Genomic DNA, 86,372 nt, shown 5'->3' with positions numbered 1-86,372 from the left:
GGATATCCCCTAAGTTGAAAGCCGGTGAGGCAAAAACAAGCGGCCATTGTAGCGGCCAGACGCCCACTTATCCACATGCAGGTTGCGCACAGGCCATGAATTATCAACGCGTTAACCGCCAAAAAGGCGACCAATGGTATGTGCATAAGCTCTGTGGATAACCACCCATGAGGGCACTGGACAAGTGGGGGCGAAACTCGGTGGATAACCTGCCTGTGGATAAATGCCCCTTTCACACACAGCTTATCCGACAGTGCAGCACAGGCTGCCCCCTGTTTTCCACTGTAGTTGTCATTCTCTGTACAGCACGAGATAGAAGGGCTAAAGGTAGTTATCCACAGATGATCACGTCCCTAGCTTTTATAAGCTTTACAGAAAAGCTTTAAATAACTTCCTTCTTTATTTCTATATCTAGCGAAGACCTGCGGACGAGAAAACGCCTGCAGATCTATTTATAAGGAAACGCTGGTTGGAAATTGACCTAGAGGCTTGCTTTCTCTAGAATCCCCGGTCTCTTAAAACGGGGGCCATTCCGGCCCGTTGTGGACGAACCAGGTAACACGACAATGAAACGTACTTTCCAACCAAGCACTATCAAACGCGCTCGTACCCACGGTTTCCGTGCTCGCATGGCTACCAAGAACGGTCGCGCCGTCCTGTCGCGTCGTCGCGCCAAAGGTCGTGCGCGTCTGGCAGTTTGATAATCCGGCACTGGAGGTGAGTCAGGACTTCAGTCGGGAAAAGCGTCTGCTTACTCCCCGGCATTTCAAGGCAGTCTTTGACTCCCCTACCGGCAAGGTTCCGGGGAAAAATCTCCTGCTCCTTGCGCGCAACAACGATCTCGATCACCCCCGTCTCGGGCTGGTAATCGGGAAAAAGAGCGTAAAGCTCTCCGTCGAGCGCAATCGCCTCAAACGTCTGATGCGCGAATCGTTTCGCCTGAACCAGGATTCACTGGTCGGATGGGACATCGTTATCGTCGCGCGCAAAGGTTTGGGTGACGTAGAAAACCCCGAATTGATTCAGCATTTCGGCAAGCTCTGGAAGCGTCTGGCACGTAGCAAGCCGGTACCAGAAGTCAAAACCGAAACTGTAGGGGTAGACAGTCCCGATGCGTAAACTGGCACTCGTTCCGATCCAGTTTTATCGCTATGCCATTAGTCCCCTGATGGCCAGTCACTGTCGTTTCTACCCCAGTTGTTCCTGCTACGCGTATGAAGCCATAGAAAATCATGGCCTTCTGCGCGGTGGCTGGCTGACCTTTCGTCGTTTAGGTCGCTGTCATCCGTGGAATCCCGGTGGTTATGACCCGGTTCCACCTATCCCTACCTCCCGTTCTTCTTCGATGGCCGAGTAATCATGGATATCAAACGCACGATCCTGATCGTCGCCCTGGCAATCGTGTCCTACGTTATGGTTCTTAAATGGAACCAGGACTATGGCCAGGCTGCCCTGCCGACTCAGAATGTTGCTTCCAGTACTACCGCACCGGGCCTACCGGACACGGCGACTGGCAATAATGCTTCTGTCAGTGACGACATTCCACGCGCCGTAAGTGATACCAGTGCAACTGCACCTGCTGAAACACCAGTAGCTGTAAGCAAAGACCTCATCCAGATCAAAACGGATGTGCTCAACCTGGCTGTCGATCCACAAGGTGGCGATGTCGCCCAGCTGACGCTGCCGCTGTATCCACGTCGCCAGGACCATCCGGAAATTCCATTCCAGCTGTTCGATAATGGCAACGAGCGGACTTATCTGGCCCAGAGCGGTTTGATCGGTACCGACGGTCCGGACGCAAGTCCAGCCGGTCGCCCGGTTTACTCCTCGGAGAAGAAGATTTACCAGTTGGCTGACGGTCAGGACCAATTGGTCGTGGACCTCAAGTTCAGCAAGGACGGCGTCAACTACATCAAGCGTTTCACCGTGAAACGTGGCCTGTATGACGTAACCGTTTCCTACCTGATCGACAACGAAAGCGCCAAGCCTTGGTCGGGCGCGATGTTCGCCCAGCTGAAGCGTGACGCCAGCTCCGATCCTTCTTCCAGCACTGCCACCGGCACAGCGACTTACCTGGGCGCCGCCCTGTGGACAAGTAACGAGCCGTACAAGAAAGTGTCGATGGGTGACATGGACAAGGCCTCGCTGAAAGAAACCGTTCAAGGTGGCTGGGTCGCCTGGTTGCAGCACTACTTCGTGACCGCGTGGATTCCGGCCAAGGGCGAAAACAACGTCGTCCAGACCCGTAAAGACAGCAAAGGCAACTACATCATCGGCTACACCGCTCCGGCAGTGACCGTTGCACCAGGTGCAAAAGCTGAAGTCAGCGCTGTTCTGTACGCCGGTCCAAAAAGCCAGGCCGTGCTGAAAGAGTTGTCCCCAGGTCTGGAATTGACCGTCGACTACGGCATTTTGTGGTTCATTGCCCAGCCAATCTTCTGGCTGCTGCAACATATCCACGCGCTGATCGGTAACTGGGGCTGGTCGATCATCTTCCTGACCATGCTGATCAAGGGGATTTTCTTCCCGCTGTCGGCTGCCAGCTACAAATCCATGGCGCGCATGCGTGCAGTGGCACCGAAACTGGCTGCGCTGAAAGAGCAACATGGCGATGACCGGCAGAAAATGTCGCAGGCCATGATGGAGCTGTACAAGAAAGAGAAGATCAATCCGCTGGGTGGTTGCTTGCCAATCCTCGTGCAGATGCCGGTTTTCCTTTCGCTGTACTGGGTTCTGCTGGAAAGCGTTGAAATGCGCCAAGCGCCGTTCATGCTGTGGATTACTGACCTGTCGATCAAGGATCCGTTCTTCATTCTGCCGATCATCATGGGTGCAACCATGTTCATCCAGCAGCAGCTGAACCCGACTCCTCCGGACCCGATGCAGGCCAAGGTGATGAAGTTGATGCCAATCATCTTCACCTTCTTCTTCCTGTGGTTCCCGGCAGGTCTGGTGCTGTACTGGGTAGTGAACAACTGCCTGTCGATCGCCCAACAGTGGTACATCACTCGTAAAGTCGAAGCAGCTACTAAAGCAGCTGCCTGATTTACACTGTGGATAACCACTCAAAACGCCCCCTAGTGGGGCGTTTTGCTATCTGTCACTTTTGTCTGGATAACGGTTTATGAGCGTTCCTCGTGAAACCATCGCCGCCGTCGCCACCGCTCAAGGTCGCGGCGGTGTGGGCATCGTCCGTATTTCCGGGCCGCTGGCGAGTGTTGCGGCCAAGGCCTTCAGCGGTCGTGAACTCAAGCCGCGATTCGCCCACTACGGCCCGTTCCTCAGTGAAAACGATGAGGTGCTGGATCAAGGTATCGCCCTGTATTTTCCCGGCCCGAACTCATTCACCGGTGAAGATGTGCTGGAACTACAGGGCCATGGCGGTCCTATAGTTCTGGATATGCTGCTCAAGCGTTGCCTGGAACTGGGCTGTCGGTTGGCCCGGCCGGGTGAGTTCAGCGAGCGCGCGTTCCTCAATGACAAACTCGACCTGGCTCAGGCCGAGGCCATCGCTGATTTGATCGAGGCGAGTTCTGCACAGGCTGCACGAAATGCCCTGCGTTCCTTGCAGGGCGCATTCTCCGAGCGTGTGCATAACCTCACCGAGCAATTGATTGGCCTGCGCATCTATGTCGAAGCGGCAATCGACTTCCCTGAAGAAGAAATCGACTTCCTCGCCGATGGTCACGTACTGAGCATGCTCGACAAAGTGCGTGACGAGTTATCCACCGTACTACGAGAAGCCGGGCAGGGTGCCTTGCTGCGTGACGGTATGACCGTGGTGATCGCCGGCCGGCCGAATGCTGGTAAATCCAGCCTGCTGAACGCCTTGGCCGGACGAGAAGCCGCGATCGTGACCGAGATTGCCGGCACCACCCGGGATATTCTTCGCGAACATATCCACATCGATGGCATGCCGTTGCACGTGGTCGACACTGCGGGTCTGCGGGATACCGATGACCAGGTGGAAAAAATCGGCGTCGAGCGGGCGTTGAAAGCCATCGGCGAGGCAGATCGGGTGCTGTTGGTCGTTGACGCGACGGCTCCTGAGGCACTTGATCCGTTCGCGTTATGGCCGGAGTTCCTCGAAACCCGTCCGGATCCAGCCAAAGTCACGCTGATTCGTAACAAGGCCGACCTGACGGGTGAAGCAATTGCCCTGGAAGTCAGTGAAGATGGCCATGTCACGATCAGCCTCAGTGCAAAATCCGCCGGAATGGGGCTGGAACTGCTACGCGAACATCTGAAGGCTTGCATGGGCTATGAGCAGACCTCGGAAAGCAGCTTCAGTGCACGCAGGCGTCACCTTGATGCGTTGCGACACGCCAGCGCATCCCTTGAACATGGCCGTGCGCAGTTGACCCTGGCGGGTGCTGGCGAGCTGCTAGCTGAAGATTTGCGCCAGGCTCAGCACTCTTTGGGAGAGATCACCGGCGCATTCAGCTCGGATGACCTGCTGGGACGCATTTTTTCCAGCTTCTGCATCGGTAAATAGTCCTTCCGATATTCACAGACAGGCCGTTCGCGCCTGTCTGTTCCCTCCCTTGTCTTAAATTTCCTCCAGTGCCGAGCAGATTCTTTCTGCTTGAGCGGATTTTCCGTGTGCGGGATTTGGCCGATCCGCACTTTTCTGTGGATTAAGCCCTGTGTGTAACTGCCACTAAAGGCAGTTGATAACAGGGCCTGAAAACTGAAGATAACCGCCCCTGTGGATAACCACCCCTTTCATCCACAGGCTTAAACCGGTTATCCAAGGGCCTCCTTGGTACATGACCACAGGGTTTTGAATCTCTGTACATATTGAATATAAAGGCCTGTATAGATCTATCCACAGAAAATGGTCTCAGTAGAAATAAACATAAAAACAAAGATTTAATAAATTTCTCTCTTTTTAATTTCTATAACCCCGACTTCTCCACAGCTGGTTAAATTTTGTGCAAAGGGTTCTTTAGGAAGAGCGAAGTCCCTATACTTGCCGACCAGGTCCAGAAACCTGATCTCAAACTATTCCTGATTACCTAACTGAAGCAGGCACGAGGTGCGTGGTGGATTTCCCTTCCCGTTTTGAAGTGATCGTCATCGGCGGCGGTCATGCCGGTACCGAGGCAGCACTGGCCTCAGCACGTATGGGTGCAAAAACCCTGTTGCTGACGCATAACGTGGAAACCCTCGGTGCCATGAGTTGCAACCCCGCCATTGGCGGAATCGGTAAAAGCCATCTGGTGAAAGAAATCGACGCCCTCGGCGGCGCGATGGCCATGGCTACCGACAAAGGTGGTATTCAATTTCGCGTGTTGAACAGTCGCAAAGGTCCGGCCGTACGTGCCACTCGTGCTCAGGCAGACCGGGTGCTGTACAAGGCGGCTGTCCGCGAAGCATTGGAAAACCAGCCGAACCTGTGGATATTTCAACAAGCCGCTGATGACCTGATCGTCGAACAGGAACAAGTGCGCGGTGTAGTTACCCAGATGGGTCTGCGTTTCTTCGCCGATTCCGTGGTGTTGACCACTGGCACGTTCCTCGGTGGACTTATCCACATCGGTTTGCAGAATTATTCCGGTGGTCGCGCCGGCGATCCGCCGTCAATTGCCCTGGCTCATCGACTACGTGAATTGCCACTGCGGGTCGGTCGCCTGAAAACCGGTACACCACCGCGTATCGACGGTCGTTCTGTGGATTTTTCGGTGATGACCGAGCAAGCAGGCGATACACCGATCCCGGTGATGTCGTTCATGGGTTCCAAAGAGCAACACCCGAAACAGGTGAGCTGCTGGATTACCCATACCAACGCCCGCACCCACGAAATCATTGCCGCGAACCTCGATCGTTCGCCGATGTATTCCGATGCGGGGTTGATCGAAGGCATCGGCCCGCGGTATTGCCCGTCGATCGAAGACAAGATCCACCGCTTTGCCGACAAGGATAGCCACCAGGTCTTCATCGAGCCGGAAGGTTTGACTACACACGAGCTTTATCCGAACGGGATATCCACATCCTTGCCGTTCGACGTGCAATTGCAGATCGTGCAATCGATCCGCGGCATGGAAAACGCGCACATTGTTCGTCCCGGCTACGCCATCGAATACGACTACTTCGACCCGCGTGACCTGAAGTACAGCCTCGAAACCAAAGTCATCGGCGGTCTGTTTTTTGCCGGGCAAATCAACGGCACCACCGGTTACGAAGAAGCCGGCGCCCAGGGTTTGCTGGCCGGGGCCAACGCTGCTCTGCGTGCACAGGGCAAAGATGCCTGGTGCCCGCGCCGCGACGAGGCGTATATCGGGGTGTTGGTCGACGACCTGATTACTCTCGGAACTCAAGAGCCGTACCGGATGTTCACGTCCCGTGCCGAATACCGCCTGATCCTGCGTGAAGACAACGCCGACCTGCGACTGACCGAAAAAGGTCGCGAGCTGGGTCTGGTGGATGACGCGCGTTGGGCGGCTTTCTGCAAGAAACGCGAAAGCATCGACCTCGAAGAGCAGCGCCTGAAAAGTACCTGGGTCCGCCCGGGCACTGAGCAGGGCGATGCGATTTCCGAGAAGTTCGGTACGCCGCTGACCCACGAATACAATTTGCTCAACCTGCTGAGCCGTCCGGAAATCGACTACGCTGGTCTGATCGCCGTGACCGGTGGGGGCGCGGAAGATCCACAAGTCGCCGAGCAGGTCGAAATCAAGACCAAATACGCCGGCTACATCGATCGCCAACAGGATGAAATCGCTCGTCTGCGGGCCAGCGAAGATACAAAACTGCCTGTGGATATCGATTACACAAACATTTCCGGTCTCTCCAAAGAGATCCAGAGCAAGCTCGGCGCGACCCGTCCAGAAACCTTGGGCCAGGCGTCACGTATCCCGGGCGTCACGCCGGCAGCGATTTCGCTGTTGATGATTCATTTGAAAAAACGCGGCGCGGGCCGTCAGTTGGAGCAAAGCGCTTGAGTTCGTTGGTCACCTCGCAACATGCCGAAGAGTTATCCACAGGTGCTCGCCAGCTCGGTGTCACGCTGACAGAAGCCCAGCACGCGCAGCTGCTGGGCTACCTGGCCCTGTTGATCAAATGGAACAAGGCTTACAACCTGACCGCCGTGCGCGATCCGGACGAAATGGTCTCCCGTCATCTGCTCGATAGTTTGAGCGTGATGTCGTTTGTCGAGAACGGTCGATGGTTGGACGTTGGCAGCGGCGGCGGCATGCCGGGTATTCCGTTGGCCATCCTGTTCCCAGAGTCGCAAGTGACCTGTCTGGACAGCAACGGCAAGAAAACCCGCTTCCTGACCCAGGTCAAACTCGAACTCAAACTGGATAACCTGCAAGTTATCCACAGCCGCGTCGAAGCTTTCCAGCCTGCCCAACCATTCAACGGGATCATCTCCCGGGCGTTCAGCAGCATGGAAAACTTCAGCAACTGGACTCGCCACTTGGGCGATGCCGATACACGCTGGCTGGCAATGAAGGGCGTTCATCCGGCTGATGAGCTGGTAGCATTGCCGGCAGACTTCCACCTCGATAGCGAACACGCCCTGGCCGTACCTGGTTGCCAAGGCCAACGCCATCTGCTGATACTGCGCCGCACGGCATGATTGGGAACACAAGCAAGAATGGCTAAGGTATTCGCGATAGCGAACCAGAAAGGTGGTGTGGGTAAAACCACCACCTGCATCAACCTCGCAGCTTCCCTGGTCGCTACCAAGCGCCGGGTGCTGTTGATCGATCTCGATCCACAGGGCAACGCCACCATGGGTAGCGGTGTGGATAAACACGGGCTGGAAAACTCGGTCTACGACCTGCTGATCGGCGAGTGCGACCTGGCTCAGGCCATGCACTACTCCGAGCACGGCGGTTACCAGCTGTTGCCGGCCAACCGTGACTTGACCGCGGCCGAAGTGGTTCTGCTGGAAATGCAGATGAAGGAAAGTCGCCTGCGCAGTGCGTTGGCGCCCATCCGTGAAAACTACGATTACATTTTGATCGACTGCCCGCCGTCGTTGTCGATGCTGACGCTGAACGCGTTGGTCGCGGCTGATGGGGTGATTATCCCCATGCAGTGCGAGTACTTCGCGCTCGAAGGCTTGAGCGACCTTGTGGATAACATCAAGCGCATCGCTGAATTGCTCAACCCGAATCTGAAGGTCGAAGGCCTGTTGCGGACCATGTATGACCCGCGCCTGAGCCTGATGAACGATGTGTCGGCGCAGCTCAAGGAACACTTCGGCGAGCAACTGTACGACACCGTCATCCCGCGCAACATCCGTCTGGCCGAAGCACCCAGCTATGGGATGCCGGCGCTGGCCTACGACAAAGCATCGCGTGGCGCTATCGCCTATCTGGCGTTGGCCGGCGAGCTTGTTCGTCGTCAACGTAAAAACTCACGCACCGCCGCCGCTCAGGCAACTTAAGGAATCCCCATGGCCGTCAAGAAACGAGGTCTCGGACGTGGACTGGATGCACTGCTGAGTGGTCCGACTGTCAGCTCGCTGGAAGAACAAGCGGTGCAGGCCGATCAGCGTGAGCTGCAGCACCTGCCCCTGGACCTGATCCAGCGCGGCAAGTACCAGCCGCGTCGGGACATGGATCCTCAGGCGCTGGAAGAACTGGCGCAGTCGATCAAGGCCCAGGGCGTGATGCAGCCGATCGTGGTGCGTCCGATCGGCAGCGGTCGTTTTGAAATCATCGCCGGTGAACGCCGCTGGCGCGCCAGCCAGCAGGCTGGCCAGGAAACCATCCCGGCGATGGTTCGCGATGTGCCGGATGAAACCGCGATCGCCATGGCGCTGATCGAGAACATCCAGCGCGAAGACCTCAATCCCATCGAAGAAGCCGTGGCCTTGCAGCGTTTGCAGCAGGAATTCCAGCTGACTCAGCAACAAGTGGCCGAAGCCGTAGGCAAATCCCGCGTGACCGTGGCCAACCTGCTACGCTTGATCGCGTTGCCGGAAGTTATCAAAACCATGCTGTCGCACGGCGACCTGGAAATGGGTCATGCCCGTGCTTTGCTCGGTTTGCCGGAGAATCAACAGGTTGAAGGGGCGCGACATGTTGTCGCACGGGGGCTGACTGTGCGCCAGACCGAGGCACTGGTTCGCCAGTGGTTGAGTGGCAAACAGGAGCCTGCTGAACCGGTTAAACAGGACCCTGATATTGCCCGACTCGAGCAGCGTCTGGCTGAACGCCTAGGCTCTGCGGTGCAGATCCGCCACGGAAAGAAGGGGAAAGGGCAGTTGGTTATTGGTTACAACTCCCTCGATGAGCTTCAAGGTGTGCTCGCGCACATTCGTTGAAACATTTCCTCATGTAGCGTGCAGTCGGAAATCACTACCTGACAGTTGAATAGGGGCAGAACCGCCCCTATACTCTGCGCGCATTTTGTCGGCACAAATTATGCCAAGTAACTGAATTCTGGCAGCCGATCATTGGGGAGCAAAAACGATGGAGAGCCGCACGCCAAACCGCTTGCCGTTCCATCGCCTGGCAGTTTTTCCGGTCTTACTGGCTCAATTTGTCGTTTTGGTACTGGCCGCTTTGGCGCTCTGGTACTGGCATGGAGTCGTAGCCGGGTACTCAGGACTTTGCGGAGGCCTGATAGCCTTGCTGCCCAATGTTTATTTCGCTCACAGGGCATTTCGGTTTTCCGGCGCCCGAGCAGCCCAAGCCATCGTCCGGTCTTTTTATGCCGGTGAGGCGGGGAAACTGATTTTGACGGCAGTGCTCTTTGCATTGACGTTCGCAGGTGTGAAGCCATTGGCGCCGCTAGCTGTATTCGGCGTCTTCGTGTTGACCCAACTGGTCAGCTGGTTCGCGCCCCTGCTGATGAGAACAAGACTTTCGAGACCTTAGGGCGTTTGAGGCAACCATGGCAGAAACAACCGCTTCGGGCTATATCCAGCACCACTTGCAGAACCTGACCTTCGGTCAGCACCCAACTGGCGGGTGGGGTTTTGCCCACACCGCAGCAGAAGCCAAAGAAATGGGCTTCTGGGCTTTCCACGTCGATACTCTCGGCTGGTCGGTCGCGTTGGGTCTGATCTTCGTTCTTCTTTTCCGCATGGCGGCGAAGAAGGCGACTTCCGGTCAGCCTGGTGCTTTGCAGAACTTCGTTGAAGTATTGGTCGAATTCGTCGATGGCAGCGTGAAAGACAGCTTCCATGGCCGTAGCCCGGTGATTGCACCGTTGGCACTGACCATCTTCGTCTGGGTCTTCCTGATGAACGCCGTCGACCTGATCCCGGTCGACTGGATTCCTCAGCTGGCCATCCTGATCACCGGTGATGCGCACATTCCGTTCCGTGCCGTATCGACCACTGACCCGAACGCTACCCTGGGCATGGCCCTGTCGGTGTTCGCGTTGATCATTTTCTACAGCATCAAGGTCAAGGGCATCGGCGGCTTCATCGGCGAACTGACCCTGCACCCGTTTGGCAGCAAGAACATTTTCCTGCAAGCGCTGCTGATCCCGGTGAACTTCCTGCTGGAATTCGTCACCCTGATCGCCAAGCCAATCTCTCTGGCACTGCGTCTGTTCGGCAACATGTATGCCGGCGAGCTGGTCTTCATTCTGATTGCTGTGATGTTCGGCAGCGGTCTGCTCTGGCTTAGCGGCCTGGGCGTAGTTCTGCAGTGGGCGTGGGCTGTGTTCCACATCCTGATCATTACCCTGCAGGCGTTTATCTTCATGATGCTGACCATCGTTTACCTGTCGATGGCGCACGAAGAGAACCATTAAGACCAGTCTCGACTAGTCTGATGTCCCACCCGGTCAAACGGGTGGGTGCCCGAACAGGGCTATGAAACGATTTGTTTTACCGCTTTAAAATCTAAAAAACCTAAACCATACGACGTAAAAGTCGGGAGGAAAGATGGAAACTGTAGTTGGTCTAACCGCTATCGCTGTTGCACTGTTGATCGGCCTGGGCGCACTGGGTACCGCAATTGGTTTCGGCCTGTTGGGCGGCAAGTTCCTGGAAGGCGCAGCGCGTCAGCCAGAAATGGTTCCAATGCTGCAAGTTAAAATGTTCATCGTTGCCGGTCTGCTCGACGCCGTAACCATGATCGGTGTTGGTATCGCTCTGTTCTTCACTTTCGCGAACCCATTCGTTGGTCAACTCGCTGGCTAATTACTCGAACCTTCGAGTAATTGGTGTGATGTGCAACGAACGAGCGAGGTGTTGGCGTGAACATTAATGCAACCCTGATTGGCCAGTCCGTTGCGTTCTTCATTTTTGTACTGTTTTGCATGAAGTTCGTGTGGCCTCCGGTCATCGCGGCTTTGCACGAACGTCAGAAGAAGATCGCGGATGGACTGGACGCTGCCGCCCGAGCAGCTCGCGACCTGGAGCTGGCCCAAGATAAAGCGGGTCAGCAACTGCGCGAAGCAAAAGCTCAGGCAGCCGAAATCATTGAGCAAGCCAAGAAACGCGGTAACCAGATTGTTGAAGAGGCTGTTGAAAAAGCCCGTATCGACGCTGACCGTGTGAAGGTTCAGGCTCAGGCCGAGATCGAGCAGGAACTGAACAGTGTCAAAGATGCGCTGCGTGCCCAACTGGGTAGCCTGGCAGTCTCTGGCGCCGAGAAGATCCTGGGTTCCACAATCGATCAAAACGCGCACGCGGAGCTGGTAAACAAACTGGCTGCTGAAATTTAAGCGAGGGCGATCATGGCAGAATTGACCACGTTGGCCCGACCTTACGCTAAGGCAGCCTTCGAGCACGCCCAGGCCCACCAGCAACTGGCCTCTTGGTCAGCCATGCTCGGCCTGGCTGCAGCAGTGTCGCAAGACGACACCATGCAGCGCGTGCTCAAGGCCCCGCGACTGACGAGCGCAGACAAGGCCACCACGTTTATTGACGTGTGTGGCGACAAGTTCGATGCCAAGGCACAGAATTTCATTCACGTCGTTGCCGAAAACGACCGTCTCCCGCTTCTGCCGGAGATCGCCGCTCTGTTCGACCTGTACAAGGCCGAACAAGAGAAATCGGTAGATGTGGACGTCACCAGTGCTTTTGCATTGAACCAAGAACAGCAAGACAAACTCGCCAAGGTTCTCAGTGCACGACTCAACCGGGAAGTGCGCCTGCAAGTCGAGGAAGACAAATCCCTTATTGGGGGCATTGTCATCCGCGCCGGCGACCTGGTTATCGATGGCTCGGTTCGCGGTAAACTCGCGAGCCTTGCCGAAGCATTGAAATCTTGAGTTTGAAGGGGCAGCAGAGCAATGCAGCAACTCAATCCTTCCGAAATAAGTGAAATTATCAAGGGCCGCATCGACAAGCTCGATGTGACCTCCCAAGCCCGTAACGAAGGCACTGTCGTCAGCGTATCTGACGGTATCGTGCGGATTCACGGTCTGGCCGACGTCATGTACGGCGAGATGATCGAGTTTCCGGGCGGCGTCTTCGGTATGGCTCTCAACCTGGAGCAAGACTCCGTAGGTGCCGTTGTTTTGGGCTCCTACCAGTCTCTGGCTGAAGGCATGAGCGCCAAGTGCACCGGCCGCATCCTCGAAGTTCCGGTTGGTAAGGAACTGCTGGGTCGCGTAGTCGACGCACTGGGTAACCCAGTTGACGGCAAAGGTCCGCTGAACAACACCGAGACCGATGCGGTCGAGAAAGTTGCTCCAGGCGTGATCTGGCGTAAGTCGGTAGACCAGCCTGTACAGACTGGCTACAAGGCTGTCGATGCCATGATCCCTGTCGGCCGTGGCCAGCGTGAGCTGATCATCGGTGACCGTCAGATCGGTAAAACCGCTCTGGCGATCGACGCGATCATCAACCAGAAAGACAGCGGCATTTTCTGCGTCTACGTAGCGATCGGTCAGAAACAATCGACCATCGCCAACGTGGTTCGCAAGCTGGAAGAAAACGGCGCACTGGCTAACACCATCGTCGTGGCGGCGAGCGCTTCGGAATCTGCAGCACTGCAATTCCTGGCACCGTACTCCGGTTGCACCATGGGTGAGTTCTTCCGCGACCGCGGTGAAGACGCGCTGATCGTTTATGACGATCTGTCCAAGCAAGCAGTGGCTTACCGCCAGATTTCCCTGCTGCTGCGCCGTCCACCAGGCCGTGAAGCTTATCCAGGCGACGTGTTCTATCTCCACTCCCGTCTGCTGGAGCGCGCATCCCGCGTTTCGGAAGAATACGTAGAGAAGTTCACCAACGGCGCAGTGACCGGCAAAACCGGTTCCCTGACCGCACTGCCGATCATCGAAACCCAGGCTGGCGACGTTTCCGCGTTCGTTCCGACCAACGTGATTTCCATCACCGACGGTCAGATCTTCCTGGAATCGGCCATGTTCAACTCCGGGATCCGTCCTGCTGTGAACGCCGGTGTTTCGGTATCCCGTGTGGGTGGTGCCGCTCAGACCAAGATCATCAAGAAGCTCTCCGGTGGTATCCGTACCGCTCTGGCTCAGTACCGTGAACTGGCGGCATTTGCCCAGTTCGCTTCTGACCTGGACGAAGCGACCCGTAAGCAACTTGAGCATGGTCAGCGCGTTACCGAGCTGATGAAGCAGAAGCAATACGCACCAATGTCGATCGCTGACATGGCGCTGTCGCTGTATGCCGCTGAGCGTGGGTTCCTGACTGACGTCGAAATCGCCAAGATCGGCAGCTTTGAACAAGCGCTGATTGCTTTCTTCAACCGCGATCACGCCGATTTGATGGCGAAGATCAACGTGAAGGGTGACTTCAATGACGAAATCGACGCTGGCTTGAAAGCCGGTATCGAGAAGTTCAAGGCCACCCAAACCTGGTAAGCCGCAGCGGGAGCCGCAAGGCTCCCGCTTGCTAACCTGATAGGTGTTACATGGCAGGCGCAAAAGAGATTCGCAGTAAGATTGCGAGCATCAAAAGCACGCAAAAGATTACCAGCGCCATGGAAAAAGTGGCGGTCAGTAAAATGCGCAAGGCACAAATGCGCATGGCTGCTAGCCGTCCTTATGCGGAGCGCATCCGCCAGGTTATTGGCCATCTGGCCAACGCCAACCCGGAATATCGCCACCCGTTCATGCTCGACCGTGAAGTAAAGCGCGTCGGTTATGTCGTAGTGAGCAGTGACCGTGGTCTGTGTGGTGGCTTGAACACCAACCTGTTCAAGGCTTTGGTCAAGGACATGGCGGTAAACCGCGAAAACGGCGTCGAGATTGATCTGTGTGTTATTGGTAGCAAGGGTGCGGCTTTCTTCCGCAACTTCGGCGGTAACGTCGTAGCAGCTATCAGCCACCTGGGTGAAGAGCCATCGATCAATGATCTGATCGGCAGCGTCAAGGTGATGCTGGATGCCTACCTCGATGGTCGTATCGACCGTCTGAGCGTTGTCTCCAACAAGTTCATCAACACCATGACGCAATCGCCTACCGTGGAGCAATTGATTCCACTGGTGGCAACCCCGGATCAGGAACTCAAGCACCACTGGGATTATCTGTACGAACCGGACGCCAAAGAGCTGCTTGACGGCTTGATGGTCCGTTACGTGGAGTCGCAGGTCTACCAGGCGGTGGTCGAGAACAACGCGGCTGAACAAGCTGCGCGGATGATCGCGATGAAGAACGCTACCGACAACGCCGGTGATTTGATCAGCGATTTGCAGCTGGTCTACAACAAGGCGCGTCAGGCTGCGATCACCCAAGAGATCTCGGAAATCGTCGGCGGCGCTGCCGCGGTTTAACGGTTCAAATATTCAGAGGATCCAGCTATGAGTAGCGGACGTATCGTTCAAATCATCGGCGCCGTTATCGACGTGGAATTTCCACGCGACAGCGTACCGAGCATCTACAACGCGCTGAAAGTAGTGAGCGCGGCTGAAACCACCCTCGAAGTTCAGCAACAGCTGGGCGACGGCGTGGTTCGTACCATTGCGATGGGTTCCACCGAAGGCTTGAAGCGCGGTCTGGAAGTCACCGACTCTGGCGCTGCCATCTCCGTACCGGTCGGTAAAGCGACTCTGGGCCGGATCATGGACGTACTGGGCAACCCGATCGACGAAGCGGGTCCGATCGACACCGAAGAGCGCTGGGGCATTCACCGTCCTGCGCCAACCTTCGCTGAACAAGCGGGCGGCAACGACCTGCTGGAAACCGGCATCAAGGTTATCGACCTGGTTTGCCCGTTCGCCAAGGGCGGTAAAGTCGGTCTGTTCGGTGGTGCCGGTGTAGGCAAAACCGTAAACATGATGGAACTGATCCGTAACATCGCCATCGAGCACAGCGGTTATTCCGTGTTCGCCGGTGTGGGTGAGCGTACTCGTGAGGGTAACGACTTCTACCACGAGATGAAGGATTCCAACGTTCTGGACAAAGTGGCACTGGTTTACGGTCAGATGAACGAGCCGCCGGGTAACCGTCTGCGCGTAGCACTGACTGGCCTGACCATGGCCGAGAAGTTCCGTGACGAAGGTAACGACGTTCTGCTGTTCGTCGACAACATCTATCGTTACACCCTGGCCGGTACTGAAGTATCCGCACTGCTGGGCCGTATGCCTTCCGCAGTAGGTTACCAGCCGACCCTGGCCGAAGAGATGGGTACTCTGCAAGAGCGTATCACTTCGACCAAGAACGGTTCGATCACCTCGATCCAGGCGGTATACGTACCGGCGGATGACTTGACTGACCCGTCGCCAGCGACCACCTTCGCCCACTTGGACGCCACCGTCGTTCTGTCCCGTGACATCGCTTCCCTGGGTATCTACCCAGCGGTCGATCCACTCGACTCGACTTCGCGCCAGCTGGACCCGAACGTAATCGGCCAGGACCACTACGACACCGCTCGCGGCGTACAGTATGTTCTGCAACGTTACAAAGAACTGAAGGACATCATTGCGATCCTGGGTATGGACGAGCTGTCGGAAGCCGACAAGCAGTTGGTAAACCGTGCTCGTAAGATCCAGCGTTTCTTGTCGCAGCCGTTCTTCGTGGCTGAAGTCTTCACCGGTGCCTCGGGTAAATACGTTTCCCTGAAAGACACCATTGCTGGCTTCAAAGGCATCCTCAACGGTGACTACGACCACCTGCCAGAACAAGCGTTCTACATGGTCGGCGGCATCGAAGAAGCGATCGAGAAAGCCAAGAAACTGTAATCCCGGCGCCCGGCAACGGGCGCTAATTTAGGTTGAGGCAATCAGATGGCTATGACAGTCCATTGCGATATCGTCAGCGCGGAAGGGCAAATCTTTTCCGGTCTGGTCGAGATGGTGGTTGCGCACGGTGCACTGGGTGATCTTGGTATCGCCCTGGGTCACGCGCCGCTGATCACTAATCTCAAGCCGGGCCCGATCCGCCTGATCAAGCAGGGCGGGGAAGAGGAGGTGTATTACATCTCCGGTGGTTTCCTCGAGGTTCAGCCGAACATGGTCAAGGTTCTTGCCGACACCGTGCAACGTGCTGCCGACCTGGATGAAGCCTCCGCTCAGGAAGCCGTTAAGGCTGCCGAGAAGGCCTTGCATGAGCGGGGCGCGGAATTCGATTACGGTTCTGCTGCCGCACGTCTGGCCGAGGCCGCAGCTCAGCTGCGCACCGTCCAGCAGATCCGCAAGAAGTTTGGCCACTAATAGGCCATTGCTTGTTGCGAGATTGATTAAAAAGGGTAGCCTCGGCTACCCTTTTTTCTTTTCCGATTTTCATAACCTGGTCGCAGCCGCTGACCACCCAGGATTGGTAGCCAGTCATGTCTCTTGAAATCGTTATCCTCGCTGCCGGTCAAGGCACTCGCATGCGTTCGGCGTTGCCGAAAGTTCTGCACCCGATTGCCGGCAACTCGATGCTTGGCCATGTTATCCACAGCGCCCGGCAACTTGATCCACAGCGCATCCACGTGGTGATTGGCCATGGCGCCGAAGCGGTGCGCGAGCGTCTGGCGGCGGACGATCTGAATTTCGTCTTGCAGGACAAACAGCTGGGTACCGGTCATGCGGTGGCTCAGGCCGTGCCGTTCATCGAGTCCGACACCGTACTGATCCTGTACGGTGACGTGCCGTTGATTGAGGTAGAAACCCTGCAACGTCTGCTCAAGAAAGTGGCACCGCAGCAATTGGGCTTGCTCACCGTCGAGCTGGATGACCCGGCCGGTTACGGCCGAATCGTCCGCGATGCCGCCGGCAAGGTCACGGCCATCGTCGAGCAGAAAGACGCCAATGAGTCCGAGCGCGCAATCACTGAAGGCAACACCGGCATTCTGGCGCTGCCTTTCGCGCAACTCGGCGGCTGGATGAGCCGTCTCTCCAACAACAATGCCCAGGGCGAGTACTACCTGACGGACGTGATCGCGATGGCGGTCAGCGATGGTCTGGTGGTGGCCACCGAGCAACCCCATGAAGCCATGGAAGTGCAGGGCGCCAACGATCGCAAGCAGCTCGCCGAACTCGAGCGTCACTATCAAATGCGCGCCGGTCGCCGCTTGATGGCTCAAGGCGTGACCCTGCGTGACCCGGCGCGTTTCGATGTACGCGGTGAAGTCACCGTCGGCCGCGACGTGCTGATCGATATCAACGTGATCCTCGAAGGCAAGGTCGTCATTGAAGATGACGTGGTGATTGGCCCGAACTGTGTGATCAAGGACAGCACCTTGCGCAAAGGCGTGGTGATCAAGGCCAACAGCCATATCGAAGGCGCGATTCTGGGCGAAGGCAGCGATGCCGGTCCATTCGCACGGCTGCGTCCGGGGACGGTGCTTGAGGCTCGCGCGCATGTGGGTAACTTTGTCGAGCTGAAAAACGCCCACATGGGCGAAGGCGCCAAGGCCGGTCACCTGGCTTACCTGGGTGATGCCGAGATTGGCGCGCGCACCAACATTGGCGCGGGCACTATCACTTGCAACTACGACGGCGCCAACAAGTGGAAAACTGTATTGGGTGAAGATGTGTTCATCGGTTCCAACAACTCGTTGGTGGCGCCTGTGGATATCTCTTCTGGTGCGACCACAGCGGCCGGTTCGACCATTACCCAGAATGTGGATAACGCACAGTTGGCGGTGGGTCGGGCACGTCAGAAGAACATTGATGGCTGGAAACGGCCGGTGAAGCTTAAAAAGAGCTGAGTTATCCACAATGATTTGATCAGGTTTGAGATATTCACAGCCTGATTTATCGTATTCGCGAGCAAGCCCGCTCCCACACTGGGTCTATGTCGAACACAAAGGCAGTGTTCACAAACGATCTAAAGTGGGAGCGGGCTTGCTCGCGAATGGGTTATCCACAGAATTTTTTTCGTGCACCGGCTTGACGAAGTTTCGCCGATAGGTTTTGATTGCTTCCGTTATCTTTCGAATCGAAACTTGTCAGCTCATGTCGAAACGCAATACACCCCAACGCCGCCACAACATTCTCGCCTTGCTCAATGAACAGGGCGAAGTCAGTGTGGATGAGCTGGCCAAGCGCTTCGAAACTTCGGAAGTTACGGTTCGCAAGGATTTGGCCGCGCTTGAAAGTAATGGTCTGCTGCTGCGCCGTTATGGCGGAGCGATCACCATGCCACAGGAGCTGGTCGCCGACATCGGCCAACCGGTTTCCAAATACAAGCAAGCCATCGCTCGCGCAGCTGTTACGCGGATTCGCGAACATGCGCGGATCATCATCGACAGCGGCAGCACCACTGCCGCGATGATCCCGGAACTCGGCCAGCAGCCGGGCCTTGTAGTGATGACCAACTCCCTGCACGTGGCCAATGCGTTAAGCGAACTCGAACACGAACCGGTGCTGTTGATGACCGGTGGCACCTGGGACCCGCATTCCGAGTCCTTCCAAGGCCAGGTCGCCGAGCAGGTACTACGCTCTTACGACTTTGACCAGTTGTTCATCGGTGCCGATGGCATCGACCTGGTTCGCGGTACCACCACCTTCAACGAATTACTGGGGCTGAGCCGGGTCATGGCTGACGTCGCCCGTGAAGTGATCGTGATTGTGGAGGCCGACAAGATCGGCCGCAAGATTCCCAACCTGGAGCTGCCCTGGAGCAGCGTCCATACCCTCATTACCGATGAACGCCTGCCACTAGCGGCACGCGATCAGATTCAGGCCCGCGGCATCAATTTGATTTGCGCGGCTGTCAGTCAGGAGAAATAGCATGTGTGGAATTGTCGGCGCAGTCGCAGAACGTAACATCACCGCCATCCTGCTCGAAGGCCTCAAGCGCCTGGAATACCGTGGCTACGACAGCGCCGGTGTGGCGGTTTTCACCAACGACGAAAAGCTCGAGCGCATGCGTCGTCCGGGCAAGGTCAGCGAGCTGGAAATCGCCCTTGAAGCGGAACCGCTGGTCGGTCGCTTGGGCATCGCCCACACCCGTTGGGCCACTCACGGTGCGCCGTGCGAGCGCAACGCGCACCCGCATTTCTCCGGCGATCTGGCCGTGGTGCACAACGGCATCATCGAGAACCACGAAGCCCTGCGTGAACAGCTGAAAGCTCTGGGTTACGTGTTCACCTCGGACACCGACACCGAAGTCATCGCCCACCTGCTGAACCACAAACTCAAAGATCTGCGCGATCTGACCGTGGCCCTCAAAGCCACCGTTAAAGAGTTGCACGGTGCTTATGGTCTGGCCGTTATCAGTGCCGATCAGCCGGATCGTCTGGTGGCAGCGCGTAGCGGCAGCCCGTTGGTGATCGGTCTGGGCCTGGGTGAAAACTTCCTCGCTTCCGACCAGTTGGCCCTGCGTCAGGTCACCGACCGTTTCATGTACCTGGAAGAAGGCGATATCGCCGAAATTCGCCGTGACAGCGTGCACATCTGGGACGTGAACGGCCAAGCCGTCGAGCGTGAAACCGTGCAGTACCGCGACGGCGCCGAAGCGGCCGACAAGGGTGAATTCCGCCACTTCATGCTCAAGGAAATCCATGAGCAACCGGCCGTGGTTCAACGCACCCTCGAAGGTCGTCTGAGCCCGAACGGTGTCCTGGTGCAGGCTTTCGGTCCACAGGCTGCCGAGCTGTTCGCCAAAGTGCGCAACGTACAGATCGTCGCCTGCGGCACCAGCTACCACGCCGGCATGGTTGCCCGTTACTGGCTCGAAGAACTGGCCGGTATCCCTTGCCAGGTCGAAGTCGCCAGCGAATTCCGCTACCGCAAAGTCGTGGTGCAGCCGAACACCCTGTTCGTCACCATCTCCCAGTCCGGCGAAACCGCCGACACCCTGGCCGCCCTGCGCAACGCCAAGGAACTGGGTTTCCTCGCCAGCCTGGCGATCTGCAACGTTGGCATCAGCTCGCTGGTGCGTGAATCCGACCTGACCCTGTTGACCCAGGCCGGTCGCGAAATCGGCGTGGCCTCGACCAAAGCGTTCACCACGCAATTGGTCGGCCTACTGTTGCTGACCCTGTCCCTGGGTCAAGTTCGCGGTACCTTGGCCAAAGGCGTCGAAGCCACCCTGGTTGAAGAACTGCGTCGTCTGCCAACCCGTCTGGGCGAAGCCTTGGCCATGGACAGCACCGTGGAGAAAATCGCCGAGCTGTTCGCCGAGAAGAACCACACCCTGTTCCTCGGTCGCGGCGCGCAGTTCCCAGTGGCAATGGAAGGTGCCCTGAAACTCAAGGAAATCTCCTACATCCACGCCGAAGCCTACCCGGCCGGCGAACTGAAGCATGGCCCCTTGGCGCTTGTGGATAACGACATGCCCGTGGTCACCGTGGCGCCGAACAACGAACTGCTGGAGAAGCTGAAGTCCAACCTCCAGGAAGTCCGCGCCCGTGGCGGCCAGCTGATTGTCTTCGCAGACGAAAAAGCCGGCATGACCAACGGCGAAGGCACCCACGTTGTCCACATGCCGCACATCCACGACATCCTGTCGCCGATCCTCTACACCATCCCGCTGCAGTTGCTGTCGTATTACGTGGCGGTGTTGAAAGGCACGGACGTTGACCAGCCGCGGAATCTGGCTAAGTCGGTGACGGTGGAATAAGTTATCCACAGGTGATCAAATGAAACTACGAAATAAAGTCTGTCGGAACTAAATAAAGTCTGTCGCTGGCGCCTACGCCCCCCGGCTCGGTAGCGAGCGACGCTTTCCTCCGCTCCTCCCTGCTCTGGGCGTAGCTCAAGGTTTGAACTCCCAAAATGATCCTAGCGATTCAGCCAGAGGAGACTATGCGATCCTTTGTGGAAAGAACTCTTTTTATTAGAGGAAAACATTCTTCTGCGGAAGTGTTTCGGAAGTTTCCAAAAAGCCCCTCACGGGCAGATGTTTCGATAATTGCCGAAACAATGGGATGGTTTGGCTGTTATGGCTTGAACAAAATGCTGCATAGGCATACTAACTATCCTTTCACGGCAGTTTTTAAAAATATTCAAGATATCTCTTACTCTGGAAACGAGTATATAAGTTATTCAAGTTTCTATGATTCAAATAGAAAGCTATCAGGTTTTTGTCCGGTTTGTGTTGCAGAAGATATTGCGCGCTTTGGATTTTCATTCTGGCGGCGTGCTCACTGTTTTAAGCTGAAAGTCTGTGCTGAGCACAATGTAGAGCTAGTCAAACGCTGCCCGGTTTGTGACAAGCAGTTTTCCCATGGGGGTCATGATCTGGGGGTGATGTGGAAGGCCTGTGAGGGACGACATCTAAAAGACAGCCCTGTGACGTTGAACACAGATCCATTTGAGTTGAAGAAAGCTCAGATTTTTACGGATATTCTGTCATTCACCCATCACCTTTCGGAGGAGGCGGTTCTCGCGGTCTTGAATGGAAAAATCCATCAAGACGGAGTCTTCGAGCAAAAAATCTGGAATTCTGAATCCGACAGGCATTTGGGAGATAAATTTGAAAGGCGGCTGGGAATTGTCAAGAAGGCGAGGTCTGTAAACAGGCTCCCACCTGATGAACCCACTGATTTTATTATTCAAGCTATAGCCGAAACCTATGAAATTTTTGCTGACTTCGTCAGTGATGTGAAAGCTTACGGGGACGAAATGCGCCCGATCGACTCTCTGTGGTCGACTTATATCGCAGGCCACCAGGAATCAACACATTTCGTTGAAGAGAACTATAAACATGGTGTGGGGGATTGGAGTTGCCCTTTCCCTGCTAAGGAAGTTTGGGGGATGTGGGATTGGCGGCCGGTGTATTATCCCTGCTGTAATTTTGAGCGACCAAAGAGAAAAGGTCCTCAACCTAAACGCGTTAAGAATGCACCGCCGGGTATCTATAGGCGGCAATAGGTTTACGAGATCAAGTACGCTGATCTTGGCAAGATGCACGACCGCAGTTAGCTAAACGTACGCCTTCACAAAATGACCAGTTAGCGGGATGCTCTACCGAAGCTTAACTGATCAAGGAGTGGAGCAATGCTTGCCGAGGTCATGCGAGAAAATGTTTACCGTGCCTACCGAATTCGACTCGAGCTGATGCTTGGCATTTCTCGGGACGCATCAGAACGAGAGATGCATTATCTGATCGAGGCCGGTTTTATACTTAAACGGGTTATCCCCCTTACGGAGCTGTACTTGCAGACCTCTTCAGATCCTGAACAGGTAAGCGCGCTGAGGAAGATGGTGAATCGTAAATCAGATCAATCATTGAGCGTCTTCGACAGCGACAGGCTTTTCAGGTTTGGGCACATAACCGCCATGGCTGAAGTAATTTTTGGCGATGAGACCAAAGCCATGCGTTGGCTTTCAAAGCCCAAACGTCGGCTTGCTGGTAGGAAACCATATGAACTGCTTTCCACTACCCCCGGCACTCGCGAGGTCGAAAGAATGTTGATCCAAATATCTGAACCATTCGCGTTCTAAATCCGGAAGCCCACGGGTGACCTCCATTGCGTTTACTGCATGGAAATTGACCTCAGCACAGCACATCCGTGTTGTCCAAGTACCGTGTTGGATTTCTACAGACAGGCGATCCCCGGTGCGGCGTTTTTCAAGGTAGTTGTCGCGTCAACCGTCTAACTATGCCGCTATTTTCTCGATCTGTTGCTCTCGATCCGGGTTCAGCAGCACGGTGCCGATCGGCTCCCAGTTACGCGTCTGGCCTGACCATCGTTCCGGTTTTTTCTCCTTGGCTCGTTCGTACAGCTCATGTCGCCGGGCCAAGACCTGATGATCCAGCCCCCGATGCCGCTCAGCCGGTGTGACGAACCGGATACGACTATGCCGGTGCTCGTTGTTGTACCAGCGCATAAAGTCCCTCACCCAAGCGCGTGAAGCGTCCAAACTGACAAAGCCATCCTGCGGCCATTGCGGGCAGTATTTCAGCGTTCTAAACAGCGACTCCGAGTAGGGATTGTCGTTGCTCACACGCGGCCGGCCCCGCGAGGGCGTGATGCCCAGTTCGTACATCTTGCTCAGCAGCGTCACCGACTTCATCGGCGCGCCGTTGTCCGAGTGCAGCACCAGCGGTTCGTGCAAACACTGCTCTGCGATCACGCTGCGTTGCAGCAGTGCGGCGGCTTTCTCCCCGCTTTCTGCGTCGTAGACCTCCCAGCCCACGGCCTTGCGGCTGTAAATATCCTCGATCAGATAGAGGTAGTAATACTTGCCGCGTATCGGCGAGGGCAGATACGTGATGTCCCATGACCACACCTGATTGGGCGCTTTGGCCGCATGCGTCGTCGGTGCTGCGTGCCTTCTGGGTCGCTGGCTGCGGCCTCGATGTTGCTGTTGGCCTGCCGCACGTAGAACGCGATAAAACGTCGACTCCGACGCCAGATAACACGCTTGATCGGCCAGTCGTGGCACGATCTGGCTCGGCGGCAAGTGGACGTACTCCGGGCTGTTACACAGCGTCACGATGGTCTGACGCTCGACTTCGCTCAGTGCATTTCGCGGTGTTGGCCGTGTGACAGTCGTTCGGGCATCTGCCGGGATAACGTCTGTTTCAGTCCACCGCTGCAAGGTTCGCAGCGATAGACCGACTTCCCGGCAGGCCCTGATTTTTCTGGCGCCTGCCGCGACCGCGCTACCCAGCCAGGCAACGAGCAACTGGCGCTCTGGCAAAGACGTTAGTTGTCCTCGTTGTCGTTCGTCCCCCAGTAGTCGTTGAGCTTTTTTCGCAGCACCAACAACGCGGCTGTTTCAGCGAGCGCCTTGTCTTTGCGGCGCAGTTCGCGCTCAAGTTCCTGGATGCGTTTCTTGTCTTTGCGAGCTTGCTCGCGATCTTCTTTTTGCTGGGCTTTATCTGCCTTCTGACCGTTGATGCAGGCCTGCCGCCAGGCCGTAATTTGCTCAGGGTAAAGGCCTTTGCGGCGGCAGTATTCACCCAGGTCGATCTCGGATAAACCGGCGGCTTCGAGCACGACAGCAAACTTGGTTTCGGCTGACCAGTTTTCGGCCAACGACTTGTTTTCGGACACTGCACTTCCTTCAGAACTGAGCTGCTTGCGCCAGTTGGACAAAGACATTTCGCTGACCCCTTCGCGCCGGGAAACCTCGGCCATCGACAGGTTCTGCGGGGGAAGCAGCATCTTGAGTAATGCGGCTCTGCGTTCAGGTGAATAGTACGGCACGACCAGTCTCTTTCCGCCCCCGATATGCTTTTTAAGGAAAAATCGGAGAGGCGACAACTATCCTGACACCGGGGGGGTGCATCGCTAGCGCGAGCTATCGCGTTTGCGGTCGAACCGACTGACGACGTTGACGCGAATGAAATAGTGCTTCGCCTAACTCACCAGTTTTTTGAACTGGCGTGAATTTCACCGAGCTGATTACTCTCGTTTATTCGAATTTACAGAACGGGGCTCAGCTCGGTCGGGGCCTGCAACAACAAATCGAGTTTTGTCGTTTAGGACAGTCTGCCGTTGGCTAATTGCAGCTGTAAGGACGGATGGGCAATGGCGTTCTGGTTTGCGTCGCCAAAGACCTTCCTCGGCGGGAAGCGGCCGAAGGAAGTGCTCTCGGCCAATCCCTTAGGCGTGCTCTCAGCGGCGAGGGAAGAGGTGTCCCGAGTCGTCCAAGGATGACAATTCACCGAGGTTGCTGCCATCACCCGTCGAGGTGGTGTGGCAACTTAATACACACCACCTTGCCATGCGATATTTGGCGCTGATTTAACTCAAACCAACAATTTCTGCTTATTGATGTGTGTAAAGCCCTCTCAGGAGCGCCCCAAGTCGTCGACATGCAACGTCCAGAATTAATGACGCAAAAGCCATTATATCTACTTAACGTCTAGGAATACTGACGCTATGAGACTTAAAGTATCATCCGATCAAGCTATTGCTGGCGCCATAGTGGCGCATGTTCAAGCCATTCGGCTGAAGAAGAACGTAAGCTTGGAGGATGTGGCCAAGAATGCTGGAATGAGCCGTCAAACGCTGCATGCGTTGCTAAATCAGGGAAAGGGCACCTTGATAAACCTAGTAGCTGTACTTAGGGCAATTGGTGAGCTAGAGCGCTTAAGTTCTTTATTGGAAGAGGTTCGACCCAGCCCGCTGCAGGTCATTCGTATGGAAGGCAAAAAGCGCCAGCGTGCTTCAGGCCGGCGGGATGTTTCCAAGAAGCCAACACCCACTGGTCCTAATCCGAAAAAAAACAGTGACTGGTAACCAAGCGTGGGTAGATCAAGTCGATCAGAACCTGATGACCTTTCGCTCTGTTGAACACCCAAGTTGGGGGAATGCGCAGATTTGCTCACTCAGATGCATTCTGACCTGACCAGCCATTTGCATCGAGTTGAACCACTACGCTTCGTGACCGTGACCGTGACCGTGACCGGCAGAGCACGACCCATTGCAGCCGGTCGCGACGGGGGATAATCATCTGGGGGGAACGGGTCCATCAAAGATGGCCACAGAGGTTTGGTTGCTTAGGGAACTGAAGCCTGTCAGTCGCTGCTCCTGTGTAACAGCGATTTGATTGGCGATAAGGTTGGTATGTTTCGAGTAACAAAAAACCGCCTAGCGGCGGTCCTTGTTTTAGCTTCTTTTAGCATCTTCATCGCGCTTCCTGACAATCCATGCGCCAACGAATCCTGCTACCGCTCCTGCTACTGCTATAAAGGGAGCGGAGGGCATTACCACTGCTGCAGCCAGTCCAGCCGCCGCCGAGCTTCCAACACTTAAAGCAAGCGAGCCAGCCACTTCGGCGACCCTCTCCTGCCTGACCTTTTTCGCAGCACGCAATTTTCTAGCACTGCGGGTTCGAACGTAATGCGCATTCCGATCGGCCTTACTGATGACCTTCTGGATCAACACCTCCCTTTCTTTTTGGGTCAGGGTTGGCTTTTTTTCCTCGAGAACGTCGTCAACGATTGCCTCAATCTCCTCCGCAGAAACCAATCTGAGCTCGTCTTCGGAGATCCTAGACTCGCCGTCTCTCGTCTTTACTTCACTCACTGGACACCTCCAACGGCGCAGCACATTAGCCTGTGTGTCTGAAAGCCCGCACCAAGTACCACCACTGTAATCAATGTAGCACCTATTTTCATTCGCTTACCTGGCTTCCAGGTAGCGTCTGCGGCTTTTGAGAACATGGCCGTAATCAGCATCAGAAAACATGCGATCGCAATCGCCGAACAGCCTGTGGGAATGAGGCCAGTCGCTTTGCTATCCCACCCCTTCACTGCCGCCTGGATAGCGAGTACAGCTGCGCCATACAACCATCCAAGAGAATCTACTGCTTCGCCCCATTTGAATGTGAAGGACGTGGATTCCGCAATTGTGAAACACAGGAGAAGTGCCCAGTAAAGTATTGCAGTTCCAATGAGCGGCACCATTCCTTCCAACAGCAACCATTTAACTGACGGGTCCATCGAAAATTCCTTCGTTGCGATTGGATCGCATGGTGGTGGTGGCGTTAATTGAAGTCAACAAGCCCTTGCACGCACGCTCATCCGCGCTGACGGGCTAAATATATCGAAATCTGCGTATCTGTTCGGTGAGGGCTGCGCGGCCTTGGTGCGGGCCCGTGGGTACGGTATGCGAAGGATTGACCATGGCGGGGTGAAAGCGATCACTACTGCTGCCTGTTTCTTCTGGCTCAGCCTTGGACGGGTGTCCGCTCTTGGCCGTTAGCTGTCTTCCGCGAAGGGCAGCTATGGGTCGATATCAGCCCTCTGTGAACGTCTGCTTATCATCGGCAAGCCGTATGGGCTGCACAAACGAACCAAATTGATCGGTCCTACCGTCATTGGTTCAGGGCTGATTCAGGGTTTTGTCCCAGAGATTCACAGCTGTTGAGACCGGTCATGCTGATAGAATCAGGACGTTTGGAGATAACACCCTTCTGAGAAATTGCATGAACGAAGAACTGACTGAAGAAGAGATGCGCCGCGCGCTGTTCGGCGGTGCAGAGCCCCTTGCGCAGACTACTGCCTTACCTGTGCAAGACACCCTCTCGGGTGTCGCGATCATACCGCCGACAAAGGCCGCGGAGAAAAGGAAGGTCCTCAAAGCTTTCACGCCCAGGTTGAGGGTAACGCTTCGGGTGTGCAATGAATTTGAGGGCAAGACTCACGAAATGGTCCATGAGGCGGATACGCTGAGCACCCTTCTAGCAGAGCAGGAAGCTACCAAGGCGGCCAAGAAGAAATTCAGGTTTGTGGAAGTGGTTTCGGTAAAAGCGATGTAGGGGGACTTTACAAAACTCGCGGGCCAAGCATTGAATCGCCTCTGACTTCATCACTAACCCGCCCCCCCTAGCTGACACTTGTGGATGGCAACTCCGGGATTAGCTGCAGAGTAATGCCTTTACACTTCAACTTGGTCAACCCCGCGGCTAGTGACTACTCGCCAGCGACACATGAGCCCGACACCCAGACTCATTGCCCTGTATAAAATTGTTCCGGCTGGTTTTATTTTTAAGATAAGTACCAAGTAAGAAACTCAAAAAATCCGCTCCATTTTAGCTGCTGTTTTCCAGCTAAAAAATCATCTCGGTTAGCAAGGCTAAAATCTAAAACCTCCCCGCTATTTTTTTCATATAGATAGCACCCTTCACCTTGAACACTTGTGAGGCAAATGAAATTTTCTGGCAGCTCCCATACCTCATGAATAAAGTTGGTGCCTGCTTCTATCTCATTGGTTGGGTCGGCGATGTCACATAGCTCTTCATCCGAAGAATCACTTCTGAAAAAAGTTATCGTGTAATTTAAAAAAAACTCTGACAGCTCACTATCTAAACTTATATTCAGTGTTGTTAGTGCTTCGGTAACGGAGCGTTTATCTGTCCGGTGGATATCACCAAGTTGCTTTTCAATAAGTTGAATCAGCTCATTCGGGATCATTTCGCGGTCTCTGCTGCTCGGTCTTTCCAATATTGTGGGACTTCTTTCCTAAAGAGTTCCCTATCTACAGGCGCATCTGGGTGTTGGCTATGTCCGTAAGGGTGTACTGCTTCTCGACCTTTGCCTTTTAAGGTTGAAAGGTGAGTCTTATGACTTAGCGGCCATTTCTATTTTGCCTTGAGTGTTGCAGCTGAAGCTGTTGAGGAACCCCATACAGGTTTTCATAGAACACGAAGGTCATTCATTTGAAGCTTCACTTTGGTTTCGTCATATATCAACACAAGGGAAAGAGTCAGGTCGCTCATTCCTTCCTCCTTTGTCCACAGTGGTATATCGAGGGCTAAGCCAGAGCCATCCTTGTACTCATAAGTATCTTTCTTTTCTACGAAAGACGCTGGAGGTAATGCCAATGTATTGCCGTACTCGGAGATTCTTGCATTAATATCCGGTTCGTTGAGTCTTCCATACCAGTTTTTGCCGGAAATTTTATCAAAATCACCAATAACCAGTGCGACAATAAGATCTTTTACTTCTAGTTAGAGGCTCTTATCAATTTTCACTTTCATCGGTTTCCTGGTATACGAGTCGAAGTCTCCGGATTAACATCAATGGGATTTCCCAGGGACAGATTTATTTTAGAATGCAAAAATATATCTATCCCTTACTCTCTATTCTCTGAGAGTTTAGTCTTGGTATTCAAAGCTTCCTCGGTATGTAAATAGATTATTTCTGATTTTAGTGTTTTGGGGAGTGCCCGAGAAGGAGTAGTCGTAGATTGCAACTATGGTGTCTATAGGCACATCGGTCAGAGGAGTGTTTTTATTTTTCATGTCAGACGCGATGTCAAGGTCGTATGAGCATCCGTCAATTGCATTAATTAGAGAATTGGTTGGCTCGATTTTATCTGCTTCGACAGCGTCATCGTCAACAAAACCAAGTGAGAAAGCCTTGCTGAACTCAGAGCCAAGAAAGTCTCCGTCGTCAGAATACTCTGGGCTCATCACATCTCGAAGAGTAGACGGTTCCCAATCGGTGTTTGCCGTCCAAATAGAAACGATTTTTTTCGAGCCCATTTTTTGTTTCCTCAATTTTTTAGTCCTGAAGGTAGAGCATCGGCACCGCCTTCCAATCGCCGTCCAGCCCACTCATTTAGGCCTTTTCGGAATTCACTGTGATCTTTGGAGTTGTCGATAATGTCTAGGATTTCATTATGCGCTTTCGTCGAGCCTTTACCGCCATGGTGCCCAGCAGGATTGACAAATTTCACATCTGAAATTGCGGACCGTAGCTCATAAATTTGTTCTGCATTCACTCCCCAGCGCTTGAATGTATCCGCTCTCGAAACCATGTGCCATTCGTGCATTCCACCTGGGTACCTCAATCTGGCTTTAATGGAGTCCTGATAGGTTTTGTTGGACCAAACCGTATCAAATTCGTCTGGAGTCAACTCATTGAACCACTTATTAAATGCGCCATCTTTGACACTTGGAATGCTACCGCCGGGAACCAATTCCTCTAAGGACTTTGTTTTAGGAGTACAGTTTGGGCCGCCGGGACAGACTACTGGTATTGTTTCCAAACCTAAAGGATCGACCCAACCTGTTGGATTGGGTACATATCTGTAGTTGTTCAATCCACCCGCTAGCTTGATTGGATCTGGAGTCAGATACCTCCCAGTGCCAGGATTGTAGTAGCGATGCCGGTTGTAATGTAAGCCCGTCTCAGCATCGAAGTACTGGCCCTGGAAGCGCAGCGGGTTATCAATTTCCGCCACATCAAGGGTGGCGAGGTTGCCATAGGCGCGGTATTTCGCCGACCACATGATCTCTCCGCTGTAATCGGTGAGTTCCTGCGGCGTGCCGAGGTGGTCGAGTTGGTAGTAGAACGGCTCAGCTTTGAGCGGGCCTTCACCGTCGAGCATCGCCAAAGGCCGGAAGGAGCCCGGCTCGTAGATGTAGCTGCGATAGCGGTTATTGGCGCTTTCGGCGATGAGGCGTTCGCCTTGCCACAGGAACTCTGTGGTTTGGCTGTCGACGGTTTTGGCGATACGGCGGCCGAAGGCGTCGTACTTGTAGCTTGCGATGCTGCCGCTGGGGAGGCTGACACCGATGAGGCGGTGTTGGCAGTCGTAGCGGTATTCGGTGACGAGCTTTTGCCCGGTGCCGCGGCGCTCACGGCTCAAATTGCCATAGGCGTCGTAGTCGTAATGTCGATCACCCTGCATCAGCAGGCGGTTACCTTTGACGTTGGCCAGGCTTGCAGCCTGCTGATCACCTTGGCCGAGCAGGTTGCCTGCCGGGTCATGGGCGAAACTTTCCGGCGTGGTGCCACGAACGTTGATCAGCCGGTCGAGCGGGTCGTAATGATAGCTACGATTGCCTTTTCGGCTGTCATCGATGCCGGCGAGGTTACCATTGGCATCGTAAGCGTAGCGACGCTGGAACAGGTTGCGATCCTGCTGGTTGACGCTGTGAGCTTGCAGGCGGCCTTGTTCATCGTATTGGTATTGGCTGAGCAACAGACCCTGTTGACGCTGCTGTTCGCGACCTGCGCTGAACTGGTGAGTGGTCAGGCGTGAACCGTTGAGGTCGATGCTGCTCAGTTGACCGCCTCGTTGGTGGCGATAATCAAGCTTGCTGCCGTCTGGGAGGCGGCAGTGTTTTAGTTGGCCTACGGTGTCGTACTCGTAACGCAGGGTTCCCCAACCTTGGTGCTCGGTGATCAGGCGGTCTTGCAGGTCGTATTCGTAAGCGAGCGGCCAGTTGCCGTCGTCTACGTTGACGAGGCGACCAAGGGCATCGTAGCTGTAGTGAATTTCCTCGCCATCAGCCTGGGCTTTCACCAGCAAGCGGCCAGCGGCGTCGCGCTGGTATTCGGTAATCAGCTCACTGCCGTCATCACCGAACTCGGTTTTCTTTAGTAACTGACCGTTAAGGTCGTACTCGTAGGCGGTCCGTCGACCGTCGAAGCCGGTTTCCTGCTGGATCAGGCCGTTCGGGTAGTAATCAAGATGGTAATGCTCGCCACGTTCGTTTTCGATTTCGCTGAGCAGCAGACGTGCGTTGTCGTAGCGATAGCGCAGTTGGCTACCGTCCGGGTTGATGCGGCGGCTGACCAGGTGCAGGTTATCGGCATATTCGTAACGGGTGACTCGGCCCAGCTCATCACGTTCGGCGGTGACGCGGCCGTATGGGTTGTAAGTGAACGCGCGCGTAGCGCCACCGGGCAGGGTGATTTGCGCGAGCCGGTTGGCCGCATCCCATTGGTATTGGGTGATTGCGCCGCTTTCGTCCTGACGGGTGATCTGCCGGCCCAACGCGTCGTAGCGGTACTTGCGCTGGCCACCATCGGGCAACTGTTCTTCGAGCAGTTGGCCGAGGTTGTTCCAGCCCAGTTGATGACGGCTGCCATCCGGATGACGGATTTCTAGAAGACGGCCCTGGCGGTCATAGTTGTAGTGGGTTGAATTACCATCCGGGTCGATTTGTTCGGTGATATCGCCTTGGTCGTTGCGCCAATATATCCACTTCGCCGGGCCACGATTCACCACACGGACGTAGCCGTGGTAATACTCATAAGAGGTCGGGGTGTCTTCGGGCGGAATAACCGCGATCAGTCGGCCTGCTTCGTTGTATTGGTATTCGGTGACGGCGCCGAGTGGATCTTTCTCGGCGATCAGGCGGCCGTTTTCGTCGTAGGCCTTGAGGTGCTCCGCACCGTCCGGATCAACCTTGGCGACCAGTCGCGCCTTATCGTCGTGGGTGTAGACCTCTTCGCTGCCGTCAGCATTGGTAACCGTGACGCTGCCTTTGTCATCCCAGGCGTAATGCGCGTCCATCTGCGAGAAACTTGCCCAGTGATGGATGCAGCGCGCCGATCTACCTTCTCTTTCCCATTCCCAGTAGAAACTGGCGCCACCGGCGAGTTGCCGCTCAAGAATGACGTTCTGGTCGTTGTAGGCATAACGCTCGGCTTCACCGGCGGCGTTTTTGGCTTCGATCAGGCGGTGCCGGGTGTCGTAACTGTAGGTGACCAGGGTCTGGATGGTGCTCCAGGCGTCTTCCAGGTTGTCGGCCGGGATGAACTGCTGGTAGTCGATGGCGACGATGTGCTTGCGGTCGTATCGCACGAGAAGGGCACGACCGGCGCCGTTATCGACGCGCTTGATTCGCCCGTGAATGTCACGGGTGATGTGCAGGCGATTGCCGTAGTTGTCGCTGATGGCGATCAGCGTGGCGCCCTTGCTGTTGTAGCGAAAGTGGTAGAACTGGGCACGTTCTCCGGCCTGGGTGAGGATCAGTTCAGAGGGATCATCACCCAGGAAAATCGCTGCTTCCGACAGGCTGTTGGTGATCGCCGGACGCTGCACACTCGGTAACGGGAACGTGGTGATACGGTTTTCGTGGTCGGTCCAGACCACCTCTTCATCTTTGATGTCTACCCGCTGGGCAAGTGCATGGCTCCAGCCGTAACCGAGGCCGCAATCAATTTCTGCGGCGCTGGTGCGGTAAAGGCGAGTCCACTCGAAAGGTAGTAGCCCATCGAGCTGACCATCGGTCAGCGTCAGTAGCTCTTCACCGGTAACCATGGAAACCGGGCAATTGTTGGTGCAGGTTTTCTTGGCGCAGGTTGAGCTCTTTTCGTCGGGCGTTTTTGACTGGGCCGGCGCATCGCTGACCTTTTCCTTTGGCTCCAGGACGAATTGTTTTTCTGCTTTTTTTCGAGCAAATGCCGAGGCGTTTTTTTCCAGCAAGGAAGGCGTGTCGCTGGTGATTGGCACCGGACCTTTGGCAGTGGCTGTGGTGGCTTGCTCGATTTTCAATGCGGCCTTTTTCGCGGCATTCATCGGTACGCCTTGCGCACTGGCCAACAGTGGTTTCACGGTTTCGCCGTGAGCCTTCAAGGCGTGTCCCTTACTCGCGGCCAAGAGTTTTTCCGCGAGCTCCTCCAGCATTTTTACCGCTGTGCCAGATTGGACCTTGGCCAAGGTTTTTGTGCCAACACGAATCGCCAGCCCGAGACCGCCCGATAGGCAAATCCCCAGCACCACGTTGATCAGAAAGGAAGCACCTATGGCCGTAATTACTTCCACACAGACTTGCGGCGGCAGCATGCCAACCCACGCGATAATGGCTGAGAGGTAGATGAACATCAGCGGTTCGTCGCTGAGAATCAGCAGTCCGGTGGCAATCGCTTCTTTAGACGCTGAGTAGAGTTTTTTGACTTCTTCCTCACTCAGGTACTGAAGAAGTTTCTCCACATTTTTAAAGGGGTCGGCTAACAGTTCGAACAGGCTTTTGATGTCATCCCACAGACCCAGAAGCGCTTTCTCAAGACTATCGAGTGCAGACTGCATCAATATGAGCGAGCGCCCCGCCCGGTCTGTCGCCGAGTAGCTCGCCCACTGCGGCTGGAACTTACTCGACCACTCGCTTTTCAACCAGCCGTCAAGATTGCCGATGACACCCTGGTATGAGTCGTACAGCGCTTTGACGTTGCTTTCAGAAACATTAGGGAAAAAAGTGATGCGGTACATCTGACCCGGCTTGCAGCCCTTGATAACTTCAATGCCGCTCGGGCCGATAGTCGCAGGAATCACCGGGCCGACAACGTCGTATCCGCCGAACATCGCTTTTTTGACGGGTTCGAGCTTGACCGGTGTATTGCCGATGGGCACGTACCGAGCGCTCTCAAACATATGGATGAGGGTGAAATCACCCATCAACGGGCAGGTGGCAAAGGTTTCAACCGGCCCTGTCTTGGTCTTGCGCTCAGTAACGCTGACTTCGTTGCCTACCTTGAACTTCTGATCGACATCCATTGCCCAGCCTGTCCAGAAACCGTCGGCCCAGGTTTTGTATTCGGTTAGGCAATTATTGAAGTCCTTGAGAATGACATTCACGTCTGGGGTCTTGGCGTCGAGAACTCGAATAACCAAATTACCGATGGGATCAATCATGACGTGACTTCCTTTGTCAGCTCAGCAGCAAGACGCTCTGCCATATCTTCTGTATTGGATTGTTGGCGCACGAAGCGCTCGACCTTGTGGCGCAGGTTACTTTCGGGGAAGGCGAAGAACAGTTCTGGGCAATCCTCTCCCAACCACTGCATCAAGTTTTCGACGACGGTGGTGTGGTCTTTCTCTGCCAGTGTGTCGACTAACGCCTGCGGCACTTCCCACCACGGCCACTTCTTCGCCGGTGGTACGCCCCTCGGTCCCACGTCCAGTGTCTGGCCATTGATCAGGTAGCGGTCGAACACTGGCAAAACCTCACCAGCCCCGGCACCGAGTCCTTCAAGAATCGGAAAAATATGCCGCCCATCCCAGAACCGGAAAAACACTTCGGTACCATCGGGCGTACGGACCTGGGTCAAACTGCGCAGATGTTCAAACACCACGTCCGCCGTGCTGGTGGACACTGCCAGCCAACCCCAATCCTCAGCCTCGGTTTCGGTAATCCATTGCAAAAAACCGGCGTTTGGCTTCAGCTCGGCGAGATAGGGCATGACTGGCTGCCAATCGGCGTAAGGCGTGCCACCCCAGATAGGTATCAGTTCTGGTGCCATCTCTTGCTGGTAGAAGGCCTTCAGCGGCTCGGCATCGCTGGCAGCACTAACGATCAGGTACAGGCGTTCACCTGCCTGCAATGGCTTGTCCGCCAACCACGCTTGCGGAGTCAACAGATCAGATCGCACAAGCACCTGCCTTGCACTTCTCGCACTCTTCACAAAACGGCGCATTGCGTTTCAACGTATTGATCTGCGCCGGGGTCAACACCGCACCCGCCTTATCCGCATCCGCCTGCTTCAACACCCCCGGCAACAACGGCGCAGCCCCCGTCCCGCTTCCCGGCCCACCCCCGGAGTTCATGTTGATCACCGGCCCGCTCAGGGTCACGCCGCCGGCATCGATCTTGATGAAGCTGCCGCCACCGATCAGGGTCAGTTCGCTGCCCGCTTCGAGCACGACTTTCATGCCGCTGCTCAGGTGAATCTCCTGACCCGCGTCGATGAATTGCCCGGTGCCGATCTTGATGTGCTGATTGACGCCGACGGTCAGGTGGTCGTTGGCGCGGGCCTCGACTTTGCGGTCGGCGTAGACGGTGTGGTGTTCTTCGGCCTTGAATTCGCTGTAACTGTTTTTCTCGACGGTGTCGTGGCGTTCGTTGCCGACGCGGATTTTCTGGTCGTGTTCGACGTTTTCGTCCCAGTCGCGCTGGGCGTGCAGGAAGATTTGTTCCTGGCCTTTCTTGTCTTCGATGCGCAGTTCGTTGAAGCCGCCGCCGCCCTTGGAGCTGAGGGTTTTGAAGGTGCTGCGGGTTTTGTTCGCCGGCAGCGGGTACGGGACGACGTTTTCCTTGTGGTACAGGCAGCCGCTGATCAGCGGTTGGTCGGGGTCGCCTTCGAGGAAGGTGACGAGCACTTCCATGCCGATCCGCGGGATGGCGATGCCGCCGTAGTGGGCGCCGGCCCAGGCGGAGGAGACGCGCAGCCAGCAGCTGGTCTTGTCGTCGGCCTGGCCTTTGCGGTCCCAGTGGAATTGCACTTTGACGCGGCCGTACTGGTCGCAGTGGATCTCTTCACCTTTTGGCCCGGTGACCACGGCGCTTTGGCTGCCGAGGATGCGCGGCTTCTTCTGCGTCAGCGGCGGTCGGTTCGGCACGTCCCACGGCGTGGCCTGGAAGCGGTTGCGGTAACCCTGGTGGAAATCGCCCTTGAGGCTGGTGGTGTCGCTGGTCACTGACTCTTCCAGCACTTGCGGCTGTTTGCCTTCGTGCAGGACTTCGGTCAGCAGCCACAGGTCGTTCCATTTGGCTTTCGGGTGTTGGGTCAGGGCCAGGAAATGGCCGCTGACCAGCAACGGCTGATCGCTTTTGCCTTCGGCCAGTTGGAAGTCGCTGCGGTGACGTTCCAGGTTGCGCTTGGCGAGGTGTTTGCCGCGCTCGCGGTCGATGAAACGACCGGGGTAGTCGTAGTCTTCGAGGTCGGGCAGGGCGTCGCCGCGGTTTTCGCTTTCGAGGGTGATGCGTGGTTTTTCGAAGTCGTAGTCGCGGCGGGTGGTGCGGCTGGTGCGGGTTTCCAGGCGCAGGTCGAAGCGCTTGATCACCGGGTTGTTGGCGACCATGCCGGAGTCTTGCTGGTAGGCCACGGGTGCGAGTTTCGGGAACACCGTCTGGTCATCGCCGAACACCAGTTTGTGGGCCGTGGCGCTGTGCTGGAAGTGGTAGTGAATACCTTCTTCCTCGCACAGGCGCTGGATGAATTGCAGGTCCGATTCATCGTACTGAACGCAGTAGATGCGCTCGGGATAAATCGCCCCGACTTTGAATTCGTAGGCATTGCTTTGGATGCCGTGCTCTTCAAGGACCATGCCGATGATTTTCGGCACGCTGAGGTTCTGGAAGATGCGTTGGTTGATGCGGTGCGCGAGGTAGGACAGTTGCGGGCGCAGGGTCACCGCGTAGCGGGTCAGGCGTTTGCCGGAATCACCCTGGGCGGCGCGATAGATCTGGCCATGGATGCCGCTGCCGTCAGGCGAGAGCTGCAAGAAGGCCGGTTTGTGCAGCAGGGTCTCGAGGTCAAGGGACGGCTGTTCACTGACCAGCTCCACCTCAAACACAAAAGGCTGGCTGATGGCTTCCCGACCTTGCAGGGCAAGCACCTGGAGATCGTTATCCAGACCTTCGATAGTCAGGGCAAAGTGAGTCTGATTGGCCGGCGCGAACATCCCTTGTTCCTCTTGCAGTGCTGCGGCGTAAACCAATACCCGATCAAAGGATCAGCAGACGCAAATTCTGGAAAGGCGGAAACAACATCGACCAGCAGAGCTGGCCGATGCGTGAAGCGGTCAGCCGCGATTAAGCGACTGGCTGACGCCAGTCATCGGAACCCGAAGTACCGGATACTTCGTGGGTCCAGGTGATTTTGCGGTAGGTGAACTGTACTTCTTCCAGGTGCGTGAAGTGGGAGTTCGACGGATCCTGGCAGTTGTGCATTTTGTTGTTGATGGCGACGATGATCGCGTCTTCCAGTTTGGTGGTGTAGTAGTGCTCTTGGGTCCCTTGGGCCGAAGTACGGAACCACTGGATAACGATTTCGCTCATGCGCTCGCCCGAGGTCAGAGCCGCTTGCAGCAGTGGCGAAGACTTGTCGTAGACCTTGGTGATCACAACTGGTTTGTGTACGCGCTGACCGGTCGGTTGGCCGGACTGCGGGTCACGCGGGATGATTACGTCGTGGTTGAAAGCCTGAACCATGACCTGGTCTTCGTGACCTTCCTGGTAGGTGTTGCCAACCGAGTCGGCGGTGAACGCACCGGCAGTGATCAGACCTTGTTTTTCGCCAGTGACGGACATGTACGCTGGAGTAGCCATGGATGTGCTCCTTGCTGAATAAAGTAAGAGTGCCCGGGAGGCGGTATCGCCCGGTGGGTGCCTGACTGTTATCAAGGTCCGTGCCAGAAATGTTGAGGGCTGTGTAAACCGGGGGGATGGCCGAGGTTTTCAATCGCTTAAGTGATTTTGAAGGGAAAAGCCCCCTCAAAGTGCGCAAGAAGTTGCGCAGTAGTGCGCAACTTCTTGCGCACCTGGCTACAGGCCACGGCGGGCATGGCTCTCAACGATGTTGGAGGGGTTTTTCGTGGAATAGTGCGCAACTTCTTGCGCATAATGGCTATTAGGCATCAGTGGGTGATGATGGCGTAGCCAAGCTGTCGCCGCTGAACGATTTAGCCAATCTGTTGCATCGACCGGTTGAATCCACAACCCATAGCGGACGTTCAGCAGCACATCTGGCAGTATGTTTTCTAACAGGCTTGTCCTGAATCCATCGCACTACTCAATTCACGAGTATTTTGATCCCATGACCACAGGTCTGAGTGATGCCAACCTTCATTACGTACTTGGGGTCATTGAAAAAGCCCCCAACACGGAATTAAGTGTCATTTGTGAGCACCTACAGATCGACAGTCGCGATCTTTTGAATCAATTGGCGATCTCAATGGCCAGACTGTTTATTACGGGCACCCGCGATTTTCACTACTGTGATGAGGTGATGAATATTGTAATCAGCGATATCGTCGATTTGTCCATGCACGCGGAGATGCCCGAGCCGGCATTTTCTATCTACCAGGCATTTGATGCGGGCGAGCATTGGCACAGCGGCGATCAACGGGATGTATTTCCTTGGGAGAAGTGGACGCGGCCTGAGCTAGAGAGGATTTTGTGTGGGATAGACGAGGGCGCACCCGGGCTTTCGAAGTAGAGCGGATTTCGAGCGCCCAAATGACCGCTATTGGCCGTTCTCTGCCGGTCATGGCCACGAAGCAAGCTGGTCAAATCCGATGCAATTGGTGGTCAGAACAAATGCAAATGACTGGTCAGGTCGAATGCAAACGGGTGGTCAAGTGGAGTGCAATTTCGCATCGGTCTATTTGGAACCGTATCTGGTTGGAGGTCGATGAATGGCCGATTGCTGTTTCACGCTAAGGGGGGCAAGGACAACAGCGGTCGGAAGATATTAGACCTGCTCCTGGCACGAATCCTCAAAGCTGAGGCATCCATTCAAGCAGCGGCGCATCTAGCCGTGAATGATCCCATCCACCTCGTCTTGCGCGGCTAAGGTCACACGGACCGCATCCGTGGAAAACAAGTCTCGTGGACGTTTGCCTCCAAGCATTCCATTTGGCGAAAAAAACCAGAACGCCATCGACCAGCTGTCTTTGGTAGGAGAGAGAATAGAGATTATTTCTTTCAATTCTGGATAAGGGGTGAGCCCAGCTTGAGTGGAGAACGCATAACAGGGGAACAGACTACAGCCTTGATGTTCGATCGAGAAAATTCGATTGCCTACCTCCCACTCAACCAAGGCTGGAGTAAGTATTTCAGCGCGAACATTGAAATGCTGTGCAAGCCTATTAACAGGCAGGAAGTCGCCGCATCCTAAAATGTCGTTCTTGGCTTGAGCGAGCATTTCCTGCTCTCTAGCGAGAATTCTGCCCCGGATCTCGTCTTTTTCCACAACACCACCTCGATTCGGACTTTTTCCCAATCGTACTCCGCTGGCAAGTCGACGTAACGGCGTAATCTCGCCACTCATCTGGCACTCAGACCACCGAACATTCCAACGTATAGCTGTTGGCGCCGCCGTCGAATTAACCCAGTTGCGGAGATGTCATTGAACTAGTCTAATCCCTTGCGAACCATTGGCTGTGCTGGAATTGTTCCGGTCGGATGTCGATCAGTGTTACGTCGGCGCGCGGATCAATTCGGCGTAAGCGTCAACAAATCGAGGTCACCAGTGATGAATGACCCCGGCCACGGCGAACCCACCGACGACGATGGTTACCAGGATCCCGAGAAACTGGAACAGGGGAAGGTACGGTTTAACCTGGTCGGCCCAGTCGAGGGCCAGAATTTGGAGGGACAGGAAGAGGAACGCGAAATAGTCGAACATGGAAATGTTTTTCATAGGTACCGACTATTTATGTCTCCTCGATGTCGACCTGACCAATACGAAGGCCGAAAACTGAAAAAAAATTGAAATTACCGCTTCCGGCGAAAGACGGCTGCGCAGCTACTGCATGAAGCCGCAGGCAAGGTGATCTTCTTCGGCCCGCCCGACTGCGAAAAGACGCTGGCTGCAGAGCTCGTAGCCTTCGGGCTTGTTCAACGTTTAGCTACCGTCCGCTCGGATCCATTGATGCCCTCTCCGTGGTCGAGGAGATCTTTCGGCTTAGAGCGACCCATCACCGTCGACAAGTATGCTCTGGACTCGTGGTATCGGTCCCGATTTTCCAGGCAAGTCGAGAGCATGGGGATCATGACGTACAGCTGTGCCATTGTGACCGGACCGCGCTGCGGTAAAGCGATCGACTCGCACGCCGTTCGTAACATGCTCAGTAGCCGATAATCCCGGGCCTCCCAGTCAACAGGGTGCTTGTTCACGTGCGCAGGTTTGGCGAAGGTTTGCTCTTCGGCGATCAGCCAAGCTTTGTCGTTTCGGTAAAGCCAGGCGTAGAGAGGAGGCATTGTGTTCCTCAAAGCCTGGACTCCCAGTTCAGGATACAAACCATGTAGGTGTTGCCACTGCCTCCTGTGCTCATCAATCTCGCGGCGGTGCCTAGCTTTAAGTGCTAAGGCGTAAGTCGCTGGATGGGCACGTAGCAGCTTATTGATTGTGGATACAGTGATTTGAAACTCTTCACAAAGCACCTGTTTCGATATGCCCTTAGCCAGTTTTGACAGCAGATCCTCTTTGAGTTGGCCTTTTAGTCGTTTGGGCCTGGGAGCGTTTTTGGCTGGAGCCCCTGAGCTTGATAGCGAGACTCGCTTATCAGGTGCCGGCGATGGAGTGCTTGCCACTTGCTGGGCTGATCTGGCCACTTCAGCTTTATAGGCCTCTAGAAACGAGTGCAGGTCATCAAATAGCCAATCAATCAGAATCAGATGTTTCAGAGGATGAATGCTTCTACGGGGGGGACGGACAAGCTGGTTCACAAATGACTCTGAGCTTTTTTTGTCTGCCGGCAATGATTCAAAAAGATGAAAGCGGCGAAGCGGCTCGGTGCGGTCGAGCAGTGATGCAGATCTGCTCCCTTGGAGTAAAGCTGTTCGATAGGCCGTGGCGACGGCGCAAGGTTCGAAGGACGTCGCTCGGCCGATGGATGCAAGGTCGATGACATTGTTCGCCAAGGCCAAAAAAACTGGACGTGACCAGAGTTTCTGAGATGAGGCCTGTTCGATCAAGAATTCCTCGGTAGGTAGCGACCATTCAAACCGACCCGACCACCGTCTACTTTTGGTGGATGCCATGAGCCAAGCTTGATGGCGTGGACAGATCAGCACACCTGGATATTGGTGTGTGAGGTGCCAGTAAGCTATGCCATGGGCGTGCACATCCTCGCGCATACAGTACGGACATGCTTTCAACGGGTGTTCAGCGCCAAAGCCGCTTGATATCAGGCCAAGTCGATATTTAATTGAATCAAGGCGATCGCTTTTTACAGTTCTTATCGCGTCTTCAATTTTAACTTTATTTTGAAATGGAACGAATAGTGGGAATATTGTGTGATTAAGAAGAATAGATTCTGCACTGCCCCAGTATTCGAACCCAGTTCGTTCTAACGCTGAAATTCCGCAGGGGATATCATGTTTTATAAATTGTTGACGCAGTCCCAACACAGCGGTGGATGTCGTCGCAGGGTTTAAGTTACCCATTACCAGATGCTGTCGACTGCACAAACTGAACAGTGTTTCGTCGGGTAGCCAGTCCAGCCGAGGGAATGGCCCTGCCACACATTCCTGACCTGAAGCGGCGCTCATGCGGCCTCCTAGTCGGGGTCAGAGGAGTTTAGTATAGCGGCCGACACCTCGTGCTTCGTATCCATTCCACCTAAACAGCGGATGGTTATTCACGAATCTGAGGTCTCATAACCGTAGGCATCTACCGCTAGTTTTTAATTTCTTTATCATCTAGGCGTGCCAGTTTTTAGCCGTCCAAGCACCGAAAATACTGGAAATTCAGCATAAATCCGCCGTCGGAGGCGGAACTTAGCTGATTTATTCCGGTTGTCAATTGCCATTTTTCGGCGTTACCATGCGGCGTTAAGTAACGGTTGCTAAAGGCATTACTGGAACTGAAAGTGCACGACAAACAAGCGATGAAAACTCTGCCTAATTAACGGAGAGGCAGCCGCCAAAGTGCAGACAGCTAAAATTAGATAGTTGCCGGCCTATTAATCAGGCCTGAGGAAAACAAAATGGAAACTGGATAGAAGACCCAGGAGCCAGATAGACAAAGGCCCAAGTGTGACCTTGGGCCTCTGAGGATAAGTCAGCTTTCGACTCCTGACGAATCCATTGTCCATTCACTAGCGTAGGGCGTCAAGCCCTGCACGGCTCCGCTCATCCCGAGAAAAGTAAATTGCGCGTGGTATAGGCCTCGGCGTGCCAACGCGCTATTGGACTGCTTATTCATCCGATACAGGTGGACTGTTATACGCTGCCTGCTGAGGATTGAATGGACGATGGATAAAATTAGTGGATCTTAAAAAATCGTTATTTCGCATTATAGGTCGACAAGGCCGCTTCAAGTGGGGAGATAACTACTTAGCCGGAATTTACGCAGTCCCTGGTGAAGCTCCCAAGGGCTCTCGTATTTGCCGCCTTAATAGCAGGAAGCTTAGCCGAGCACTGCATCTTCTTTCTACACCTGAAAGGATCTTCGCCCAACTGGCTCTTTATAATCCCAATGTATTTGAGTTGCACGAGCAGAAAATGCTCAGCCCGATTCCACACGTTCATCCACTTCAAGGGCACCCTTTAGCTGCCGGACTGGAACTTCTGCCAGTGAAGGGAACATCATTAGTAGCAGAGGAAATCGGGCTTAAACACGCGACTGTAGTCGTGACGTACGGTGATGGTGAACGCCAGAGGGTTCCCCATCCCTACCTGGGTGATCTGCTTCTCTATATCCAACCGCAAGGCTCAGTCCCCTACGCTGTGAACTGGACAGTGAAGTTGAGTGCGATGGATTTTGATGAGGTCGCTCGGGGAAGCTTGAAGAGCCTAGCGAAACAGAAAGAAGACCGCGAGAAAGCTCGCTTGCGGCATGACTTGGAAGAGGCGTACTACCATAGTGCAGGTATCAGGACTGTGAGGGCTTCTAGGGACCTGCTGGACCCAGTCTTGGTGGCCAACTTGGATCTTCTATATGGCTATCATGATCGCGAAATCAGCCTCGAATCTAATCTTCTCGAGGACTTCTCGCACGATGTCGGTGACTGTGTCGCTCATGGGAGGCCAGTAGCGTCTGTTGCCTTAACGTACGGACAGCGGTGGGGCCGGCGTGATCTGTTTCTGACGAAGATCTACAAAGACATATGGGAGCGTAAGCTACAGGTCAGTTTGTTTGACCCGATTCTTATCGATCATCCATTGGTGACGGATGCGCCAGATGTTCTGCAAGTTTATGGCTCACTTTTTGCCGGACTACCCGAATGATCACTGGCTCAAAGCTGAAAGCACCTGAGGGATTTAAAGGGCTGACGAAGGATGTCGAATACTATTTCCTTGCAAGTGACGGCAAGGCAAACAGGGCGCGCCTTGTATTTTTTGATGAAAAAGGCACCACTGCGAGTTTGCTAACGTTTTCCCGGCCTGAATTTGATCTTGCGTTGACCAATGGTGATCTTGTGGAATGTGGCAGTGACGCCACACCTCCCTGGTTGAAGGCCATCAGCGGTATTTCAGTAGATCAATTGGAAAAATATCGAGTTAGGCCGAAGAAAAGCTACGATGAAACGGTTAACAAGCGTTACCTCGCCATAGCTAATTTGGTAGAAGATGCGGAGCATATTCTCTCGAGCGACAAGCCTGAATCGATTATCAACGCCCATGCCGATCAGCAGTCCCCCAAACTGGTTGGAGCCCGGTTGAGGTTTTGGTTTTTTACCTATCTGGTGTTCGGCCGCTCGAAATGGGCGCTTATGCCCAAGTTCGACCGCTGCGGGAAAGGCAATAGGATACAGGCAGCAGACGGGAAAATATTGGGAAGGCCGCCTAAGTCGGGACTCAAATCCCGATTCCCTGCTACGCCTGAAATGCAGGCTTCTATCGTAAATGGATTCATTAAATATAATGATAAAAGAAAATCTGACGCTGAGATTTTTGGTGACGTGCTGGTGGGTGAATTCGGTTGTGTTCCTTTAATAACATCGAAAGGAAAAAAGAAGTTTTATCAACCTGAAGGTAAGCCATTTCCAACAAAAGGACAGTACGATTACTATCTCGGTCAAGTGATAAGCACCAAGGCGTATAGGAAAGCACGTAGAGGTCCGAGCGGGGCTCGAGCGAAGTCCGGTTTTGTTGGAAGTTTTTCTCATGGCTTGGTTAATGTAAACCAACTTGTTGAGTTTGACGGTTATAACCCCAAAGGCAAGATATCTGGCTTGCTCGAAGGGTCCGCTATGGATTCGGCCTGTGTGGTTCGAGGAGTATGTGGCCAGTCTGGAGCCGTCGTCGCCTTGGGATTCTCCGAAAACAAAGAGAACATGGACGCTTACCGCATGGCCTTGTTTTCGATGGCCATTAGTAAGGTCAAATTTGCCTCGTTGTTCGGATTGACGATTAGAGAAGAGGAATGGCCAACTTACGGTCTGCCACAAAACATCGTCTTCGACCGTGGGCCCGGCTCTACCATGGGTGTCCCCATCCGTTCAGAAGCAGTCGCTCGTGGCGAAATGATGAGTTGGTTATCCAGGCTTGAGCTAACTCCTACCCACTCGGGTCAGTCGAAAGCTACGGTTGAATCATCACACCCTCGGAACAAGTCTGACAATGATCAGCCAACACATTTTCATAGCTCGCTCAACTTTGTCGAAATGTCCAAGCGGCATATTCTTCAAGCTATTTACGATAACCATGCTTCAGATGCTGAGGGGAAGATGACGCCTGAGATGTTGGAGGTGGGCTTTAGTCCAACCCCACATAATATTTACAAGTTCTATAGTGATCTTGGCTACGATGCGGGAACGGAGGTTAGTTTTGACTACGCCGTGCGAGAATTCCTGACTCCTCATCCGGCGCAAATCAAAAGGAGTGGGGTTTATTTTTATGGCCGCAAGTACAACTCTTCAAAGCTGATTGATACCGAAGTTTTTGACAGGATTGCGCTGAATGGCCAGATATCTGTCACAGCGTATGTGATGACCATGTGTGTCAGACACATCTGGATCGAGTTAGAAGGCGTCTTGTACGAACTCGACTTTGTAAAGCCGGCGAGCGTCCACCCCAGCAGTGTCGACATTTCGCTGTCGGATCTTCAAGTGCTCAATGAGAATCGGTTGCGCGGCAAGGCGCAGCTTCGTGAAGAACAGCCCGCGATCCTCCAGGATCGCAATGCCCAGTTTCTTCACGCAACAGGCAAAGCCTGGGACAGTGGTATTCGCAAGCTGGGGCGTCCTGCGAAGGGTGGAGCGGCCGAGCGTGATGCCGCTGACCAGAAGCGGTTGATGGGGAAAGGCCATGACTAACATCTTTTCTACGCGCTTTGACGGACCGGACACGCTGGCTGATATCCGGCGGTTGGTTACAGTGCATCCTGATCCGGTGACCGGTCTTGAGGAGTTGAGCCCCGCATTGGCCGCTGAGCGTTTGTCAGAGGGCCTGAAGACGATTTTCCTTCCCAGCCAGTTTTCTTTGGACTTCATAAAAGACAGCGTTGATCGTGCGCGCAGCTTTTCAGCCGAGAGTTTTTCCACTGACGAGCAATATCAGCGGCGGCTATATCAGCCCCCTGAGGATGAGGCGTTTCCTATATGCCTCACCGGCCTTGCTGGCGTTGGGAAGAGCCAAACTATCAGTGCGCTGATGAAGGTAATGCCTGGACCTGCACCTTATGCATCCGCCCACTACCATGAACCGCATACCTTAATATCGTACTGGTACGCCAGCGCAAGGGGTAAGGCTGGCGGCAGGCAGTTGTTGGAAGACTTCCTCGGCGGCGACGCGAGGGGAGTTAGAGCGAACACATCAAAGCTGCTGACGGAGTGCCGGCGTAGGGTCAATCGTGACGGTGTGTCACTAATGATGCTCGAAGAGATGCAGCATCAGAGCACTGGTCAAGGCGTAGCCCGGGTCACGGATATCCTCCTCACCATGGCAGGGCTTGGGGTCCCGATGATCTATGTGGCGAACTACAGCTTGGGTCACAAATTGCTGACAAGGAACAGTGAGGACAAGCAACGGCTTCTTTCCGATCCGCGCGTAATGCTGCCGGACCATCCTGACTCGAAGGCTTGGGAGGAATATGTTCGAGAATGCATCCGGGTGAGCGGACGGCGCGTATCTGCAGATCCAGCCGCCCTTGTACATGAGCTGTATCGCTGGACGTTCGGTATAAAGCGTCTGGCGGTTCAACTGATCAAGGTGGCGTATTTAGAAGCCCGTGCGGCCCGTCGCCATACGATGACTTTGGAGGACGTCAACAATGCATACCTTTCAGCCTCGTACTCCAGCAGTAGGGACGATGTCGAGGAGCTAACTCGCATCAGCATTCATAAGAATAAAACCGGAGCCAGACCTGACCTTCGTTGTCCGTTCCCGGTACCGTTGCCTTCCAACGTGTTGAGCTTCACCAAGGACGATCGAGCTACACGGGTGAGTGAGAAGGTTTTTGTTTCATCCCTAACAGCCGAGGAGCGTAAGACTTTCGAACAGCTCCATCCGCCAGGCTCACCTTCCAATCCGTCTTCGAAGCCCGTGCGTGAGAAAAAACCAGCCTTACCCAAGCAAACTCGGGAGGGCTTGGAGGATGCATACAGCCGATTGCTATTCGAATCCAAAGGGCCGCCAAAGCCGCGAGGGCCTGCAAAGTAAGCGCTGTGAAAGCCTTCGCGCATTCCTGCTGAGCTGCTGCAGCTTTATCTCGAAGGTGTCGCCAGCAATAGCTCAGGCAACACCTGCGCGGCCGCCCCCATCAGCATCAACTCATTTGGGGCCCTCAGGCAAACGTCTGCAATGTTGACGTGGATAACTGTCGCGCCAGATGCCAGTGCGATTTCAGGAATATCCGCCGCAGGCCTGACCACTCCTGAAGTCCCCACGGAGATCAGGGTGTCGCAATCCCTTACGGCGGCCATAGCTGCTTTCCAGGCTCCAGCAGGCAGATCCTCTCCAAACCACACAACTCCAGGTCGGAGTTTCCCATTGCACCGTGTGCACCGGGGCGGCTCTACCCATTCTCCTTCTGCAGAAACCTGAAGCTGATCAGTTGTGATTACCGCCGGACGCTTGCAGGCAAAACAGATCGGATTCATCAAGCTGCCGTGCAAATGCACGACGTTCTGAGACCCCGCGCGCTCGTGCAGGTCATCGATATTCTGAGTGATGACCGTAACCTGTTTGCCGGTGGCCGCCAGTCGACTAATCGAAAGATGAGCGGCGTTTGGTTGGGCCTGGCCAGCTTGAGAGCGCCGCCACAGATACCAGCCCCAAACCAGTTGAGGGTTCTCTCGAAAAGCCTGTGCCGTTTCCAATCTTTCAGGGTCGTGTTTTTCCCAAAGGCCTGTGAGTTTGTCGCGAAATGTTGGAATTCCACTTGCCGAAGAGATGCCGGAGCCGGTGAAACACAAGACTTTTCGAGCGGCGCTCAAGGCTCGGATGGCTCTATCCCAATCGTTCATCTGGAGATTTTCGCGTCTGCAGCGTAAACGATCGGGGAGTGATAGCTGCTTTCGATTGAGGAGCTGAAGACTGGACCTGATGGGGATACGTCAGAATCTGATGATTCTTCAATCCGTCCAGCAAGGAGCATCTGGAACTGGTCTGGGTAATGACGCAGGAGAAACTTGGCGTCTTGGCGTATCCGTTCTGGTAACGAGGAATCTCGGGATAGCTCGAGCAGAAACTCTCCCGTTTGGATGACTGCCCGGGTACGTTCATTCGGCATGGTCATATTGAGGCCCTCTGAATCATCGCGCAGCAGCTCCTGCTCCGCAGATCTTCAGTTTAGCTCTCTAGGGTGGGTCTAAGAGCAAAACAGGCCGATCTGCATCATGCTCCCTCGATGGAAAGGCGACATTGATCATCGGGCCACATGTCGGCCCTTCACCTGGCTCCGGGCGTCTAAAGCAACGCCTTGCAGGCGCCCAAGATTCGACTATTGTGACATTTTTCTGGTTTTCCGCTGACTCGGTCCCATGAAAACCTTGTAAATTGGGCTTTTCATAGAATACAAACAGCAAGCAGAACGGCACTTGTTTACAAGTTATATAAATAGCGCTGTGTGACATGGACATGACGGAGGCGAAATGGCGAAGGATGCGGTAGCGAAAATTCTGGCTAAGAACGGCCCGATGCTGAGCAGTGAGCTCGCGAAGATCCTGGAATCTCAATACAACCTGGCTCCTACGGCCGCTCGCAAGCGGGTCGAGCGGGGCTGTGAAGATATGAGAAAGCTGAGCCACCTGATCTTTCCTCACCGTGCCCGCTTTGTGTATCTACGATCCGATTACGGCTCGCCGAAGTTTTTTTCCAATCTGATTGATGCTCTTCAGAAGACGAATAGCGCCTACTACTCAGCCCTCCAAGCCTTGAAAATGCGCTCTAACTTCATGCTGCGGTCTCATTTCCTTATCGCCTGTGGAGCGCCGGTAGCTCAGTTGAAACACGTCTCGGCCGAAAGCCTGCTTGAACGGTTGATCAGCGCGAGTCTGGTCAAGGAGGTAGCACTGCCGGGAGGGGATACATGCGTCGTGAGATGCGATCAAGAAATACCCCTACAGGACGGGATCACGCTGGCCAAACTCAAGGCTCGAAACATTGCAGAGCGACTGGCGCTGATCGCGGTAAAGGACTGGGCACGAAAATTGGGGCTGGTGAGCTACGAGGCCGTCAAAACCCGTGAGGACGATGGGCTAGAGAAGATGCCGCAGGTAGGTACGTTTCAGTGGGATATGGCGGGTCCATCATTTCTGTTTCCGATGCGTTCGTATTCTGAGGCTGCCGGCGTTAAGGGCGGATTTTTTGTCTGCGACATTGCTTTGAATGGACGGGCAACCGCAGAGGAACTGAGTGCATTCGTCAAAAAATGCGTGACGCTACGCAGCCTTTCAAAGGTAAGCCGCTGTCTCCAGGTTTTTGTAGCTGAAGAGTTTTCCACCGAAGCGTTCTCGCTCTTAAAAGCAGAGGGCATCATTCCTGCCACTACTGAAAGCCTTTTCGGCCTGGAGGTAGCCAGAGCCCTGAAGAGCCTGTGCTCATTGCTCGAAAACACGGCCAAGCTCTTGGACAGCCCTGAGTCACTGGATCAAGTTTTCAACGTGCTTTCGCGGATAGAGGGCGCCGGGTCTACTTTGCGAGGAAGTTTGTTTGAGTTCGCAGTTGCTCACATTGCCAAGTCCACGTTCCCGGGCGGCGATCCTGAAGTGAACAGGAAGGTTAAGGACAGCCTTGGCCGGCAGGCCGAAATTGACGTCTTGGTAGTCAGGAGGTATCAAGACGTGGTGTTCATCGAGTGCAAGGGAGTACATCCCTTGGGCAATGTAGATGACGCAGAAGTCGCCAAATGGCTCGACAAGCGCATTCCTGTGCTCCGGGAAGTGGCTAAGCATCATTCTGAATGGGGATATCTGCCGCAGCGGTTTGAAATCTGGAGCAGCGGTAATTTCACTCCAGAGGCGCTGCTACTGATCTCGAATAGAAACCTTGAAACCGATAAGTACGAAATCGTCGCCAGGAACGCGGATTACGTTTTCGAGCAGGTTATGGCAAGTCACGATGCTGGACTGATCCGTACCTACGAACAGCACTTCATCAACCATCCCATGAGAGAGGTTGAGTTGAGCAGGGACCGAGCTGCAAGGAAAGCCGAACGAGAAAGAAAGCGAGCCCGCATGGAACATAGGTCTTCACCTGCTTAGGAGTTGCGAGGACTCTCCAAGCCGAGCTTGATGCAACGAAAGCCGCTCGCAATATATTCAGATACAGAGAGCTGGTGTCGGTGAAACCCGCCAATTAACACCCATCCCCGACGGAGTCGTATGAACAGTTCTCCCGACTCGTAGGATGTATCTATGATGGGTAAATGCGATTAGCCACTTCCGCTGCGCTCATGGGAGCCAGTTGAGGCGCTACAAACGTGCTTCACCGTTACTTAACGATGACGTTCAGAAGGATGCTGGCTGGTGAAAATCAGAAAGATCGTGATCAAGAACTTCCGCGGAGTGAAAACGCTTGATTGGAATGTGCCAACCGCCGACATTTTCTGTCTCATAGGGAAAGGTGACTCCTCCAAGTCCACAATTTTGGATGCCATCCGTTACACATTCCATCCCCAGTGGAATCTGGCCCTCAGCGACTCAGATTTTTACCAGTGCAAAATCTCTGATCCCATCATCATCGAGATCACGATCGGACATTTGGCCGCAGACTTTTCCGCACTTAATAAATATGGGCTGTACCTTCGGGGTTGGGACGCGGCAGCTCAAAAGCTGCTTGATGAGCCAGACGATCATCTGGAAAGCGTATTGACCGCCCGGTTAACCGTCGAGAAGGACTTGGAGCCGAAATGGGCAGTGGTGTGCGATCGCAACCCGGACGGGGTGACCTTTAAACAGGCAGATAGAAACAAGGTGGGGGTTGGCCTCATCGGTGTCTTCAGCGAACGAGAGCTTTCCTGGGCAAACGGAACTGCTCTTGCCAAGCTTACTGCTGCGCAGAGCTTGAGCGAGCTATTGGCCAATGCATCGAGGACTGCCAGGAGTTCGCTCGATGTCGACCGGGCTGTCACCCTGACAAACTTCGATACTGCAGCAACCAAATCGCAAGAGATTGCGAAGCTCTTAGGTGTCCCTGTACTTGATGCCTACAAGGCCCATCTCGACTTGGCGTCCATCAACCTGAAAGTCGGTGGTCTTTCCTTGCATGACGGCGAAATCCCATTGCGCCAGTTAGGTCTGGGATCTCGCCGGATGCTTCAGTGTGGAATCCAGAAAGCAGGCCTGGAGGACGGCCATATCACGTTGTTCGATGAGTTGGAGTTCGGCCTCGAGCCCCATCGCATTACGCGTCTCATCAAGCACATCAGGGAGGACAAACGCGGGCAGTATTTCCTAACCACCCATTCTCCCATGGTGCTTCGCGAACTCACGGTGCAGGATCTTCATATCGTCCACAGCAAGGGCGGGGTCGTGACAATCGTCTCCGCTGCCGAGAAGGGCCTCGAAGAGCACGAGGTTCAGGGGAAGATTCGCTCTAGCGCTGAAGCGTTCCTGGCCAAAAAGGTCGTCGTATGTGAAGGCGCTACCGAGGTAGGTTTCATAAGGGGCTATGACGATCACCAGCTCGTGAATGGACAAGATCCATTGTCGTATCATGGTGTGGCGTTGCTGGACGCCAAGGGAGCCAGCAAAGTGAAGGGCATGGGCATTGCCTTCAAAAAGCTTGGCTATGACGTGTCGGTACTAGCTGATGGCGATGCCGAGAAGCAGTTCTCTGCCGCTGATGCTGCTGGGCTTGTTGCGATAGGAATTCCCACCTACGTCTGGAGCGACAAGCTTTCGCTTGAGGAGCGGGCTTTTGTGGATCTGCCCTGGGCTTCCGTAGTTGCCAGCTTGACGCTCGCCCAAATCGAACTCCTCTACCCGGTATACGATCAAGTGCGATCGCAGTATCAGGACGTATTGGACCCTGACATCAGCGAGTGGCGGGATAGCCCCAAGCTGCGGACTGCAATTGGTGCTGCAGCAAAGAGCGCGGGATGGTTCAAGGACACTACTAGAGGCGACCTGTGGTTCAAGGCGGTGAGTGCCGCATTCAACGATCCCGTGTTCGGCAAAACAAATCTCGCCGTAGAGTTGGGAAGGCTTTGGGAGTGGGCGAAGCGTGTCTGAAGACCTCGCAATCAAGCTCAACGACTGTACCTCCAAAGGCTATGTAATCGCGCCTGCGGGGTTTGGAAAAACTCATCTCATCGCAATGGCGGTGCGAGCGTCCGGTGGCCGGCAGCTTATCCTGACGCACACTTTTGCCGGCGTGAATTCGATAAAAACCAAAATGGCGGACTTGGGCGTTCGTGCTTCCCAGTTTCAGGTCGATACGATTGCTAGCTGGGCACTTCGACTCTGTCTGGCGTACCCGAAAGCATCTGGTTGGAAAATTGAAAACCCGACCAGCAAGCAGTGGAATAAGTTGTACGAGTGCTGCTCCCATTTGCTCGGAAAGAGGTTCATTCGTGAGGCGGTGTCGTCCAGCTACATAGGTCTCTACGTCGACGAGTACCAGGACTGCTCAGACGTACAACATGATCTCGTCTGCAACCTGGCAGAATTTCTTCCAAGCCGACTGTTGGGAGACCCCCTCCAATCCATATTTGATTTTGACGATGGCAAGCCCGTTGATTGGGAAGTCGCCGTCTACCCCGAATTTGATTGCTTGGGACAGCTGGAGGTCCCTTGGCGGTGGGTCAAGGCGAAGAGTCCGGAACTTGGCGAATGGCTCAAAGATGTGAGGCGAAAGATCGAGCTAGGCCAAAAGATTGATTTGCTGGCCCAGCTACCACCGAGCGTGATTCGTACCTACACCCAGCCCGAGTACCTCGCCGCTAAACAGTACACGGCGCTTTGTGGGATGCTGAACAATAATGAGAGCGTCATCGCTCTGCACGGCGGGGACAACCAGTCCAAGAATAAAACTCACCTCTTGGCGAAAACCATGGCCGGACGTTTTTCCTCAATCGAGGAAATCGAAGGTAAAGATCTGCATTCGTTCATCAAAAAGCTTGTTGCCGCCAAGACTGTTCAGGCGGGTTTTCTCCTTGTAGTGAAATTCGCGATGAAATGCCTCACTGGTGTACCCAGTGCGTTGACGGCCGGAACCAGACGAGGCGAAGTAACCAAGCTGCGTAGGACCACTAAATACCCTTTGGTCCTTCAAGCTGCAAATGACTATCTGACTGAGCCGTCCAGCAGCCATCTTAAGGCCTTCTTCGAAACGTTGAAGAGCAACCCTGGAACATCAGCCTATCGCCGTGACTTACTCTATCGTTTCTTGAACGTGCTCAAGATTCATGTTGATGGCCAAGCCACGACGCTCGTGGAGGCTGGCATTCTTTACCAGCGTGAGATGAGGCATTCGGGGCGGCCGATCAACCACCGCAAGCTGATTGGTACTACGTTGCTGGTCAAAGGCCTTGAGTATGACCACGCCGTCATTCTTGATGCCGACTCGCTTGATGCGAAGGATTTGTACGTCGCGATGACCCGAGGAGCGAAATCTCTCACCATCATCGGGACAGGCCGGCATATACCTACTTGAATGCCTATTCAGTTTTGGACATCTCGGATCGGTCTAGAGACCCATACGCGTATGGCCATCCTCGGTTATCTGCTTGCGTCAAATGGACATGCGCATGATGTATGTCGCCTGATCCTACAGAAGGGAAGAATGAGATTCTGGTCTCGACTCATTCTTTCCGCAGGCCAATATCAAAACGCAAAGCGCCAGGAGCGGGTGGCCCCATAGTGGTGGCGCACATTGCGCGTCGGCAATGAGTTGGAAGGCAAGACTGAGTTGTTCATCCATGAAACACACACGTTGAGCACGCTATAGGCCTAGCTCGACGCAACGAAAGCCACTCACAAGACATTTAGATACGTAGACCTAGTGTCGACCCAAAACGTGAGTTAACAAGATCCCGGACGGATACTACAACCAGTTCACCGACTCACTGAATGTATCTATGATGGGAGAGGCGTAGGCCACTCCCGCTGCGCTTCATAGGGCCAAGGAGGCGCTACCTACGGCACTAGCCCGTTTGCGGGCGCGGAACCCCATTGAAAAGGAAGCAAAAATGGTATCAGTTGGCCCGAAGCTTTTTCGTGCGCATTCAGCCAAGCACCTGTCAGGCGCTATGGGGGTAATCTCGAATCCAAATCTTCAGAGGGCAAGAAGACCCCGGGACATGCCGCTCGCTACTCATCAAATTTTGAACGAATGGTTCGTTGATCGGTTTGGCATTGCTTATCGAGAGAAAGCGCTTTTTTGTACGGGCGATGCCCTTACCGCGGCGGGATATGTTACAGGGGCTTCTTCGCTCATTTTAATTGAGCCGGTCGGAAATTACTCAGTTTGCTATAGTGCTAGATGTAAAGATTTGTTTGGGATTTATCAATTCTACTGGGGCACCTCTAACCCCAGCGCTCTAGAAATACGTTCACACATGGACTCTCTCGATTTTGTACAACATTATAATGATGGGCTAGTTGAGGCGGCCGCTAGCGGATGCGAGGTTATGCTAGTTGCTGAAAGTTTCCGCTACATCCGTTGCTAATTGCGCGAGAAATATAAATGGATTTTGCAGAAGCTAAGGTTTTTTCGGACAAACTTATAGCAGGCCAGGAGGTAGCAGGCTGGAAGCTGACAGGTTATTTATCGCATGGAAAATCGGCTGTTGTTTTGCATGCGCAGCATGCTGAGCGGGTAGCAGTACTGAAAGTATTTCACCCCGCTCTGACCGAGCAGTATGGTCGGGAGGCGCAGCAGGTAAGAGTCGATCGTGAACGGACTCTAATAGAAAAACGACACCAAAACATAGTAAATATCATTGACGCAGGCATGTGTGAAAATACAGGGCATTTCTTCGTCGCAATGGACGTTGCAGAGGGCCGGCCGCTGAGCGACGTTCTGCATTTAATCCCTCCTAAAAATATAGCAGTGCTAATCGAGCAATTAGCCAGTGCTGCTATGCAACTTGAACTGTGGGGTTTTACACATCGGGATATAAAGCCCAGTAATATTCATGTGAGCGAAGACTACTCTTCTTTAATATTGCTAGACTTCGGGGTTATGAAACCGCACGGCGACAATTCCGCTACACTTTTGCAGGTTTCAAAAGCTTTCATTGGGACGCATCAATACAGTCCGCCTGAGATGATACACGGTCGTGAGGAGAACTCGCTAAATGGCTGGCGAGCCATCACTTTTTATCAGATCGGCGCAGTACTACATGATATTATTGTCCGAAAACCTATTTTCTACGACGCGACTGGGAGACATGCTGATCTCGTGGTAGCCATAAACAACGAACAAGTCGTTGTGGTATCCGACGAAGTTGACAATCATTTGTGTAGTCTTGCGACCCGGTGTCTACTAAAAAACCCACTTGAAAGGCTTGAGTTGGTTCGATGGGAGGACTTTATGATCTCCGTTAATGAACCAATTAAACCATCGCTTGCTGCAAGAAAATATGCTCTACAACAACGGCTGAAGCTTAATAGTATTATAAACCGCGCGGATGTGCTCGAGAAAATTGAAAATCGTCGCTTAGATGAAATTAAATTAACCCAGACGGTGAGCTTTGCCAGAGCTCAGTTCGATGCTGCACTCGCCGAGCTAAGCAGTATCATGCCTTCAAGAGCGACAGCTATCAACGGGCATATATATCCTAGTCCAGCCATTACCTACTCCTTTGATCCAGCACCCAAGCTTGGTCTTAATACTAACTTTCGGTTTCAAATTGCGATAGAGATTTTCCAAGACCGGCAAACAGTAGATGTTTATGTCAGAGCATCTAAGGGGCTAACCGACACAGAAATCGGGTGGACTAAACTCGGACCTGCTCTAGAGAGTTTTGAAACGTTCTCCGACAAGTTTCAAGAGTGGATGCTTACGATAGTCGAAGAGTTGATTGCCGAATAAACAATGGAGGTTTAGCAATGTCTGGTACATGGTGGATTGATGAAAATGAATTACTTGATGAACAGATAAAGGTCCTTGAGGAAGATCTTGATTCAGACATAATCCTGAAGGGACCTCCCGGAAGCGGCAAGACAAACTTGCTCCTGCTTCGAGCAAATCACTTAGTGCTTGCATCGCCTGATGCAGAATTTTACATAGTTTGCTATACCAGCTTGTTGCAAAACTTTGTCCGCACAGGCGCGGGTCTTTACTCATTCCCTGAGAACCGAATTATAACTCAGCGTAAATTGCTGGAGCAGGTCCTCGGTGATCACGATTTCCTGCCACCGCGAATAGAAGGAGAGTCCTACGCCGAAAGGGATAAGACCCTAAAACTCGCAATGGCTGAGTTGATGAGCAGCGGCAATGGCCAGAACTCTTACCCTGTTATATTTATTGACGAGGCGCAGGACTATTCCAGTGAAGATTTGAACATATTCAAGTATCTGGCAAAAAACTTATGCTGCGCTGCCGATCTACGTCAAGGAATTTACGGGACTGGTTTATCCGGATCTCAGTGGCTTCAAGACTACAGTTGGGGGGCGTCGATTACCCTAAAGTATCACCATCGGGTCGCTCCCGCCATTCTTGACGTAGCCGATAAGATCATGGCCGGAAAACTTGGGCACACCTCCATGCTCGAAACTCATCAATATAAAGGTGACCCGGGCAACGTAGACGTTTCCGGTGGTATTAATCTGGATGCTCAAGTAAAGGCACTAATTAAAAAACTGGTTAAACAGTTAGCTGTCTACCCAGGCCAAACTATAGGCGTTCTCATTCCGCACCGAGATCGAGTCAAAGAAATTGTTGAAAAGCTCACCAAGGATCCGGATTTGACTGGCTTTGTTACTAACGCCATGAATCGTGAATTTGATCCAGCGCTTCCCATATGGGTAAGCACGGTCCATTCGTCTAAAGGTCTTGAATACCGATGTACGCATATCGTTTCTGCAGATGACTTTTCTGCTTTCAATAAACACGAGAGAAGAGTTGCATTCATGGCTGTTACACGAGCCAAAACTGCCTTAGACATCTATCACGACGAGCCTCTTCATGCTTTCTTCGCATCTGCGATCGCAAAACCTAACGTGGATAAAATTTCTATAAAGAACTTATTCGGAAAAAAAATATGAAAAAGTTTCGAAATGTCAATGTCGAAGCTGGCGAGCTGGTGCGTATTCTTTCACGGCCTGGAGAGCTGAAGGCCACATCTTATCCAATCAAAAATTCTGAGCTCGGAGACCCTTTATTACCTAATAAAATACGTATCCTATGGGTAGATGATAACAGCCTAAATAATGATGCTCCGTCCATAATAGTTGCTTCCAACGACGATATAAGTACTTTACTCCCAAGATTGCTAGCACTACCAAGTGCCGTGACACCCGTTACATCTGTTCTGAAAGTATGGGCTGTTGAAGATTTTGGATGTAGTAATCCGTATGAATTTAAGCCGCTTGATGCTACTAGAGCCTTGGGGTTTGTGGGTTTAATTATTGGTGAGCTCACATCACTTATAAGTTCGGAAGCCGATCTTCGAACCATGGGAATGGACTCTGTTCGTCGAACGTTATCATTCGTCTGTGCGCAAGCGATAATTAAAGGGTGGCAAGGTAAATCGCTTGCTAGTCTTGCGGAGCGTTGGTTGGAGGCAAGTGTACTAACCGAAAATGATGTTAACTTTGCTACAGTGAATAACATTGTTAATCTGTCAGATTTTCTATGGGCTCTTTCTGATAACATAGAAATCAAAGATGCTTCATCTGAAATGTTGGGCCATCAGATCCAAGTATGGCTAGAAAGGCAAACAGATTGGGGCCAACGTGATCTGCTCAAGCGCACAATTCCTGAGATCACTCGCGAGTTACGGGCCGTGAGCAGTCGAGAAAAAAGATATGATATAATAATAGAGGCTCTTAAGAGTTCTAATGATAAAGCTCGCAGCCCTTTAGAGCAGGGGTTTCTAATTAGCTTGATTGAGCCAGGCTCATTTGAATTTCTAGATCTTGCACGGAGTATGGATCCAGCGGGACTAGTTGTGGCGGCATATTGTGTTTTTGCAGTCATACTAGGTCGAGAGTCTGCACTTAGAAATTTCAATGGCTTTGGATGGGCCGTGTTGAATCAAGGACTTCAACTGAACGCCGAAATAACTGCGGATATTTCAGTTGCGGAGCTCAGGATTCTCCTCGATAGGCGACGGAATGCGCCTCTTCTATTTCGGACGCGCTCGCCGTGGCTCATTGACGTCGAACTTGCACCTATGGTCGTGGGCTGTTTCGCCAACGTCGCCAAACGAAAAGCTTCCTCACAAAGGACCCAAGAAACATCTGAAGCCGCTGAACGTGAAGAGGCGTTACGCAGTAGTCTAATGATAGCGATGCGTGCTTTAGAAGAGGCTTGCGGCATTGTTGAGGGCCAGCGCCTCCGCCATGACAGCACGCTAGGCAAGCCGCGAGGACGGAAGAAGTAGAGACTTCATGTGCTGTAGGTAGCACGAGAGGCCGATGATGCATGGATAAGGATTCCAGCCAGCCCTGAGTCGTTTATAAAATCATCGGGCTGTTCAGTCCCTATGTAAGGAGGCTGAAATATGGCCATCTGGTTCGGATTCGCGTTTGTGATGCCTGAAAAGAAAGCCGCGAAAGAACTGATCGGGCCGGATCCTGTGATCGTGATGGCTGCTGCAAAGTAATACGTGCGTTTCTTGCGGCAGAAATGACATCGTAGCTTGGTCGGTCAGTTACTCGACTGGACGTCCGACGGCTGGAGGGGACGTCCGACCTACCGCATCATGATGTTCGAGCTCGATACGTTGATCTTCATTTTCATATAGTAAAAACTATATAAATCAATGACATGAATATTACAGACAGTTTTTATTTAGTAGGCGGTGCGGCAAAGCCCTGGAATATCGGAGGTGCGACAGTTTTTATTTCTGCTTTGCCCACCCGCATGCCTCGTGTTTCTTGGGGCCGCTGCGACAGTTTTTATTTCGTAGGATCACAAACTATTAAAAATCGCAGCCTACGGTTGCGATTTTTTTTATCTGAATAAAGGACATGCAGCATGGACCGATTCCAGGAAATGCAGGTCTTCGCCGCCGTCGCCCAGGATCAAGGCTTTTCTGCGGCGGCGCGGCGTTTGGGGATGTCGCCGGCCAGTGTCACCCGGGCGGTGGCGGCGCTGGAGAAGCGCATTGGCACGCAGTTGCTGACGCGGACCACCCGCAGCGTGCATTTAAGTGAGGCGGGACAGCGTTTTCTGGAGGATTGTCGGAGGATTCTTGCCGAGGTGCAGGAAGCTGAGGATTCGGCGGCCGGCAGTCACGCACAACCTCGTGGGCAACTGACGATTACAGCACCGGTATTGTTCGGAGAGTTGTTCGTCACGCCGCTCACGGTCGGTTACCTCAATCAGTTTCCTGAAGTCACCATCAATGCGTTGCTCGTCGACCGGGTGGTGAGCATGGTCGAGGAGGGCATCGATGTGGCGGTGCGCATTGGTGAATTGCCTGACAGCAACCAGCATGCGATTCGTGTGGGCGAGGTGCGGCGGGTGATTTGCGCATCTCCGGAGTTTCTGGCGAAGCGCGGCAAGCCCCGGCACCCTAACGATTTAAACGGGGCGCCGATTATCGCCACCTCGTCCATTGGCCAACTGAGAACCTGGCCGTTCCTTGAGGCTGGGGAGCCTCTGAACGTTCGCCCGGAGCCGCGTCTCGTGGTCACGGCCAATCAGGCCGCCATTGCCGCCGCGTGCCTGGGACTGGGCTTGACCCGAGTCCTGTCGTATCAAGTGGCGAGCAAGGTCGCCGCCGGTGAGCTGGAAATCGTTCTGGCTGACTTCGAACTGCCGCCATTACCCATTCACGTGGTCTACCAAGGTGGACGCAAGGCGCCGGTGCGGGTCCGCAGTTTTGTGGACTTCGCGGTGAAGGTGTTGCGTGAACACCCGGCACTGGATGGCTGACGGGTTATTGCGCTGGCTGAAATAATGGATTGCGTTTTCTGGTTATTCTGTTGTTTTTGTTGAGAGGGGAAGATAGCTCCCATCGGCGCTGATCTTTCCTGAACGGCGCCTCTACCCAGCGGAGTCGACCATGCAAGCCATCAAACTCTACAACTTCCCACGCTCTGGCCATGCTCACCGTGTGGAGCTGATGCTGTCCCTGCTGCAACTGCCGACCGAGCTGATCTTGGTCGATCTGGCCAAGGGCGCGCACAAGCAGCCGGATTACCTGGCGCTCAATCGCTTTGGTCAGGTACCAGTGATTGATGATCAAGGCGTGGTGCTGGCCGATTCCAACGCGATCCTGGTTTATCTGGCGCAGAAATACGGCAATGGTCGCTGGCTGCCAACCGATCCGGTCGATGCGGCCAAGGTGCAGCGCTGGTTGTCGGTCGCTGCCGGGCCGATTGCCTTTGGCCCGGCGAGAGCCCGGCTGATCACCGTGTTTGGTGCGCCTTACAACGCTGAAGAGGTGATCGCTTACGCCCACACCGTGCTCAAAGTGATCGATGAGGAACTGGCCGCCACCCCATACCTTGTCGGCAACGAGCCGACCATCGCCGATGTTTCGGCCTACAGCTACATCGCCCATGCACCGGAAGGCAATGTGTCGCTGGACGACTACGCCAATATCCGCGCCTGGCTGGCGCGCATCGAGGCCTTGCCAGGGTTTGTCGCCATGCCGCGTACCGTCGCCGGCCTGCAAAAAACAGCCTGATGCTCACGGCCCGATTCAGTCGGGCCGTTCTTATTGCGCGATCAGCGCAGGGGAGAAGCCGGTATGGAACGTTCACCTTGGCACGCAGGCGAGAAACAGTTACAGGCCCACGTGGGTGTGGCTGAGCGAATGGACACATTAGGTCGTAGGGTGATTCGCGGCGAGATGCCAGATCAGCACCGCCAGTTCTATCAGCAACTGCCGTTCATGCTGTACGGCGCGGTGGATGCCGACGGCAACCCTTGGGCCAGCGTTCTTGAAGGGCCGCCGGGGTTTTCACATTCCCCGGCACCTGCGTTGTTGCAGTTCGACAGCCTGCCTGGCAGCGACGACCCTGCGCAATTGCAAGACGGCGCAGCGATCGGTCTGCTCGGTATCGAGCTGCACTCCCGGCGTCGCAACCGTATGAATGGCCGGGTCGGCGCTGTCACCGCGGGCGGCTTCGGGGTGACGGTGGAGCAATCGTTCGGCAATTGCCCGCAATACATCCAGTTGCGCCAGTTTCGTTCGGTGCCCTTGGCGGATCCGGCAACCCGTGTTGCGCAGCACCTCGATGGGCTGGATGACGCGGCCCAAGCCATGATCGCCGGCTCCGATACCTTCTTTGTCGCCAGTTATGTGGACGTCGACGGCCAACGCTCGGTGGATGTTTCTCATCGCGGTGGCCAGGCCGGTTTCGTACAGGTGGAAGGTAATCGCCTGACCATTCCGGACTTCGCCGGCAACCTGTTCTTCAACACCTTGGGCAATCTGCTGATCAATCCTCGGGCCGGTTTGCTGTTCATCGATTTCAATACGGGTGACCTGCTGCAGCTCAGCGGCCGCGCGCACGTCATCCTCGAAGGTCCGCAAGTCGAAGCCTTTCAAGGGGCCGAGCGGCTGTGGACTTTTGAGGTGGAGCGCGTGGTGCGCCGACCTGCGGCGCTGGCCTTGCGCTGGCGCTTTGACGGCGTATCACCCACCAGTTTGCTGACCGGCACCTGGGATCAGGCAAACGCACGCCTGCAAGCCAAGGCCTTGGGCGATCACTGGCGGCCGCTGCGGGTGGCGCGCATCGAACAGGAAAGCCACAGCATCCGTTCGATTTATCTGGAGCCGGCCGATGGAGCCGGGTTGCCGCTGTTTCAGGCCGGGCAGCATTTGCCCCTGCGATTCCACATTGCCGGCGACGTGCATATCCGCACGTACAGCCTGTCGAGCGCGCCGTCCGATGACTTTTTTCGCATCAGTGTGAAGCGTGAAGGCCTTGTGTCCTCGCACCTGCATGAGCAGATTTGCGTCGGCGATGTGCTGGAAGCCCGCGCGCCCCAAGGGCATTTCACCGTGGCGCCCAATGAGCGGCGGCCGCTGGTGCTGTTGGCGGCGGGTGTCGGCATTACGCCGCTGCTGTCGATGGTGCGTGAGGTGGTGTATCAAGGCCTGCGCACGCGGAGCATCCGCCCGACGTGGTTTTTTCAGAGTTCGCGGACCTTGGCCGATCAACCGTTTCGTCCGGAGCTGGACCGCTTGCTGGATGGCCTTGGTGATGCGGTGCGCGTGCAGCGGTTGCTCAGTCAGCCGGAGCCGGATGCCCGCGAGGGTGAAGATTTCGACCTGACCGGGCGCATCGACGGCGACCTGCTCAAGACGATGCTTGAGGTGGAGGACTACGACCCAGTGGACTTTGTCCTCTGCGGCCCGGGCAGTTTTACCCAAGCGCTTTACGACACCCTGCGGAACCTGGACATCCGCGACTCAAGGATTCATGCCGAAACCTTTGGCCCGTCGACACTGCGCCGCACGCCGGACCCGGACGCCGTGGTCATCGAACAACCCCCGGCCGCCACGGTTTCGGTGCCGGTCGTGTTCCAGCGTTCGGCCAAAGAGGCGCGATGGCAGCCGGAGGGCGGCAGTTTGCTGGAGCTGGCGGAAAGCCGCGGGTTGCGTCCGGAATTCAGTTGCCGTGGTGGCTCCTGCGGGACCTGTAAGACCCGTCTCATCAGCGGGGCAGTGAGTTATCCACAGCCCCCGGCGGAAGTGCCCGATGCGGGAGAGGTGCTGATTTGTTGCGCAGTGCCGGCGCAGGGTTCGCAGCCGTTGGTGCTGGATCTGTAACCAATCGGGAATGCACAGGATATCCCTTGTGGGAGTGAGTTGGCTCGCGATAGCGGTGTGTCAGCCAACTTCAATGTTGAATGTTAAACAGCCTTCGCGAGCAAGCCCGCTCCCACATTGGTTATGCGTAGGAGAGGGATTTTTCTTCCAGCAGTTCTTCATACAGCTCGGTCCACTTGCGGCCCATTTCGTCGGCTGTGAATAGCTGCCGATACCGCGCCTCAGCCTTCACGCCCATTGCTGCCGCACGCACCGGGTCTTCCCACAACGTGCGCATCGCTTCACGGAACGCCTGTGGATTACTCGGCGGCACCACCAGCCCGGTTTCGTTGTGGATGTTGATGTAGCTGGTGCCGGTACCGATTTCGCTGGAGATCATCGGTTTGCCGTACATCGCGCCTTCGAGCAGCGAGATGCCGAACGCTTCGGAGCGTAGATGCGACGGAAATACCACCGCGTAACTCAACTCCAGCAACGCTACCTTGTCTTCGTCACCCAAGCGCCCCAGGAAGTGCAGATTCTGCAAACCCAAGGCCTTGGCCTGAGCATGCAGTTCGGCTTCCAGCGGTCCGGCCCCGACGATCACCACCGGATAATTCAGCCCTTGCATCGCGTCGAGCAGAATATGCAGCCCCTTGTAATAGCGCATGACGCCGACGAACAGAAAGAACCGGTCACCCACCTGTTTACGCCAGCGTTCAGTACGTGCAGCGTCGGGCTGTGGATAACCTGACTTGTCCAGCCCGTAGGTGATGACTCGGGTTTTCTCGCGGTAGTCCTGAAGCACATCGCTGGTGTGAAAGTAGTTGGGGGAGGCCGCGACGATTCGGTCGGCGCTGTCCAGAAAACGCCGCATCAATGGACGGTAGAGTTTGAGCAAATGGCGCTGGCGAATGATGTCCGAGTGGTAACTCACCACGCAGGGTTTTTTAGTGGCGCTGAAAAAATGCACCAGGTCCATGAAGGGCCAGGGGAAGTGGTAATTGACCACGTCCGCCTCAGCCGCCAACTCACGAAACTGCTTGAAGACGCTGTAGGAAAAACCGGTGGAGGCCATCTGAAAATCCATCCGGGCCTGATGAACCTGATGATGACGGATCTGTATCGCGTCAGGTGCCGGGTTGTTGCTCAACGTCAGTACCGTACTGTCGACCGAGTGGCGCGCGCCGCTCTCGCAGAGTTGAAAAATGACCTGTTCGATGCCACCCATCGAGTCGGGCAGATAGGTTTTATAAAAGTGCAGTACGCGCATATCAGTCTCCCATAGCCTGGCGGTAAGCGCGGGCCGTGGCCTTCGCGCAACGCTCCCAGGAAAAAAGCTTCGCTTGTTGCAAGCCGGCTTCGCGACAGACCTGCCAATGCAGCGGGTCGTCGATGAGCCGATTCATGGCATCGCGCAAGGTGTCTGGATCGTCCGGTGCTATGTAGTTGCCTGCGGCGCCCGCGACTTCCGGCATGGCCGAATGCTCGGTCAGAATCACCGGGGTGCCGCTGGCCATGGCTTCCAGGACAGGCAGGCCGAACCCTTCGTACAACGAGGGAAAGATCAATGCCCGGGCGCCGGCCAGCAGCTGTGCCAGCGCTTCATCGGGCAGATACCCGAGCAGGCACACATCGCCGGTGGCCAGGGCTGCGCGCAATTCATCACTGAATTGTTCGCCTTGCCAACCGGCCATGCCGGCGATCAGCAGTGGAAAACGCTGGCGCACGGCTTCCGGCAATCGGGCGTGGGCACGCAGGGCCAGCGTCAGGTTCTTGCGCGGCTCAAGGGTACCGACGCACAGGAAGTATTCCCGCGCCTCGACGCCGTGAGTCTTGAGCACCGCGTCGATGGCTTCAGGTTCCCGCGGGTGGAAACGTGCGGCCACGCCCAGCGGTGCGACGACAAAACGCTCGGCCGGCAGCGCGAAATACGCTTGGGCTTCGTCGGCAATGTACTGCGAGTCGGTGAGAATCAGACTTGCCCGTTGCACGCCGTCGGCCAGCCGTCGTTCGATTTCCCGCAAACGCGAAGGGGGTTGCGTCTCAGGGTAGTGCAGGTGCGTCAGGTCATGCAGGGTGATGACCGTCGGGCCGTCGAACGACAGCGGCCACAGGCTCGGTTCGTGATAGAGGTCGATGGTCTTCAAGCGACCCTGATCGAAGCGTTTCTGCTCCAGCCAGCGCCGTGCCTGATATGCCCCCGGAATCTGTCGCAGCAACGGCGTCAGTCGCGAATATCCGGGCATCGCTGCTTCCGGCAAATCCGAACTCCAGCCCCAGCCGTGGAACAGTGCGAGTTCGACATCGGGTTCACTCGCGAGGGCGTTCGCCAGTTCGGCGACGTAATGGCCGATACCGGTGCGCGGGGCTTGAAGGATCCGGGCGTTAAGGGCAATTCGCATGTTGCCTCTCTTGCACGACCGGCGCGTCTACCAGATTGCGCAGGGTGCGTTCGGCCAGTTGCGCACTGGCTTCACGCCAGCCGATCCACTGCCAGTCCGCCACGCTACGGGCGGCCGGGAATTGCCCGGAGCGTTCGAAACCGGTGACCAGGTCAGCCAGGCTTTGCGGCTCGGCGAGGTCAAAGTACGCCATGAACTCGCCACCGATTTCACGGAAGATCGGAATGTCGCTGCCCATGGCCGGCAAACTGCGCTGCATGGCCTCCACCAGTGGCAAGCCGAAGCCTTCAACCCAGGACGGAAACACCAGCGCGCTGGCGTGGGAATAGGCGTGTTCGAGGCTGGTGTCGCTCAGGTCGTTGAACATGAACAGGCGTTGATTCAGTTGCGGGTGATTGCGCACGCGGGCGAGCAGGGCGTCGCACTTCCAGCCGATGCGCCCGGCGATGCACAGCCGGGCTTGCGAGCCAGAAGCCCAGGCGCGTTCAAAGGCGTCGAGCAGGTAGTCATGGTTTTTGCGCGGTTCGATGGTACTGACCATCAGGAACACCGGCTCCGGCGTTTCGAACAGCCGTGTCAGGCGCGGCTCGACGGCGGCGGTGACTTCACTCAGGTCCAGTTCGGAGCCGAGATGAAAGTAATCGAACCACAGCGCATTGGCTTTGGCCGGCCCCAGCCGCCGCTGCAATTCTTCACGCACCTGATCGCGCACCGTGGCGGAGATCGCCACGTAGCCGTCTGCGGTTTGGGTGATCCAGTTGAACCACTCGTTGAAAATCTGCACTAGCCGCGTGTCGTAGAACTGTGGGTGAGTCAGCGGAATGAGGTCGTAGATCACCGAGACAATGCCCACGCCTTCACGCTTGAGCTGTTCGGCAAACGGGAAGAAATCGCTGTGCCAGGAAGAGTCCAGCAACACCAGTTGATCACCCGGCTGATGCTGCAACGGCGAGCAGCGTTTGGGCAGTTGATACTGGTTGATGGCGTCGATCAGCCGCAACGGAATGCTGAAACAGCCGATTGCCGTGAGGCGGTAGGCCACGTGCAGCAGGCGCTTGACCACTCGCGAGTGACTGCGATTGTGCAAGCGTTGATGCAGTTGCCAGAAACGATGAGCCAGCCGCTCCAGTCGCCCACCGAACGTCATAAGGCCGTCGAAAAACGGGATGTTCAATGTGCCCAGTTTCAGCACCCGGTAGAGTTTGCCCTTGAGCATCACCACCGGAATGCACTCGACACCGTCGACGCTTGCCGGCAGTTGATTGATGACGTTACGCACCACCCGCTGAATGCCCGAATTGACCTTTGGGTGCAGGAACACGTGGGTGCATTCCACCAGAAGACGCGTCATGGCGTGTGCTCCGAAACAGTCGCCTCGGAGCGGGTAATGGTGGTTTTCGCCGCCAGCCACGAGCAGCCGACGAAGTCTTCATGTCGGTTGTTGATGACATGGAACACCAGCCCGTAATCGCGCCATTCGTAGTTGCGATCCAGATGCGAGTCCAGGCGCGACAGGCTCAGGGACACGGAATAGTTGCCCTTTCCAAGGCCCATGACGAAGGAAAAGCGGTACGTGTAGCGCTCCCCTGCGTGCAGATCGGTCAGGGCCTTGTCCTGACGATGGGTGTTGATGCCATACATCATCTGACCCAGACGGTCCTTGAGTATGAAACCGAGCACCAATCGCTCGATGTCCTGACGGACTTCGACCTCGACTTCCAGCACCACGGCCTGACCGACCTCGGCGGCGTCGATGGAGCGTTCATTCTCGTCCAGCATCCGCACACTGAGGATGGCTGCTTCACCGGTGCCGGAAACAGTTTGCACTTCCCCGTCCGCGAGCATTTCCTGACGCACGATCTGGCCTTCACGCTCGGCCATCAGGGCGTTGTAGTAATCCAGGACCGCTTCGGGTTTGCCGTACATGGCCATGCAGCCGTCTTTGAGCAGGATCGCCGAATCGCAAATCGACTGGATGGCCGAACGATCATGGGAAACGATCAGCAGGGTGGTGCCGGCCTTGCGGAAGCTGCGGATGCGTTCGAAGCTCTTGTGCTGGAAGTAGGCGTCGCCCACGGAGAGGGCTTCGTCGACGATCAGGATGTCCGGACGCCGTGCGGTGGCCACGCTGAACGCCAGGCGCATCTGCATGCCGCTGGAGTAGGTGCGCACCGGATGGTCGATGGCTTCGCCGATTTCTGCGAAATGCTCGATATCGGGCATCAGCTCTTCAATCTCATCGACCTGCATGCCCAGCAGTTGCCCGGCCATGAATGCATTCTGCCGGCCGGTAAAGTCCGGGTGAAAACCCATGCCCAGTTCCAGCAGCGCCGCCACCCGGCCTTCGAGTTCGATCTTGCCGCAGGTAGGTTGGGTGGTGCCGGTGATCATCTTTAACAAGGTGCTTTTGCCAGCGCCGTTGGCCCCGACGATGCCCACCGCTTCACCTGGGGCAATCTCGAATTCGACGTTTTGCAGCACCCAGTGCTGGTGGTGGCGCAGGGGCGAAAACGGGATCAGCCACTCGGCCAGTCGGCTCCAGCGGGTCGGGTATTGCTTGTAGGCCTTGCCCAGGCCGGTGACGCGAATATGCCCCATCAGAGTTCATCCACCATTTCACCGACGCGCTGGCGAAACAGACGCAGCCCGATCAAACAGAACACCACGCCAGTGACAAAAATCGGCAGCAGTGAACTCCAGACCGGCCATTGCCCATAAAGAAACATGTTTTGATAGCTGACGATCAGGTTGGTCAGGGGGTTGAGCTGCAGCAGGCGCTGAACCCAGTCCGGCAGGATGCTCATCGGGTACACAATGGGCGTCAGCCAGAACCAGAATTGCAGGCAGATGCCGAAGAGTTGCCCGACATCCCGGAAGAAGACATTCAACACGCCGAGTATCATTCCCAGCCCGGCACAGAACATCATTTGCAACGCCATCAGCGGTATCAACGCCAGCAACGCCATGCCCGGCCAACGGCCGGTGATCAGTAGAAAGCCCAGGAACAGGCCCATGATGATTGCGAAGTTGATGCCCGCGTTAAACAACACAATCACCGGCAGACAGACCCGCGGGAAGCTGATTTTCTTCAGCAGGTTGGCGTTTTCCAGAAACATGTTCTGGCTGCGCAGGGTGATTTCCGCAAAGAGTCCCCAGGCGAGCAGGCCGCCGCACAGGTAAACGCTGTAGGCCATGCTGTCATCCACGCCAGGCAGGCGCGCGCGCATGATGTGGGAAAAAATCACGGTGTAGACGATGATCATCGACAGTGGATTGAGCACCGGCCACAGGGCACCGAACAGCGAATTGCGGTAACGCGCCTGAAACTCACGCTGGACGCTGCCGAGGATGAACCCTCGGTAGCTACGCAGCGTGCGGTATAGGGAAAGCAGCATTCAAACCGTCCTGCCATATTGGTCTTCGAAGCGAACGATATCGTCCTCTCCCAGGTATTCACCGCTTTGCACTTCAATGATCACCAGGTCGATCACGCCCGGGTTTTCCAGGCGATGCTTGTGACCGGCGGCAATGAAGGTCGATTCGTTCTTGGCCACCAGGTGGGTGCCGGTGCCGTTGTTGGTGACCTTGGCCATGCCTTCGACCACCACCCAGTGTTCATTGCGGTGGTGGTGCATTTGCAGCGACAGCTTGGCGCCAGGCTTGACCACGATGCGCTTGATCTTGAAGCGCGGGCCTTCCTCGAGCACGGTGTAGGTGCCCCAGGGCCGGCTGACCGTGCGGTGCAGGCGATAGGCCTCGTGCTTTTTATCCTTGAGCTGCTTGGCCACCCGGCGCACATCCTGCGCGCGATCGGCGTGGGCGACCAGCACCGCGTCGGCGGTGTCGATGATGATCAAGTTATCCACACCCACCGCGGCCACCAGCCGGTCTTCGCTCTGGACGAAGTTGTTGTGGCTGTCGACGAACACCGCGTCACCGCTGGCACGGTTGTTCTGCGCATCCGCGGGCACCAGCGCGGCCACCGCGCCCCAGGAGCCGATGTCGCTCCAGTCAAAACCGGCGGGCACCACGACCACTTTGTCGGAGCGTTCCATCAAGGCGTAGTCGATGGAGATGTCAGTGATCTCGGCGAACAACGCCGGGGACAATTCCTGCTGCAGGCACCCGGCCGTCTCCACTGGGGCGCTTTGCGCCATGCAGGTTTGCGTCTGCTCCAGCAGGTCGGGGGCATGGATCTGCAATTCGGCCAGCACGGTCGTGACCGAGAAGCAGAACATCCCCGAGTTCCAAAGGAACTTGCCGCTTTCCAGGTAATGGGTGGCGGTTTGCAGGTCCGGTTTTTCGACGAAGCGCTGGACCTTCGCGGCGCCTTTTCCGTCCAGCGCCGCGCCGGTCTCGATGTAGCCAAAACCGGTCTCCGGGGCAGTCGGCACCACGCCGAACGTCACCAGGAAACCATCCTTGGCCAGTGCCACGGCGTGTTCGACCGCAGACTGCAAGGCGTCTTCGTTGAGGATCAAATGGTCGGCGGGCATCACCACCATGATCGCGTCATCGCCGTGCAGGGCTTGCAGTGACAGGGCGGCGGCGGCGATGGCCGGGGCCGTATTGCGGCCTGTCGGCTCCAGCAGAAAGTGCCCGCGATGGCGACTTAGCTGCGCCTCCTGATAGTGATCCTTGCTCTGGAAGTAGTAGTCGCGGTTGGTCACCGTGACGATATCGCCCCAGCCATCAAGCAGGCCGGCCGCTCGCCGATAGGTTTTGCCCAGCAGTGACTGACCGTCGGGCAGGGTCATGAACGGCTTGGGATGGCCCTCGCGGGACACCGGCCACAAGCGAGTACCGGCACCGCCGGAGAGAATCACAGGAATCAGCATGGCCTACTCCTTGGCGACGCGTTTCATGTCCGCATCCATCATCATGCGGATCAAGGTATCCAGGTCGGTTTTTGGTTTCCAGCCCAATACGCGCTGGGCTTTGGCCGGGTTGCCTAGCAGCACTTCGACCTCGGCCGGGCGGAAGAACGCCGGGTCGATCTTCACGAAGTCTCGGTAGTTCAGGCCCACGTGATCGAAGGCGATGCGGCACATCTCGCGCACGGTGGTGGTCACGCCGGTGGCAACCACAAAATCGTCCGGCTTGTCCTGTTGCAGCATCAACCACATGGCTTCGACGTAATCGCCGGCAAACCCCCAGTCGCGTTTGGCGTCGATGTTGCCCAGGCGCAGTTCCTGCTGTTTGCCCTGCTTGATGCGGGCGGCAGCGTCGGTCACTTTGCGGGTCACGAACTCGATGCCGCGCAGGGGCGATTCATGGTTGAACAGGATCCCGCTGCTGGCGTGCAGGTTGAAGCTTTCGCGGTAGTTGACGGTGATCCAGTGGCCGTACAGCTTGGCCACGCCGTATGGGCTGCGCGGGTAGAACGGCGTGTTCTCGTCCTGCTGCTCGGCCTGGATCAGACCAAACATTTCGCTGGTCGACGCCTGGTAAAAACGCGTGTGCGGACTGAACTGGCGGATCGCTTCGAGCAGGTGAGTCACGCCCAACCCGTCGACGATGCCGGTGGTAACGGGCTGATCCCAGGACGCCGCGACAAAGCTTTGCGCCGCCAGGTTGTAGATTTCGTCCGGGGCAGACTTGATCACCGCACGCTGCACCGAGCAGGCATCGGCCATGTCACCGTCCAGGTAAACGATGTCGCCCTCGACCCCCATCTCACGCAGACGCCAGCGCGCATCGCTGCTGCGCCGCGCCACCAGACCGTGGACTTTATAACCCTTGTCGAGCAGCAGTTTGGCCAGATAAGCGCCGTCCTGACCGGTGATCCCTGTGATCAATGCACTTTTTGTCATTCTTCTTTTACTCGCTTCTCCCAGTCGGACAGGATCGCCCGCAGGGATTGTTGTGTTGTGATTTCAGGCGTCCATCCTGTGGTCTGGGCGAGCTTGGCAGAGCTGCCACAAACGCGACGCTGATCCGCGCGGCGAAGACGCGCAGGATCCTGAATCAGTTGCATGTCGACTTGGGCGAGGTCCCCCAGTTGTTCGATCAAGCTGCGGATGCTCTGCTCGCGCCCCGAGCAAATGTTGTAGACCTGCCCCGGCGTGCCCTTTTCCAGCAGCGCCAGATAGGCCGACACCACATCGCCCACATCGAGGAAATCGCGCGTGACATCAATGTCACCGACTTCCAGTTGCGGGGCTTGCAGGCCTTGTTTGATGCGGTTGATCTGTCGCGCGGCGCTGGCGATGACGAAGCTGTCTTTCTGGCCGGTGCCGATGTGGTTGAACGGGCGGGCGACCAGTACCGGCCAGCCTTCACTCAAGCCCCATTGCAGGCTGAGGAATTCGGCTGACAGTTTGCTCACGGCATAGGGGTTGCGCGGGCAGGGTGGCTGGAGCTCGGTAATGGGCAAGTGTGATTCGGTCACTTGCCCGTAGACGTCGCCGGAGCTGACGTACAGGAAAGTCCCGTTGAAGCCGCGGGACTTGAGTGCCTGAAGCAGATTCAAGGTGCCGAGCAGGTTGATATTCAGCGTGCGCGCCGGATCGCGGAAGGCTTCGGGAACGAAGGTCTGGCCGGCCAGGTGAATGACTGCGTCGGGCATCTCTGGCCACAGGTTTTCGAGGCTTGCTGGTTGGCTCAGGTCGTACCGGGAAGCGACAGGCAGAAGCTCCCATTCCGAGGCATCAGCCTTCAGGCGAGATTGGATGTGTTGTCCTACGAATCCACTGAGACCCGTAACGAACAGACGCTTTTTCAAACAGCGGCCCCTTGGTCATACACTTCGTCCATTCCCCACAGGCTTTATGGAAATGTCTGACGGACCGGGTGGATTGCTTGGTCGAAAGACAGGCGAAATGTTTTGTTGTAGTTGTTTGGTAGCCAATCTGTGCCAATTGCGCGGCAATTTCAACAGGTCCCACCGTGACCGGTCAGTTCTCGTTAGCGTAGCCCGATTTATTCTCGCCGGGCGGTTCACGAATCCTCAGCGGATGTGTTTAGAATGCCCCTCGTCACGATTATCCAGGGTTCGGCCGGGTGGTATTCACACCCCGCGAAACTGACCATTAAAACAAGAACGTAGACGGGCAAGAAGACGATGGACGACGACCGGCAAACGCCGGGTCGATCCGTGGCTTTGCCGTCATAGAGTGAGGCTGCCGGGATGGCGGCTTCATCGTGGGATGCCATGAATTTCATTCTTTACTCGGACGTCAACGACAGCTCCATCAGTCAGAGCCTTGGTCGTCCTGAATACAGTTATTACTTCGTGCTCAAGGCTTATCGCCCGGTGCTCGAAAGCCTCGGGCGGGTGCATGTGGTGTCCTCCACCGCCGATGTCGATCCTCTCTATCGACAATTGCTGGCCGCCGGCGAAGACAGCCTCTTCCTGTCGTTCACCCCGCCGCAGAAAACCCCGAACGACCTTGAATGCCCGACGATCTGCGTGGTGGCCTGGGAATTCGACTCCATTCCCGATGAGCAATGGGATAACGACCCACGCCAGGACTGGACGCAGATGCTGGCGCGCCAAGGCCGGGTCATTACGCTTTCCAGCCACACGGCCCGGGCGATTCGGCGGGCCATGGGCGAAGACTTCCCCGTGCTGGTCTTGCCCACGCCGTTGTGGGAGAACTTCGCCGCCATTCGTAGCCGCCACACCAGCGCGCCCGTTAATGTCGGTTCGACCCTCGACATCAAGGGCTGCATCTTCGACACGCGTTCCCTCGGACTGAACGCCGATGCGCTGATTCCGGTACCGCCGACCGCCGAGGAACTGGCGGCGCTGGAGGCTTTGAAACCACCACCGTTGACGCTAAAACGCCGCTTCGTGATCGCTCGCCATTACCTGCACATGTGGCGCCGGGACATGGGAAAAACGCTGCCCGTCCCAGTGCATCGCACGCACTTTCTAAGCCAGTGGTACTGGGAGGGCATTCGCGACCTTCTTTCAGATGCTGCACATGAACGGCTTGCCGGGTACCTGCCGGCCATCGCCGGACCGCAGACGATGGCAGTGCCCGTGCCTGAACCGCGCAACTGGCCGGACACCACCACCCAGGTCGAGACTCAGGTCGACGGCGTGGTGTACGTCACGGTGTTCAATCCCCGTGACGGTCGCAAGAACTGGCATCAATTGATCACCGCATTCTGCTGGGCCTTTCGCGAAACGGATGACGCCACGCTGGTGCTGAAGATTACCCAGAGCGACCTGTCGTCCTACTACGACGAGCTGATGACCTTGCTCGCGCAACTCTCGCCGTTTGCCTGTCGGGTGGTGGTGATGCACGGTTACCTGGACGATCCGCAATATGCGCGGCTGTACGAAGCCGCCAGTTATTACGTCAACGCGTCGCGCTGCGAGGGTTTGTGCCTGCCGCTGATGGAGTTCATGGCCAGCGGTAAACCGGTGATCGCCCCGGACCACACCGCCATGGAGGATTACATCGATGAGCGTGTGGCGTTCGTGGTCAAGTCCAGCGAAGAGCTGACCATCTGGCCGCAGGACACCCGGATCATCTACCGGACCCTGCGTTATCGACCTGACTGGGGTTCGCTGAAAACTGCCTACGAAAACAGCTACCGGATGGCCAAGGAGCAACCGCTGGAGTACCGGCGCATGTCTGGCGACGCGGTCGAGCGCATGCACGACTACTGCGCCTTCGCCCCGGTGCAGAAGCGCCTGGCGGATTTTTTCGGGCTGACGCCGCAGGCTTTGCCGGCAGCGGCTGTGACGGATAACGCCTCATGCTGATCATCATTCATTCGGAAACCAACCAGCACACCATCGCCCAGAACCTCGGCCGTTCGGAGTACAGCTATTACTTTGTGCTCAAGGAATACCGGCCAGTGCTGGAACGCCTGGGCCGCGTGGTGGAAGTCAGCGACCCGCAGACCGAAGTCGATGCCTTGTACCGCGACGCGCTGTCCCGTGGTGAAGACTGCGTGTTCCTGTCGTTCTCGCCGCCGCATCGCACGCCCGTGCACTTCGCGTGTCCGACCTTGCCGGTGTTCGCGTGGGAATTCAGCACCATTCCCAACGAACCCTTTGCCGGTGAACCGCGCAATGACTGGCGCACAGTGTTGAGTGCTTCTGGCGCGGCGATTACCCATTCTGGCTATACGGTGAACGCCGTGCGCGAGGCGATGGGCGCCGACTATTCGATCGTCGCGGTGCCAGCGCCAGTGTGGGACCGATTCTCGGCGCGCGGCGCGCAGTTGCAACGTCAGCCGCTGGCGAGTCAGGTGCGACTGAAGATCAAAGGCCTGGTGGCGGACAGCCGCACACTGGACTTGCGGGCCTTTGGGCCGGCGCAGTTACGCGAAGGCGAAGGTATCGATTTCGAAGCACCGCCCCGTGAACACGAACTGGTCCTTGACGGCGTGATCTACACCTCGGTGTTCAACCCGGGTGACGGGCGCAAGAACTGGGAAGACATGCTCAGTGCCTTCTGCGTGACGTTCCGTGAAGTGGACGATGCGACGCTGGTGCTCAAACTGACCCACCACGATGCCGAAGAAGCGCTGACCGACATCCTTCACCATTTGTACAAAAACCAGTCCTATCGCTGCCGCATCGTGCTGATTTACGGCTACCTCGCCGATCAGGATTACGAGCAACTGGTGCAGGCGACCAGCTTTGTGGTCAACACATCCTATGGCGAAGGCCAGTGCTTGCCGCTGATGGAGTTCATGTCCTGCGGCAAACCGGCGGTGGCGCCACGCACCACGGCGATGATCGATTACCTGGATGCCGATAATGCGTTCCTCATCGACTCTACCGACGAACTGACAGCCTGGCCTCACGACCCGCGCAAGGCGTTCCGAACCCTGCGTTACGTCACAAACTGGGCATCGTTGTGCAGCGCTTATCGGGCCAGTTATGACGTCGCCAAAAATGACGCCGAGCGCTACGCGCAGATGTCCGCGCATTCGGTGGCCAGCCTCGAAAAATTCTGCAGCCAGGCCACCGCCGCGCAACGACTGAACGCCTTCTTCGCGCAGCTCCTTGAAACCCGCGTCGTTCTGGATACCCGCGAAGCATGATCCGCGCAGTGTTGAATGGGGTGGATAACGGAGCTACGTCCAGGAGGACGACATGAGTAACGACAGACGGATCATGGACATCGAGTTGTTGCGCGGCATTGCGGTGCTCGGCGTGTTGTTTCATCACCTGCAAGACAGCCTGTTTGCGGCCCCGGTGCCGCTGTTGCAAGCCATCACCGCGTGGGGTCAGCCGTGGTGGGGCGTGGATCTGTTTTTCGCCATTTCCGGGTTTGTCATCGCGCGCAGCCTGATCCCGGCGTTGCAAGGTTGCAGCACGCGCCAGGAATACTGGCAGCAGACGCGCAACTTCTGGCTGCGCCGGGCCTTTCGGTTGTTGCCGTCGGCATGGTTGTGGCTGGCGCTGATGTTGCTGGGCTGCATTTTTCTCAATCGCTCCGGGGCGTTCGGCACCCTGCACGCCAACCTTCAGGCGACCCTGGCCGGGGTCGCGCAGTACGCCAACTTCCGCTTCGCCGACAGTTTCTATAACTACGAATACGGCACCAGTTTCGTGTACTGGAGCCTGTCGCTGGAGGAGCAGTTCTACGTGCTGTTTCCGCTGTTGATCCTGATCTTCCGCAAGCACCTGGTTTGGGCCTTGCTGGCGCTGGTCGCGGTGCAGTTGTTCACGTTGCGCACACCGATCCTGATGGTGGTTCGCACCGATGCGCTGGCACTTGGCATCCTGTTGGCGATGTGGAGTGCGCAACCTTCGTACCTGCGCTGGGAGCCGACGTTCTTGCGCCGTCCATGGGCCGGTGTGACGGCGTTGGTCGTGCTGTCGCTGGTGCTCAGTTTCATGGCGACGGATCGCTTCACGTTCACCCATTACCGCATCGGCACGATTGCTGTGTTGTGCGCGGTGCTGGTCTGGATCGCTTCCTACAATCGCGACTACCTGCTGCCACGGGGCGTGTTCAAGAACCTGATGACGTGGGTCGGCAGTCGCTCTTACGGGATCTACCTGATCCACATACCGGCTTATTTGCTGGTGCGCGAATTCACTTTCCGCTTGCAGGGCGCTGGTCTGCCCAATCCCGGCGGCCATCCGATCCTGACGCTGATGATTGCTGGCGGGCTGATCGCCTTGTTGAGCGAACTCAACTACCGCTTCATCGAAATGCCCATGCGTAACCGCGGTGCCTCGCTGGTCAAACGCCTGGGCACGTCCCGAACAGCCGCCCAAACCTCTGGAGCTACCTCATGCTGAGCCTTTTGAAGAAACTCACGGCGGGTACGCCCGCGCCCGCGGCGCCTGTGGCGGACAAGGTCGAGAAGGTCGATCCATACATGCTCGGGCTGCACGACGCGATGCTCAGCGGCTGGTTCAATCAGCAAACCGGCGAGCTGTTCACCGGGTTCCCGGTGACCGCCGAGGACACGCTGCTGGACGTCGGCTGCGGTGATGGCGGCAACGTGCATTTCTGCGGCATGCGCGGGGCGAAGATCATCATCGCCGACATCGATGCGGCCAAGGTCGAAGCCACCCGTCAGCGTCTGGGCGACACGCCGGCGCGTGACGTCGAATGCCACGTCACTGACTGCAACCCGCTGCCGATTGCCGATGCGACGGCTACTCGCGTGGTGTCCACCGAAGTCATCGAACACGTAGATGATCCGGCGCAGTTCCTTGCTGAACTGGTTCGTGTCGGCAAACCGGGTGCGCTGTATTTGCTCAGCGTCCCGCACCCAAGCTCCGAAGACCTGCAAAAAGACATCGCGGCGCCCGAGTATTTCCAGAAGCCCAACCACATTCGCATCATCAGCGAAGAGCAGTTCAAGGCAATGGTCAGCGACGCTGGCCTGGAAGTGCTCAGCCACAGTCAGTACGGGTTTTACTGGTCGATGTGGATGCTGTTGTTCTGGGAAGCCAAGGTCGACTTCAGCAATCCCGACCACCCGCTGCTCAACCACTGGGCCGACACGTGGCAGGCCATTCTGGCGTCGCCCCGTGGCGCGCAAATCAAACAGGCGCTGGACGCGGTCGTGGCGAAAAGTCAGGTGATCATTGCTCGCAAGCCATCGGTGTAGGCACTCTCTGTAGCAGCTGCCGAGCAGCGCGAGGCTGCGTTCGGCTGCGCAGCAGTCGTAAAATCAGGCGACGCGGTGTTTCAGGCAAACCGTGCATTCAGGGTTTACGACTGCTGCGCAGCCGGACGCAGCCTCGCAGGCTCGACAGCTGCTACAGAGAAAGGGGATTCATGGATTTTTTTGTTCGACTGGCGGTGGTACTTGCCGCGCTGGTACTGCTCAACGGTTGCGAGCAACACGACGCGCAACCCCTCGATCAGCAACTCTACGTCTGGCAACGGCAATGGACATCGGCGCATGACGCCGCACTGCAAGACAGCCGCGCGGACTTTTCGACCTTGCGGGTACTGGCCTTGCAGGCGTTTCCCCAGGCGGGCTGGAGCCGGGCGCGGATTGATCCGGCGCTGCTCAAACGCGATGGCCGACCGTTGATTGCGGTGATTCGCCTCGATGGCCAGCTCAAGGCGCTGGATCAGGACGACGTCACGGCGCACATCCAGCAAGTGCTCAGCGATTGGCAAGGGCAGGGGCTGACGCTCTCCGGCGTGGAAATCGACCACGACGCCGGTAACGCTCGACTGCCGGCTTACCGCGAATTCCTCACGCACCTGCGCGCGGTTTTGCCCACCTCGTTGCGGTTAAGCATCACCGCATTGCCGGCCTGGCTCGACAGCCCTGAATTGCCGGCACTCTTGGCGACCGTCGACAGCAGCGTGTTGCAGGTGCATGCGGTGAGTGATCCGCGTCGTGGTTTGTTTGACCCCGATCAGGCCAGGCAATGGGCCAACGCCTGGGGCCGCATCACCTCAAAACCCTTTTACCTGGCGCTGCCCGCTTATGGCGTGGCCTTGTTGCCGGGCGCCAGCGGTGCGCCAGTCGTTGAAAGTGAAGTGCCGGTCGAGCGCACCGGCAAACGTCAGGAATTGCTGGCGGACCCCTTGCAGCTGAGCGCTCTCGCCGCCGAGCTGCGCGCCGACCCACCGGCGCATCTGGCCGGCCTGATCTGGTTTCGCCTGCCGCTGGCCGGTGATCGCCGGGCCTGGAGCCTGAACACGTTGAGGGCCGTGGCTCGCGGAGATGCCCTCGATAGTCGCTTGAGTGTGAAACTCATCGCGCAAGACGACCTCTACGACATCAGCGTCAGCAATCAAGGCAATCTCGACAACGCCTGGCCCGAACGCGTGACACTGGCGGTTCGGGGCTGCGATGGCGCCGACGCGCTGGCCGGTTATGCGTTGCAACAAAGCCCGGATCTGCTTACCTTCACCCGCTTGCGTGACGGCCGCATACCGGCCGGCGAGCAGCGCGCCATCGGTTGGGCTCGCTGCGCACACATTGATCAAGGAGGTTTGAATGTTCACCCGTAACTGGCCCCGCCATGTGCTTTGCCTGAGCCTCAGCCTGCCGCTGGGTTCGGCGCTGGCCTGCGGGCCGGACTTCCCGATGCGCTTGCTGGACAACCGCGCCCAATCGTTGGCGGAGCTGCCGGAAGGCAACTTCCAATTCGAGATCAATCGCCTTGGGCATTTGATCGCAGGGCTCAAGAACGTCGAGACGTCCCCTTACAGCCTGGAGGCGACCGACTACGCTGAGCAGCGGGACAAGGCCGAGCAGGCCGGGTTGACGGTGGAGCAGCAGGCGCTGGTCAAACAACTGCGCGCGCTGACCGATGCCCATCAAGTCGACACTCAGGGCGCGAGCCTGCCGGCCGAGCTTCGGTTCTATCTGGCGGGTGCGGTGGCGTTCAACGCCGGTGATCATGCGCTGGCCGCCGAGTACTTCCAGAAAGTGCTGGCGCTGCCGGCGGATCAACGCGCATTGCGCAGCACCTGGGCCGCTTATTCATTAGGCCGGACGCTGTTTGCCCTGAGCGCCGAAGCAGACGCAGCGCCCGATCTGCTGGGGCAGTCGCGAAAAGCCTTCGAGCAGGCCCGTCAGCTGAACATCGACGGCTTCAGCGATCCATTGGAACTCGGTGTCGCCAGCCTCGGCGAGGAAGCCCGCGTGGCGCGCACCGCTGGCGACTGGAACAGCGCCATCAACCTGTACGCCACGCAAAATCGCCACGGTTCGGCGGTGGGTTACACCTCGCTGAAGCTGTTGATGGCGGATCTGCTGGCGATGCCTGAGGATCAGTTGACCGAGTTGCTCAAGGGCAAACCGGTGCAGCAACTGGTGACAGCGTCGCTGATCAGTCGCCTGGGCTGGTCATTCGGTGATCAACCGCCAAATGAGCTGAAGCTGATCAAACTCCTGCAAAGCAGCACGCGCGGCAGTCTGGACAACGCTGACCGACTGGCGGCGATGAATTATCAACAGGGCGATTACACCAGCGCCAAAGCGTTCCTTGAGCATGCCGGGGACGGCGGTCTGGCGTGGTGGCTGCGGGCGAAACTGGCGCTGCGTGAGGGCGACAAAAACGCGGCGGCTGCGGCGTATGCCAAGGCGGCCCAGGCCTTCCCGCAGAACGAGTCGTGGGGCGAGCGACGCACGCCCGACTACGATTTCGAAAGCCTGCAGCCCAAGTGCCGGGTCGAGGGTGAAAGCGCGATCCTGGCGCTGCAACGCGGGGATTACCTGCAAGCGTTCGATCAGCTTTATCGCAGCCAAAGCATTTATTGGTTCGATGCCGCGACCGTTGCCGAGCGCGTGCTGACCGTTGATGAGCTCAAGCATTACGTCGACACCCAGGTGCCGGCGCCGCCAGCGCTCAGCCAGCAGGATCGCGACAACTACGTGCCGTTGCCGGTAGCGGCGCAACTGCGCAATCTGCTCGGGCGTCGGTTGCTGCGCGAGGAGCGCTACGACGAAGCGTTGGTGTACTTCGACAATCCCGATCTACAGAAAAAAGCCCGGCTGTATGCGCAACAGCGGCAGTTGGCCGATGCGGCGTGGTGGCCAACCAAACGCGCCGCCGCTCTGTTTAATGCGGCCTGGACGGCACGCGAGTGGGGCATGGACATCCTGGGTTATGAAATGGCCCCGGACTACGCCACGTTTGGCGGCAATTACAGCCTGGAGACGGCTGAACTCAAGGTCGGTCCATTGGTGGCCGAAGGTGAAGTCCAGCGCCAGCAAGCCAGTGCTGCGCAGCCCGACGAGCGCTACCACTATCGATTCGTCGCCACGGCCTTGGCCAATCGCGCCGCCGATAACCTGCCTCACACCAGCCAGGCCTTTGCGGCAGTGTTGTGTTCGGCGGCGGGGTGGAACAGCAGCCTTGAAGACCAAAGTGCGCTGTACCAGCGCTATGTCAAAGAAGGGCCCTACGTGGAGTGGGCGGTGGATTTCGGTCACCAGTGCCCGTATCCCGACTTCGAGAATGTCAGCAAACGATATGTGACCCAGGCGACTGACGCCGCCCGTTCGGCGCTGCGGCCGTACAAGTGGCCATTGCAGATCGGTGGTGTTATCGCGGTGACGGCCGCGGCGTTAGTGTTGATCAACCGGCGCCGCCGTAAAGTGCAGTAAGGCTCAGGCCTGTTGAACAAAGGTCAGCCGCACGGCGAAGCCGATCAACAGGCTGCCGAACAACCACTGTTGCAGGCGCTGGGCCGAGGGACTGCGTTGCAGCCAGCGGCCCAGTGCGGCGCCGGTCAAGGCGTAGGCGCTGTCGAACAGCAACCCGACGCCGACCAGCAGCATGCCCAATACCGCAAATTGCGCGAGCACAGGGCCGGCGTGAGGGTTGATAAACTGAGGCAATAACACCGAGCAGAACAGCAACGCCTTGGGGTTGAGCAGGTTGGTCAGCAAGCCGCGCTGGATTGCGTCTTGCCAGCGAGGTTGTTCGAGGGGGGCATTGCCGCCATTCAGGTTCGGCAACATGGTGGTTCGCAGGCACTGAATGCCGATCCACAGCAGGTAAGCGGCACCCGCCAGGCGCACCACATCGAAGGTCCACGGCGCAGCTTTGAACAGCGCCGCCAGCCCTAACGCGGCCAGCGCCACATGACATCCACGAGCAATGCCCAGGCCCACCGCCGTCGCCAACGCCGCGCCTTTGCCCTGACGGGCGCCGGTCTGCAGCAGCAAAATCATGTCCGGGCCGGGCAATAAATACACCACCGCCAGCGCCATGAAAAACAGCCAGAGTCCTTCCACGTTGCACCCCATTCGTTGTCGATTTGGTAGCGCCAGTCTAGGGTTGAAGGGCGGGACAGGTGCTTGCAAAGTCAGCTTCTAAACGCTTGGTAATTGGCATAACCTGCCACTTTGTGACGATAAAACCATCAGGATCTGCCAAGCCATGAAACTGGATGCCTACGACCGCAAGATTCTCGCCGCCCTGCAACGGGACGGGCGCCTGAGCAATGTGCAATTGGCCGACGAGATCGGATTGTCTGCTTCCCCCTGTTTGCGCCGGGTGCGGATGCTGGAGGAGGCCGGCGTGATTCGCGGCTATCAGGCCAATCTTGATCGTGACGAAGTGGGGCTTGGGCTGACGGTGTTTGTCGGGGTCAAGGTGGAGCGCCACAACGATGAACAGGCCGAAGCTTTTCGCGTGGCCGTCACGGCACTGCCGGAGGTGATTTCGGCATTCCTGGTGTCAGGGGAATCGGATTTTCTGCTGCAAGTGGTGGTGCCGGATTTGCGCGGGTATGACCGCTTTCTCACGGAGCGACTGCTGAAATTGCCGGGCGTGAGTGACATCCGCAGCAACTTTGCGATTCACACGGTGAAGACGCCGGGGGCGTTGCCGTTGGGGCATTTGCCGCTTTAGACCGAGTCGGCCCAATCGCGAGCAGGCTCGCTCCGACAGGGGATTTGTGGCGTTCACAAAACCAGTGTGGGAACGAGCCCGCTCGCGATAGCGATAGTCCAGACTCCATCACTCTCCAGGCTTACATCTGCGTCGCCATCCCCTCCACATTCATCGCCGCCTGACGCAACGCCTCGGATCGCGTTGGATGCGGATGGCATGTCAGCGCAATGTCTTCAGCCGAAGCACTGAACTCCATCGCCACACAATACTCACCAATCATTTCACTGACACTCGGCCCCACAAGGTGCACGCCGAGAATCTCGTCGGTGCGCTCGTCTGCCAGCACTTTGGCAAAGCCTTCGGTCTCGTGGTTGATCTTCGCCCGGCTGTTGGCGGTGAAGGGAAATTTGCCGACCTTGTAGGCGCGACCTTCTGCCTTGAGCTGCTCTTCCGTCTTGCCGACGCTGGCCAGTTCAGGCTTGGTGTAAATGACGTTGGGGATCAGGTCGTAGTTGACCTCGCCCGCCTTGCCAACGATCTGCTCGATGCAGGCCATGGCTTCATCTTCGGCCTTGTGGGCGAGCATCGGCCCGGACGTGACATCGCCGATAACCCACACGCCCGCAGCTTCGGTGCGGTGGCCCTTGTTGGCGAGCATGCCGCGCTTGTCGGTGGTGAGCCCGACGTTTTCCAGCCCCAGGCCTTGGGTATAAGGGCGGCGGCCGATGGACACCAGCACGTAATCGGCTTCGATCAGCTCGGCGGTGCCGCCAGCTGCGGGCTCTACGCTGAGCTGAACGCCGTTTGCGGAGGGGGTGGCGCTGGTCACTTTCGAGTTCAACTTGAAGCTGATGCCCTGTTTGCTCAGCGAGCGCTGCAGGGTTTTGCCCGCCTCACCATCCACGCCGGGACAGATCCGGTCGAGAAATTCGACCACCGTCACCTGAGCGCCCAAGCGCCGCCACACCGAGCCCAGTTCCAGGCCGATGACGCCGGCACCGATCACCACCAGGTGCTTCGGCACTTCGGCCAGCGATAATGCCCCGGTGGAATCGAGGATGCGTTTGTTATCGATCTCGACGCCGGGCAGGGGAGTGGGCTCGGAGCCGGTGGCGATGATGATGTCTTTGGCACTCAGTTCGGTCTTGTCGCCCTGGCTGTCGGTCACCGTCACTTTGCCCGGACCGTCGATATGGCCCCAGCCTTTGATCCAGTCGACTTTGTTTTTGCGAAACAGAAATTCGATGCCCTTGGTCAGCCCGGTCACGCTTTCATCTTTCTGCTTCATCATCTGGGCGAGGTTGAGGGTGGGTTTGACCTCGATGCCCAGGTTGGCGAATTCCGTCCCCATGGCCGCGTCGTAGAGTTCCGAGGCATGCAAAAGCGCCTTGGACGGCATGCAACCGACGTTGAGGCAGGTGCCGCCGAGCGTCGCGCGACCTTCCACGCAGGCTGCTTTCAAGCCCAGTTGTCCTGCGCGGATCGCTGCGTTGTAACCGCCAGGGCCACCGCCCAGTATCACGACGTCATAAGTGCTCATGGATGTACTCCTGGACTGAAAGGGAAATGGGCTGGGTAACCGTAGCCTTCGATTAAAATTACGGACGTAATATGTGCGTTTGTGACTATTTCGGTCAAGGCTTCGGCGTAGCGACAGGTTGGGCATCTTTAGATGGAGCGATTTAATACAAAAATTTCACCACTTTAGTTATATCGTAACGAATTGCGATGTGGCCAATGATAAGCACTGGGGTGGTATGCAAGTCGATCTCGATGTCGATGGAACGCAGGTAGCCGGGCTGCCGCGCTTTCAGCAGGCGGTTTTTCAAGGGCGGCGATTGCGTCAGTTCGCCATCGGCCTGAGTGCCCTGGCGGCGGTCGGGTTCTTATTGGCGTTCTTTGTCGGGCTGTTTGCACCGCTGTCGCTGTGGGCCCCGTTGCTGGTGAATCAGAGCGCTGGTTTGCTGGTGCTGATTGCCGGCCTGCAATCGGCATGGTGGGTGACTCAGTGGCGCGCACAAGCGATGAACCCACCGCTGCCAGTGGTGGTTTCGGATGAAACCGTTGCTCCCGAAGGCTGGTATGAGCGACTGCTGGAGCGGCTCAGTCAGCGCTGGGTGCGCATGCTTGGGCAGATCGGCGCACCGACCCTCTGGCTCGCCGGTTGGGCGCTATTGGCGATCTACAGCATCAGCCAATTCTGGAACCTCGCGTTGCCGCCCGCTGCGTCGGGAGTATCGACGAGCGTCGGCGCCGCGCTGTCGCTGTTGCTGGCTTTCGGTTTGCTGGTGCTTGAGCGTCAGCTCGCCCAGGAAAACGTCGCCGAGTGGCCTGAAGCGGGGCAGTTGGCGCAACTGAGCCGGGTGGCGATCATTTGCCTGGTGCTCAGCGCGTTGTGTTTGTTGTTTGGCAGCGAAACTTCGGTCTGGCCGGTACGCCTTGCCGTGTTGATCGGGTTGCTGCCGGGACTGGTTGCGGCCGAGTTGCTGCTACGCGCTATGTTGTCGTTGTTCAGTCCTCGCCGTGAACAACTGGAACCGACGTTGCTGGCACGAAGTGTTGTCGCCGACATGCTGCGCTGGCCGCCACAACCGTTGCTGGCGTTGCAGCACGAACTGCATAAACGCTTCGGCATCGACCTGCGGCAGATCTGGGCCTTCACCTACATGCGTCGAGCGTTTTTGCCGGTGATGGCGGTGGTGGCGATCGTCGGGTGGTCGCTCACCGGCGTTCACGAAATACCCCTGCAAGGGCGGGGCATCTATGAGCGTTTCGGTAAACCGGTTGAGGTGTTCGGTCCTGGTTTGCACGCCGGTTTGCCGTGGCCATTGGGTCGGGTACTGAACGTTGAAAACGGCGTGGTTCACGAGTTGGCGACCAGCGTTGGCGAAACGTCGGCGCGGGTCGTCCTGGAACCGGCGGAAGGGCCGGCGCCGGCAATTGCCAATCGCTTGTGGGACGCCAGCCACGTGAACGACAAATCTCAGGTCATCGCCAGCAGCCGTGCCGACAAGCAGAGCTTTCAGATCGTCAACATGGACGTGCGCTTTGTCTATCGCATCGGTCTGACCGATCAAGCGGCCTTGGCCGCGACGTACAACAGCGCCGATGTACCGACGCTGATTCGCAGCACCGCCAGCCGGATCCTGGTTCACGACTTTGCCTCGCGGACCCTCGATGGTTTGCTCGGCGAAGATAGGGTAGGGCTGGCCGAAGAGATTGGCCGCGCCGTGCAATCCGATCTGCAGAAGCTCGACAGCGGTGTGGAAATTCTTGCCACGGTGGTGGAAGCGATCCATCCGCCGGCCGGTGCAGCCAACGCTTATCACGGAGTTCAGGCGGCGCAGATTGGTGCCCAGGCATTGATCTCGCGTGAGCGCGGGGCGGCAACGGAGGCGACCAATCAGGCGCAATTGCTGGCCAGCATCGCCCGCGATCAGGCGACGGCCAGTGCCCATGAAATCAATTCCACCGCCAAGGCGGCTGATCTGAAATTCACCGCCGAACAAAAAGCGTATGCCAGCGCCGGCCAGGCGTTCGTGCTGGAACAGTATTTCAGCCAACTCACGCAAGGCCTGGCCAACGCCAAATTGCTGGTGCTCGATCATCGTCTGGGCGGCAGCAACAATGCGCCGACCATCGACCTACGTACCTTCACGCTGCCGGCTGATCCTGCGTCGCCGCGCAATAGCGCTCAGCCGGGAGCTGCCAATTGAGCCAGTCGCATACTCACGATCACGATGACCACGCCGGCCACGATCACGGCCATGGCGGACATCACCATGGTCACCACCATCATCACGGTGATCCACAAGAAGCCGGGCCATTCCCGTGGCGGCGCATGGGTTGGGCGGCGTTGCTCGTTGCATTCGCCATCGCGGCAGCGAGTCTGGTGCAAGTTCGCTCGGGGGAGGCCACGGTGATCACGCGCTTCGGCAATCCTTCGCGGGTGTTGCTGGAGCCGGGTCTTGGATGGCGCTGGCCGGCACCGTTTGAAGCGGCCATTCCGGTCGACTTGCGGCTGCGTACCACCTCCAGCGGATTGCAGGATGTGGGCACGCGGGACGGTTTGCGCATCATTGTTCAGGCTTACGTGGCGTGGCAGGTACAGGGCGACCCGGATAACGTGCAGCGCTTTATGCGCGCCGTGCAGAATCAGCCGGACGAAGCGGCGCGGCAGATTCGCACGTTTGTGGGATCGGCACTGGAAACCACCGCGAGCAGTTTCGATCTGGCCAACCTGGTCAACACCGACGCCAATCAGGTGCACATTGCCGACTTCGAAGCGCAGTTGCGTAAACAGATCGATCAGCAGTTGCTGACCACGTATGGCGTTCGCGTGCTGCAAGTGGGCATCGAGCGTTTGACCCTGCCGTCGGTGACGCTCACCGCCACCGTCGATCGCATGCGCGCCGAGCGTGAAACAATCGCTACCGAGCGCACGGCCATCGGCAAGCGAGAAGCTGCGCAAATCCGATCCGCCGCCGAACGAGATGCGCGAATCGTGCAAGCCGATGCGACGGTGAAAGCTGCTGATATCGAGGCTCAATCCCGTGTCGAGGCCGCGCAAATTTACGGTCGCGCCTACGCCGGTTCGCCACAGCTTTATAACTTGCTGCGCTCCCTCGATACCTTGGGCACGATCGTCACCCCGGGCACCAAACTGATATTGCGCACCGATGCCGCCCCTTTCCGGGTGTTGGTTGACGGCCCGCCGACCCTCGATAACAAGTCCGGGTCGCAGCCATGAATTTAGTTCCACGTGGAACACATGAGTTAAGTAGCCCCTGGATTCAGGCTGGGCGATTGGCTTTTTTGGCGCTTTACGGCGTGACAGTTCTGGCTGCGTTAGCTTGGGCATTCTCCAATGTGCGTCAGATTGATCCACAGAACCGTGCGGTGGTCCTGCACTTCGGCGCGCTGGATCGCATCCAGAATGCCGGGTTGCTGTTGGCCTGGCCGCGCCCCTTTGAACAGGTGATTTTGTTGCCGGCAGCTGATCGGGTGATCGAGCGTCGGGTGGAGAATCTGCTTCG

At 56.2% G+C, this 86,372-nt stretch carries 73 protein-coding genes (1 of these 73 only partly in view); 48 read left to right on the top strand and 25 right to left on the bottom strand.

Annotation, left to right across the window (positions count from 1 at the left end):
* The first annotated feature begins 566 nt into the window (after positions 1–566).
* The 23 genes from rpmH to ACA068_RS29655 all read left to right on the top strand — a co-directional run bounded on the left by rpmH (position 567) and on the right by ACA068_RS29655 (position 22,715).
* A complete protein-coding gene (rpmH, locus tag ACA068_RS29765; RefSeq protein WP_003213577.1) occupies positions 567–701 on the top strand; it encodes a 50S ribosomal protein L34 in 135 nt (44 codons plus the stop codon).
* A gap of 16 nt (positions 702–717) precedes the next feature.
* On the top strand, positions 718–1,119 hold the full coding sequence (rnpA, locus tag ACA068_RS29760; RefSeq protein WP_497310686.1) for a ribonuclease P protein component: 402 nt from the start codon (positions 718–720) through the stop codon (positions 1,117–1,119).
* The gene (gene yidD, locus ACA068_RS29755) at positions 1,112–1,357 is read left to right on the top strand and encodes a membrane protein insertion efficiency factor YidD (RefSeq protein WP_010465488.1); all 246 of its coding nucleotides are present in this window, start codon (positions 1,112–1,114) and stop codon (positions 1,355–1,357) included. The genes rnpA and yidD overlap by 8 nt, the downstream gene beginning before the upstream one ends.
* Before the next feature lie 2 nt (positions 1,358–1,359).
* Positions 1,360–3,045 carry a membrane protein insertase YidC gene (gene yidC, locus ACA068_RS29750; protein WP_497306677.1) on the top strand — a complete coding sequence of 562 codons (1,686 nt, stop codon included), beginning with the start codon at positions 1,360–1,362 and terminating at the stop codon, positions 3,043–3,045.
* Between the two features lie 79 nt (positions 3,046–3,124).
* Entirely contained in the window at positions 3,125–4,495 is a 1,371-nt protein-coding gene (mnmE, locus tag ACA068_RS29745) for a tRNA uridine-5-carboxymethylaminomethyl(34) synthesis GTPase MnmE (protein ID WP_497306675.1), read from the top strand.
* A gap of 550 nt (positions 4,496–5,045) precedes the next feature.
* Positions 5,046–6,944, top strand: coding sequence for a tRNA uridine-5-carboxymethylaminomethyl(34) synthesis enzyme MnmG (gene mnmG, locus ACA068_RS29740; RefSeq protein WP_497306673.1), 1,899 nt, complete (start codon positions 5,046–5,048; stop codon positions 6,942–6,944).
* Positions 6,941–7,585: a 16S rRNA (guanine(527)-N(7))-methyltransferase RsmG gene (gene rsmG, locus ACA068_RS29735; protein ID WP_102594524.1), complete on the top strand. Its 645-nt coding sequence runs from the start codon at positions 6,941–6,943 to the stop codon at positions 7,583–7,585. The genes mnmG and rsmG overlap by 4 nt, the downstream gene beginning before the upstream one ends.
* An 18-nt stretch (positions 7,586–7,603) precedes the next feature.
* Positions 7,604–8,401, top strand: a complete 798-nt coding sequence (locus tag ACA068_RS29730; protein ID WP_090177596.1) for a ParA family protein — start codon at positions 7,604–7,606, stop codon at positions 8,399–8,401.
* Between the two features lie 9 nt (positions 8,402–8,410).
* Positions 8,411–9,283, top strand: a complete 873-nt coding sequence (locus ACA068_RS29725) for a ParB/RepB/Spo0J family partition protein (protein ID WP_077748853.1) — start codon at positions 8,411–8,413, stop codon at positions 9,281–9,283.
* Between the two features lie 148 nt (positions 9,284–9,431).
* A complete protein-coding gene (locus ACA068_RS29720) occupies positions 9,432–9,839 on the top strand; it encodes a F0F1 ATP synthase subunit I (RefSeq protein WP_007948092.1) in 408 nt (135 codons plus the stop codon).
* Positions 9,840–9,855: 16 nt separating this feature from the next.
* Positions 9,856–10,725, top strand: a complete 870-nt coding sequence (gene atpB / locus ACA068_RS29715; protein ID WP_162437614.1) for a F0F1 ATP synthase subunit A — start codon at positions 9,856–9,858, stop codon at positions 10,723–10,725.
* Between the two features lie 133 nt (positions 10,726–10,858).
* A complete protein-coding gene (gene atpE, locus ACA068_RS29710; protein ID WP_002555987.1) occupies positions 10,859–11,116 on the top strand; it encodes a F0F1 ATP synthase subunit C in 258 nt (85 codons plus the stop codon).
* Positions 11,117–11,172: 56 nt separating this feature from the next.
* The gene (locus ACA068_RS29705) at positions 11,173–11,643 is read left to right on the top strand and encodes a F0F1 ATP synthase subunit B (RefSeq protein WP_007948090.1); all 471 of its coding nucleotides are present in this window, start codon (positions 11,173–11,175) and stop codon (positions 11,641–11,643) included.
* 12 nt (positions 11,644–11,655) lie between these two features.
* Positions 11,656–12,192, top strand: coding sequence for a F0F1 ATP synthase subunit delta (locus tag ACA068_RS29700; RefSeq protein ID WP_497306671.1), 537 nt, complete (start codon positions 11,656–11,658; stop codon positions 12,190–12,192).
* A 21-nt stretch (positions 12,193–12,213) separates the two neighbouring features.
* Complete coding sequence (gene atpA, locus ACA068_RS29695; protein WP_282379785.1) at positions 12,214–13,758, top strand: F0F1 ATP synthase subunit alpha; 1,545 nt, start codon at positions 12,214–12,216, stop codon at positions 13,756–13,758.
* A gap of 50 nt (positions 13,759–13,808) precedes the next feature.
* Positions 13,809–14,669, top strand: coding sequence for a F0F1 ATP synthase subunit gamma (atpG, locus tag ACA068_RS29690; RefSeq protein WP_497306669.1), 861 nt, complete (start codon positions 13,809–13,811; stop codon positions 14,667–14,669).
* Between the two features lie 27 nt (positions 14,670–14,696).
* Positions 14,697–16,076 (top strand): F0F1 ATP synthase subunit beta, encoded by a 1,380-nt coding sequence (gene atpD / locus ACA068_RS29685; protein WP_008155715.1) that lies wholly within the window; start codon positions 14,697–14,699, stop codon positions 16,074–16,076.
* 45 nt (positions 16,077–16,121) lie between these two features.
* Complete coding sequence (locus tag ACA068_RS29680; protein ID WP_497306667.1) at positions 16,122–16,547, top strand: F0F1 ATP synthase subunit epsilon; 426 nt, start codon at positions 16,122–16,124, stop codon at positions 16,545–16,547.
* 116 nt (positions 16,548–16,663) lie between these two features.
* On the top strand, positions 16,664–18,031 hold the full coding sequence (glmU, locus tag ACA068_RS29675) for a bifunctional UDP-N-acetylglucosamine diphosphorylase/glucosamine-1-phosphate N-acetyltransferase GlmU (protein ID WP_497306665.1): 1,368 nt from the start codon (positions 16,664–16,666) through the stop codon (positions 18,029–18,031).
* A gap of 247 nt (positions 18,032–18,278) precedes the next feature.
* Entirely contained in the window at positions 18,279–19,055 is a 777-nt protein-coding gene (locus tag ACA068_RS29670; RefSeq protein ID WP_497306663.1) for a DeoR/GlpR family DNA-binding transcription regulator, read from the top strand.
* A gap of 1 nt (position 19,056) precedes the next feature.
* Positions 19,057–20,889 (top strand): glutamine--fructose-6-phosphate transaminase (isomerizing), encoded by a 1,833-nt coding sequence (gene glmS / locus ACA068_RS29665; RefSeq protein WP_497306661.1) that lies wholly within the window; start codon positions 19,057–19,059, stop codon positions 20,887–20,889.
* A 197-nt stretch (positions 20,890–21,086) separates the two neighbouring features.
* Positions 21,087–22,142, top strand: coding sequence for a TniQ family protein (locus ACA068_RS29660; RefSeq protein WP_497306660.1), 1,056 nt, complete (start codon positions 21,087–21,089; stop codon positions 22,140–22,142).
* 126 nt (positions 22,143–22,268) lie between these two features.
* Positions 22,269–22,715, top strand: a complete 447-nt coding sequence (locus ACA068_RS29655; protein ID WP_497306658.1) for an antitoxin Xre/MbcA/ParS toxin-binding domain-containing protein — start codon at positions 22,269–22,271, stop codon at positions 22,713–22,715.
* A gap of 156 nt (positions 22,716–22,871) precedes the next feature.
* On the opposite strand, the gene ACA068_RS29650 is transcribed toward ACA068_RS29655, so the two are convergent.
* Positions 22,872–24,427, bottom strand: a protein-coding gene (locus tag ACA068_RS29650) for an IS3 family transposase (RefSeq protein WP_497303394.1) whose coding sequence is annotated in 2 segments (ribosomal slippage) — positions 22,872–23,960 and positions 23,963–24,427 — 1,554 coding nt in all. Because the reading frame shifts where the segments join, the coding sequence is not laid out codon by codon here.
* A gap of 678 nt (positions 24,428–25,105) precedes the next feature.
* Between ACA068_RS29650 and ACA068_RS29645 the strand changes: the two genes are divergently transcribed.
* The gene (locus ACA068_RS29645; RefSeq protein WP_497306656.1) at positions 25,106–25,465 is read left to right on the top strand and encodes a helix-turn-helix domain-containing protein; all 360 of its coding nucleotides are present in this window, start codon (positions 25,106–25,108) and stop codon (positions 25,463–25,465) included.
* 369 nt (positions 25,466–25,834) lie between these two features.
* On the opposite strand, the gene ACA068_RS29640 is transcribed toward ACA068_RS29645, so the two are convergent.
* Both ACA068_RS29640 and ACA068_RS29635 read right to left on the bottom strand, forming a co-directional pair.
* On the bottom strand, positions 25,835–26,254 hold the full coding sequence (locus tag ACA068_RS29640) for a hypothetical protein (protein ID WP_497306654.1): 420 nt from the start codon (positions 26,252–26,254) through the stop codon (positions 25,835–25,837).
* Positions 26,251–26,670 (bottom strand): hypothetical protein, encoded by a 420-nt coding sequence (locus tag ACA068_RS29635; protein WP_497306652.1) that lies wholly within the window; start codon positions 26,668–26,670, stop codon positions 26,251–26,253. Before ACA068_RS29635 ends, ACA068_RS29640 begins: the two co-directional genes overlap by 4 nt.
* Before the next feature lie 485 nt (positions 26,671–27,155).
* Here ACA068_RS29635 and ACA068_RS29630 point away from each other — a divergent pair, with 485 nt between their 5' ends.
* Entirely contained in the window at positions 27,156–27,488 is a 333-nt protein-coding gene (locus tag ACA068_RS29630; protein WP_497306650.1) for a hypothetical protein, read from the top strand.
* 229 nt (positions 27,489–27,717) lie between these two features.
* Here the strand turns inward: ACA068_RS29630 and ACA068_RS29625 are convergent, their stop codons facing one another.
* From ACA068_RS29625 to ACA068_RS29595, 7 genes are all read right to left on the bottom strand, one after another.
* Positions 27,718–28,143, bottom strand: coding sequence for an SMI1/KNR4 family protein (locus ACA068_RS29625; RefSeq protein ID WP_497306648.1), 426 nt, complete (start codon positions 28,141–28,143; stop codon positions 27,718–27,720).
* A gap of 221 nt (positions 28,144–28,364) precedes the next feature.
* Entirely contained in the window at positions 28,365–28,646 is a 282-nt protein-coding gene (locus ACA068_RS29620; RefSeq protein WP_497273501.1) for a DUF7668 domain-containing protein, read from the bottom strand.
* A gap of 180 nt (positions 28,647–28,826) precedes the next feature.
* The gene (locus ACA068_RS29615; protein WP_348129783.1) at positions 28,827–29,216 is read right to left on the bottom strand and encodes an immunity 22 family protein; all 390 of its coding nucleotides are present in this window, start codon (positions 29,214–29,216) and stop codon (positions 28,827–28,829) included.
* An 11-nt stretch (positions 29,217–29,227) separates the two neighbouring features.
* On the bottom strand, positions 29,228–34,102 hold the full coding sequence (locus ACA068_RS29610) for an RHS repeat-associated core domain-containing protein (protein ID WP_497306646.1): 4,875 nt from the start codon (positions 34,100–34,102) through the stop codon (positions 29,228–29,230).
* Positions 34,099–34,839: a DUF4123 domain-containing protein gene (locus ACA068_RS29605; RefSeq protein WP_497306644.1), complete on the bottom strand. Its 741-nt coding sequence runs from the start codon at positions 34,837–34,839 to the stop codon at positions 34,099–34,101. The genes ACA068_RS29610 and ACA068_RS29605 overlap by 4 nt, the downstream gene beginning before the upstream one ends.
* Positions 34,829–36,871, bottom strand: coding sequence for a type VI secretion system Vgr family protein (locus tag ACA068_RS29600; protein ID WP_497306643.1), 2,043 nt, complete (start codon positions 36,869–36,871; stop codon positions 34,829–34,831). Before ACA068_RS29600 ends, ACA068_RS29605 begins: the two co-directional genes overlap by 11 nt.
* 130 nt (positions 36,872–37,001) lie before the next feature.
* Complete coding sequence (locus ACA068_RS29595) at positions 37,002–37,517, bottom strand: Hcp family type VI secretion system effector (protein ID WP_017338154.1); 516 nt, start codon at positions 37,515–37,517, stop codon at positions 37,002–37,004.
* 487 nt (positions 37,518–38,004) lie between these two features.
* Here ACA068_RS29595 and ACA068_RS29590 point away from each other — a divergent pair, with 487 nt between their 5' ends.
* Positions 38,005–38,406: a hypothetical protein gene (locus tag ACA068_RS29590; RefSeq protein ID WP_497271743.1), complete on the top strand. Its 402-nt coding sequence runs from the start codon at positions 38,005–38,007 to the stop codon at positions 38,404–38,406.
* Positions 38,407–38,721: 315 nt separating this feature from the next.
* On the opposite strand, the gene ACA068_RS29585 is transcribed toward ACA068_RS29590, so the two are convergent.
* The 3 genes from ACA068_RS29585 to ACA068_RS29575 all read right to left on the bottom strand — a co-directional run bounded on the left by ACA068_RS29585 (position 38,722) and on the right by ACA068_RS29575 (position 41,465).
* Positions 38,722–39,240 carry a hypothetical protein gene (locus tag ACA068_RS29585; protein ID WP_497306641.1) on the bottom strand — a complete coding sequence of 173 codons (519 nt, stop codon included), beginning with the start codon at positions 39,238–39,240 and terminating at the stop codon, positions 38,722–38,724.
* Positions 39,241–39,435: 195 nt separating this feature from the next.
* Positions 39,436–39,597, bottom strand: a complete 162-nt coding sequence (locus ACA068_RS29580) for a hypothetical protein (protein WP_497306640.1) — start codon at positions 39,595–39,597, stop codon at positions 39,436–39,438.
* Positions 39,598–39,809: 212 nt separating this feature from the next.
* Positions 39,810–41,465, bottom strand: coding sequence for a TnsD family Tn7-like transposition protein (locus ACA068_RS29575; protein WP_497306638.1), 1,656 nt, complete (start codon positions 41,463–41,465; stop codon positions 39,810–39,812).
* 717 nt (positions 41,466–42,182) lie between these two features.
* Between ACA068_RS29575 and ACA068_RS29570 the strand changes: the two genes are divergently transcribed.
* Genes ACA068_RS29570 through ACA068_RS29560 form a run of 3 tightly spaced genes read left to right on the top strand, consistent with a single transcriptional unit; the run spans position 42,183 to position 46,520 of the window.
* Positions 42,183–43,145, top strand: coding sequence for a PDDEXK family nuclease (locus ACA068_RS29570; protein WP_497306636.1), 963 nt, complete (start codon positions 42,183–42,185; stop codon positions 43,143–43,145).
* Complete coding sequence (locus tag ACA068_RS29565; RefSeq protein WP_497306634.1) at positions 43,142–45,175, top strand: TnsB C-terminal domain-containing protein; 2,034 nt, start codon at positions 43,142–43,144, stop codon at positions 45,173–45,175. Before ACA068_RS29570 ends, ACA068_RS29565 begins: the two co-directional genes overlap by 4 nt.
* On the top strand, positions 45,168–46,520 hold the full coding sequence (locus ACA068_RS29560) for a transposase (protein ID WP_497306632.1): 1,353 nt from the start codon (positions 45,168–45,170) through the stop codon (positions 46,518–46,520). The genes ACA068_RS29565 and ACA068_RS29560 overlap by 8 nt, the downstream gene beginning before the upstream one ends.
* A gap of 44 nt (positions 46,521–46,564) precedes the next feature.
* Here the strand turns inward: ACA068_RS29560 and ACA068_RS29555 are convergent, their stop codons facing one another.
* Positions 46,565–47,326, bottom strand: a complete 762-nt coding sequence (locus tag ACA068_RS29555) for an SIR2 family NAD-dependent protein deacylase (protein ID WP_497306630.1) — start codon at positions 47,324–47,326, stop codon at positions 46,565–46,567.
* On the bottom strand, positions 47,323–47,592 hold the full coding sequence (locus ACA068_RS29550) for a BPSL0761 family protein (protein WP_497310685.1): 270 nt from the start codon (positions 47,590–47,592) through the stop codon (positions 47,323–47,325). The genes ACA068_RS29555 and ACA068_RS29550 overlap by 4 nt, the downstream gene beginning before the upstream one ends.
* A 361-nt stretch (positions 47,593–47,953) precedes the next feature.
* Here ACA068_RS29550 and ACA068_RS29545 point away from each other — a divergent pair, with 361 nt between their 5' ends.
* The 9 genes from ACA068_RS29545 (at position 47,954) to ACA068_RS29505 (ending at position 62,205) form a co-directional block, all read left to right on the top strand.
* Positions 47,954–49,564: a hypothetical protein gene (locus ACA068_RS29545; RefSeq protein WP_497306628.1), complete on the top strand. Its 1,611-nt coding sequence runs from the start codon at positions 47,954–47,956 to the stop codon at positions 49,562–49,564.
* A gap of 264 nt (positions 49,565–49,828) precedes the next feature.
* The gene (locus tag ACA068_RS29540; protein WP_497306626.1) at positions 49,829–51,535 is read left to right on the top strand and encodes an ATP-dependent nuclease; all 1,707 of its coding nucleotides are present in this window, start codon (positions 49,829–49,831) and stop codon (positions 51,533–51,535) included.
* Positions 51,528–52,958 (top strand): UvrD-helicase domain-containing protein, encoded by a 1,431-nt coding sequence (locus ACA068_RS29535; RefSeq protein WP_497306624.1) that lies wholly within the window; start codon positions 51,528–51,530, stop codon positions 52,956–52,958. Before ACA068_RS29540 ends, ACA068_RS29535 begins: the two co-directional genes overlap by 8 nt.
* Positions 52,959–53,990: 1,032 nt before the next feature.
* On the top strand, positions 53,991–55,340 hold the full coding sequence (locus tag ACA068_RS29530) for a protein kinase domain-containing protein (protein WP_497306622.1): 1,350 nt from the start codon (positions 53,991–53,993) through the stop codon (positions 55,338–55,340).
* A 17-nt stretch (positions 55,341–55,357) separates the two neighbouring features.
* Positions 55,358–56,515 carry an ATP-binding domain-containing protein gene (locus ACA068_RS29525; protein WP_497306620.1) on the top strand — a complete coding sequence of 386 codons (1,158 nt, stop codon included), beginning with the start codon at positions 55,358–55,360 and terminating at the stop codon, positions 56,513–56,515.
* Positions 56,512–57,855, top strand: a complete 1,344-nt coding sequence (locus ACA068_RS29520; protein WP_497306618.1) for a hypothetical protein — start codon at positions 56,512–56,514, stop codon at positions 57,853–57,855. Before ACA068_RS29525 ends, ACA068_RS29520 begins: the two co-directional genes overlap by 4 nt.
* Positions 57,856–58,451: 596 nt before the next feature.
* Positions 58,452–59,354: a LysR family transcriptional regulator gene (locus ACA068_RS29515; RefSeq protein ID WP_497306616.1), complete on the top strand. Its 903-nt coding sequence runs from the start codon at positions 58,452–58,454 to the stop codon at positions 59,352–59,354.
* A gap of 130 nt (positions 59,355–59,484) precedes the next feature.
* Positions 59,485–60,111, top strand: a complete 627-nt coding sequence (locus ACA068_RS29510) for a glutathione S-transferase family protein (protein WP_497306614.1) — start codon at positions 59,485–59,487, stop codon at positions 60,109–60,111.
* A 63-nt stretch (positions 60,112–60,174) separates the two neighbouring features.
* Positions 60,175–62,205 (top strand): pyridoxamine 5'-phosphate oxidase family protein, encoded by a 2,031-nt coding sequence (locus ACA068_RS29505; RefSeq protein ID WP_497306612.1) that lies wholly within the window; start codon positions 60,175–60,177, stop codon positions 62,203–62,205.
* 121 nt (positions 62,206–62,326) lie between these two features.
* Here the strand turns inward: ACA068_RS29505 and ACA068_RS29500 are convergent, their stop codons facing one another.
* Genes ACA068_RS29500 through ACA068_RS29465 form a run of 8 tightly spaced genes read right to left on the bottom strand, consistent with a single transcriptional unit; the run spans position 62,327 to position 71,313 of the window.
* Positions 62,327–63,457: a glycosyltransferase family 4 protein gene (locus ACA068_RS29500; protein WP_497306610.1), complete on the bottom strand. Its 1,131-nt coding sequence runs from the start codon at positions 63,455–63,457 to the stop codon at positions 62,327–62,329.
* 1 nt (position 63,458) lies between these two features.
* Complete coding sequence (locus ACA068_RS29495) at positions 63,459–64,589, bottom strand: glycosyltransferase family 4 protein (RefSeq protein WP_497306608.1); 1,131 nt, start codon at positions 64,587–64,589, stop codon at positions 63,459–63,461.
* Positions 64,573–65,940, bottom strand: coding sequence for a glycosyltransferase family 4 protein (locus ACA068_RS29490; protein ID WP_497306606.1), 1,368 nt, complete (start codon positions 65,938–65,940; stop codon positions 64,573–64,575). The genes ACA068_RS29495 and ACA068_RS29490 overlap by 17 nt, the downstream gene beginning before the upstream one ends.
* On the bottom strand, positions 65,937–67,187 hold the full coding sequence (locus ACA068_RS29485; protein WP_497306604.1) for an ABC transporter ATP-binding protein: 1,251 nt from the start codon (positions 67,185–67,187) through the stop codon (positions 65,937–65,939). Before ACA068_RS29485 ends, ACA068_RS29490 begins: the two co-directional genes overlap by 4 nt.
* Positions 67,187–67,984: an ABC transporter permease gene (locus ACA068_RS29480; RefSeq protein ID WP_497306602.1), complete on the bottom strand. Its 798-nt coding sequence runs from the start codon at positions 67,982–67,984 to the stop codon at positions 67,187–67,189. Before ACA068_RS29480 ends, ACA068_RS29485 begins: the two co-directional genes overlap by 1 nt.
* Positions 67,985–69,427 (bottom strand): mannose-1-phosphate guanylyltransferase/mannose-6-phosphate isomerase, encoded by a 1,443-nt coding sequence (locus tag ACA068_RS29475; protein ID WP_497306600.1) that lies wholly within the window; start codon positions 69,425–69,427, stop codon positions 67,985–67,987. It abuts the gene before it with no gap.
* A 3-nt stretch (positions 69,428–69,430) separates the two neighbouring features.
* Positions 69,431–70,402 carry a GDP-mannose 4,6-dehydratase gene (gene gmd, locus ACA068_RS29470; RefSeq protein ID WP_131059016.1) on the bottom strand — a complete coding sequence of 324 codons (972 nt, stop codon included), beginning with the start codon at positions 70,400–70,402 and terminating at the stop codon, positions 69,431–69,433.
* Positions 70,399–71,313 carry a GDP-mannose 4,6-dehydratase gene (locus tag ACA068_RS29465; RefSeq protein ID WP_497306598.1) on the bottom strand — a complete coding sequence of 305 codons (915 nt, stop codon included), beginning with the start codon at positions 71,311–71,313 and terminating at the stop codon, positions 70,399–70,401. The genes gmd and ACA068_RS29465 overlap by 4 nt, the downstream gene beginning before the upstream one ends.
* A 429-nt stretch (positions 71,314–71,742) precedes the next feature.
* On the opposite strand from ACA068_RS29465, the gene ACA068_RS29460 reads away from it, so the two are divergent.
* The 6 genes from ACA068_RS29460 to ACA068_RS29435 all read left to right on the top strand — a co-directional run bounded on the left by ACA068_RS29460 (position 71,743) and on the right by ACA068_RS29435 (position 80,102).
* Positions 71,743–73,308: a glycosyltransferase gene (locus ACA068_RS29460; protein ID WP_497306596.1), complete on the top strand. Its 1,566-nt coding sequence runs from the start codon at positions 71,743–71,745 to the stop codon at positions 73,306–73,308.
* A complete protein-coding gene (locus tag ACA068_RS29455) occupies positions 73,302–74,600 on the top strand; it encodes a glycosyltransferase (RefSeq protein ID WP_497306595.1) in 1,299 nt (432 codons plus the stop codon). Before ACA068_RS29460 ends, ACA068_RS29455 begins: the two co-directional genes overlap by 7 nt.
* Positions 74,601–74,652: 52 nt before the next feature.
* Positions 74,653–75,810 (top strand): acyltransferase family protein, encoded by a 1,158-nt coding sequence (locus ACA068_RS29450; protein WP_497306593.1) that lies wholly within the window; start codon positions 74,653–74,655, stop codon positions 75,808–75,810.
* Entirely contained in the window at positions 75,804–76,631 is an 828-nt protein-coding gene (locus tag ACA068_RS29445; protein WP_497306591.1) for a class I SAM-dependent methyltransferase, read from the top strand. Before ACA068_RS29450 ends, ACA068_RS29445 begins: the two co-directional genes overlap by 7 nt.
* Positions 76,632–76,801: 170 nt before the next feature.
* A complete protein-coding gene (locus tag ACA068_RS29440; protein ID WP_497306589.1) occupies positions 76,802–77,998 on the top strand; it encodes a DUF3142 domain-containing protein in 1,197 nt (398 codons plus the stop codon).
* The gene (locus ACA068_RS29435; protein WP_497306587.1) at positions 77,985–80,102 is read left to right on the top strand and encodes a hypothetical protein; all 2,118 of its coding nucleotides are present in this window, start codon (positions 77,985–77,987) and stop codon (positions 80,100–80,102) included. Before ACA068_RS29440 ends, ACA068_RS29435 begins: the two co-directional genes overlap by 14 nt.
* 3 nt (positions 80,103–80,105) lie before the next feature.
* Here ACA068_RS29435 and ACA068_RS29430 read toward each other — a convergent pair whose 3' ends face one another.
* Complete coding sequence (locus tag ACA068_RS29430; RefSeq protein WP_497306585.1) at positions 80,106–80,735, bottom strand: LysE family translocator; 630 nt, start codon at positions 80,733–80,735, stop codon at positions 80,106–80,108.
* A gap of 145 nt (positions 80,736–80,880) precedes the next feature.
* On the opposite strand from ACA068_RS29430, the gene ACA068_RS29425 reads away from it, so the two are divergent.
* Positions 80,881–81,354 (top strand): Lrp/AsnC family transcriptional regulator, encoded by a 474-nt coding sequence (locus ACA068_RS29425; RefSeq protein ID WP_027926238.1) that lies wholly within the window; start codon positions 80,881–80,883, stop codon positions 81,352–81,354.
* A 121-nt stretch (positions 81,355–81,475) separates the two neighbouring features.
* Here ACA068_RS29425 and lpdA read toward each other — a convergent pair whose 3' ends face one another.
* The gene (lpdA, locus tag ACA068_RS29420; RefSeq protein ID WP_497306583.1) at positions 81,476–82,876 is read right to left on the bottom strand and encodes a dihydrolipoyl dehydrogenase; all 1,401 of its coding nucleotides are present in this window, start codon (positions 82,874–82,876) and stop codon (positions 81,476–81,478) included.
* Between the two features lie 217 nt (positions 82,877–83,093).
* Between lpdA and hflK (ACA068_RS29415) the strand changes: the two genes are divergently transcribed.
* The 3 genes in view from hflK (ACA068_RS29415) to hflK (ACA068_RS29405) are tightly spaced (each overlapping or abutting the next) and all read left to right on the top strand, a layout consistent with a single transcriptional unit that may run on beyond the window.
* Positions 83,094–85,052: a protease modulator HflK gene (hflK, locus tag ACA068_RS29415; protein ID WP_497310684.1), complete on the top strand. Its 1,959-nt coding sequence runs from the start codon at positions 83,094–83,096 to the stop codon at positions 85,050–85,052.
* On the top strand, positions 85,049–86,086 hold the full coding sequence (gene hflC, locus ACA068_RS29410) for a protease modulator HflC (protein ID WP_219094700.1): 1,038 nt from the start codon (positions 85,049–85,051) through the stop codon (positions 86,084–86,086). The genes hflK (ACA068_RS29415) and hflC overlap by 4 nt, the downstream gene beginning before the upstream one ends.
* A protein-coding gene (hflK, locus tag ACA068_RS29405) for a protease modulator HflK (protein WP_497306581.1) crosses the window boundary here: on the top strand, positions 86,083–86,372 show its 5' end (the start). The gene runs 769 nt beyond the window's last position; the window shows 290 of its 1,059 coding nt (coding positions 1–290); the start codon lies at positions 86,083–86,085; the stop codon falls past the right edge of the window. The genes hflC and hflK (ACA068_RS29405) overlap by 4 nt, the downstream gene beginning before the upstream one ends.

It is taken from the genome of Pseudomonas sp. LBUM1660, assembly GCF_059695935.1.
This window is presented reverse-complemented; position numbering and strand designations above follow the sequence as displayed.

What these genes read in the sequence shown, in the direction of transcription:
- glmU (WP_497306665.1), top strand. Translation starts at nt 16,664, where the DNA reads ATGTCTCTTGAAATCGTTATCCTCGCTGCCGGTCAAGGCACTCGCATG.
- ACA068_RS29700 (WP_497306671.1), top strand. Translation starts at nt 11,656, where the DNA reads ATGGCAGAATTGACCACGTTGGCCCGACCTTACGCTAAGGCAGCCTTC.
- hflK (WP_497310684.1), top strand. Translation starts at nt 83,094, where the DNA reads ATGCAAGTCGATCTCGATGTCGATGGAACGCAGGTAGCCGGGCTGCCG.
- ACA068_RS29495 (WP_497306608.1), bottom strand. Translation starts at nt 64,589, where the DNA reads ATGCGAATTGCCCTTAACGCCCGGATCCTTCAAGCCCCGCGCACCGGT.
- gmd (WP_131059016.1), bottom strand. Translation starts at nt 70,402, where the DNA reads ATGACAAAAAGTGCATTGATCACAGGGATCACCGGTCAGGACGGCGCT.
- ACA068_RS29590 (WP_497271743.1), top strand. Translation starts at nt 38,005, where the DNA reads ATGACCACAGGTCTGAGTGATGCCAACCTTCATTACGTACTTGGGGTC.
- ACA068_RS29445 (WP_497306591.1), top strand. Translation starts at nt 75,804, where the DNA reads ATGCTGAGCCTTTTGAAGAAACTCACGGCGGGTACGCCCGCGCCCGCG.
- ACA068_RS29500 (WP_497306610.1), bottom strand. Translation starts at nt 63,457, where the DNA reads ATGCGCGTACTGCACTTTTATAAAACCTATCTGCCCGACTCGATGGGT.
- ACA068_RS29565 (WP_497306634.1), top strand. Translation starts at nt 43,142, where the DNA reads ATGATCACTGGCTCAAAGCTGAAAGCACCTGAGGGATTTAAAGGGCTG.
- ACA068_RS29475 (WP_497306600.1), bottom strand. Translation starts at nt 69,427, where the DNA reads ATGCTGATTCCTGTGATTCTCTCCGGCGGTGCCGGTACTCGCTTGTGG.
- ACA068_RS29725 (WP_077748853.1), top strand. Translation starts at nt 8,411, where the DNA reads ATGGCCGTCAAGAAACGAGGTCTCGGACGTGGACTGGATGCACTGCTG.
- ACA068_RS29625 (WP_497306648.1), bottom strand. Translation starts at nt 28,143, where the DNA reads ATGATCCCGAATGAGCTGATTCAACTTATTGAAAAGCAACTTGGTGAT.
- ACA068_RS29575 (WP_497306638.1), bottom strand. Translation starts at nt 41,465, where the DNA reads ATGAGCGCCGCTTCAGGTCAGGAATGTGTGGCAGGGCCATTCCCTCGG.
- ACA068_RS29615 (WP_348129783.1), bottom strand. Translation starts at nt 29,216, where the DNA reads ATGGGCTCGAAAAAAATCGTTTCTATTTGGACGGCAAACACCGATTGG.
- ACA068_RS29720 (WP_007948092.1), top strand. Translation starts at nt 9,432, where the DNA reads ATGGAGAGCCGCACGCCAAACCGCTTGCCGTTCCATCGCCTGGCAGTT.
- rpmH (WP_003213577.1), top strand. Translation starts at nt 567, where the DNA reads ATGAAACGTACTTTCCAACCAAGCACTATCAAACGCGCTCGTACCCAC.
- ACA068_RS29530 (WP_497306622.1), top strand. Translation starts at nt 53,991, where the DNA reads ATGGATTTTGCAGAAGCTAAGGTTTTTTCGGACAAACTTATAGCAGGC.
- ACA068_RS29560 (WP_497306632.1), top strand. Translation starts at nt 45,168, where the DNA reads ATGACTAACATCTTTTCTACGCGCTTTGACGGACCGGACACGCTGGCT.
- ACA068_RS29485 (WP_497306604.1), bottom strand. Translation starts at nt 67,187, where the DNA reads ATGGGGCATATTCGCGTCACCGGCCTGGGCAAGGCCTACAAGCAATAC.
- ACA068_RS29655 (WP_497306658.1), top strand. Translation starts at nt 22,269, where the DNA reads ATGCTTGCCGAGGTCATGCGAGAAAATGTTTACCGTGCCTACCGAATT.
- ACA068_RS29630 (WP_497306650.1), top strand. Translation starts at nt 27,156, where the DNA reads ATGAACGAAGAACTGACTGAAGAAGAGATGCGCCGCGCGCTGTTCGGC.
- ACA068_RS29585 (WP_497306641.1), bottom strand. Translation starts at nt 39,240, where the DNA reads ATGAGTGGCGAGATTACGCCGTTACGTCGACTTGCCAGCGGAGTACGA.
- ACA068_RS29600 (WP_497306643.1), bottom strand. Translation starts at nt 36,871, where the DNA reads ATGTTCGCGCCGGCCAATCAGACTCACTTTGCCCTGACTATCGAAGGT.
- ACA068_RS29440 (WP_497306589.1), top strand. Translation starts at nt 76,802, where the DNA reads ATGGATTTTTTTGTTCGACTGGCGGTGGTACTTGCCGCGCTGGTACTG.
- ACA068_RS29425 (WP_027926238.1), top strand. Translation starts at nt 80,881, where the DNA reads ATGAAACTGGATGCCTACGACCGCAAGATTCTCGCCGCCCTGCAACGG.
- ACA068_RS29450 (WP_497306593.1), top strand. Translation starts at nt 74,653, where the DNA reads ATGAGTAACGACAGACGGATCATGGACATCGAGTTGTTGCGCGGCATT.
- ACA068_RS29635 (WP_497306652.1), bottom strand. Translation starts at nt 26,670, where the DNA reads ATGGACCCGTCAGTTAAATGGTTGCTGTTGGAAGGAATGGTGCCGCTC.
- atpD (WP_008155715.1), top strand. Translation starts at nt 14,697, where the DNA reads ATGAGTAGCGGACGTATCGTTCAAATCATCGGCGCCGTTATCGACGTG.
- ACA068_RS29550 (WP_497310685.1), bottom strand. Translation starts at nt 47,592, where the DNA reads ATGCCGAATGAACGTACCCGGGCAGTCATCCAAACGGGAGAGTTTCTG.
- glmS (WP_497306661.1), top strand. Translation starts at nt 19,057, where the DNA reads ATGTGTGGAATTGTCGGCGCAGTCGCAGAACGTAACATCACCGCCATC.
- yidD (WP_010465488.1), top strand. Translation starts at nt 1,112, where the DNA reads ATGCGTAAACTGGCACTCGTTCCGATCCAGTTTTATCGCTATGCCATT.
- mnmE (WP_497306675.1), top strand. Translation starts at nt 3,125, where the DNA reads ATGAGCGTTCCTCGTGAAACCATCGCCGCCGTCGCCACCGCTCAAGGT.
- lpdA (WP_497306583.1), bottom strand. Translation starts at nt 82,876, where the DNA reads ATGAGCACTTATGACGTCGTGATACTGGGCGGTGGCCCTGGCGGTTAC.
- ACA068_RS29435 (WP_497306587.1), top strand. Translation starts at nt 77,985, where the DNA reads ATGTTCACCCGTAACTGGCCCCGCCATGTGCTTTGCCTGAGCCTCAGC.
- ACA068_RS29545 (WP_497306628.1), top strand. Translation starts at nt 47,954, where the DNA reads ATGGCGAAGGATGCGGTAGCGAAAATTCTGGCTAAGAACGGCCCGATG.
- atpE (WP_002555987.1), top strand. Translation starts at nt 10,859, where the DNA reads ATGGAAACTGTAGTTGGTCTAACCGCTATCGCTGTTGCACTGTTGATC.
- yidC (WP_497306677.1), top strand. Translation starts at nt 1,360, where the DNA reads ATGGATATCAAACGCACGATCCTGATCGTCGCCCTGGCAATCGTGTCC.
- ACA068_RS29610 (WP_497306646.1), bottom strand. Translation starts at nt 34,102, where the DNA reads ATGATTGATCCCATCGGTAATTTGGTTATTCGAGTTCTCGACGCCAAG.
- ACA068_RS29510 (WP_497306614.1), top strand. Translation starts at nt 59,485, where the DNA reads ATGCAAGCCATCAAACTCTACAACTTCCCACGCTCTGGCCATGCTCAC.
- ACA068_RS29680 (WP_497306667.1), top strand. Translation starts at nt 16,122, where the DNA reads ATGGCTATGACAGTCCATTGCGATATCGTCAGCGCGGAAGGGCAAATC.
- ACA068_RS29455 (WP_497306595.1), top strand. Translation starts at nt 73,302, where the DNA reads ATGCTGATCATCATTCATTCGGAAACCAACCAGCACACCATCGCCCAG.
- ACA068_RS29645 (WP_497306656.1), top strand. Translation starts at nt 25,106, where the DNA reads ATGAGACTTAAAGTATCATCCGATCAAGCTATTGCTGGCGCCATAGTG.
- ACA068_RS29580 (WP_497306640.1), bottom strand. Translation starts at nt 39,597, where the DNA reads ATGTTCGACTATTTCGCGTTCCTCTTCCTGTCCCTCCAAATTCTGGCC.
- ACA068_RS29480 (WP_497306602.1), bottom strand. Translation starts at nt 67,984, where the DNA reads ATGCTGCTTTCCCTATACCGCACGCTGCGTAGCTACCGAGGGTTCATC.
- ACA068_RS29505 (WP_497306612.1), top strand. Translation starts at nt 60,175, where the DNA reads ATGGAACGTTCACCTTGGCACGCAGGCGAGAAACAGTTACAGGCCCAC.
- ACA068_RS29490 (WP_497306606.1), bottom strand. Translation starts at nt 65,940, where the DNA reads ATGACGCGTCTTCTGGTGGAATGCACCCACGTGTTCCTGCACCCAAAG.
- ACA068_RS29460 (WP_497306596.1), top strand. Translation starts at nt 71,743, where the DNA reads ATGAATTTCATTCTTTACTCGGACGTCAACGACAGCTCCATCAGTCAG.
- ACA068_RS29730 (WP_090177596.1), top strand. Translation starts at nt 7,604, where the DNA reads ATGGCTAAGGTATTCGCGATAGCGAACCAGAAAGGTGGTGTGGGTAAA.
- ACA068_RS29525 (WP_497306620.1), top strand. Translation starts at nt 55,358, where the DNA reads ATGTCTGGTACATGGTGGATTGATGAAAATGAATTACTTGATGAACAG.
- atpG (WP_497306669.1), top strand. Translation starts at nt 13,809, where the DNA reads ATGGCAGGCGCAAAAGAGATTCGCAGTAAGATTGCGAGCATCAAAAGC.
- ACA068_RS29555 (WP_497306630.1), bottom strand. Translation starts at nt 47,326, where the DNA reads ATGAACGATTGGGATAGAGCCATCCGAGCCTTGAGCGCCGCTCGAAAA.
- ACA068_RS29595 (WP_017338154.1), bottom strand. Translation starts at nt 37,517, where the DNA reads ATGGCTACTCCAGCGTACATGTCCGTCACTGGCGAAAAACAAGGTCTG.
- ACA068_RS29670 (WP_497306663.1), top strand. Translation starts at nt 18,279, where the DNA reads ATGTCGAAACGCAATACACCCCAACGCCGCCACAACATTCTCGCCTTG.
- ACA068_RS29520 (WP_497306618.1), top strand. Translation starts at nt 56,512, where the DNA reads ATGAAAAAGTTTCGAAATGTCAATGTCGAAGCTGGCGAGCTGGTGCGT.
- ACA068_RS29515 (WP_497306616.1), top strand. Translation starts at nt 58,452, where the DNA reads ATGGACCGATTCCAGGAAATGCAGGTCTTCGCCGCCGTCGCCCAGGAT.
- atpB (WP_162437614.1), top strand. Translation starts at nt 9,856, where the DNA reads ATGGCAGAAACAACCGCTTCGGGCTATATCCAGCACCACTTGCAGAAC.
- atpA (WP_282379785.1), top strand. Translation starts at nt 12,214, where the DNA reads ATGCAGCAACTCAATCCTTCCGAAATAAGTGAAATTATCAAGGGCCGC.